Raw genomic sequence first — 115,343 nt, forward strand, 5'->3', positions numbered from 1 at the left:
ATACCGCATCCAGTGTATCCGGACGGGTTTTGCGGCAAACAACTTTGCCGCCGGAAATCGCCGCCGCTACCAAGAAAGTACCGGTTTCGATACGATCCGGTAGTACGCGATATACGCCGCCGCCCAAACGCGCAACGCCTTCGATAGTAATGCGGTCAGTGCCTGCGCCAGTAATTTTGGCGCCCAGCGTGTTCAGGAAGTTCGCGGTATCGACGATTTCTGGTTCGCGGGCTGCGTTTTCGATAATCGTGGTGCCTTCAGCCAGTGTCGCCGCACTCATAATGGTGACGGTAGCGCCAACGCTGACCTTATCCATAACGATATGAGCGCCTTTCAGGCGGCCTTCAACGGAGGCTTTAACGTAGCCTTCTTCCAGTTTGATTTCAGCGCCAAGCTGTTCCAAACCGGAGATATGCAGGTCAACCGGACGAGCACCGATAGCGCAGCCACCCGGCAAAGAAACCTGACCGCGACCAAAACGCGCAACCAAAGGCCCTAACGCCCAAATGGAGGCGCGCATGGTTTTCACCAGATCGTAAGGCGCGCAGAATACATCAACCCCGCTGGCATCAACAAAAATCGAGCCATTGCGCTCAATTTTAGTACCCAGTTGGCTCAGTAATTTAATCGTGGTATCGATGTCCTTCAGATGAGGAACATTCTGTAATTCCACAGGTTCTTCGGCCAACAACGCGGCAAACATAATTGGCAGGGCGGCGTTTTTAGCGCCGGAAATAGTGACTTCACCACTTAGGCGAGTCCGCCCCTGCACACGAAATTTCTCCATTTGACTACTCTCTGTTGTCAGATTCGATGTCGCTGTTCGCCGTAGCCAACAGCATTAAAAGCCGTTAAGTTTGCGATCCCGCTGCCACTCTTGAGGCGTATAAGCTTTGATCGATAAAGCATGAATACGGTTATCAGCGATGTATTCCATCAAAGGCGCATACACAGCCTGCTGTTTCTTCACGCGGCTCATATCGGCAAATAATTCACCGACAGCAATCACCTGAAAATGACTACCGTCGCCGGTCACGTGTGCTTCCTGTAGTGCCAATGCATTCATCAGCACATCTCTAATTTCGTTGGTATCCATAATATTCATTCTATTTTCAGAGGATCATAATCAGTCAAACATAGTAGAGGAATACGGCAAGCTCTTAAACTAAAGAAAAGCCCCTGTGTCGTAAGTTACGTACAGGGGCCAGAATGCCGTTATGCTCAACTAAGGTCGTGCGACATGCTAAGTTGCCGTCGTGACTGGAATTATTTCCTGCAAGTTGTATAACGTAATCAGCGTCGCCAAACGATCGCTGACGCCTGAAATTTTCAGCTCGACGCCCCGCTGATGCAACTCTTCACGTAAATGAACCAGCAATGCCAAACCTGAGGAATCAACGCGCTGTAACTGCGCCACATCCAGGCCGGTTTTATCCGCCAGCAACGTGTCCCGCCGCTGCCACAGTGGCAGCAAGGTTTCACGATCCAGATCCCCAATCAGCAACAGTGTGCTGCCTTGGGATTCCCAGCGAAGTTCATCTGCCATAATTATTTTTGATCCAACGTAATAGGCTGTTTCGCGGCGATTAACAATTGCTTAGTCAAACCGTCTACGCCCTGAGTGCGCAAAATCGATGCCCATTCATTCTGCTTGGTGCTGATCATGCTGACACCTTCCGCAATCATGTCAAAGGCTTGCCAGTGACCAGTTTGACTATTTTTACGCCATTGGAAATCCAAACGCACCGGAGGTCGTCCATTTGGATCCAAAATGGTGACGCGGATAGCGATAATATTAGCATCACCCAGCGGTTGTTCTGGAGCAATTTGGTAAGTTTGACCGTGATATAAAGCCAATGCTTGGCCGTAGGCCTGTTCCAGATATTGACCGAAAGCGTTGAAATAGGCTTCGCGCTGAGCCGGCGTAGCACTTTTGTAATAAGTGCCTAGCACTAAGGCTCCGGCGTATTTAATCTGCACAAACGGCATCAGTTCTTCATGAACGATGGTGCGTAGATAATCTGGATTCTGCTTAATTTTAGGCTGTTCGTTTTTCAGACGAGTGAAAGTTTTTTGCGCTGCCTCGTCCATCAAACGATAAGGGTTGGTTTGATCCACGGCATTTGCCAATGGTGCCACCACCAACAGTGCGACCATTAATAAACGTTTAAACATTCAAATGCCCTCTTAATGAATTTGAGCCGCGGGAGGCGTAGAACCACCTGCCGGTGCAGTTTCAGGGGTTTCCTGATTATTCCCGCTGCTTTTGTACAGGAACTGGCCGATTAAATCTTCCAGAACCAATGCAGATTTGGTGTCCTGAATGGTGCCACCGTCTTTCAAAATACTGGTGCCCATTTCCGGATCTTCAAAACCGACGTTTAACGCCAGATATTGTTCGCCTAATAAACCTGAGGTACGAATTGCTAAAGAGCTAGTATCAGGAATTCGGTTATATTGCTCCTCTATATCAATCGCAACTCGCGGACTGTAATTTTTGGTATCAAGACTAATATCGGCCACCCGTCCTACCACTACACCACCAATTTTAACCGGTGAACTGGCTTTCAGGCCGCCAATATTGTCAAAAGTGGCATATATCCGGTAAGTAGGCTGATTGCCAACCGATTTAATATCCGCCACTTTCAGACATAAGAAGATGATTGCCGCTAAGGCAATCACGATAAATAGGCCCACCCAGACTTCAGTTTTCTTCGTTTGCATCGACTCAATTCCCAAACATCAGTGCTGTCAGCACAAAATCTAATCCCAGTACCGCTAGTGATGAATGCACCACGGTACGGGTCGTTGCCCGGCTAATCCCTTCTGATGTTGGGATTGCATCATACCCATTGAACAGCGCAATCCAAGTCACGGTAATGGCGAATACCAGACTCTTGATCAGGCAATTCAGTAAATCTGTACGCCAATCAACCGCGCCCTGCATGGCTGACCAGAAGAAGCCGCTATCGATACCTTTCCAGTCAACGCCAACCACGGAGCCGCCCCAGATACCGACTGCGACAAAAATTGCCGTCAGCAAAGGCATACTGATTAAACCGGCCCAAAAGCGCGGCGCAACAACCCGGCGTAACGGATCGATAGCCATCATTTCCAGACTGGAAATTTGCTCGGTGGCTTTCATCAGACCGATTTCTGCGGTCAGCGCAGAACCGGCTCGCCCGGCGAACAATAACGCCGTCACCACCGGGCCAAGTTCACGTAGCAAGGACAGTGAGACCATCATACCCAGACTGGCTTCTGCGCTATAGGTGGTCAGAATCAGATACCCTTGCAAGCCCAACACCATGCCGATAAAGAGGCCAGAAACGACAATAATCAGCAGGGATTGTACCCCCACGCTATAAAGCTGCTTTACCAATAGCGGTAACTGCTTGCGTGGCTGGGGGCGACCAATGATGGCGTTGAACAACATCAACCCCGCTCGCCCGAACGTAGCGCAAACACTAATACCTTTGCGACCTACGGACGCTAACGTCTGTACTAACATGAACACTCCATCAGCCTAATAGCTCGGTTTTATAATCGCCCGCCGGGAAACGGAATGGTACCGGCCCGTCAGCGATGCCATCCAGGAATTGACGCACCCGAGGATCGCTATTGGTCTGTAACTGCTTCGGCGTTCCTTCGGCAATAACATGCTGATCGGCAACGATATAGGCATAATCCGCAATGCTAAGCACTTCCGGCACATCGTGAGAAACCACGACGCAGGTTACGCCCAACGCATGATTCAACTCATCAATCAGCTTGACCAATACACCCATAGTGATTGGGTCCTGCCCGACAAAAGGCTCATCAAACATGATGAGTTCAGGATCCAATGCAATAGCCCGTGCCAGCGCCGCACGACGAGCCATACCACCCGAAAGCTCGGCCGGCATAAGATTTGCAGCACCGCGCAGTCCAACGGCTTCCAGCTTCATCATCACCGTGCTGTGCAGCAGTTCTTCCGGCAGATGGCCATGTTCGCGCAGCGGAAAAGCTACGTTTTCAAACACCGTCAAATCGGTAAACAAAGCCCCAGACTGGAACAACATGCTCATTTTTTTACGCACGTCATACAGGCGATGTCTGGAAAGTGATGGAATATTATCGCCATCAAACCAGATTTCACCGGCGTCTGGAGTTAGCTGCCCGCCAATCAAACGCAGCAGCGTGGTTTTTCCTATGCCCGACGGCCCCATGATCGCGGTGATTTTGCCCTTGGGTACGGTCATGTTGATATCTGTAAAAATAGGGCGCTCACCGCGGGTGAAACTCATCCCACGGATCTCAATCAGATTAGACACCGGCTGATTCATGCTTATTTATCCCTTCAGGCCGTTTATTACCGATTTAACCGCCAATGCTACAGTAAATGGCGTCAATAGGTGTAACGAGTAGCATTCTTACAACTTATTTGCGCTTTTTCGTAGCCAAAGTGGCCATAAGTTTTACTTTTCCGGCGCCCACAGTCAAAATTAGTGCATTAAGAGAATGAGAGCGAAAGCTCAAACAAATGCCCTTTCGCCAACGGACCGGGGATTATACCCAATAAGGACTCTGCATGTTTCTTGCGATAGTATTATTAATCGTTGGCTTGGTTTTATTGGTGTATGGCGCGGATCGCCTGGTGTACGGCGCGGCCGTTTTATCACGATCGTTAGGTGTTCCACCGTTAATTATCGGTATGACTATTGTCGGTATCGGCACCTCTCTACCTGAATTGATTGTTTCTGTTACCGCCGCACTCAATAACCAAACCGATATGGCCGTGGGTAACGTTATCGGCTCAAACATTACCAATTTGTTGCTGATTATTGGCGGAGCCGCGTTTATTCGCCCGCTGACGGTACGATCAGAAATTCTGCAACGTGAACTCCCGTTGATGCTAGTGGTTACTGTTCTGTGCGGCTTTGTGCTATCTGATAATTATCTTAGTCAATGGGATGGGGTGATTTTACTGACTGCCGCCGCCGCTTTTATTACCCTGATGTTGAAGATTGCCCGTCTGGCGCACAATGAAGGTAACGATATTCTGACCCGTGAGCAATTATCAGAATTGCCCCAGGACAGCAGTAATACCGTGGCCTGTCTGTGGCTGGTACTGGCGTTTATTATATTACCGCTTTCCGCCAAAATTGTGGTTGATAATGCCACGGTGATTGCCCGTTTCTTTGGGCTGAGTGAGCTAGTAATTGGTTTAACCGTGATTGCCATCGGCACCAGCCTGCCGGAACTGGCGACTTCTATAGCCGGCGCACTAAAAGGCGAGGATGATATGGCTATCGGTAATATCATCGGCTCCAATATTTTTAATATCGTGATCGTATTGGGCGTACCGGCGCTATTGTCTCCGGGTGCAATTAATCCGGAAGCTTTCCAGCGAGATTACTGGGTAATGCTGGTTGTGAGCGTCATATTTACCCTACTTTGCCTTGGGCGAAAACAACGAATCGGTCATCTGGCCGGCGCTCTGTTATTATGTGGCTTTATCGCGTACCTTGCGGTGCTATTTTTCGCCCCTTTCAGCGCAGTATTATAAAACGAGCGGGAACTGAGTATGTCGAACGTTGCTTTGCATCCGGATGTAGATTTTCAACAGGCCGGTAAACAAGTATTACAGATCGAACGTGATGGCCTAGCCGAACTTGATCAATATATAAACGAAGATTTCGCTCGCGCCTGCGAGAAAATGTTCCACTGTCAGGGCAAGATCGTCGTGATGGGCATGGGGAAATCTGGCCACATCGGTTGTAAAATTGCGGCGACCTTCGCCAGTACCGGTTCACCGGCCTTCTTTGTACATCCCGGGGAAGCCAGCCACGGCGATTTGGGAATGGTCACACCGCAAGATATCGTGCTGGCCATTTCTAATTCCGGTGAATCCAACGAGATTCTAGCATTGATTCCGGTGTTGAAACGTCAACGCATCCCATTGATCTGTATGACGAACAATCCAAACAGCACCATGGGTAAGGCCGCAGATATTCATTTATGCATCAAAGTGCCGCAGGAAGCCTGCCCGCTGGGTCTGGCGCCAACCACCAGCACTACTGCAACCTTGGTGATGGGCGATGCATTAGCCGTCGCGCTGCTAAAAGCCCGTGGTTTTACTCAGGAAGACTTCGCGCTGTCCCATCCTGGCGGCGCATTGGGGCGTAAACTGCTCTTGCGTATCAGCGATATTATGCACACTGGCGATGATATTCCCCACGTCAGTCCCGATGCTTCGCTGCGTGATGCATTATTAGAGATCACTCGGAAGAATCTTGGTTTAACCGTTATCTGTAACGATTTGATGAAGATCGAGGGTATCTTTACCGACGGCGACTTACGCCGGGTATTTGATATGGGTATCGACCTGAACAGCGCCAAAATTGCCGATGTAATGACCCGCGGCGGTGTTCGGGTACGCCCGAACATTCTGGCCGTTGATGCGCTAAACCTGATGGAGTCTCGTCATATCACCGCGCTATTAGTGGCTGACGGTGACCAATTATTAGGCGTGGTTCATATGCATGACATGCTGAGAGCCGGCGTCGTATAAAGGATATGGAATGAGTAACACTGAGTATGTGGACACTTGCTACGGGCCGGTAACCGCAGATGTGATGCAGAAAGCGGCCAAAATCCGGCTGCTGATTTGCGATGTGGACGGCGTGATGTCCGACGGCCTGATTTTTATGGGTAACGATGGCGAAGAGCTGAAAAGCTTTAATGTCCGCGATGGTTATGGCATCCGCTGCCTGCTCACCTCTGGGGTTGAAGTAGCCATTATTACCGGCCGTTCAGCAAAGTTACTGGAAGACCGGGCCAAAACCTTGGGGATTACTCATCTTTACCAAGGGCAATCCAATAAGCTTTTGGCCTATGGTGAACTGTTAGATACACTCTCCTGTCAGCCTGAGGAAGTCGCATACATCGGTGACGACCTGATTGATTGGCCGGTGATGGCCCAGATTGGTTTATCCGTAGCGGTGGCAGATGCTCACCCTTTGCTGTTACCCAAAGCACATTATGTTACGCGGATAAACGGCGGGCGTGGTGCAGTGCGTGAATTATGCGATTTGATACTGCTCGCGCAGGATAAGCTGGAAGGTGCCGAAGGGTTGTCGATATGAGTAAAACAAAATTTTGGATCACGCTGATACTGGCGCTGATTACGCTGTCGCTGATTGGCTGGAATTTTTCCGGCTTTAATCAGAAAGATCAGAATATTCCAGTCGACGATAATGAACCGACCTACCAAAGTCAGCATACGGTGACGGTGGTTTATAATCCGGTAGGTAAACTAAATTACAAACTGGTGGCGGAAGATGTTAAAAATTACACCACCAAAGAGGTGACATGGTTTACCAAACCGGTCATGACCATGTTTGATGAAAATGCCGTAGCTACTTGGTCAGTCCGCGCCGATCGCGCCAAACTGACCGATGATAGAATGCTGTATTTATACGGTAATGTGGTCGTGGACAGTTTAACCACCACTTCACAACTGCAGAAAATCAAAACCGATAATGCGCAGGTTAATTTGATCACTCAGGATGTATCCTCAGACGATGAAGTTACCCTTTATGGCATTGGGTTTACGTCTAACGGCATGAAAATGCGTGGGAATTTGCGGAACAAAACCGCTGAGCTGATTGAAAAGGTTAAAACCTATTATGAAATCCAAAAATAAAATGCGTCACCTCCTGATTGCCAGCTCGCTTTTGGTCGCAAGCGTTCCGGCTCTGGCATTAACCGGCGATACCGATCAGCCAATTAATATTACGTCGGATAAACAAGCTCTGGACATGACTGGTAATACCGCCACTTTCACAGACAATGTGATTGTGAAGCAAGGTAGTATCGAAATTAAAGCCGATAAAATGGTGATTACTCGTCCCGGCGGCGATCAAAGTAAAACGGTGATCGAAGGTTTTGGTAATCCGGTGACATTCTATCAAATGCAGGACAACGGGAAACCGGTAAAAGGCCACGGCCAGAAACTGCGTTATGAAGTGGCCAAAGAATTCGTCATTTTGACCGGTAATGCCTATCTGGAACAGCTGGATAGCAATATCAAAGGTGACAAAATCACCTACCTGGTGAAAGAGCAGCAAATGGAAGCCTTCAGTGATAAAGGCAAGCGAGTCACCACCGTGCTATTACCATCCCAGTTACAAGACAAAGGCCCAAACGCTACCGGCCAAAAGAAGAGTAAGTAAAAACTTATGGCAACATTAATCGCAGAAAAGCTGGCTAAGGCTTACAAAGGCCGTAAAGTGGTCGAAGACGTTAGCCTGAAAGTGAATTCCGGTGAGATCGTTGGCCTGCTGGGCCCAAACGGTGCCGGTAAAACCACCACTTTCTATATGGTTGTCGGTATCGTTCAACGGGACGCCGGGCGTATCGTGATTGATGAAGAAGATATCAGTCTGCTGCCGTTGCATGAACGTGCTCGTCGCGGGATTGGCTATCTGCCGCAGGAAGCCTCTATCTTCCGCCGCCTGAGCGTATATAACAACCTGATGGCCGTGCTGGAAATTCGCAACGACTTGTCCAGCGAACAACGTAAAGAGCGCGCTGAAGAGCTGATGGAAGAATTTCATATCACCCATCTGCGCGACAGCCTGGGGCAATCTCTTTCCGGTGGTGAGCGTCGCCGAGTGGAAATCGCCCGCGCGCTGGCAGCCAATCCAAAATTCATCCTGCTGGATGAGCCTTTTGCCGGCGTCGATCCTATTTCCGTGATTGATATCAAAAAGATTATCGAGCATCTGCGTGACAGTGGTCTTGGCGTGCTGATTACCGACCACAACGTGCGGGAAACGCTGGACGTTTGTGAACGAGCTTATATCGTCAGCCAAGGGCACTTAATTGCCCACGGTACGCCGCAAGAGATTCTGGCGGATGAACAGGTTAAGCGCGTCTATTTAGGCGAAGAATTCCGCCTCTGACGCTTGTCTTTTTGGTTCGTGATTCACTAAGGGAAGTCGTCGTAATCCTATGAAGCAAGGTTTGCAACTCAGGTTCAGCCAACAGCTGGCCATGACCCCCCAACTCCAACAGGCTATCCGTTTGTTGCAGCTCTCTACGCTTGAGCTTCAGCAGGAGATTCAGTTGGCGCTGGAAAGCAACCCGCTGCTTGAGCAAACGGATGTCCACGAAGAAGTAGACGCCAAAGAGGTTGAGGAGCGGGACGATCTGGATACCCGTGAAGCCCTTGAACAAAAGGATATGCCGGAAGAACTGCCGTTAGACGCGACCTGGGATGAAATTTATACTGCTGGAACGCCTTCAGGTATGGGTAATGATTATAGCGACGATGAACTGCCGGTTTATCAGGGTGAAACGACCCAGTCTCTGCAAGATTACCTGATGTGGCAGGTGGAACTGACGCCGTTTTCCGATACCGATAGCGCCATCGCAACGTCCATCGTCGATGCGGTGGATAACACCGGCTATCTCACCGTGCCGCTGGAAGATATTCTGGAAAGCATGGGTGATGAAAGCCTGACGCTAGAAGAAGTGGAAGCGGTGCTAAAACGCATCCAGCATTTTGATCCTATTGGCGTAGCGGCACGCAATCTGCGGGAGTGTCTGTTGGTTCAGCTCTCCCAGTATGCAAAAGAGACGCCTTATCTGAACGAAGCAAGGCTGATCGTCAGCGATTATCTGGATTTGTTAGGTAACCATGATTTCCGCACGATGATCCGCTTAAGTCGCTTAAAAGAAGATACACTTAAAGAAGCGATCGCGTTGATTCAGTCTTTGGATCCGCGTCCCGGTCAGTCGATCAATACCGGTGAGTCCGAGTATGTGATTCCTGATGTTCTGGTACGTAAAGAACGCAGCGGTTGGACGGTAGAACTGAACGCGGACAGCATTCCGCGCCTGAAAATTAATCAGCAGTATGCCGCCATGGGTGGCAGCGCGCGTAATGACAGCGACGGCCAGTTTATTCGCAGTAATCTGCAAGAGGCAAAATGGCTGATTAAAAGCCTGGAAAGCCGCAACGAAACGCTGCTTAAGGTAGCGCGTTGTATCGTCGAGCAGCAGATTGAGTTCTTTGAAAACGGTGAAGAATATATGAAACCCATGGTGCTGGCGGATATCGCACAGGCCGTGGATATGCATGAATCGACGATTTCCCGCGTGACTACGCAGAAGTTCCTGCACAGCCCACGGGGTATTTTCGAGCTAAAGTATTTTTTCTCCAGCCATGTGAATACCGAAAGCGGAGGCGAAGCCTCTTCTACGGCGATCCGGGCATTGGTGAAAAAGTTGGTGGCGGCAGAAAACCCTGCCAAACCACTGAGCGACAGCAAACTGACCACCCTGCTTTGCGAGCAAGGCATTATGGTGGCACGGCGAACCGTTGCGAAATACCGAGAGTCGTTATCCATCCCGCCGTCCAATCAACGTAAACAGTTGGTTTGACCCGAACAGAGAAGGAAGACACTATGCAACTCAACATTACCGGACATCACGTCGAGATAACCGAACCTTTACGCGAATTTGTTACCACGAAATTTGCCAAACTTGAGCAATACTTCGATCGTATTAATCAGGTCTATGTGGTTTTAAGCTTGGAGAAAGTGCAACAAATAGCGGAAGCGACTGTCCATGTGAATGGAGGAGAGTTGCATGCAACCTCGGAACACCAGGATATGTATGCGGCCATTGACGGTCTGATCGATAAATTAGCCCGTCAATTAAACAAACATAAAGATAAATTAAAGCAACATTAAGAACATAATTACCGCCAGACTTATATGCCATACAGATTTCAGGATGCAGGAAGGCCGCAAACCAAAGAAACTCATAAGCTTACATTGCTAAGTGATTGGGTGAATGAGAGCAGCCAACAGCCCAGTAGTTTGAAAGATAACGGATATAGTCTAAAGGGAAAGGTTCTTCACTCACTGTAGCCAGTCGCGCTACATTACCTGAGTCGGCGACATGGCTTGACCAGCCGCCGACATCAGGAGTGAAACAGCGCTTAAGTGAAAGATGAGATGACCAACGATTTAGCAATGCAATTAGACTCGGTATTGAATATCGAGTGCACCAAAAGCTCCGTTCACTGCTCGAGTAAAAAACGGGCACTGGAAATCATCAGCGAGCTTGCTGCCAAGCAGCTTAACTTGCCGTCACAGGTCGTTTTCGACGCTGTGCTAACCCGCGAACGTATGGGCAGTACCGGTATTGGTAATGGCATTGCCATTCCTCACGGCAAGTTAGAGGAAGACACGCTGCGCGCCGTCGGCGTTTTCATTCGTCTGGATCAACCTATCGCTTTTGATGCTATTGATAATCAGCCGGTTGACCTGTTATTTGCCTTGCTGGTTCCAGCCGATCAATGTAAAACCCACCTACATACTTTATCTTTAGTCGCCAAACGATTAGCAGATAAAACAGTGTGTCGACGTTTACGAGCGGCGCAAAGTGATGATGAGCTGTATCAAATCATTACAGAAGTTCCGGCTGAAACTCAATGATAAAGCTAGCTTTTCTGCCGTAACGCTCTTATTTTACCAGTGATGGATTCCGGCCTGTAAGCCGGAATAAAAGTTTCTAATTGTGGCGCATAACGCCATTGAGATACCTAGGGGAGTTGCCACATGGTGCTGATGATTGTCAGCGGCCGTTCCGGTTCAGGGAAGTCTGTTGCCTTACGTGCCCTTGAAGATATGGGCTTTTATTGCGTCGACAACTTGCCCGTTGTGCTATTGCCACAGCTGGCGCAAACGCTCGCTGACCTGAACATCTCCGCAGCGGTAAGTATTGATGTCCGCAATATGCCGGAATCTCCGGAGGTATTCGAACATGCCATGGCTCAGTTGCCGGAAACTTTCTCACCGCAGCTGCTGTTTTTGGATGCCGATCGCAATACCTTGATTCGCCGCTACAGCGACACTCGCCGCCTGCATCCTCTCTCCAATAAGAATCTGTCGTTGGAAAGCGCTATCGATGAAGAAAGCGCCCTGCTGGAGCCACTGCGCTCGCGTGCCGATCTGATTATCGATACCTCGGAAATGTCGGTGCATGAACTGGCCGAAATGCTACGTACTCGCCTGCTCGGGAAACGTGAGCGTGAACTGACGATCGTATTTGAGTCATTCGGTTTCAAACACGGCTTACCTATTGATGCAGACTATGTTTTCGACGTTCGTTTCCTGCCTAACCCGCACTGGGATCCGAAACTGCGCCCGATGACCGGTTTGGATCGCCCCGTTGCCGCCTTCCTCGATCGCCATACGGAAGTGCACAATTTTATCTATCAAACCCGCAGCTATCTCGAGCAATGGCTGCCGATGCTGGAAACCAATAACCGCAGCTATCTGACGGTCGCTATAGGTTGCACCGGGGGTAAACACCGTTCAGTTTATGTAGCTGAACAGCTTGCCGACTATTTCCGCTCCCGCGGCAAAAACGTTCAGTCTCGTCATCGTACGCTGGAAAAACGTAAATAATGACCGTCAAACAGACCGTTGAGATCAAAAACAAGCTGGGCATGCATGCCAGGCCGGCGATGAAATTGTTCGAACTGGTGCAGAGTTTTGATGCAGAGGTCATGCTACGCAATGACAGCGGGACAGAAGCCGAAGCCAGCAGCGTGATTGCGCTGCTGATGCTAGATTCTGCCAAAGGCCGCCAGATTGAGGTGGAAGCCACTGGGCCAGACGAAGCGTCTGCGCTGGCCGCAGTGATCGAGCTGTTTAATTCTGGCTTCGATGAAGATTGATATCGGCTATTTCTTAGCAATATCAGCCTTGGGTTAAAAGAGTATCCGGCTCTTTGCTGGCGTCATCAGCGAGAGCCTTCGATTTCACCGCCTGATTTTACTCACTTCTGAACGTTTTGTACTCGTCGAGATATATTCGCCCTTTTTAATTTATCCTCGGCCTAGTTCACTCTATTCCCGCGCTTAACCGCCGTCACAAAACCGCTGGGTAATAAAACACGCTGGGTAATCGTTTGCTCATTGCAAAAAATGCGCGTTTTACCCCTTGCAGAGAACGCAAGCGCGAGTATAATTCGGCACAATTTGCCGGGAGAACCCATGAAAAACAGCGAGCGTTTTGTTGAATATCATCAGATTGAAAATCGACAAAATCGTCTGCCAATTGGCAGTCAGCTGCCGTGGTTTCTGCCGTTGCTAAACCGATCTTATCAGGCCCCTCGTTGAGGGGCTTTTTTTTGCCCGCCAAACAGACGGCGATGTCGAATACCAGGCAAATAGATTCACGATTTTATATTTACTCTGATTTTACATTCACGCTAAAGACATACCAGGGGCAGCCCAATGCCACGGGCTAGCACAGAGGAGAGCGAAACATGGCCAATCCGTTGTATCAAAAACACATTATTTCAATTAACGATCTCAGCCGCGAAGAACTAGAACTGGTACTTCGCACCGCCGCCAGCCTAAAAAGCCATCCGCAGCCTGAATTGTTAAAGCATAAAGTGATCGCCAGCTGTTTCTTTGAAGCCTCCACGCGTACTCGTCTGTCCTTTGAAACCGCCATCCACCGCCTAGGTGCCTCCGTGGTGGGTTTTTCCGATAGCAGCAATACATCGTTAGGCAAGAAAGGGGAAACGCTGGCAGATACCCTCTCCGTAATCAGCACCTACGTTGATGCCATTGTGATGCGCCATCCTCAGGAAGGTGCCGCACGTTTGGGCGCAGAATTCTCCGGCAATGTGCCGGTACTGAACGCCGGCGATGGTGCTAACCAGCATCCAACCCAAACCCTACTGGATCTGTTTACCATTCAGGAAACTCAGGGGCGTCTGGATAATATTAATATCGCGATGGTCGGCGATCTGAAATATGGCCGCACCGTGCATTCGCTGACGCAGGCGCTGGCGAAATTTAACGGTAACCGCTTCTTCTTTATCGCCCCAGATGCGTTGGCGATGCCCGCTTACATTCTGAAAATGCTGGAAGAAAAAGGCATTCAATACAGCCTGCATGCCAGCATCGAAGAGGTGGTTCCTGAACTGGATATTCTGTATATGACCCGGGTGCAAAAAGAACGTCTGGATCCATCCGAATATGCCAACGTGAAAGCACAGTTTGTCCTGCGGGCGGCCGACCTAGCCGACGCGCGCGATCATCTGAAAGTTCTCCACCCGCTGCCACGTATTGATGAAATCACTACCGATGTAGATAAAACGCCGTATGCCTACTACTTCCAGCAGGCCGGTAACGGAATTTTTGCGCGTCAGGCACTGTTAGCTCTGGTTTTAAACGCTGAATTGGCTCTTTAAGGGGAAAGGTATGACTCAGGATTACAAACTACAGGTAGAAGCGATCAAATGTGGCACTGTCATTGACCATATTCCAGCACAAATCGGTTTTAAGCTACTGTCTCTGTTCAAACTGACCGCGACCGACCAGCGTATTACCATTGGCCTTAACCTGCCGTCCAATCAGCTTGGCCGCAAAGATCTGATCAAGATCGAGAACACTTTCCTGACCGAGCAACAGGCAAACCAACTGGCAATGTATGCGCCTCACGCCACGGTTAACCGCATCGATAATTACAATGTGGTGAAGAAGCTGACCCTTAGCCTGCCAGATCGTATTGACGGCGTGCTGACCTGCCCGAACGGTAACTGCATTAGCCGTAACGAACCGGTCGATTCCAGTTTCCAAGTAAAAGCCCTGCGGGATGAAGTGTTACTGAAGTGCAAATACTGTGAGAAAGAGTTCGACCATCAGGTAGTGATGCAGGCCGATTAACCTAGGAAGACACACAGTGTCCGCCGCGGCAGACACTGTGAACTACCGCAATCATTTTATTGCCTTAGGTTGCCGTAATTCCCCTCCGCCCTATAATAGCGGTGATTACAGGATATCCCTTTCCGCTTTACGTAAACCAGGAGTCAACATGTCACGTATTATCAGCACCGAGCTTGCCCCCGCAGCGATTGGTCCTTATGTTCAGGGTGTCGATCTGGGCAACATGATCATCACCTCCGGCCAAATTCCGGTTGACCCAAAAACCGGCGCGGTTGCCGAAGACGTTTCAGCTCAGGCGCGTCAATCCCTTGAAAACGTGAAAGCCATTGTCGAAGCAGCAGGTCTGAAAGTTGCAGATATCGTCAAAACTACGGTATTCGTGAAAGACTTAAACGATTTCAGTACGGTCAACGCGACTTATGAAGCCTTCTTTGCTGAACATAACGCCCCCTTCCCAGCCCGTTCTTGCGTTGAAGTCGCTCGCTTGCCAAAAGACGTAAAAATCGAGATTGAAGCTATCGCCGTTCGTCGCTAATCCCGACGGCGTGCCGATCACGGCTGACTCACGTCAGCCGTCATAACATCCCTGTCTGTTCATCCTCCCTGATTTTCTCATTCCCTGATAAAGAGAGCATCCTGCCCTCAGTTGCACCACAGTCATTATTACCATATAAATCAATAGTTTAACCTGACAAGGCGATTGATAAATAAAATAGCGCTCAGGTCCAAGCTGGGGCGTTATTTTTTAATCCAGTAAATACCCTCATAAGGCCGCAGTTCCATCGCCTCTGGATGAGCTGGGGCATCGTCGTAACTGCTCATCAGCAATGACCAACCGCCTAGCTCCAGATTTTCTGGCTGCCATCGCATTGGCTTATTGCTCAAATTCGCGACTACCAGCAAACGTTTATCCTGCCAGCTGCGTAAATAACACCACAGGCTCGGATGTTCAGGGCAAAGATCCTGATAATCACCGTAGGTGAAAATATCTTGCTGTTTGCGTAAGGCAATCAGGCGCTGATAGGCGTAAAACACTGAATTTTCGTCCGCCAGCGCTGCGCTAACGTTAACTTCTGGAGAGTTGTTGCATGGCAAGATCCACGGCGTAACCTGACTAAAACCGGCGTTAGCACTATTATCCCACTGCATTGGCGTACGGCCATTATCTCGTGACTTAGTGGCTAAAATCGCCAATAACTCATCAGCCTGACGCCCGGCTTCACTCAGTTCGGCAAACATATTCAGGCTTTCAACATCGCGATACTGCTCAATCGAAGTGAAGCCAGGGTTAGTCATACCTATCTCTTCCCCTTGATAAATATAGGGAGTTCCCTGCATACCGTGTAATACCATTCCCAGCATCTTGGCGGCAGGTACACGCAGCGGTCCTTCATCACCAAACCGGGAAACAATGCGCGGCTGATCGTGATTACACCAGAACAGCGCGTTCCACGCTTGGTTGTGCATACCCTGCTGCCAGGCGGAGAAAATGCTTTTTAGTTCAACCAGATCCGGCTCGGCCAGCGACCATTTCTCACCGTTAAGATAATCCACTTTCAGATGATGGAAATTGAAAGTCATCGACAGCTCGCCACCGTCCAACGCCGCATAACGCTGGCAATGTTCTAAACGAGTGGACGACATTTCACCCACGGTCATTAAACCACGAGGCTGGAAGACATCCCGACTCATCTCTTGCAGGAACTCGTGGATGCGCGGGCCGTCGGTATAGAAGCGGCGGCCGTCCCCATCAAAATCGTTGGGGAAATCCTGCTGTTTGGATACCAAATTGATCACATCTAAACGCAAACCATCAACGCCTAAATCGGCCCAGAACTCGCAGACTTTTTTCAGCTCATCCCGTACCGGCTGGTGTTCCCAGTTTAAATCCGCCTGCTCGGTGGCAAACAGATGCAAATAATACTGGCCGCTTTCCGCATGCCACTGCCAGGCATTACCGCCGAACTTGGAGCGCCAATTATTAGGTAGCCGATCCCCTTCACCATCGCGCCAGATATAAAATTGCCGGTACGGGCTCACCGGATCTTTTGCCGCCTGGAACCAAGCATGTTCAGTCGAAGTATGGTTGAACACCATATCCATTACGATACGAATACCACGCTGATGAGCGGCTTCAACCAAGGTTTTAAAGTCTTCCAGCGTGCCGTAAGCCGGATCGATGGCACAATAGTCAGCCACGTCGTAACCGTTATCAACCTGCGGCGAGAGATAGACGGGCGTCAACCAAATGGCATCGACGCCCAATTTGTGCAGATAGTCCAGACGGCTAGTTACACCGGCTAAGTCGCCGTAACCGTTACCAGTAGTATCCTGAAAGCTTTTTGGGTAGATCTGATAGATGACACCGTTTTGCCACCAGGGAATGGGATTATTCATAACTGGAACTCTTATTCATTTAAATAAATTGCCCCGTAATCAATACGGGGCTCGACGCAAGTCAGACCGGTAATTCCCCACGGCTGTCTTTGCGTTTATAAACCAGAATAGTCAGGAGCAATGGCACAATAATCGCCACCAGCATCGCCAACGAATAAATCGCCCAGAACTTCGGCTGTATGGATAAAATGCCCGGCAAACCGCCGACGCCAATACCGTTCGCCATAACGCCACTCAAACCGCAAATCAGGCCGGCGATACCGGAACCCACCATGGCACACAGCATTGGGAAGCGATATTTCAGGTTAATCCCATACATAGCTGGCTCGGTAACGCCCAGATAGGCCGAAATCGCTGCTGGAACCGAAATTTCGCGCTCGTTAACTTTGCGGCTAATAATGATAATGCCCAGTACTGCGGAAGCCTGCGCGATATTGGATAAGGCGATTAATGGCCACACCGGCGTGCCGCCCATGCTTTGAACCATTTGCATATCAATCGCTAAGGTCGTTTGATGCACCCCAGTAATCACCAACGGCGCGTACAGGAAACCAAACAGAGCCGCTCCAATCGGCGCAAAACTGCCGGTCATTACCGCTTTCACTCCCCAAGCCACACCATCGCCAATCATGCGACCAAACGGCCCAATCAACGTATGCGCCAGGAATACGGCCAATAACAGAGAAACAACTGGAACAATAACTAGATACAGGTAAGCAGGAATGATTTTCTTCAGATTAACCTCAATCCAACCCAAGGCCAACCCTGCCAAAATGGACGGAATAACCTGTGCCTGATAGCCCACTTTCTCAATAGTGAACCAACCAAAGTTCCATACTTCAGGCAGTTGCTGACCCAGCATGTAGGAGTTCATCAACTGCGGCGAAACCAGCGTAATCCCCAGTACGATCCCCAATACTGGCGTACCGCCCATTTTTTTCACCGTAGACCAGCAAATCGCCACCGGCAGATAGAAGAAAATCGCCTCGCCCAACAGCCACAGGAAATCGTAGATGGTTTTCCATGCAGGATGGGCCTGCGCCAACGTCATTCCGTCGGACATAGGAATATCGCCGATCACATTACGGAAACCGAGGATCAAACCGCCTGAAATCAGCGCCGGTAACAGCGGGAAGAAGATCTCGGCGAAATGAGAAATACCACGTTCAAACCAAGTCATGTTCTGCCTCGCCGCCAACTTGGTTTGCTCTTTATCGGCTTCGGCATGACCAATGGTGGCAATCAGAGCCTTGTAGTAATCATCAACATCTGGCCCGATAACCACTTGAAATTGACCGGCGTTGGTAAAGCAGCCTTTGACCATCCGTAGGTTTTCAATAGCTTTTGGATCGGCTTTTGCCGGATCGCTTAAGACAAAACGCAGCCGGGTAATACAGTGGCTGACAGTGGCAATATTCTCCCTGCCTCCCACCAATACGATCAGTTGATCGATGTCTTGTTGCTTTACTTTGCTCATTTCAACGTACCTTTCATAAGGTGGGATCCCGCGCATTGACTGAAATAAACACGCGAACAATTAAATTAGTTGCTCATTAAAGATTAGCTACTGATTTGTTTTTATGAAATGGGAACGTTCCCAAGCTGTGCCGAAGATCACAATTTAACGGCTTTTTTTGCTTACTTAACCAGCAAAAAAAGCATCTATTGGATCGATCAGATCAGTTTGCCGGGAATGATGATCTGCTGAATAGTGAGACTATTATCTAACTGTCCTAGCAGTTGCTGAGCCGCTTGAACGCCCGCACTACCATAGCCTAATTCAACAGAAAATGAGTTAGGAAACATGAAGTTAAGTAGAGGAGCATTACCGATCCCGCACACCTGAATATGCTGCTTCCCCTGCTGTTGCAGGTACTTACTGACGCCTAAAGCGATGGTATCCGAAGCACAAACCAGCGCAGACGTGTCGGGTTTGATCACTTGAGCAGCCTGCTGAAAACCACTTTGATAACTGAGCTCACCTAACGTCACCGTTGGGGTCAATCCGTAGCGCCGGCAGTAGTTCAAATAGGATTGATGGCGACGCATACCGGTGGTGGAATCGGAGGGTTGTACGCCAATATAGCTAATGTGCTGGTGACCGGCTTTACGCAGTTTGTCCATCAATAACGTCACCGCGCCATCATCGTCATAACAAACCGAAGAAAAACCAGGGTATTCCCGTGCTAGCACCACCATTTTATCCTGCCATGGCGCGAGCATTTCAGCAGTCAAACCGGTAAAACCAAATACAATCACACCGTCAACGTTACGCTGACGCAAAATATTCAGGTGCTCCGTAACCAGTTCTGGATCAAATTGACTTTCCATCAAGATAGGGTCATAGCCCTGCTGGTAAAATAGCGGCAACATGGTTCGCACCGCCTGATTCTCAGAAGCAGAATCCAGACGCGAGACAATAATCCCCACCACTTTATCGCTCTGACCGCGCATTGCCCGCGCTGATTTAGATGGCGTAAACCCTTGTTGACGGATAACCGCCTCCACCCGCTCACGGGTTTGCGGGCTAACGCTGCCTTCATTATTCAATACACGCGATACCGTGGATTTCCCCACGCCGCTCATACGGGCAATATCTTTGATCGTCAGACGGTTTTGCATGGTTTACCTAAGGTTTAGGTTAAAAAGTATAAACTAGGCTAATTATTTCTCTTTACCCTGATAATAGAAAGGTTATCCCGCCTATAATCAAAAGTATTACTCATGATATACCCAATAAATTTTGAGCCACACTCAGGCCCCAATAGTGGGAACCCTTGAAAGCTTAGCCCATTAAATCGATGGGTTGAGTATAAATAGCTAACAGCGCTATGGATCAAAAAGTGAAAGGTATCATGCCGTTAGATACACAGATTTCCTACCTTTACACTGCGTGATTTTGTAAAGGTTTTTGTTACCGGGTGGATGTCGCGTAGCGCCTACCCTGTCTTTTGTCTTGCCGGAGGTTAATTACCCAGTGGACCCCGTTCCCCAATCGGCCCCCCTACGGGTGGCTCTGGTAAGGTAATGCTCCGTTTTCGCTGCTGCCTTACCAGAAAACAATCTGGTAGGCAGTAACGTGTCATAGATTTGCTCGTTCCTGCTTAGCAATACTTTTGCCATTACCACGGCAGTTTTGTCGTGGATGTAATCAGGTTCAGCATGATGAAAGTGAAAAACCTCGCCCGGCAAATGCTTAACGCATTGAGCCGCAGTCTGCCACGCCGTCTTATCCGCCGCGAAGCGATGCTGGATGGTTTACCGCAAAAAGGTGTGGCCAAAGAACTCCCCGCAGAACTGGCGCAACAACGCCTGCACTGTGCCAATGAAACACCGCAACAGCTCTATGACCGTTTTAGCAGTCATCCGGAAGGACTGACAGAGCCGGAAGCCAACGCCATTCGCCAACGCCTTGGTGATAATACTATTGAAAATCAACAAGCTGTGCCTTGGTGGTTACACCTGTGGCACTGTTATCGCAATCCTTTTAATCTGCTGTTAACGCTGCTAGCGCTGATTTCCTACGCTACCGAAGATCTGACTGCTGCACTGGTCATTGGCGCTATGGTGCTGATCTCCACTCTGATGCATTTTATTCAGGAAGCCCGCTCTAATCAGGCCGCCGACGCCTTGAAAGCCATGGTTAGCAATACCGCTACGGTGATTCGCAGTGATGCCCATACTGGGAAAAGCGAGCATCGGGAAATCCCTATTTCTCAATTAGTTACTGGTGATATGATCAAACTCTCCGCGGGAGATATGATCCCGGCGGATCTGCGCATTTTGCTCGCCAAAGATCTTTTTATCAGCCAGGCTGCGCTGACAGGCGAATCCTTGCCGGTAGAAAAAACCGCTACCAGCCGTTATCCCGATGAATCTAACCCATTAGAACGAGATACCCTGTGCTTTATGGGGACCAATGTGGTCAGCGGATCGGCACTGGCTATCGTTATCGGCACCGGTAATCAGACCTATTTCGGTCAGTTGGCCGAACGTGTCACTCATCAGGATGAGCAGCCAAATGCCTTTCAAAGCGGTATCAGTAAAGTCAGTTGGCTGCTCATTCGTTTTATGCTGGTGATGACGCCAATTGTTTTACTGATCAATGGGTTCACCAAAGGCGACTGGTGGGAAGCGGCACTCTTTGCCCTTTCAGTAGCCGTGGGTTTAACGCCAGAAATGCTGCCAATGATCGTGACCTCTACTCTGGCTAGAGGTGCGGTGAAATTGTCGCAGCAAAAGGTCATAGTGAAACGTTTGGATGCGATTCAAAACTTTGGCGCGATGGATATTCTGTGTACCGATAAAACTGGCACGCTAACGCAGGATAAAATCGTGCTGGAAAGCCATACTGACGTCTTTGGTGCCAACAGCGAACGCGTACTGCATTATGCCTGGTTGAATAGCTATCACCAGACCGGTCTGAAAAACCTACTGGACGTCGCAGTTCTTAGTGCAATGGCGGAATCGAGCACCACCAAAGCGCTGCTCGATTACCGTAAAGTAGACGAAATTCCCTTTGATTTTGAACGCCGCCGCATGTCGGTGGTAGTGACCATTCAAGCCGATTATCACGAACTGATTTGCAAAGGTGCGCTGGAAGAAATGCTCAGCATTTGTAGCCATGTTCGTCAGGGTAATGAAGTTATTCCTTTGACTGAAATGCTGCTGACTCGTATTCGCCGCATTACCGATAAGTTAAATCAGCAAGGGCTGCGAGTTGTCGCCGTTGCCAATAAAATCTTACCGGCAAATCATCAGGACTATGGCGTAGCCGATGAGTCCGATCTGATTCTGGAGGGTTACATTGCCTTCCTCGATCCACCGAAAGAAAGCACGGAACCCGCTCTACGGGCGCTGAAACAAAACGGCGTGACCGTCAAAATCCTTACCGGTGATAACGAGCTGGTAGCGCGAAAAGTCTGTAAAGAAGTCGGGCTTTCCGTCAATCAAGTACTGCGCGGCAGCGACATTGAGCAAATGAGCGACGAGGAACTGACCGCCGCCGCCCACGCGACTACGGTCTTTGCCAAGCTGACACCGCTACACAAAGAACGTATTGTGCAAACTCTCCGTAATGCAGGCCATGTCGTTGGCTTTATGGGCGATGGTATCAATGATGCGCCAGCTTTACGGGCCGCTGACATCGGAATTTCCGTGGATTCTGCGGTAGATATCGCCAAAGAAGCGGCGGATATTATCTTGTTGGAAAAAAGCCTAATGGTATTGGAGCAAGGGGTTATTGAAGGCCGCCGCACCTTTGCCAATATGCTGAAATACATCAAAATGACTGCAAGTTCCAACTTCGGTAACGTGTTCAGCGTGCTGATTGCCAGCGCCTTTTTACCTTTCCTACCGATGTTGCCGCTGCATCTGCTGGTGCAAAACCTGATGTATGATATTTCGCAAATTGCGATTCCATTTGATAACGTCGATGAAGATCAGTTGACCAAACCACAACGCTGGAACGCCGGCGATTTAGGGCGTTTCATGGTGTTCTTTGGCCCGATAAGTTCGATCTTCGATGTGCTGACTTTTTCTCTGATGTGGTGGGTATTTAAGGCCAACACGCCAGAAATGCAGACGCTATTCCAGTCCGGTTGGTTTGTAGAAGGCCTGTTGTCCCAAACGCTGATTGTGCACATGATTCGCACCAAAAAAATCCCGTTTATTCAAAGTCGCGCTTCATGGCCTCTGTGCTTAATGACGCTGGCCGTTGTCGTGGTGGGTATCGGTTTAACCTTCTCGCCGCTGGCTGGTTTCCTACAGTTGCAGGCACTGCCGCTCAGCTATTTCCCATGGCTGATTGTGATTTTGACCGGTTATATGGTAACAACGCAGTTAGTCAAAGGCTGGTTTGTCCGCCGCTACGGCTGGCAATAACGGACAGATAGCCAATATCCCAAACAGATAGCAGGAGGTTTAATATCCTCCTGCATCTATCATGGCAACATGATATTAAGAAATGGCTACGCTCTCTTATTTTCGGAATTAGATGCGCCCTAAACAATCGATCGCAATGCCTTTAAAACTTTCAAAGTTCTGGCTACTGAGCAGACGGCTCATTGAGCGTTCACGAACAAAGGTAACAAACAGATCGTAGATAGCCATCGCTTCTTCATAATCACTTTTACTGATAGCCAGCAGGAAAATAACGTAGGCCGTTTCCCCTTCTCCCCATGCAACTCCTTGCGGAGCCAGAAGCGTGACCACCACGGTCTTTTTAGCCAACAGGCCGAGGGAATGAGGTAAAGCGATTCCTTCCCCCAGCATGGTGGAAACGATAGCTTCCCGCTCGACTACCGAAGGGTAAAAATCCGCATCGACGAAACCTTCAAGCTCCAGCTGCTGGCAAACTTTGCTGAACAATTGCGCCTGAGTCAGCGGTTCATTAACCAACACAAAATGGTTTTCATCAAAGAACTTTTCCAACATATAAGGCCGGGTACGATCGACTAAAACCAGTTTTCCCAGTTGCTCTAGCTGGTATTCCGTTGGAAAAGGCGACATCACCACTACCGGCTTATTTTTTTCCGTTAAACGCGCATTGGAGATAATAAAATCTTCGGCGATAGTCGCTATATTTTCGTATTCCCGTAGAGAAATCGTCCTGGTTACCACGATTTGAGGATACTTTCGGGAAATTTGCGCCTGAATCATACGAATCGTCGAATTTCCGGTATCACACACCAGCATGACCTGCGGATGGCGTTCATAACCAATATTATAATGCCGCTCTAACCCCACCCCAATATGCAGCACTAAATAGCCAATTTCATTTTCACTCAGGCTGTAAGGGGAATATTTCCCCCAACTGGAAACCGCCGCCAGCGTCACATCATAGGCCATTGGGTAATGCTGTTTGATATTAGATAACAGCGGATTAGGGATAGTGATTTGATATTTAACCCGCGTAATCATCGTCTTAATATGGGTCAGTAAATCGATGCGTAATTGCTTATCATCCTGCAAATTATAGTTATAGTGAGAGTTAATATACGAAAGGATGTAATCCACCAGAGTTTCTTCATCGTCCGCGTTTATTTCGCTGGGCTGGCTGGTACTAGGCTCGCTGATTTCCATCCGCCGGGCGGCAATATTCACCCGAAGATAAGCCTCTTCTGCCGCTGAGATCTCTTTGCCAGCCAATAGCTGTAACTCATTGGCCAAACGTCCAGAAGCCAGTTTTACCGCTTCATCTACATCTTCAGCATCAAAATCAGATAGCGGATAGCCTTCAGCGATACGTTTCACCGCTACCGCACAGTAAAAAATCAGGTACTGCTCACCTTCATCAGACAATCGCACGGCGTATTGAGACAATAATTGGTGCAATAAGTCGGTCAGCGCCGGCATCGCCGCATCGCTAAGAAAAACGTTTTTTAACAGTGAGTTGTCGCTGTCCTGTACATGTAGCTGAAACAGTAAATCGGTCAGGCAGGAACGAATGGCTAGCTCGGTGCCAAACAGCTTCATACCATAGCGAGGCTTGGCCTCTATGGTCAGATGGTAACTTCCCAGACGCTCTCTCACCTCAGCCATATCACTTTGCAACGTACCACGGCTTACAAACCATTCATCAGCCAAATCTTCCAGCTTGAGTGAAAAGGCTGAGGTCAGAAAACGAATAAGCAAATACTGAACCCGCTCGGCGGCGGTACGCGGCGTCAGGTTCGTCTTAGGCGTTTGCTGCTGTAATACCTGAAAGCGTTCGGCATCATCGATCATTAATCGATAACCAAATCCCCGATTATGAATAAAGCGCGCACCATAGTGCTCAAGAATATCGTTCAGCGCAGTAATATCAGCTCGTACCGTTCGGGTCGAAACGGCAAAGCGCTTGGCCAGCTCATCCTGTGGCAGAGTTTCAGATTGCAGCGCATCGAACATATAAGCCAAACGTTGATAAGGAAATCTCACTGCGCCTCTCCGCTGATTTATGGCATTTCTGCCGGATACAGGCTGCTCCTGCCGGGAGGAACAGCCTGCCAGTGCTACTCTTTTTCCAATGGCGTAAATATCATTTGCGATGGACTACCCACTGGAATGTAACCCGGAATAAAGCTCAATTCTCCACTGCTTTGATCCACCTTGAACCGGGTTATGTTATCGCTACGTTGATTCATTGCGTACAGGTAGTGACCACTTGGATCTAAAACCAACGTACGCGGGTAATCACCACGCGTCCATACCTCCTCAATGGCTTTGAGATCCCCCTCGCCATTTACTGCAAACAGACCAATGCTGTTATGCAAACGGTTTGCCACATAGAGAAAACGCCCATCTTTTGACAGTGTTAAACCCGCGGCAAAATTGGTTCCACGAAACTCTTTTGGTAGCGAAGACACACTAACTACTTGTTCCAACGTCCCTTTCTGAGTATCCAAGCGGTAACTGGTCAGCGTAGAGGCTTCCTCATTAATCAGAAATAATACTTTTCCATTCGGGTGGAAAACAAAATGACGTGGGCCAGCCCCCGCAGAAGATGCACTGATATAGGGCGGTTCATTCGGTGTTAATGCACCCGTGGTCGGATCAAAATGCCATTGATAGATCCGATCCAGACCCAGATCGGTAGAAAAAACAAACTTTCCGCTGGGATCGCTGGCGATCATATGAGCATGAGGGCCGTTATGATCGCTGGCGGCAAAACTACCTTCAACCGCAGCCACCGGTTTAGCCGCTCCCGCAGGGCCTTCATCCTGATGCACAGAGCTGACTGCCTCTATTTTTCCATCCGCAGCCAACGGAAAAACCGCCACAGAACCGCTAACATAGTTCGCCACAAATAAATGACTGCCCGAAGGGGTCAAAGACAAATACACCGGCCCCGCACCCTGTGCATCAACCTGATTTAACAAAGTTAAGCCGCCATCTTGCGGATCGATACGATAGGCTACGATTGAACCGTGTTGACCACCGTTGTAATCAGATACCTCACTGGCGACATACAACGTCTTCCCCTGACGGTCCGCCACTAACTGAGCCGGATTCGCCAGTTCACTAACCAGAGTTTTATTCTTTAATTCACCGGATGCAGGATCGAGTTGTAGTCGATAAACGCCTTCGCCGTTCGGGTTATAAGTGCCGACATACGCAAATTGCTTCAAATTTTCCGCTCCGCCAGATTTTTCTGCCCCATAAGAAGATGGATGAAATCCTGCCAATAGAACCAAAGAAAGGCCAACCGCGAGCAAACGCGGCGGTATGACATGAGATGCAGAGTATTTTTCAGAGAGGAATGGCCTGTTACGCATATTTTTTCCTTATCACTATGACGCGACCAAGGTATGGGTCTATCTGACCTAACATCCAGATTTACAGGTAAAAACAGCCTACACCACACCCGATAAAGAATGAGGCATCTCAACGATGCCCCTTCTGGCAGCTTATGCCACGATTCTTTTTACTATGTTCAGCAAGGTGATCACGTCCTGCGGGCGTGTATCACCCGTTTCGCTATCGATAATTGAGCTATAGATATGAGGAATAATCTTGCTGACTCCGGCATCGAGGGCAATCTGTAAAATTGTCTCGAAATTCTCCAGATCGATGCCGCCCGTCGGCTCCAGCCAAAAATCATGTTTGGCACAAGCCTCAGCCACACAACGGTATTCCTCAATGTGTTTTAACCCATCCATCGGGAAAAACTTAATCGAGCTGCCGCCCATATCTTTCAACATGGCGATGGCGGTTTCTACCGGAACAATCCCATCCGGCGCAGCGGCGCTCAGTGGGCCAGTAGATATCTTCACGTAACCCACTTTTCCAGTCGGTGAAATCAATCCATTCACTATGGTTTCCGACTGACCAAGCAGCGCCCGGCTTGGGCCTACGCCGGTAAATACCTGATTAACATGCTGGGGCTGCACCTGTTGAGCAATTAAACTCACCATAGCGGATTGATTTGGGTCCCCTGCTCCAAGCCCCACTGACAGCGCATTGTCTATCCGTTCAGCGTATTCGCGCATATCGCTGACCGCACTTTCAACGTCCGGATAGTTTTTGGATAAAACACCAACCAAAACATGACCTTCAGCCGCCTGCCAGATAGCTTGCGCGTTGGATTTTGAACCCGCTAGCACATTGAGGCAAACTCGATTTCGGTAATAATTTGGGGTCAATTTCATCGGTTAAGCTCCCTGAATTAAGCGTTGAATACAGGTAGAAATGACTTCAAGCTGCGCTGGCGTGACACTGCGCACATCCACCTCAATTTTGCCTTCATTTGCTTTGTACGCGCGGAAATAAATTGCCGGAAAGCCCCCCATCAAAGCGGCGACCAGTTCTGGCGTTGAACGCCCAATTTTTACTTCGTCGAAGCTGATTTCGGTTCGGGCAATATCCCGACCGGCACTATCCCATACTACTTTTGCGGAGATACCGGGCAAAGCATTCAACTGACTGATAAATGGCGTCATTTTTTCAACCATTTGCTGGCCGGTGGTCTGCTCTAGTTGAATATAGCTCTCGATAGCCTGAGTCAGGCCAATAATGCTTTCCTTACCCACTTTCATCGCCCGACCAATACCATTCGACTGTAGCTTAACCCAATCTACGTAGGTCTTTTTGCCCAAGACTAACCCGCTGGTTGGCCCCTCAATCGCCTTCGCACCACTATAAATCACTAAATCAGCGCCCATCTGATAGTAGCAGGCCAGATCTTCTTCGGCGGCCGCGTCCACAATCAGTGGCAATTGGTGCTTACGCGCGACCACAACCGCCTGCTCAACTGACAAAATGCTTTTTTGTACGCAATGGTGGGATTTTATATACAAAATCGCCGCAGTATTCGGCGTGATCGCCGCTTCAAGCTGATCGGCAGAGCATTCATTGGCATAGCCCGCTTCCACCACTTTACCGCCACCGAGGGCCACCATCGTATCCACCGGCGCGCCGAAATTAACGTTGTGCCCTTTCGGCAACACGATCTCATGGGGAATTTGCAGCGCCGCAGCGTGCAGATTAACCAATAAATTGGCGTTATCTTTCACGATAACGGCAGCTATTGACTGCGCAATACCCGCAGAAGCGCAGGAAACGACCACCGCACTTTCCACATTCAGCAGTTCGGCAATATAAGCACCCGTTTTATTCACCAGATCTTTAACTTCGAAGAAGTGGTTTAGTCCGAATTCAACGGCTTCAACCACGTCCTGCCGCGGCGTGGAAACGCCCAAGATCGTCATCCGACCGGATGCATTAATCACGCTTTTTAGTTGGTACTTTTCATAGATCGAAGACATCGTGAGATTTCCCTTCGTCAGTTAACACCAAGTCACCGGCGACAACAGCAGCCAATGGCAGCAAATATTTCTCTCCGGTTACGGATTTACCTTCTGAATCGACAAATACCTGAGGCTGTTGTTTCACTTCGAATATAGTCAAATCGGCATCAAAGCCTGCGGCTAATACCCCTTTACCGGTTAAACGTAATGCCTGCGCGGCATTTTCTGTTACGCAGCGAATAACTTGTTCGAGGTTAAGACCAATGGTAAAGAATTTAGACATCACCGTTGCCAGGCTGTGTACCGGCCCGGTAATACGGTTGCGGCAGTAAATATCAGAACTGATGGTGTGAGGGTAAATTCCCTGTTTAATCGCCTGCTCAGCAACGTCGAAACTAAAACTGGCGCTGCCGTGACCGACATCCAATAACACACCACGTTTTAATGCTCGTTGAATAGACTCCCGCAGCGTACCGGACGGAGTCAAAATACGGTTGGGTTTACCGTTATAGCAGTGGGTAATAATGTCCCCTTGGGTCAGCAAATCGGCAATTTCATCTAGATCCGGCGGGTTATTGCCAATATGTACCATCAAAGGTAATTGGTTATTTTCCTGCTGGATTTCTTTAGCTCGAACCAAAGGCTTAATGCCGTTTTTCCCTACGACGCTACTGCTCATCCGAGCCTTAATCCCAATAATAAAGTCGGGGTTTCGAGCGATAGCATCACTGACGCTGGATTTATCGATTTGCTCCATATCGGCTAATTCGTTTTGCGTCACGATGCCGGTTTTAGCAATATTTAAAAACGCGTAAACCTGTGTTTTCGCCGCTCGCGTCAAGGTATAAAAATCATCCACGTCATTGGCCCCGGTACTCCCCGCGTCAATAACCGTAGTCACGCCGCTGGCCACACCAATTAGATCCGCATCATCATGATAAATTGGCGAAGCTGGGTAGCAGTGAACGTGTGAATCAATCCAGCCTGCGCTGACAAAATACTGCCCCGCTAAATCTATGGCTGCCTTGGCAGAAAGAGAGTCGATAGGATTTTCATTACATAGTGAAACCGAAGTAATCTTGCCGTCATCAATGACGATATCGACCTGATGCCCTTCAACCAACCTTGCCCGTTTGATAATAAAGTCATGCATTATCTTTATTCTCCGTTAAATATCCGGGTAACAAGATGTGAGTGGCTAAATGATGATGGGGAAAAATTGAACATCTAATTTCGCCCCGTAATATCAAGAAATAGCGACCGGGAATAGAGAACCTAAAATCATCGCGCCTAAAATTGCACCGCCAGTGATAGGCTTGTTCCATAAATAGAACAATAACGCGCCAGCCAAAGAACCTATACCGATAGGAATAGAAGCTGCCATCGCAGACAGAATAATCAAGGGTCCAAGAAAACGGCCGGATGAATTACCTGCGCCCATCATGACATCCGCACCGTAAGTAGAATCACTCTGATTAATAGTGAATTTTCTAGCCAGAATAATTAGATAACCGATAGCGATACCAATAACTAATCCAGTAACCAGTGAAGCTGCAAAATTGGCTACAGGGAAAACAAACCCAGCGCCGAGCAATAATGCTGGAACCCCCAAACCGACGCCGGTTTGAATCGCCCCACCAATATCCAGAATACCAACCAATGAGCCTTCAATAATGCGTGCAAATAAAAAGCTAGCACCGAACGCCGCTACTGCACCATAAACGCCGGTATCCATACCTGCTCGCAACATGGAAACAAAAGCCACTTCGTTAAATGCGCCAATCCCATAGAGATAATACATATGGGTACCAGCAAAAACTCCGGAAGATAATACGCCAACAAATATCGGGAATGACCAATCGGCATACCAAAAACCGTCTTTGGTTTGTTCATCCATCATCAAGCTCCTGTAGAAATGTTATTTACCGCTTAATGCGTTATGAATGCTGTCGAGCCAGACTGGAACGCCCAGACTGAATGACTCCAGGAATTTCATATCAAAGCCACGGAAGAAACCACTCAAAACAAACAGTAAGACAATAACTGCCATCATGATCTTTGTGACTTTATTCCAACCGCTTTCTTCTACGCCTTTACCGATTAAAATACCCAGAACCAGACCTGGAACTGCGTTCCCCATAATTAACTGAGCCAGACCGCCAAAAATAGTGGCCCAGAAACCGGAACGACGACCGGCATCAATTGCCGCTAGCCAGAAAATAACCGGCATCACGGTATTCACCAGAATATTAGCCGCAGGTACCAGCACTTTAATTGCGGTAACCTGTAATGCTTCCGGTACTGCCGAAGCGGTGGTGTTTAAGAAGCTAACGACGATAACGCCAATAATTCCGCAGGCAATCGCCATTTTTTTCGGGTTGTGCATGGTCTCGGCCACATTGCGATTTTTAATCATCAATGCTGCTGCACCCCAGTTAGGAATAATACGATGGTCAACATCTTGCGTGAACGCACCCGCCGCAACGGAAGACGCCCATGCGTTAAAGAAGAAGCCCAGACCAAAGGAGAAATGCGAGGCCGGATCGCCTTCACAAGAGTTCAGTTCACCCAATGTACGAAATGCGCCCATGCCTTGAACCGTAGGCGCATGAAACATTCGCGCTGCACCGGCACCGACGCCGACACCAACCAGTCCGCCGATGATAATCGACTTAAAAAGAATGATTAAAAACATCAGTATATCCTTTCATTTATAGCCAACGTTTTTATTTAGAGACGAAAACAACCTTATCTGTATTAATGATTGTCACGCTCACGGTAATATCTAAAGCTACGGTATAAGTCCTCTTTTCGCGGGGAAGAAAGAAGAACAAAAATTTCTCTTTTTTTACCGACTCTTCCGCGCTTAATACCTTCACGTCCTGGGGTTCAATGCGTAATAAGATATTTTGTGTCGACTTCAATACCGTATTCTGGACATTACCTAATGCGCTGGCGAAAGCCTTAGCTTTAGTATCCCCTTTCCCTTTGACCTGAACCTGAGTGGTATATTGTTCTTTCATTACGGATTGCCATGTTTCTTAATATAAGCTTCAACCAGTTTCTGACCGAGCTCTTCTTTATCCATAAAACCAAATCCCAATACTTTACAACCTTCATTTATTGCCGTTACGCCCTCTTCAATAGAACGCATTCCGTATTTTGCTTTATAGCCATATTTAGTTTGTGCCGTAATAGCACCTGCGCCACCGCTGCCACAAAATGAAATACCGAAGTCAGCTTGCTCTTTATTCATCACGTCGCCCAATTTCATATCTGCGGCAACCCCTGGGATTACGATAGATATTGCCCCGGCCAGCTCAATACCCTGACCGACTTTCTGACCTTTACCTAAACGGTCGCCAATTACAACGGTAATTTGACTCATAATGTTTTCTCCAAGGCTGAATTTATGAATTATTATCTTTAGCTACTTCAAAATGCACTGACAATAAATAGGCCTCCTCAATGGGTAAATTCCCCAATGAATCGACTACCTGCTGGGCCATTCTCATTGAATCTGCTGATATTTCGTCAAATAATGACTTATCCACTTCCGGCAGTGGTTCACCAGTAATAGAGCGTAGCACCATAGCCCGAATATGTGAGGTCAACATCTGCTGCTGAACATCATTGGTATAAATATTCTCGGCATTCAGCATGGTCATTATATCCGCCAATAACCATTGAGTTTTTTCAATGCCATCATCAACATCGAGTTTATTCTCAGTATTTACAGATACGGCTCCATCATTCACGCTAGCGTTCCTCTGTACTGTGCTGATTTATTTTCTGACTGCAAAGAAAAGTTCGGGGCGTTAAATCTTATTCCTTTCCTTTACGCTATAGCCTTACCCTACCCCTAAGCGTAAAGAGTATGTAGCCTGTTTTTTTCCAGTTCGAAGTGGAAATAAAGTGAGCAATAAGGATCCAATTCGCAAAATCTGCGGCACTAAGCCTTCCCAGTGAATTCTCAATTTTTTAAAGCTAGCGGTATCCATAAATTTTTATAAACGATAAAGCAGAAAAAAGCGCCGGATAAATAACAGTCAAATATCATGAAGAATCGTAATGCTTGCGATGATTCCGCTATTTTATAAGAAGATGAAATGTGGAAAACACGGTAAGAGAATAAATAACCTTATTTTATTTCAGCATAAAAAATGGCAGTTCTGAAAAATAACGAGATCAAGATCACTTTTTATCAAAAGATAAAGCAAGAAAAGCTTCGTGATCCGGATCTCTTTCTTTTCTCGCCAGAAGCGCCTAGTATCAGACTAATAATCTGATATTTTCTAACACCCCCTCTCCTATGGCGTGGGGGTGTTGTTTTTATGTTTTCTGTACTTGAATTGGAGAGTGGTATGACCAAGCCAACCATCACGATTAACGAGCTGGACGCCGAACGTTTGGATGCGTTGTTGGCACAACCTGCTTTTGCTGACACAGCGATTGCCGATGCACTGAATGAAGAGCTGGATCGCGCAGACATTCTGCCTCCGTCAGAAATACCTGCTGACGTAGTCACCATGAATAGCCGGGTACGTTTTCGTGATTTGAATAATCAGGAAGAGCATATCCGCACGCTGGTCTACCCCGCATCGCTGAAAGATAGCAGCGAACAAATCTCGGTTATGGCTCCGCTGGGCGCCGCATTACTGGGATTACATGTTGATAATGAGATTAACTGGAAACTTCCGGGTGGGGATGAAGCCCGCATTAAGGTATTGGAACTGCTGTATCAGCCAGAAGCTGCCGGTGAATATCACCGTTAATACCTTCGCATTTTAGCGATGAAGGGTGGTAGATCGCCGATCTCTCACCCTTTTATGCATCCAGTGTTAAATTCACTTACTTCTCAATACGCTTTATTCCTTAAGCGCACTGATTATTTAGCCTGACTTATTCTTTCAAGCTATAGCATCTTAACGGTATTTTTTATGGTAGGTGTCGCGAGTGCCCTTGAATTCCTGTGCCACCTTTCGCGCCTCTTCCAGCTTGCCCTGATCGGCTAAAGCCAGAGATTGATCGATTTGACCGATCAATATGGTTAATCCATGGCGATAATCTTGCACTTCTGCGCTATCTGGCGCTTTGCCCTTTAATTTAGTAGGAATACCCTTCTGCGCATCCAATGCCGCGCTGCGCATTCCCTGTAGGCCTTGTTTAAAGCTTTCCAGCGAATCGGTTTTCAGAACCGCACTATAATTGCTCGCAATGGTATCCATATCTTCGGGAATATCATTTGCCATTGCCAAAGTGCTAGCGCTTAGCAGTATGGCAGCAACTAATACCTTTATTTTCTGACTCATGCTCACGTTCCTTATAATTATTGTTAATAGTTTGTATCACTCATAACATAGGTGGCTAGCAGGAAAACAGGCAATAGAATTTTTGTAAAAGGCTGAAAATTTGATGGAGGTAGCAATGAGGCATAAAAATGGCCGAGGACATTAGCCATCGACCATTTCACTACAGATTTTTATGCCAAAATATTTGAATCGATTCGCGCTCATCAAACGTGATTAACGAAAAAATCCAAAGGATCATTCACCAGCAATTTTCATTTCTGGAAGTAATATTGAGCCGCACTGAATATTACTACGCGTTTCAATATCACTGCCTGCGCTAACCATATTGCGCAGCATGTCTTTAAGATTACCGGCAATAGTAATTTCACTGACCGGATACTGAATTTCACCGTTCTCCACCCAGAAACCGGCGGCACCGCGAGAATAATCACCGGTTACGGTGCTTACGCCCTGACCCATCAGTTCCGTTACTACCAGGCCTCTACCCATCTTCTTAAGCATTCCGGCGAAATCCAACCCTTGCCCTGCAATACGCCAGTTATGGATTCCACCGGCATGACCGGTGCTTTGCAGACCCAGTTTACGCGCCGAATAGCTGGTAAGCAGGTAGGTTTGTAGAATACCGTCTTTCACAATTTCGCGACGCTGGGTACGAACCCCTTCGCTGTCGAAAGGCGTAGAAGCCAGACCGCCCAGTAGGTGCGGATGCTCTTCGATGGTCAGCCATTCAGGTAAAATCTGTTTGCCGAGATGATCGAGCAAAAAGGTAGATTTGCGATATATATTCCCGCCGCTAATGGCAGAAACCAAATGCCCAAACAGGCCGGTAGCGACTTCTGCCGCAAATAATACCGGAGCCTTCATAGTAGGCAGTTTACGCGGTGACAGGCGAGACAGAGTACGACGAGCGCACTCTGCGCCGACCCATTCTGGGCTGGCGAGATCTTCTAACCGGCGGCTGATGCTGTAAGCGTAATCACGCTCCATATCACCGTCATGCTCTGCAATCACGCTACTGGATATCGAATGGCGACTTGAGCAATAACTTTTCAGCATACCGTGGCTGTTTCCGAAAACCTTGATGCCATAATGACTGTTAAAACTACCGCCTTCGGTATTGGTAATGCGCTTATCGGCCTGTAATGCCGCCTGCTCGGCTCTAGCGGCCAGCTGAATGCCGCGATCGGCGTCCAACTCCGCGGGATGGAACAGATCCAGCTCCGGCGCATCAAACGCCAGCAAGGATTTATCTGCCGGGCCTGCATAAGGATCCGGCGAAGTATAGCGAGCAATATCCAACGCAGCCTGTACGGTACGGGCCACTGCGTCTGGATTCAAATCAGTGGTAGACGCGCTGCCTTTACGCTGCTGGTGATAAACGGTAATCCCCAGCGCACCATCGCTGTTGAACTCCACGTTTTCCACCTCGCCAAAGCGCGTGCTGACGCTGATACCCGTAGTTTTAGTAACGGCGACTTCGGCCGCATCCGAACTGGCGCGAGCCAATTCCAAAGCTTGTGCAACCGCTTGTTCCAGCGTTTTACGCTGTTCTGCAACTTGAGTGACTACTTTCATCGATCTGCCATAATTAATGAGATAATCGTTCAGGAAAGTGCCGTGACGGCGTAGTAATACGACGATTTACACGGATAAAATGTAGAGCGCCATGGCTTTGAGTCTAACAGGATCTGCGTACAATTTCGCAGAAAGCCAATAACATGATAGGTTGTTTAGCAGGTTATCAACTTGAAATAAAAGAATTTATTTCTTTCAATGTCCACACATTGACCACATCTAGTTAGAATCATACTTTAATTACGACAAAACGCCCGTATTTGCGGACGTTTTTACTTATCACAATTTCAGATGAAAAAATCCAGCTAAACATCAACGCTGCCTATCAGACTGCGGGGGGAGTTGTACCGGGTTTATTTTCCCCGGCGTAAATATGACCGCACAAAGGCTTTCATCGTGACGAACGTTTCACCGCAATTGATATTGGCCCATTGGTAATAGCGTTCTTTGGTTTTAACTGAATGATAAAGACTACTGCGGGTGTGGGCGCCATGGCCGCATTGTCGGCAATGAAACATGATCCGGACTCAAGCATCATCCTGACTAAAGTCAGTAATGCCGTTAATTATCGGTGATTGTTGACGATAGGAACGTCTCAGTGAACTCAATGAGTGGGTTGGGGAAGAGGTGATAAGGTTTAGGCCTTATGAGTTGTTGAATAAGGAATAATAGAGAAAAAACCAACTCATCTAAAACCTTGAAGAGTTGGTTTTACTTAGCACTGGGAATTGGAAGATTAATGAACGAACCAGCATTTATAGTACACTCTGATGATATATATAAATGCTATATAAAAATCAGATGCTCAAACATCATTGTAATATGCCCCCCATCATCAACCTTCAAACACATCGATTCTTAGCGTGGTTATTCCTGTATAACATGTATCCACTTGCATTTTGGCTACAGTAAGTGAGTTATAAGAGTCATAATCGTAGGGATTAACACCTATATTCAACGTATCATTTAATGAATTAAGATCTCCCAGCACAACCTCGCAGAAATCTTGAAGCCCAGTAATTGTGTCAAATAACTCACCAACATCCTCCCTGAATTTTGATATTGTTGTTTCAGGAATATCCCCTTGCTCAGGTTGATAATCCTGAACAGGGGTAAGTAATATATCTTGCACATCTTCAGATATATCTTCTATGTCCCCTAATTGTAATTCAATGCCGCTAATTGAATTTGACACACCAACCTGCATACCAGACAGTTGATAACGACATCCCTGTATATTATTGTTAATAATATCTTGTGATGCCATATTTAGTGCATCTTCCCACTGTTCTGCAGGACCGAGAATCGAGGATATAATACCTGTGCACGCATTCAATGCATCGTTAGCACTTGCAATTGAGCGATTAACGTACACAATGGCCGGTTCCGGTAATCCACTATAATTTTCAGATAGAGAACCTGATATATCACTAATTGTTTCTTTATACTGGTAAATGTTAATAACACCCCCTTATATTAAATTAGTTAGCCTAATGACTTGGTTCTACTATTTAAGAATAACTTGGAAGAATATCAAAAACAGTCTGGCCAGAGCTTGCGGTAACTGTACTGATACCATCCATTTGTTTTTTTATAGTATCAACATCCTGTGTAACAGTTACTATCGCCGAATCTGCCACATTCAAGAACAACGTTCTAACAACATCAGCGCTCATTATGCCGCGATCTAAATCGCTAACTAAAGTTGATAAATCCGAAGATAGAGAAGACCAGGCGTTGGACATACTTTCTGCTGCGGTGACTGCAAAGCTAACCCGATTAGCGAGTGATAGGTATCCTGATGAAATCCCATGCGCCAGTTTAACTTCAGCTTCAAGGTTCGCATCCTCTGACAATAAGGTTGCTTTTAGTTTCATATCTCCAACTAATTCAGCAAGTGAAGCCCCCTCACCAGCAGCCGATGTGCATACTGTTATAGCCCCCCCAACCACCATACCTGTCGCAGCGCCACCTGTAACAACATCTGCTAATGCGCCAATGAAAATAGATATTATCCCACCAATTAAGCCGACAAAACTCAGTACTATCCCTGCCTCTTCTCCCGCTATTTTGGTATCGAGTGAGGCTATTTGCTTACGATTACTATCGAGTACACCATTATTTCCATTCAGTGCCGCATTCAATTCAGTTACAATCTGATCGAAATTCCCAGTATCACGGCTCAATTCTTCAGATAAGGTGCTAAGTAGAGAAGATGTATTATTACACTCTGACTCATATTTTTGCGACGTGGTCAATAATGCCTGAATGACTGTGATCCAATCTTGAGAAGTTGCGTTTTCAGGGACACTTTCCGGAACAGCTTGATGGAGTGCATAATAATTTCCAATATTAGATAAATTACTTATTATCTGCTTCTGTATCGTATTCAGATAATAACTAGCGTGAGTTTGTGCAGTGCCGAGTGAGGTATTTATTTTTTGTTGATAATCATTGAGCGACGTGTCATAGGAAAAATCAACTTCAGGTTGTTCCAGCACGCTATTACAGTAGCCTTGAATAATGATTGCCTGAGAAGACTGAGACTTATTGGAGCTATTAATATTCAGTGCGGTTTGGTTAAGATCCATGAGCATGTCCTTTTTTTAGATGAATGCGACTATATGTTAGATTAAAACTCTAACGCTAAAACCTTAGGACAAGGTCATTTGTTTTTCCAGAGCCACTCCATAAAAATAAGTTATTCATTACTAATTAAATAACTTATTAAGAAAACATTTTTTGATGAAAAAACCAAAAATATATAAATAATGAAGCGTGCGGAATATCAGAATGCTTAAATTATATTAAATAAATCCACTAGACTACTTACGCCGAGAAATATAAGCCTACAATTACCCCCTATTCCCTGCATCAGAACGATGCGATCCTGCGGGCAATAAAAAAGCGCCTGACCGCGTTGGCTGTAGGCACTTTTGTGTAGGGTTATTTTGAAAGTAAATTGAATAAGTTTTTTATTTTATTCGAATCCGACAGTCGTCTTTGTGCCAGCATCTGACATTGCTGAAGAAATACTGTGTGAAATTAATGGGTGGAAAATTTTATATTTTCTCCTGGTTGACGCGAGATGAAAGTGCTTGGTGACTTTCCTTTCGTTCGCTGTAGCGATCAGCAAGATAGCCGGTATGCCTTTTAAGCAGCAGCGTAATCTTAAACAGCTCTTCAGCTACATCGACTATACGGTCATACCAAGAAGAGGGTTTCATTCGTCCGTTCTCATCAAATTCCTGCCAGGCTTTGGCCACTGAGGACTGATTTGGGATAGTGAACATTCGCATCCAGCGACCCAGTATACGCATCTGGTTCACGGCATTGAAGGACTGAGAACCGCCGCAGACCTGCATCACTGCAAGGGTTTTCCCCTGCGAAGGACGAATCGCACCTTCACTTAACGGTATCCAGTCAATTTGGGCTTTCATAACCGCGCTCATTGCTCCATGCCGCTCCGGGGAGCTCCACACCATCCCGTCACACCATCTGACTAATCCGCGCAGCTCGGTGACTTTCGGATGCGTATCTGGGGCATCATCTGGCAGCGGCAAACCTGAGGGATTAAACAGTCTGACCGTCGCCCCCATCATCGTCAGCAGGCGACCCGCTTCTTCTGCCGCAAAACGGCTGTAGGAACGCTCTCTTACCGAGCCATACAGAATCAGGATCCGTGGCGGCTCCTGTAACTGTAGGCGCTCAGCGATTTGCTGATCAAAGCAATCTGCGTTCAGGGCAGGCAATTGTTCCATTCTTTTCTCCTCCAGAATGTCCTGGTGATGTCAAATCTTATAAATATGATTTACCATATATGTATTCTAATGGGAATGGAGTCAAGAATGCTACAGCCGGTTCAACTTTTTAAGATCCTGTCGGATGAAACCCGCCTTGCCATTGTCATGCTTCTCCGGGAGTCGGGCGAGCTGTGCGTCTGCGATATCTGCGCGGCCACTACCGAATCACAGCCTAAAATTTCGCGCCACATGGCTATACTGCGTGAAGCTGAGCTTGTTATTGACCGTCGGGAAGGCAAATGGATCCACTACCGCCTGTCCCCCCACATACCGGCCTGGGCCGCTGAAACGATCACAACGTCTTGGCAATGTCTGCGGGAGGAAGTGCGGAAATGGCTGGCAAAATCAGCCTGCACCTCTTGCTGAGATAACCAATCACATACACAAAAACATATATAAAGGAGTCTAAAATGCTTCTGGCAGGGAGTATCTTTTTACTGACGCTGATCCTGGTCATCTGGCAACCAAGAGGCCTCAGCATCGGCTGGAGTGCAAGTATCGGAGCCGTGCTGGCGCTGGGAATGGGGGTCATTCAAATCGATGATATCCCTGTTGTCTGGAATATCGTCTGGAATGCGACAGCGGCATTTATTGCGGTGATCATCATCAGCCTACTGCTCGATGAGTCCGGTTTCTTCGAATGGGCTGCGTTGTATGTCGCCCGATGGGGTAAGGGACGTGGCCGCCTGTTGTTTACCTGGATAGTACTGCTCGGTGCCACTGTTGCTGCGCTGTTTGCCAACGACGGTGCTGCGCTGATCCTGACACCAATTGTGATTGCAATGCTACTCGCACTGGGGTTCAGCCAAGGCACGACGCTGGCCTTTGTCATGGCGGCGGGATTTATCGCGGATACCGCCAGTCTCCCTCTGATTGTCTCTAACCTAGTGAATATTGTCTCGGCGGATTTCTTCGGTCTGAGTTTTACGCAGTACGCCTCCGTGATGGTTCCCGTGAATCTGGCAGCCATTGCAGCCACACTGGTCATGCTTCATTTATTCTTCCGCAGAGACATCCCGGCGACATATGACGTTTCACTGCTGAAGATACCTGCCAGTGCTATTAAGGATCCGGCAACGTTCAGGGCAGGCTGGGTTGTTCTGCTGTTTCTTCTGGTTGGGTTCTTTGCACTGGAGCCATTGGGGATCCCCGTCAGCGCGATAGCAGCTGTGGGCGCAGCAGTGCTGTTTATTGTAGCGAAAAGAGGCCATGCCATTAACACCGGGAAAGTGCTGCGCGGTGCGCCCTGGCAGATCGTTATTTTCTCGCTGGGCATGTACCTCGTGGTCTATGGCCTGCGCAATGCTGGCCTCACAGATTATCTGTCTGGCGTACTGAATTTTCTGGCAGATAAGGGGCTATGGGCTGCAACGTTCGGTACCGGCTTCTTGACGGCGTTTCTGTCGTCTGTGATGAACAATATGCCGACGGTACTGATCGGCGCGCTGTCAATTGACGGGAGTACAGCGAGCGGCGTCATCAAAGAGGCGATGATTTATGCCAACGTGATTGGCTGCGATTTAGGTCCAAAGATTACCCCGATAGGCAGTCTGGCTACCCTACTATGGCTGCATGTGCTGACACAGAAAAATATGACCATCACTTGGGGATATTATTTCCGCACCGGCGTTATCATGACCCTGCCCGTGCTGTTTGTCACTCTGGCCGCGCTGGTGTGGCGGCTCTCTGTAACTTTGTAATGAGATACTGATATGAGCAACATTACCATCTATCATAACCCTGCCTGCGGCACCTCACGTAACACGCTGGAGCTGATCCGTAACAGCGGTAACGAACCGACTATTATTTTTTATCTTGATACGCCACCGACCCGCGATGTGCTGATTAAGCTTATTTCAGATATGGGAATTACGGTGCGCGCATTGCTGCGCAAGAACGTTGAACCTTATGAGCAACTGGGTCTTGCTGAGGACACGTTTACCGATGAGCAGCTGATAGATTTTATGCTTCAGCATCCGATCCTGATTAATCGACCAGTGGTGGTGACGCCGATTGGTACGCGCCTTTGTCGTCCCTCAGAAACTGTTTTGGATATTCTACCAGACGGCCAGAAAGGCTCTTTTGCAAAAGAGGATGGCGAAAAAGTGGTAGATAAAGCGGGTAAACGGGTTAAGTAATTAGCCCACTGGATATCTTTATCAACACATTCGGGCGTCTGTTAGCCAATGCGGACGCCCACTTTTCGCTCTAAGCCGACTATCAGATTTAGTCGAGTCCTACTGCAAGATACCGCTAGCTAAAGCTAACGGAGAATACATTTAACGACATGATACATATTGATTTATTTTATATCGTTATCCGTCAGTTCCATTGAGCGTATCCAACATCAGTTTCTTATGCCCCATCGTCTGATGGCACTCCGAAATCCTCTTGTAGACAACACCCGTTTTTTCGCTCGGCAAGGTATCACCGCAGCGTTTATAGCTACTTTTCTTCAGTTCGGTCTGTTACTTGTGCAATCGCTTATTGTCCTAGCGGATCAGGTCGGTCAGATATTCGGTAATGTCGTAAGGTTGGCGAGCAATGCGTCGCTGTTCGCATCCTTCAAGCAGCATAGCCAGTTCCTGCGTCTAACCGCATGGAAACCCTAGTGATACCAGCCTATTTATCTCGCAGACGCAGGGCGCGTTTGCGGGCGCTTACTGTCGTTATCGTATCCTCGCGATGGAAAGCGCATCCGCGTAGATTTGACCGGAAAAGTGATGCTGTGATGTTTGAACGTTACATGATCGCTAATTTCCACAATCAAGAATGATTGAGTAAACCGACAGATAAGCGCCGTCTGAATGAGTTGACTTCGATGTGGTGGGATTACCACGGGCGCAACCCTAACATGGCAACAAAAGGCTAAATGCATTTGAGTGCAGTTGTAAAAATAGGGATGATCCGATGATTTATCAGATTAATAACCGTCTGTTGATGGATTATCGGGTTAAACAGCTAGGAAATGGCATAAAAGCTTCAACAATTAATCACGATCTTGCTGTACTTAGCGGGGTATTCAGTGTGATGATCGAGGTTGAGGAATTTTTCGGTGAACATCCGATAAGCGCCTTAGCTCATCTTAAAACGCAACAGACTGAAATGTCTTACTTATCTGAAGACGAGATCGCCAGATTGTTGGATATGGCCCAGGTGATGCAATGCGTATTGCCCGACTCCACCTGGCTACAAGCGCGGGATGAGGTGAGGCCAAAAACCTCAAAGCTGAAAATATCATTCATAATCGAGTTAGGTTTGTTGAAACAAAGAATGGTAAAAAGCGCTCGGTGCCAATTTCCTAGGAGTCCGCCAACGAGGTGAAAACCAAAGAAAGCGGGCCGCTGTTTAAAACCCATTATCTGACGTTCTATAAATTGATTCGAGAAGCCACACCCGACCTTCCCAAAGGGTAAGCAATCCATGCTTTACGGCATACATTTGCCACCCATTTTATGATGAAGGGAGGAAATATCATTGCTCTCCAGCGAATACTTGGACATGCAAACATTCAACAAACTATGACTTACGCCCACTTTGCACCTGATTATTTGCAGGATGCAATTGCGCTAAATCCGTTAAGTGGAATGTCCACAAACTGTCCACACTTGTGATGTTTTGGGACGTTTTAGGATGTTTTTAGACGCCTAGTGATACGTTAAGTGATTGAAATCCTGTAGTTCTGCCTATAGCTACTGGATATAGAATCCTACAACCTGATAGGATTAGCCTCTTTTTAAGGAATGACACCATGAACAAACAGCCCGAAGACTGGCTAGACGAAGTCCCAGAAGATAAAAATGAAGATGATGATGAGATTATCTGGGTCAGTAAAAGTGAAATTAAACGCGATGCCGAAGCGCTGAAAGATCTGGGCACCGAGCTGGTAGAGCTGGGCAAAAACGCGCTGGAAAAAATCCCTCTGGACGAAGATCTGCTGGCCGCCATTGAACTGGCGCAAAAGATCAAAAAAGAAGGCCGCCGCCGCCAGATCCAATTGATCGGTAAAATGCTGCGCGCTCGCGATGTTGAACCCATTCAGATCGCATTGGATAAGCTGAAAAACCGCCATAACCAGCAGGTTTCACTGTTCCATAAACTGGAAGTGCTGCGCGACCGTTTGGTAGCGGAAGGCGATGACGCCGTACCTACCGTGTTAGATCTGTATCCGGATGCCGATCGCCAACAACTGCGTAGTTTGATCCGTAATGCCCAGAAAGAAAAGGCAGCCAACAAGCCGCCAAAAGCATTCCGTCAAATCTTCCAGTATTTGCGTGAACTTTCCGAGAAGCAGCTATGATCAGACGGAGCCGGGAGTCTGCCACAGACCCCGGTTCCGACTAACGAATATTAAAGCGTAAACTGCCAGACAATTCTTCTTCCGCCTCTTCGAACAGTAGAATAATCGCGCCAAAACGCCGTTTCCGGCGGTGATTGAGATGAATAAACTCAATTTCCACCGGTAAACTGATGGCTCCGGTTACCGTATCCCACAATGCATCCAGATTGGCGCCGAAATCTTCGCCCAAACAAAACTTCTGCGAAAAGTCATGATAAAATGCGGGAAGATCCGCGATATGGTCAAAATCAAACGTCACTTTCACCATTTTTTCACTCCATCCGAACAAAATTCTTATAATGATCCTGAGTCAGATAAATCAGGCCATCATTGGAATAGAGCAGCCGATCCGTTCCCCGATGACCACACTGATAGTTGACGTCCGCTTCACGCCATATCCGATTATTAGCCTTGGGTAACGAACCTTCACGGTTTGAAAAACGATCGCCGCCGATAGCTTTCCCCGGCAGCACCTGACATAAATTACCGTCTTTCGGGTTCCAGCCTTGCTCACGCGCCTGCTTTTTCGTGATATAAAAACCCGGCAATCTATTGTTTTGTTTTAGGTATTTCACCACTTTCTCATGCTGGGTCAGTTGGTCGATAGATTCAGTTTGGCTGACTTTATTACTCTGCTGATGACGAGGAATCTGCCCCTGGCTATTGGCCTGCGCAACCACCGGCCTTGACGTCGGCACAGCGGCCGGCGCTGTTCCCCGATCGTTTCCCTGGATGATCGCGACAATTAATACCCCCGCCGCCGCCAGAATTCCCACCAGACGTTTGTTCATGATTTTCCTAATCAATTTGCTCGGCTAAAAAAGATGGCTGACGTCGATGAACGCCAGCGCTTCTCCGTTGATTTATTGACTATAAATTACCTAAGTGTAGGGTTTTCACTTCCATAAATTCATCCAAACCCAGCACCGAACCTTCACGACCCAAACCAGATTCCTTCACGCCGCCAAAAGGCGCTAATTCAGTAGAAACCGAACTATCGTTAATGCCGATCATGCCGCTTTCCAGCGACTCAGACACGCGGAATACCCTTTTCAGATTTTGAGTATAGAAGTAAGCCGCCAGACCGAAAGGTGTGTTATTGGCACGCTCAATCACTTCTGCTTCGGTTTTGAAGCGGAAGCAGGCTGCCAGCGGGCCAAAAGTTTCCTCACTGGCGACTTTCATCTCTTCGGTAGCATCGGCAATGACCGTGGGCTGGAAGAAGTTGCCACCCAATGCATGACGTTCGCCGCCCGTCAGCAGGCGCCCGCCTTTCGCCAATGCGTCCTTAACGTGATCTTCAACTTTTTTCACGCCAGCAGAGTTGATTAGCGGCCCTAGGTTGACCCCTTCATCCATCCCGTTGCCGACTTTTAGTTTTTTCACTTCGGCAGCCAAACGGGTGACAAACTGTTCGTAAATACCATCCTGGATATAGAATCGATTGACGCAGACGCAAACCTGACCAGCATTGCGGAATTTGCAAGCCATAGCTCCGGCAACTGCCGCATCCAGATCGGCATCGTCAAAGACGATATAAGGCGCATTTCCCCCTAATTCCATCGAGATTTTCTTCATGGTTTCTGCGGCGTTGCGCATGAGGGTTTTGCCAACCTCGGTGGAACCGGTAAAGGAAATTTTACGGACTTCCGGGCTAGCCATAATGACATCGCTGATGGCGTGGGTGTCGCCAGCAACGCCATTTAACACGCCGGCCGGTACACCGGCTTTCTCTGCCAGAGCCAGCAGTGCGAAAGCAGAAAGCGGTGTGTTATTGGCTGGTTTAATCAAACCGGTACAGCCCGCGGCTAACGCAGGCCCTAGCTTACGCGTGAGCATCGCCAACGGAAAATTCCACGGCGTAATCGCTGCGACTACGCCCACCGGTTCACGAGTGGCAAAGATACGCGCGCCGGTTTTTGCCGGAGGAATAATTTCACCGTTGGCACGCTTAGCCTGCTCGCTAAACCACTGAATGAAGCTGGCGGCATAATCCACCTCACCCAAAGCTTCTTTCAAGGGTTTACCTTGCTCTGCGACCATTAATTCGGCCAGATACTGACGGTTTTCGACAATAAGCTGATACCAACGCTGTAGAATCTCGGCTCGCTGTTTGGCCGGCGTTTTACGCCAAGCAGGGAAAGCGTCATGGGCCGCTTTGATCGCCGCCTCGGTTTCACTTTTACCGGCTTTAGCCACCTGTGCCACCAATTCACCAGTGGCTGGGTTCAATACATCAAAGGTTTCTGCGGCCTGATGCCATTTTCCACCGACAAAGTAGCCAGTTTTAAACAATTCATGTTTTTGTAACGGATTATCCAGATGTGTTGGAGCGGACATCTTTAGGCCTCCTGATCGGCAAAGGGCTGCCCACAATAGGCAACGAGAAAGGGGGAGCATGAGTTGAGTATAGCCCTTGATGGCAGCAGGAAAACAGGCGCCCTGCCGCCAATCGCTTATTGAATGAGCGCGTGCTGGTATCTCTGCAGCATATCGGCAAGACGTTTGACCGTTTGAGTCACGGAGATAGGAGCATGATATTCTGCCAGTTTTTGCTGGTAATCACTTAATTCCTGTAGCAGACGGAAAAAGTAATGGCGTCGCTTTTGCTCGTTTTTCGAAGTCATCACCCGATCGGCGGTATGGCGAATCTGTTTGTGGAAAGCGCTTAACTCGGCGTTGACTGGAATCTCGGTATTATTCAGCCTTTGATGAGCCACAATCAGCAACAGAGCCAAACGGTACTTGGCGATATCACCGGGGAACATCATCAGCAATTGGTTGAGCTGCTGATATAATGCTGGTAAATGGTTATCGCTGCGGCGGGCTTGGTTAGTGGTCAGAGCCGCCACCGCGCTGTACACAAAACGGTTTAGTAAAGTTCTACCGGTACGCACTTTAGCGTTATCCCGAATCAGCAACAGCACGATCAGAGAGACAAAACAGCCGACAATCTGGCCGAGGGCGCTATCCAGAAATAGGCTAACGTTGAATTCCATTGGGTTGCTGAGCACCAAAATGTTAATAGTACCCGCCAGCGTCCCCAAGGAGCCCAGCCGCCGTTTCTGCACTTCCACGCCGATAATAAATGCCAGTAACCCCAAACTAATGCATAACAGCAGCAGACTTTGCTGAGTCGAAGGCAGAATAAACATGAAGTACAGCGCGCCCATCGGCAGCGCCATTAACATACCGATGAGAAAGTCCATCGCCACCATGCGCGGATTGGGCGTGCGCATCGCCAGAGAGGTCACAACCGCTATCATGACCATACAGCCCGCCCCCGATGTCCAGCCGGTCCACAGCCAGAACAGGCCGCCTATCGCGGTGGCAATACCGGTGCGCAGGCCATTGATCATCGCGTGATGACCTTCCGCCGAGGTGTGTTTTATTTCAGGCTCGGTAGTTAACAGCTCTTCTTCAACGCTGCTAATACTGCTGTTAGTATGAATGCCCTTCGCCAGCAATAAATAACGAGTGGCGGCGCCAACCCAGCTACTGATGGTCAAAGGCACCGCGCTACTGTGACTACCCGCGAAATACTGACGCAACACTTTCATTTGCTTATGAATATCGCCGCAGTTATCTGCGGGTGTACTGAGCAGCGTTTTCAATTCATCGGTTAAATAATCCGGATGGTTAATCAAAATCAAATAGGTTTCACAGGCCTGAGTAATCATAGCGAGGGATTGCCCGTGTAACGCCTGTAAGCGGCGATCGCAGCGCTGCCAGCGGGAAGATTCCATCATCAGATAGCTACGCATCCCTTTCAATGCGCTGGTATTTTTCACCAAATCATTCCATGCACGGTCGATATCTTCTTTCTCCGCAGAGTGGATGCACAGATGCAACAGGTGATATTGATCCACCAGCAGCTTATCGATCAGACGATCGATATCCTGTTTGATCGATCGCGGAGAAAACAGGAGATCCGCGATCACCGCACAGACGATCCCCAGCACGATCTCGCTACAGCGTTCCACCGCAAACTGTGGCGTTAGCAACGGCGTTTCTCCGGTCGTCACAATGATGATCAATGCGGTGTAGCCTGCCAGACCGAAAGCGTAGGAATTCTCGACTTTCACCAGCGAGGAAATCCAAGTACAGACGCCGGCCCAAACACAACACAGTATGAGCGTCAGTACCGGTGCTCTTATAGTCAGAACGATAATTACCAATCCACCAATACAGCCAATGAATGTTCCAATAATCCGCAACCAGCCGCGGTGACGAATAGCGCCGGAAAAAGGTTCGCCACCGGCAGCAAAGGCTGGGCCAGCAGCGACAATCGCCGCCGTCATCACCGACCAGCGAGGAGTTTCCAACTGAAAATGGAAGCCCAGAAACAGCGCCGCAATAATGGCAAAACTCAGTTTGAACGCAAAGCGATAGCGGATAAACCTTTGGCTAGTGAACATACTTCCCCTTAGCCAAACTCACGCAGGCGATGCATTAGCTGAATCAAACCCGAAGCATGGCTTGGCTCGCGACCATTCGGTCCGGTAATCACTACGGTGGCAGTGGTGCCCGCCGGATACGGATGCTGTTGATCTTTCTCATCTAAACGAACTTTTACCGGCACACGCTGAGCTAAACGAACCCATTCCAGATTATTATCGATCGTCGCCAAACCCTTACTGTCGGCCTTGCTGCTACTGTTAGTCACCCCTGCGGATACGCTATCGACGGTGCCGTGCATAATACGATTACTACCCAGCGGCGTAATTTCGACACGATCCCCTTTGCGAACGCCTTCCAGCTTGGTTTCTTCCAGATAGGCCAGCACGTAGAACGTGTCTTTTTTCACCAGCGCTACCGCAGTCGCGCCTCGGGTAATAAATTCACCGGCGTGAACACTCAAGTTAGTGATCCAACCCCGAGCTGGCGCACGCACCGTGGTTCTTTCCAGATCGAGTTTTGCTAGATCGCGCACCGCAATGGCTTTTGCCAGTTGGTGTCTAACGGTTTGCAACACGTTGGTGGACTGATCGATTTCTTCCTGCGACAAAGCCTGCACGCCTAAGCGCAGACGACGGCTGGACTCACGCTGTTTCTCCGCCGCTAAAGTTTGATAGTAGGCTACATCGGCTTCAGCACTGGCCAACGCCTGCTCGTAGCGGGGACGATCGATAACAAACAATACCTGACCTTTTTCTACCAATTGGTTATCCACCACCGGCACATCGGTAATTAAACCGCTGACGTCGGGTGCGATAGCGACCACGTCGGCGGTAAATTTGGCATCACGAGTCCAGGGAGATTCGGTATAAAACGCCCAGATTTTAAAAATAGCCATCACGGCCAGCAGTACCACAACCAAGGTGATACCGATTCGGGTTATTTTTATCAGAAATGTACTCACGGCAACCTCAGGAAAAGAAAAGAGACGTTAAATAAAAAAGGCAACAGAACAGCGCCGTATTAAACAAAGCCGGGTGCCAGACAAATTCATAAATACCCGTCGGCTGTAAAACCCGACGCAGCAGAAAAAACAGCGCCAGAGAAATCAGCAACTCGAGAAATATCGGTGGAAAAGACAGACCGAAAATAACCATCACCGGAAGCAAACTCATTCTTTTATCCTTATTTTTTGGGTACCGGTTGGTTTACCCTACCGCTGGATTCATACCGTCGAGTGAAAGGTTACCGTTCGCTCGACCGATCGCGGCACTAACCTGAAATAACGATCAGGAGCCTGAAGTGTTAAACTTGCTGGTATCTGTCAGTGGAAGGTGCGAGGACAACTGAGGCGGTGCGTATTAACACCGAAGGTTATTTTTCCCGCCCCCTTATATTAGCCTGCTTATTATCAACTGATCTACAATCTGTGATCTAAATCACTTTTAAGCCAGAGTTAACAATTCATTCAGGGAGAACAATGGAACGATTAAAACGGATGTCGGTTTTTGCCAAAGTCGTCGAGTGTGGTTCCTTTACCGCCGCCGCCCGACAGTTAGGCATTAGCGTTTCTTCCATCAGCCAGACCGTCTCCAAGCTGGAAAATGAGTTACAGGTCAAACTGCTTAACCGCAGCACGCGTAGCATTGGGCTGACCGAAGCGGGTCGTATCTATTATCAGGGCTGTCGCCGCATGCTACAGGAAGTGCAGGAAGTGCATGAGCAGCTCTATGCTTTTAATAATACGCCAACCGGCACATTACGCATTGGCTGCTCCTCAACCATGGCACAGAACGTGCTGGCAACCATGACCGCGGATATGCTGAAAGCTTATCCTGGCCTATCGGTCAATTTGGTGACTGGGATTCCGGCTCCGGATCTGATCTCCGACGGGCTGGATGTGGTGATCCGCGTTGGGGCTTTGCAGGACTCAGGCCTATTCTCTCGTCGACTGGGATCGATGCCGATGGTGGTTTGCGCTGCAAAGAGCTATCTGGCTCAACACGGAACGCCGGAGAAACCCGCGGATATGGCGAATTTTTCTTGGCTGGAGTACAGCGTTCGCCCTGATAGCAATTTCGAGCTGACCGCGCCGGAGGGAATTTCCACCCAGATATCACCACAGGGACGTTTTGTAACCAATGATTCGCAAACCATGATTCGCTGGCTCAAAGCCGGAGCCGGTATCGCTTATGCGCCGCTGATGTGGGTGATTGATGAAATTAAACGGGGAGATGTGGAAGTGCTGTTCAACCGCTACCATTCAGAACCACGACCGGTTTACGCTTTGTATACCGAAAAAGACAAAATGCCGCTGAAAGTGCAGGTGTGTATTGATTATTTGACGGAATATTTCAAGCGCGTGGCTGAAATTTACCAAGGATACCGCTGAGTCAATCTGGCCTCCCCAAGCGAGGAGGCCAGCGAAAATCAGGCCGTGCCGCCGACGGTCAGATTATCCAGTTTCAGCGTCGGCTGGCCGACACCCACTGGCAGACTTTGCCCTTCTTTACCACACACGCCCACGCCTTTATCCAGCGCCAGATCGTTGCCAACCATCGAAATTTGCTGCATCGCCTCAATGCCCGAACCAATCAGCGTGGCACCTTTCACCGCGTTGGTGATTCGGCCATTTTCGATCATGTAGGCTTCCGAGGTAGAAAACACAAACTTACCGGAAGTAATATCAACCTGCCCACCGCCAAAGTTCGGCGCATACAGACCGTATTCTACGCTAGCGATGATGTCTTCCGGCGTGGATTTACCAGCCAACATGTAAGTATTGGTCATACGTGGCATGGGTAAATGAGCGTAAGACTCACGACGCCCATTGCCGGTCGGTGCGACGCCCATCAAACGCGCGTTCAGCTTATCCTGCATGTAGCCTTTTAGAATGCCGTTTTCAATCAACACGTTGTATTGACCCGGAACGCCTTCGTCATCAATAGCCAGTGAGCCACGGCGGCCTTGTAGAGTGCCGTCATCGACCACAGTGCATAGCTCTGAGGCCACGAGTTGCCCCATTTGACCGCTGAATACCGAGCTGCCTCGACGGTTGAAATCACCTTCCAAACCGTGACCAACCGCTTCGTGCAACAGCACGCCCGGCCAGCCTGCGCCCAATACAACCGGCATAGCGCCAGCCGGCGCCGCCACTGCGAATAAATTCACCAAAGCCATACGAACGGCTTCTTTGGCATAGGCATCGGCACGAACATCGCCATCAACCTGTTCTAAGAAATAGTCATAGCCGAAACGACCGCCGCCACCGCTGGCACCGCGTTCACGTTTGCCGTTGTCTTCCACCAGCACACTGACAGACAAACGCACCAGAGGCCGCACATCGGCGGCCAGAGTACCATCGGTAGCCGCAACCAGAATCAATTCATACACACCGGTCAGACTGGCGCTCACTTCCTGCACCCGCGCATCTGCGGCGCGCGCCACTTTATCGACCCGATGCAACAGCGCGATTTTTTCTTCACGCGGCAAGCTTTGCAGCGGATCGCGTAGAGGATACAGCGAAGCGTGGGCAATCTCGCCCAAGGTGTGAACTTTACCGTTCCCGTTATCACGCACAATACTGCGGGCAGCCTGCGCACTTTGGTGTAAAGCATTCAGGGTAATTTGGTCTGCGTAGGCGAAACCGGTTTTTTCACCGCTTACCGCACGCACGCCAACCCCTTGATCGATATTGTAAGAGCCATCTTTGATGATGCTGTCTTCCAACACCCATGCCTCGTGATAGCTGGACTGGAAATATAAATCCGCATAATCCAGACGGCGCTCAGCCAACTGACCCAGAACTGAGGAAAGATCCTGATGGGTCAGTTTGTTAGCAGCGAGTAACTGCTCACTGACAAACGAGAGGCTCATATTATTTTCACTCTTTATTGGATGAAACTTCATTGAATGGCGGCACCAGACTTGGCTGGAAGCGATTATGCTGCATCACCGGCATCTGCTTACGTATTTTTTGCAGGCCATTAGCATCGACCCTCACTTTTAGGGCAGAAACGTTATCTGGATTCTCGCTTAATACCTTTCCCCAAGCGTCAACGGCCATCGAATGACCCCAAGTACGGCGGGTTAACCCATGGCTGCCAACCTGCGCCGGAGCCAATATCATACATTGGTTCTCAATGGCCCGTGCCCGCAGTAACACTTCCCAGTGAGCTTCACCGGTAACTCGGGTAAATGCCGCCGGAACGGAAATGATTTCCGCCCCTTGAGCGCGCAACGCTTGGAATAACCCAGGGAAACGCAAATCGTAACAGATGGTCATGCCCAAACGCCCAACCGGCGTATCCACTACGGTTAGATGCTCTCCCGGTTGATAGGTATCAGACTCACGATAGTGTCCGTGTGTATCATTGATATCCACATCGAACATATGAATTTTGTCATAGCGCGCCTGCAATTCACCTTGATCGTCAAACAACAGGCTGCTAGTGGTAATGCGATCCGGAGACTCACGGCTAATCATCGGCATCGAGCCAACCAGCAGCCAGACACCGTAACGGCGCGCCATTTCACGGACGGCCTGCTGCAACGGACCATCATTGTGACGCTCGGCCTGTTTACGATAAGCCGCAGAATCGGCAAATAACAGTGCATTTTCTGGCGTCATGACCAATTTAATGCCCGAATTCAACTGCTTAATCTGTTGCTCTATCTGAGCCAGATTAGAACGGGTTTGCTCACCGCTACAAAGCTGTAAAAGTGCAACATTGGCATTTTTCATGGTGCCTTATTCTCCTTTAGCTGGCGTAACACCTCATGGATATCCGGCTGATCCAGACTACCGGTTATCTGATATCGAATCAGAGATATTTTACTCCACAACGGCCCGAGCACTTTGGTAGCAGCAAAAACCGCCGCCCCAATCACCGGGTTAATCACAAATGCCGTCGCCACACCGACGGTCGCGGATATTTCCGGCGTAATAACCGCTTCCATATCGATTTGGCGTTTCACCAAATCTACACTGCCGTTCATGGCAATATCTGCCGCCAGACCGTCGATCAAAAGATCGTTAGTATGCACCACTCCAGATTTCACGCTAGCGGTACCGCGGATTGAATCAAAGGCAAAGTCACGGCTGAAGGTATCGCTGAAATCCAGCTGTAGTTTACGTAACAATGCGTCGAAGCTGACCAGCCGCAACAGCTGCCCGGCGCGGCCTCCGCCCAGATTCACCATGGCGCCTTTGCTTAGTTTGGCGCTCAAATTGCCATTAAGGGTTTCAATTCGCGGCTGCCAAGGCACACCCTGCCACGCCAGCGTTGCGGTGCCGTCAAAAGGCGCATCTTTAAGCGGCGTGCTAATACCGAAGAATGACAACGTGTCATCGATTTTACTGCCAGAAACCTTCATCCTAACCGAAGTGTTATTGCCTTCCGCACTTTGCCGCCATTCGCCGTTAACCGCCATGCGAGCCTTAGCGACCTCAATCAGGCCATTCTTAAGACTTAACACTTTGTTGTCATGAGAAATATCGGCGCTCACTTTGCCAATATTCTGCCCCATTACCCAGCATTCCTGACACCGAAGCTGCAACGCTGGCCAATCGCGGAACGAAACATCATGACTGAGCGGAGAATCTTCCAACGCCGCTTTTGACAAAGGTTGATCAACATCTTGCGCCGTCCACTGCGGGTTGTAATAGAGATAGCGAATATCTGCCCGCCACGGCCCGATGCTGGCCATGCGCACGCTACCATCCACTTCACGCCCTTTGGCGCTAATATCTGTCCCATTCAACTGCGGCTCAACCCGCAGGGTCAGATGGTGCCAAGCCTGACCGCCCAGCAGCAGTTCTGGCGTTTGTAGCTCAACGCGAGAAGGTAATGTGAACGGGCTTTGGCTGACCGATTTTTTACCGATCATGGATGACGCCTGTGGAGAAGCCGATGCCAGCGCAGGGCCAATTAGTGCCAGCCACCGCTCCCCATCCAGAGGTGGCAAATTCACCACCAACCCTTTTTCCACAGGTAACGGCGGAACTTTTTTGCTGTCGGTCTGCCAGACCGCTTTACTCAACTCGACTTTCTGATCTTTTAACAACCATTGACTGTTGAAATGATTCGTTCCTGCCGCTGAACCAGAAAGCGTGAATCCATTGAGACCACCTTTTGCCTGAACGCTCACCGGCAAAGATTCACCGCCTTGAGTATCTAGTGGTGGGGGTAAGTGACTGCTCACTCTCTTTAGGTCGGCGTTGACGTCTACCAAATAACTTGGCTCCCCGTGCTTCGGCAATTGCACCGCGACTTTACCCTGCCAACCGAAGCTGCCCTCTAGCTTTTTGGCTATATCAGTGGGAATTTCAGTGATTTTGGCCGGAATCCAGTCACCGCGCAGGTTAACCCCAACCTGAAAGTTGTCTTTTTGCTCTTCCGTGGTGAAATTTATCGTCAGCGGCTGACCAAACCAGTTCGCCGATATTTCATCGCTCGACAGATTGCCATCGCTAAAGCGGAATTTACCGCTGACATTTTCCAACTGACTTTGCAGCGGCTTAATCAATAAACTGTTGTTACGCAGCGTCACTTCGCCGGTAGCGTGCGTGATATTGCCTTCTACCAAGGGAATTTCAAGATGTAAGCGCCCACTCACATTTCCACCGACTTGGAGTTCATCCAACGCACTTCCCACGGAATCATGTAGCGGCGTATCGTTAAAGTAATCATGGACATCCGAGCCTAATCCCGCTACCTGTGCATCAACAAACAGGCGTTCTTTCAGATAATCAGGAATATTGGCGCTGATATTGGTACCGGTGACGTTCCCCAGCATTGCCCGCGGTGCATTCATCCAAAGGCCGTCATTGAGGAAATTCAGGTCGATAGCCAGATTTTCCAGCGCTGGCCATTCCGGCTGGAACTGGAAGGTCGCATTACGCAACGGAACATAAACCTGGAATTGGCCTTCATTATGGGTGTAAGGGAAATAATGAGGATTGCCGTTATAGACCAAAGTGGCGTTATCCACTTGCCCGCCCTGAATCGCGCCGGTCAGATAATCCACCAGCGCTTTCCCCATCAAGGGTTGAGGGAAGTAACGCCAGGCATCTGCACCGTCATACAGGCGAATACCGGCCAGAATATTCAGCCACGGCTGGCCTTTTTCCGGCTGTTGATAACGGAAACTACCGTTTGCCCACAAAGACTTAGCTTTTACATCCAGCTTGTCACTCCACAGTTCCCAGCCTTTATCATCCACGCGCCAGTCAATGTCGCCCTGCGCGCTGCTGACTTCCAGCGGGGCGCCAAACATGTCACCGTAAGGCAAGATGCTGTCGTTCAGGTTTACCGCCAGACGCCCATGGCTAACGGAACCGCTCATTGTGCCAGAGAAATGATTCACACCCGGCAAGAGTTCCCAGTGCTGCCAGCTGACATCTTGCCATTTCGCCTGAAAACGGGTCAGTTCAGGCTGTTTTAGAGGAATATCTAGCGCCAGCGCAGTCAAATGTCCCTGCGGTTTTAAATCTCCCCAGCGAGCAAGTAAATCCGGGGTAAACAGAGAAATGGTCGGTAACAGCGGTCCAATTCGCTCTAGCTGAAGGTCTTTGGCGCGAAGGCGTAATTCTTCCGGCTGATCCGGACCCAGCAGCTTATTATTTTCTGGCAACCACAGCGCCGACAGGCGCCCTTGCGGCCACGCCTGGCCGTCGGTGGTTAAATTCAGCTGTGGAGCATCAATCTGCCAGCCATTTCCCTGACGGCGCGCGTCCACCACCAGTTGATCGACGGCGAGCTGATGAGGCTCTCCTTGGGTAGTCCAGGCGGCTTGCCCTTGTTTCAGCAGCACATTCCCACTGTAAATATCGCCGCCTTTGAGCGTCAACCAGGCTGCCAGACTAAATTCGGCGCTGTCTAATCCAGTATTATTATGCAACCAGCGGCTGATCCAAGGCTTCACGTCAATATTATCAGCCTGCATATACACAGTGCCGTTATTCAGAATGCCCTGGTCGTCGTGTAAATCCATCCGCACCTGAACCACGCCATGCTGGCCATTAATCGTCGATAGGCTGATTTGCCCTTCGGCGCGATGGCGATTACGCGAGTTAAGCCAGGTTAACTGAGGAATTTCCAGCTCGGCGCTGGAGCCAGATGGGGTAAGAAATGAAATACGACTGTTACGCAGATCGAAATGATCCAACTGACGCAGAAAAATATCGGTGAAGTGGCTGGACTCAAAAGAGCGGTTCTGATCACCCGGATTAATCAGCGGACGATCCAAATCCAGCTGTAGCTGATAGAACGTCATATCCCGTAGCTGCCAGCGCCAGTGCAGTAAAGATTGCCAGACATCCAGCGCTAGCGTGATGCGCTGAACCTGCAATTTGGTCTCGGGTAATTGGGCGCGTAGATCCCGAACTTCCAACGTCGGGCCAAAAGTTTCCCAACTGCCTTGAATAAAACCAATTTCCAGCGGAATTCCGCTGACGGCCTGAATCTTAGCCTGTAGCTGCGCACGATAGTCGTTGAGCTGCGGCAACATCAAACGAAGCCCACTCACCAACAATGCCACCACAACAATCATTGTGGCGCCTGTCGCTAACAAAATCCTGGGCAGTCGCCTCACGCATCTCTCCTTGCTTCCCGCTGCAAGGGGCGCAGCGGAAATTTATTACATCATCACCACGTCAAACTGCTCTTGGCTGTAGAGCGGTTCAATTTGAACTTTTACCTGCTTACCAACAAAGATTTCCACTTCGGCCAGCGCATGGGATTCTTCGCTCTTCAGCGCTTCCCCTACCGCAGGTGAGGCATAGACCAGGAATCTGTCGGTGTCATAGGCATGGTGAACCCGCACGATTTCTCGCAGGATTTCATAGCATACCGTTTCGACGGATTTAACCGTGCCGCGACCGTGACAAGTAGGACAATCATTACACAACACGTGCTCAATGCTTTCGCGGGTGCGCTTGCGGGTCATCTCCACTAATCCTAGCTGAGAGAAACCGTTAATACTGGTTTTCACCCGATCTTTGCTCAGCGCCTGCTCTAATGAGTGTAATACACGGCGACGGTGCTCTTCATTACTCATATCAATAAAATCAATGATGATTATCCCACCGAGGTTACGCATTCGCAGCTGGCGAGCGATGGCCTGAGTGGCTTCGATATTAGTATTGAAAATGGTTTCATCAAGGTTACGGTGGCCGACAAATGCCCCAGTGTTGATATCGATGGTGGTCATGGCTTCAGTTTGGTCGATAATCAGATAACCACCAGATTTCAATTCAACTTTACGCTCCAGAGAACGTTGAATCTCGTTTTCTACATCATACAGATCGAAAATAGGCTGTTTGCCGGAATAGTGCTCCAGCTTATGGGTCATCTCTGGAATATATTCGCGGGTAAATTCGATCAGTTGCTCATAGGTCTGGCGGGAATCGACCCGAATGCGATCCAACGCTGCGCCAGCAAAATCCCGCAGAATTCGCTGAGCCAGAGCCATTTCGCCGTACAGTTTGCATTTGGTTTTATCACGTTTTTTACGCAGCTGTACTTTGGCCCACAGGCGTTTTAGAAACGCCGCATCCGCGGATAATTCTTCTTCACCAATACCTTCGGCAGCGGTACGGATAATAAATCCGCCCTGCTCATCGCAATAGCTGGCCACGGTATTTTTCAGACGATCGCGCTCAGCTTCGCTCTCAATACGCTGAGACACACCAACGTGCGCCGCTCCGGGCATCAGCACCAGATAGCGAGAAGGCAGCGTGATATCCGTAGTCAGACGCGCGCCTTTGGTGCCCAGCGGATCTTTGACCACCTGCACCATAAGATCCTGCCCCTGACGTACCAGTTCAGCGATATCACGTACATTGAAGTTCTTTTGCTCATCCCCAGCCACGCACTCGGTGTGGGGCATAATGTCTGAAGCATGAAGGAAAGCCGCCTTATCCAGGCCTATATCGACAAAAGCCGCCTGCATTCCGGGCAAAACCCGACTAACGCGACCTTTGTAAATGTTGCCGACGATACCTCTTTTCGCTTCACGCTCAATGTGAATTTCCTGCAGGATGCCGCCGTCGATGTAGGCAACCCGCGTTTCAGACGGTGTAATATTGACCAGTAATTCAGCTGTCATGTATTCCTCTCACATCACGTAGCGCGAAAAAATGACTCAGTAGTTCATGGGTTTCTACCAACGGCAGGCCGACAACGGCGTGATAACTGCCTTTAATCGCCCTGACGAAACAACCACCCTTGCCCTGAATACCGTAAGCGCCCGCTTTGTCCATCGGTTCACCGGTAGCAATATAGTCACTGATTTCTTGTTGAGATAACACGCGGAATGTCACATCTGTCACGACCATTGTGCCGAGTGAATGCTGTTTGTCAGCTAATGCAACGGCGGTCATCACCTGATGTTGCTGCCCAGACAACGCACCCAGCATTTGTGCGGCGTGAGCAGCATCCCGCGGTTTTTCCAAAACTTGTCCATTAAGTACCACAATCGTATCGGCACCGAGCACCGGTAAATCCCGCTCGGCAACCGCCACTCCAGCGCGCGCTTTATCTTCAGCCAAACGTCGGACATAGTCCTCGGCGGCTTCCCCCGGATTGCGCTGCTCCTCTACTTCCGTTTTCAGTATTTCAAACGGTAAATCGAGAAGCGCGAGCAATTCACGCCGACGGGGAGAACCTGAGGCCAGATAAAGGGCTGTCATTGGAAAAATCCTTATTGCACCGCAAACTTACGGCGAATCTTACGCATTAATAAGAATAGCCACGGCCATAAGATACCGTTAATTAAACTACTCCAGAAAACTTCAGGTCGGAACGAAACGTTAATCACTAAAAATTCTGACCAGAACACCACAACATCCATAGTTAGCGACAGAAGCATCACGATTAATGCCTGTTGCCACAGCGCCATATTGCGGAATAACTGAAACTTGAAAGCCACCAGATAGGCAATGATGCTCAATGCCAACGCGCGCACGCCAAGGGTTGAACCTAAAATCAGATCCAGAATCAGGCCGAGAATAAAGCCGCTGCCAACGTTAACCCGATGAGGCAATGCCATAACCCAGTAAATCAGGATCAACGTCAGCCATGACGGGCGGAACATATAAATTTCTTTTGGCCACGGCATCACCTGTAGCACCATTGCAATCAGGAATGACAGCCAGATAACCCAGCGCCCATTACTGGTGTAACGGTTCATGGCGTCGCCCTTACCGCTGGCGCATTCGCCGGAGGCGGATTCAAACTGGCTGGCGCCGGTGGGCCGACCATTTCGCTGGCGCTTGGCAATACCTGAGGCATCATCTGCATCAGGCGCTCATTAGCCACCCGATGGACTTCATTCGGCGGCAACGGTAAATCGCCATTACGATCCGCGCCCCACAGCAACAGCAGATAACGCAGACGCTGTAAATCGGCCATTGGACGAGCCTGAATCACGGTATAAGCGCGCTGATTATCGACTTTAACCGAAGAAACCACTGCCACCGGATAACCTTCTGGGAAGCGTCCGCCGAGGCCAGATGTCACTAAAACATCACCGACACGAATATCAGTATTGCTTGGCAAATGTTCGAGCAATAAGTCGTCGCTACAGCCGCCACCGGCAGCAATAACGCGAATATCATTACGCAAGACTTGAATCGGTAGCGCGTGGGATGCATCGCATATCAACAGCACACGGCTGGTGAATTTGCTGACAGCCACCACCTGCCCGACCACGCCTTTATCACTGATCACCGGCTGGCCTTCATACACGCCATTATCGGTGCCTTTATCGATCACAACCTGATCGCTATAAGGATCGGTGCCGCTGGAAATAACCTGCGTCACCATTTTTTGTTCGTCCTGACGCAGCGGCGATCCGAGTAACTCGCGCAGACGTGAGTTTTCCTGCTTAAACTGGCCAAGCAATTGTAGATCGGTATTTTTAAGCAACAGTTCCTGACGTAACGCACGATTTTCCAGCTCAAGCTGTTGGCGCGTTGCGATGGTTTCTGAAACGCTGTCTAAAACTTTACGTGGCCCATTGGCCAGAAAATAGAAGGGGCTAACTGCAGTGTCCATATAGGTACGAATTTTAACGAACGTACCAAGCCGGCTATCGACAATAACCAGCGCAATGGCTGCAAGAACGGCGAAGAAAAGTCGCAGTTGCAGGGATGGACCCCGGCTAAAAATCGGCTTCATAAATTATGCGTATTCCTCGACAACAAAAAGGAGGCACTAAACCTGATGATGCAATACCTTCATCCGATCCAGCCCTCCTTTTTTGGCTGACTATTCTTCGCTGAACAAATCGCCGCCATGCATGTCGATCATTTCCAACGCTTTACCACCGCCGCGAGCTACGCAGGTCAGAGGGTCTTCTGCAACCACAACCGGAATGCCTGTTTCTTCCATTAACAAACGATCCAGATTACGCAGCAATGCGCCGCCGCCGGTTAACACCATGCCGCGTTCGGAGATATCGGAGGCCAATTCTGGTGGACACTGTTCCAAAGCAACCATAACCGCACTAACGATGCCGGTCAGTGGTTCTTGCAGAGCTTCCAGAATCTCGTTGGAATTCAGAGTAAAGCCGCGTGGAACACCTTCTGCCAGGTTACGGCCACGGACTTCGATTTCCAACACTTCATCACCCGGATACGCCGAGCCGATGCTGTGCTTGATACGTTCAGCCGTTGCTTCACCGATCAGAGAACCATAGTTACGGCGCACATAATTAATGATCGCTTCATCAAAGCGGTCACCACCGATGCGTACAGAAGAGGAGTAAACCACACCGTTCAGTGAGATCACCGCCACTTCCGTAGTACCGCCACCGATATCCACAACCATTGAACCGGTTGCTTCGGAAACCGGCAGGCCAGCACCGATTGCAGCAGCCATTGGCTCTTCAATCAGGAACACTTCGCGAGCACCGGCACCTTGGGCTGATTCACGAATAGCACGACGTTCTACCTGGGTAGCACCGACTGGCACACACACCAATACGCGCGGACTTGGGCGCATAAAGCTGTTGCTATGAACCTGCTTGATAAAATGCTGAAGCATTTTTTCGGTCACGAAGAAATCGGCGATAACGCCGTCTTTCATCGGGCGAATCGCGGCGATATTACCCGGAGTACGCCCCAGCATCTGCTTGGCATCATGGCCCACAGCTGCAACGCTTTTGGGGGAACCGGCACGATCCTGGCGAATAGCGACCACCGAGGGCTCATTCAGTACGATGCCTTGTCCTTTTACATAAATCAGGGTATTGGCGGTACCCAAGTCGATGGACAAGTCGTTGGAAAACATGCCACGAAATTTCTTAAACATAACGAAAGGATAATCCTGCAAGCTGGGGGCGAAAAATAAAATCCGCCTACTTTACCAACCACACGGAGCAGCGACAAGGCGCAAAAACGTCCTACTCCGGTGAAAAAGTGGCTACGTTATTCCAATCAAGTTCCGCTGAATAAGGTATATGCACTAAAACCCTTGAATAAAGGCTCATTATACCCCCCAGTCGACGCGTCGAACGGTGTAACACAGCACATAAAATCTAACATTTAACCTGATTACCGCCGGAAGTAAGTGCCTACCAACGGTCTACGGAAATGGCTGGGACATTCTACGTTAATTTTTGCTCAACGATCAGGCTAAACATGGCCCTGCTACGAATATTTTTTCTGCTCAGGGTTCAAAAGCATCGGCGCAGCAAAAAAGTTACCCTGTCCGCCATAAACCCCTTTCTGTAGCAGCGTTTCCCATTCTTCCCTGGTCACCACTTCTGCAGCAAAAACTTTAACATTCGTACCGGCACAGGCACCAGTAAGACTTTGCACAAATAGCTGATTTTCAAGGCGGACATCAATACTTCTTACTAATCCCGGATGTAACTTAATCATTTCCACCCGTAAAGACTTAATATAAGAGGTACTGACCACCGTCAATCCGGCCTGCGAAACCATCAATCTACAGCCTAACCCCAATAACAATCGAATCACCGGGCGTAAGGCCTCAATGTGTTGGCAGACATCAGCCTCAGCCAATTCAAAGATAATCCGCTGACGGTAACTTTTCCGGCACTGTAATAAGGTATCCCGTAGCCAACGCTTAAAGGAACGTTGCAATAATGAATCAACGCTTATGGAAAATGCCAGCGTTTCATCCGGCCACAGCGCCAATAAAGGAATTATCCGACCTATTTTCTGTCGATCATAACGTTCGGCCAACCCGAGCAAACGCACCAACGGAGTAAACTCCGCCGCTATCAGCTCTTGTTCGCCATCAAATATCCGGCTGATGATTTCACGGTGATGAATTGTTCCATCACAGGTAATGACCGGCTTCTGATACAGCCTAGGGCCACCGTTAACCAGCGTTTTTTCCAGCAATGTTCGCCACTTAACGCTACCGCGTCCTTTCTCCGGCACCTGATTATCATAGACATACCAGCTATTGCCCCCATACAACGCCGCATTTTTGGTAGCTTGTCCAGCATTATCCATAATTTGTTCCGCCGCCTGCCCATGGCGATAGGCCACGATACCAATATTAAGCAAAGCGTCGCGATCGATAATCTGCGGCGCTGGCATAGCGCCAGCCACATGAACCAACTGTGCCGCCATCACATCGGCGTCTTTCAGCGTTTTATGCGGTAATAAAATGGCAAAATCGCTGTTGGCGTAGTGGGCTAGCAGAGCGGAAGGATAACGGTCGACAAAAGTGGAAAGTAGATTCACCATCGAATGCATCAATTCCTGCACCCGCGATTTGTCGTAAATCTCGCTTAACGCATCAAAATCGGGTAAGTGCACCATCATCACTACGCCGTGGGCACCAGGCTCTTCGAGCTGGGTAGTGAGCTGATTATCAAAAAACAGCGCGTTATTCAGGCCGGTTTTAGCGTCCTGCGCGGCATAGGAGCGAATCAAAGTATCCAATTGGCTGCGTTCTTCACGCATTTCCGCCAAATCCAGTAGCAAACGGTCGAGAGCATGGCTGGCATAAGGCGGCCACTCATGAGTTTCACCGCGCAGTACATTCTCACGCTCGCCGTTGAGAATACGTCGCGCCCGGTTTTCCAGTTGCTCCTCACCTGCCGTTTGTTCCCGCAGCCAGCGAAAACTTAAAAACAGAATGACCGCCATCATGACCACCGCCAACGACAAAATCACCGCCGCATACATCGAACGGGTGTAACTGGTGAGTGGATCGATATAAGTCAGCCGCATCGAACTGCCAGGCTGCTGTAATAATGGAAGAGACAGTTCGCGATAACCGCTATTGGTATCCCAGGCGGTATAAGTAGGAGGAACGTTCAAATAAAACAATTGATGCTGCGAATTTTCAACGCTGATTTCAACCACACCAATAGCGCCCATCATCAAAGGCAACCAGCTACGCGGAACTTCGGGTGGGTCGGTCAGTAAGGATTGGTCGTACGCGGTTACGATAGTATTAAGGCGATGTTCCATTTTTTTCTGGCATAAGTAGAAAAAACTGAACGTACTCCCTAACAACATTAAACACATGGCCATTACGACCAGTAATGCCATAAACGCAGAAAGTTTGGTTGTAAATCGCATCCCTCAGCCTTGCCTACCGCAGTTAAATGGAAAGTATTCCTCACTCCTTTTGGGCGGGTACTATATGACAAAACCGGCCACAGACGCTGGTTTTTTAATGTCTTATACGACAAAAACACAATTTTTTACGAAATTCGCCGCCGTTGCCTCATCCTTACCCTGCATAAAGCATAGTCACTGATATAAGCATCGAGGCCAAATTTGTCCTTGGTCAGTCTTCGGGCTTGATGTTACCGGTATATTCACCCAACCTGATTAATACGAATTTTTCGATCGCCATGAGTCGATCATTGTTAACGGCACTTTTTAGGGAGCCTCTAATGCGCGCACTGTTACTCGAACAGCACGATGGCAAAACCTTGGCCAGCGTCCGTGATATTTCACCGGAACAACTGCCAGCGGGTGAAGTCACGGTTGATATCAGTTGGTCTAGCCTGAACTACAAAGATGCGCTGGCGATCACCGGCAAAGGCAAAATCATTCGTCAGTTCCCTATGGTGCCGGGCATTGATTTCGCCGGAACCATTCACAGCAGCGAAGATCCGCGTTTTCACATTGGCCAGTCGGTATTGCTGACCGGTTGGGGCGTAGGCGAAAACCATTGGGGCGGGCTGGCAGAACAGGCGCGGGTTCACGGTGAATGGCTGGTTCCGCTCCCCGCAGGTCTAGATGCGCGTAAAGCGATGATTATTGGCACCGCCGGTTTCACTGCGATGCTGTGCGTGATGGCGCTGGAAGAAGGCGGAGTCACCCCAGAAAGCGGCGAAATTGTGGTTACCGGTGCCAGCGGTGGCGTGGGCAGTACTGCGATTGCTCTGCTTTCAGCTCTGGGTTATCAGGTAGCCGCTATCAGTGGCCGTGAAGCTAATAACGACTATTTACTGTCACTCGGAGCCAAACGGGTTCTCCCGCGTAGCGATTTCAGCGATGCATCTCGTCCGTTGGAAAAACAGCTGTGGGCTGGCGCTATTGATACCGTCGGCGACACTTTGCTAGCCAAAGTGCTGGCACAGATGAACTATAACTCTACCGTCGCCGCCTGCGGTCTGGCCGGGGGTTATAAACTGCCCACCACGGTAATGCCTTTTATTCTGCGTAACGTGCGTTTACAAGGTGTGGATTCTGTTATGACACCGCAACTGCGCCGTCGGGCTGCCTGGGACCGTCTATTGAAAACGCTGCCAGAAAGCTACTATCAACAGGCCGGACGTGAAATTACGCTAGAGCAGGCTCCTGCGGTCGCAGCCGAACTGATGGAAAATCAGGTTACTGGCCGAACCTTGGTTAAGGTCCGCTAATTAGCCCGTTAAAATAGTGCCATTTCACCGGGCGGACGATTCGTTCGCCCAATCTCAGAAATTTCATATTTTCCGCTAACCTCTCGCTTTTACAACCTTTTCACACCATGCTTTATTCCATTACGGTCAGTATGACTTTCTCTGCCCGATGGAGTAATCACATGAGCAAACAACGCAAATTAACCGAATCTGACGTCACGCCGGAAGGCGTGTTTTATCAACGGCGTAAAGTGCTACAAGCGCTGGGTATTACCGCTGCCAGTCTGGCACTACCGGTTTCGGCTCAGGCCGATCTGTTGGCCTGGTTTAAAGGTAAAGAGCTGCCCAAAGCACCGGCAGGCAAGCCACTCACCTTCAGTAAGCCGCCAGCCTATCATCCTGACTGGGAACTGACGCCGGAAGACAAAGTGACTGGCTATAACAACTTCTACGAATTCGGCCTGGATAAAGCTGATCCGGCCGCGAACGCCGGTGGATTAAAAACCACCGATTGGCAGATTCGTATCGATGGGGACGTCGCCAAGCCAATGACGCTGAGCATCGACGATTTGCTCAAGCGCTTCCCGCTGGAAGAACGCATTTATCGGATGCGCTGCGTGGAGGCTTGGTCGATGGTGGTGCCTTGGATCGGCTTTGAACTAGGGAAACTGCTAAAGCTAGTCGAACCCACCAGCAACGCGCGCTATGTGGCGTTCCAAACCTTGTACGATCCGGATCAGATGCCGGGACAGAAAGATCGCTTTGTTGGCGGCGGGTTGAAATATCCCTATGTAGAAGGTTTGCGATTAGATGAAGCGATGCATCCGCTGGCCTTTATGACGCTCGGTGTGTACGGTAAAACGTTACCGCCACAGAACGGCGCGCCGCTGCGTTTGATTACGCCGTGGAAATACGGTTTTAAAGGCATTAAATCTATCGTTCATATTCGACTCACTCGCGAACAGCCACCAACGACCTGGAATCTCAGCGCGCCGAACGAGTACGGTTTCTACGCTAACGTGAATCCAAATGTGGATCATCCACGCTGGTCGCAGGCTACCGAACGCTTTATCGGTTCCGGCGGGATTTTAGACGTTAAGCGCCAGCCAACCCGGCTATTTAACGGCTATGCCGATCAGGTGGCTTCGCTGTATCGCGGCATGGATTTGCGGGAGAACTTTTAATGCGGCTGAGCCTGAAACAGGTTAAATGGTTGAAAGTGGCAATCTGGCTGGCAGCCTCATTGCCCTTCTTCTGGCTAATTTTATCCATCGATCAGGGCTGGTTCAGCGCCGACCCGTCCAAAGACATTCAGCATTTTACCGGACGCATGACCCTCAAGCTGCTGCTGGCCACGCTGTTGGTGACGCCGCTGGCTCGCTATGGCAAGCAACCGCTGCTAATGCGCTGTCGCCGTCTGTTGGGAGTATGGTGTTTTGCCTGGGGAACCCTGCATTTAGCCAGTTATTCGATATTAGAATTGGGGCTATCCAATATCGGTTTGCTGGGGAAAGAATTAGTTACCCGGCCCTATTTAACTTTAGGGATTATTAGCTGGCTATTACTGCTCGCACTAGCAGTTACATCGACACAGTGGGCACAGCGAAAAATGGGACCTAACTGGCAAAAATTGCATAATTTCGTTTATCTCATCGCCATCTTGGCACCGATTCACTATCTTTGGTCGGTCAAAACTTTATCACCCTTGCCGATAATTTACGCAATCGCAGCAATTATTTTGTTAGCACTGCGTTATAAAAAATTTCGCCAATGGTGCCGCTAAATGCTGGGACTTCACCCTGTTCTACCCCAGATAATCCGTTAGGCTTTGTATACTTCATCATATTTCTTATTGAATATCTTCGCTGATAAGACCAGTATTTAGCTGCTAATTGCTACGATATCATTATAATGCTCCACCTTAGTTCCGATCGTTGTGGTAATTTCACCGTTAACAGGTGACAAATCGGTGGCATCAGGCTATTTTTGACGATGATGAACTAATTGCCGGAGATACCAGCATAATGGCGGACAAGTTTCACATTTTGCTTCTGAACGGCCCGAACTTAAATCTGCTTGGCTCTCGCGAGCCAGAAAAGTATGGTTACACCACGCTGGCAGAGATTGTTAACGGGTTGGAGACACAGGCTCAGAATTTGGGTGTTGCGTTATCCCATCTGCAATCCAATGCAGAACATGCGCTGATAGACAGAATTCATCAGGCTCGGGGCAACACTGATTTCATCCTGATTAACCCGGCGGCGTTTACGCATACCAGTGTCGCTTTACGCGATGCCCTGTTAGGCGTTCAGATCCCGTTTATCGAGATCCATCTGTCTAACGTGCATGCTCGGGAGCCTTTCCGTCACCATTCATATCTCTCCGATATTGCGGTTGGCGTGATCTGCGGACTCGGCGCAGACGGCTACAACTTTGCTTTACAGGCAGCGGTCAATCGCTTGTCAAAATCCAATTAATTGCAACGCAAAAGAGTACGGAATCACACTCATGGATATTCGTAAAATCAAGAAACTGATCGAACTGGTAGAAGAATCTGGCATTTCCGAGCTGGAGATTTCAGAAGGTGAAGAATCAGTACGTATCAGTCGTGCTACAGCCGCACCAAGCTACCCAATGATGCAACAGCCTTATGCTTTTGCCGCGCCACAGCAGCCAGCATTGGCTAACGCTGTAGCACCGGCACCGGCTGCTGAAGCCGCTGCACCTGCAGCCATCAGTGGTCACATCGTGCGCTCCCCAATGGTGGGTACTTTCTACCGCACCCCGAGCCCAGATGCTAAATCCTTCATCGAAGTAGGTCAGAAAGTTTCTGCTGGTGATACCCTTTGCATCGTTGAAGCGATGAAAATGATGAACCAAATCGAGGCAGACAAATCCGGTACTATCAAGGCCATTCTGGTCGAGAACGGTCAACCGGTTGAATTCGACGAGCCTCTTGTCGTCATCGAATAACGAGGCGTTCCATGCTTGATAAAATCGTTATCGCTAACCGCGGTGAGATCGCGCTACGTATTCTGCGAGCTTGTAAAGAGCTGGGCATCAAAACCGTAGCCGTTCACTCCTCTGCGGACCGCGATCTAAAACACGTTCTGTTGGCTGACGAAACCGTGTGTATCGGTCCGGCAGCTTCAGTCAAAAGCTATCTGAACATTCCTGCGATCATTTCAGCAGCAGAAATCACCGGTGCGGTGGCTATTCACCCTGGTTATGGTTTCCTGTCCGAAAACGCAGACTTTGCCGAGCAGGTAGAGCGTTCAGGTTTCATCTTTATCGGTCCTCGTGCCGAAACCATTCGTCTGATGGGCGACAAGGTTTCCGCAATCAGCGCCATGAAGAAAGCCGGTGTACCTTGCGTACCGGGTTCTGACGGCCCGCTGAGCGACGACACCACGCAAAACAAAGCTTTCGCCAAACGCATCGGTTATCCGGTGATCATCAAGGCGTCCGGCGGCGGCGGCGGTCGTGGTATGCGCGTAGTGCGTAACGACAAAGATCTGGAAGAATCCATTAACATGACTCGTGCGGAAGCCAAAGCGGCTTTCAACAACGACATGGTTTACATGGAAAAATACCTTGAGAATCCGCGCCATATCGAAATTCAGATTTTGGCAGACGGTCAAGGTAACGCGATTTATCTGGCTGAACGCGACTGCTCTATGCAGCGTCGTCACCAGAAAGTGGTTGAAGAAGCGCCAGCACCGGGCATCACCAGCGAAATGCGTCGTTATATCGGCGAACGCTGTGCAAAAGCCTGTGTGGAAATCGGCTACCGCGGCGCAGGTACTTTCGAGTTCCTGTATGAAAACGGAGAGTTCTATTTCATCGAAATGAACACCCGTATTCAGGTTGAGCATCCGGTTACCGAAATGATTACCGGCGTCGATTTGATCAAAGAACAGCTACGCATCGCGGCAGGCCAACCTCTCTCCATCAAACAGGATGAAGTGAAGGTTCAGGGCCATGCGGTCGAATGTCGTATCAACGCCGAAGATCCAAATACCTTCCTGCCAAGTCCGGGTAAAATTACCCGTTTCCATGCGCCGGGCGGCTTTGGTGTTCGTTGGGAATCTCATATCTACGCTGGCTATACCGTGCCTCCGTACTACGATTCCATGATCGGCAAGCTGATCACTTACGGTGAAAACCGTGACGTGGCAATTTCCCGCATGAAAAATGCTCTGGCGGAGCTGATCATCGATGGCATCAAAACCAACGTTGAACTGCAACAGCGCATTATGAATGACGAAAACTTCCAGCACGGTGGCACCAATATCCACTATCTGGAGAAAAAACTTGGGTTGCAAGAAACCTGATTTTATTTCGCCTGAAAATCAAGGCCGGTTAATACCGGCCTTTTTTATTTTCTGATCAAACAGGGCTAGGCAAACGCCGCGCTTGCCGTAAAATCCCCTACCCTTGTTAAACTCAGAACCGTCAATACCCACGGGAGAATGAATGGACACGAGATTTGTTCAAGCCCACAAAGAAGCGCGCTGGGCCTTTGGTCTGACTCTGGCCTATCTGGTCGGCTGGTTATTGTGCGCCTATTTTCCTGGCGATGTGCCGGGGATGACCGGGTTACCCGCCTGGTTTGAAATGGCCTGTCTGGCCCTGCCACTGCTATTTATTGTGCTGTGCTGGCTGATGGTTCGCTTTATATTCCGCGATATTCCGCTGGAGGATAGTGATGCAAACTGATGTCGTCCTGCCATTAGTTGCCTATCTGGCATTGGTTTTTGGCCTTTCTATTTATGCATACACCCGGCGACAGACCGGTAATTTCCTCAACGAATACTTCATCGGCAACCGTTCGATGGGGGGATTCGTGTTGGCGATGACTCTGACCGCCACCTATATCAGCGCCAGTTCATTTATCGGCGGGCCGGGGGCAGCCTATAAATACGGCCTCGGCTGGGTATTACTGGCGATGATTCAGTTGCCAGCGGTATGGCTATCGCTAGGCGTACTGGGTAAGAAGTTTGCGATTCTGGCTCGTCGTTATAACGCCGTAACTCTGAATGACATGCTGTACGCACGCTATCAAAGTCGTTTACTGGTGTGGCTAGCCAGCCTGAGCCTGTTGGTCGCCTTTGTCGGTGCCATGACGGTGCAGTTTATCGGCGGAGCGCGTTTGCTGGAAACCGCAGCGGGTATTCCCTACGACACTGGGCTGCTGATCTTTGGCGTTAGTATCGCACTCTATACCTCCTTCGGCGGTTTTCGCGCCAGCGTATTGAATGATGCGCTGCAAGGGCTGGTGATGCTGGTAGGAACCATTTTACTGCTGATTGCGGTGGTTCACGCCGCCGGCGGCCTGCATAAAGCGGTCGATACGCTACAAAACATCGATCCGGCGCTGGTTTCACCGCAAGGTGGCGACGGAATCCTCGATTTGCCGTTTATGGCGTCGTTCTGGATTCTGGTGTGCTTCGGCGTCATTGGCCTGCCCCATACAGCAGTACGTTGCATTTCCTATCGAGATAGCAAAGCAGTGCACCGTGGCATTATTCTGGGCACCATTGTGGTGGCGATTCTGATGTTTGGTATGCATTTGGCTGGCGCATTGGGCCGGGCAATTCTGCCGGATCTGAAAATTCCGGATCAAGTTATCCCTACGCTGATGATTACGGTGCTACCCCCGTTTGCAGCTGGGATCTTCCTCGCCGCGCCTATGGCGGCCATTATGTCGACCATCAATGCTCAGCTATTGCAGTCTTCCGCTACCATCGTCAAAGATTTGTACCTGAATTTCCGTCCGGAACAGATCAAAAACGAGCGTAAGCTGGCTCGTATTTCCAGTATGGCCACGCTGGTTCTCGGCCTGCTGTTATTGCTGGCAGCCTGGCGTCCGCCGGAAATGATTATCTGGCTGAATCTATTGGCCTTTGGCGGTCTGGAAGCCGTATTCCTCTGGCCGCTGGTTCTGGGGCTATATTGGGAACGCGCTAACGCTCACGGTGCTCTTAGCTCAATGATCGTCGGTGCGGTATGCTATACGCTACTTGCCAGTTTCGACATTAAGATCGCCGGATTACACCCGATCGTGCCGTCACTTGTGCTGAATTTGCTGGCGTTTTATATCGGTAACCGGTTTGGCGACAGAGCGCGGGCACGACAGCCTGTGGTCGCCAACGCTGAATAAATCGCTATTTAACGGTATTATTTACCGAAACCTTATTGATAAAAACCGATCCCAAAACGCTAGTTGCAGATCGGTTTTAGAAGAGAAAAGCTATGCCTTGGATCCAATTAAAGTTAAACACTTCCGGTAATCAGGCCGAATCCCTCGGGGACGCGCTGGTTGAGAGTGGCGCAGTGTCTGTCACCTTCCAGGATACCCATGATAATCCGGTATTTGAGCCGCTGCCGGGGGAAACCCGTCTGTGGGGCGATACCGATGTGATTGGCCTGTACGATGCCGAAACCGACATGGCTGAAGTGATCGCTATGCTGGAATACAACCCGCAGTTAGGCAAAGGTTTCGTCCACAAGATTGAACAACTGGAAGACAAAGATTGGGAACGTGAGTGGATGGATAATTTCCACCCAATGCGCTTTGGCGAGCGCCTGTGGATTTGCCCAAGCTGGCGCGATGTGCCAGACCCAACCGCGGTTAACGTGATGCTCGATCCCGGTTTGGCCTTCGGTACCGGTACTCATCCCACCACCTCTCTTTGTCTACAATGGCTAGACGGACTGGATTTGGAAGGTAAAACCATCATCGATTTCGGCTGTGGCTCCGGCATTCTGGCCATTGCGGCTCTGAAGCTGGGTGCCAGCCGCGCTATCGGCATCGATATCGATCCGCAGGCCATTCAGGCCAGCCGTGATAATGCGCAGCGCAATGGCGTTTCAGAGCGTCTGGAACTGTATCTGCCGAAAGACCAACCGGCGGATCTGTCAGCCGACGTCGTTGTCGCCAATATTCTGGCTGGCCCACTGCGCGAACTGGCTCCGTTGATTAGCGTGCTGCCGAAAGTCGGCGGCCATTTGGGTCTGTCTGGCGTACTGGCGACCCAAGCTGCCAGCGTTGCTCAGGCTTATGAAGATAAATTCGCGCTGGACCCTGTGGCAGAGAAAGAAGAATGGTGCCGCATTACCGGCGTCAGAAAATAATCCCCACGCTATTTATCCCCGCTCACGGCTCCAGTACGCCGCTGGCGGGGTTATTTCCCCTTTCGTCATACCCAAGCCCCCCTTTTACGCTTCATCGCTGTGTGAGCTGTCTGCTGCGTTAACATGTCTTTGTTACAGCTGATAGCGACTCGTCATTTTTTTCCTCAAAGTGAGAGCTTTCTCACAGGATTTATAGGGGTATTACTGTGGTTTAACGCAGTTTTGCTTACTAAATCAGCAGCATCGATCGGTGTTAAAAGAAGTTTCCAGTCAATAATCATGGTGATTAGCAGAAAATATTGTCGCGCAGGAAATAACCAATAATTTATAACACCATGTTTAATATGAATAAATAATTATTATTACAAGATTAGCTCGCTATTTATTGCTATTTTTAAGCCAATTGGTCAAAGTTTGGCCTTTCATCTGAACGTAAAAATGCGTAATATACGCGCCCTTGCGGACACAGTATGGTCATTCTTTGTCTATGCACATTGGACACTTCCAGCTTAAAAATTGCCTGATTGCCGCCCCGATGGCCGGTATAACAGACCGACCCTTCAGAGCCTTATGTCATGCGATGGGGGCTGGGATGGCTGTATCTGAAATGCTCTCCTCCAATCCGGAGGTGTGGCGGACGGATAAGTCGCGTCTACGCATGGTCCATAGCGATGAGCCCGGTATTCGTACCGTGCAGATAGCCGGTTGCGATCCGGATGATATGGCAGCGGCCGCCAGAATTAATGTGGCGGGCGGCGCTCAGATCATTGACATCAATATGGGGTGCCCGGCCAAGAAAGTGAACCGTAAGCTGGCAGGATCTGCATTGTTGCAGTATCCCGATCTGGTTAAACAGATCCTCTCCGCAGTTGTTAATGCGGTAGATGTGCCTGTCACGCTGAAAATTCGGACTGGTTGGGCTCCGGAACACCGTAACTGTATAGAGATTGCCCAATTGGCCGAAAGTTGTGGTATACAAGCCCTGACAATTCATGGCCGAACCCGTGCTTGCCTGTTTAATGGTGAAGCGGAGTACGACAGCATTCGGGCAGTTAAGCAGAATGTTTCCATTCCGATTATCGCGAATGGCGACATAACTGACCCGCATAAAGCCAGAGCGGTACTTGATTACACTGGGGCTGACGCCCTGATGATAGGCCGTGCCGCTCAGGGGAGACCCTGGATCTTCCGGGAAATCCAGCATTATCTGGACACTGGGGAACTGCTGCCACCGATGCCACTTGGCGAAGTGCAGCGTTTGTTAAACGGGCATATACGGGAATTGCACGACTTTTATGGTCCAGGCAAGGGATTCCGTATTGCGCGTAAACACGTATCTTGGTATCTCCAAGAGCACGCCCCAAACGACCAGTTTCGGCGCACATTCAACGCCATTGAGGATGCCAGCGAACAGCTGGAGGCGTTGGAGGCATATTTCGAAAATCTTGCGTAAACAGAAAAAAGAGCTGACAGAACTATGTTCGAACAACGCGTAAATTCTGACGTACTGACCGTTGCAACCGTAAATTCACAAGATCAGGTGACTCAAAAGCCTCTGCGTGACTCGGTTAAACAAGCACTGAAGAACTATTTTGCTCAACTGAATGGTCAAGATGTAAGTGACCTGTATGAGTTGGTACTGGCTGAAGTTGAACAGCCATTGTTGGACATGGTGATGCAATACACCCGTGGCAACCAAACCCGTGCTGCCCTGATGATGGGCATCAACCGCGGTACGCTGCGTAAAAAATTAAAAAAATACGGCATGAACTGATACTAGTCAGTTAGGTTGTTGTTTAAAAAGGCGTACTCCACACGGAGAACGCCTTTTTTATTTCCTGTAGACCGCACGCTGTGCTGAAATTTTGATAATAACCTCACACAAAAACAGATGATTCCGCCATCAATCAAATGACAAGAAAAAATCATGTATTTACATCCATCGCGACAATGTATTGTTAATGAGATTTATCACAACATTTTGATTTTATTTCTTAAATTCCTGAGTTTTATGTATTCTCTTTCGTCCACACCACCTGATAATGCCGTGTAAATCTAATAAATTTACTCAATCACTTATCAGTCGTTCGATCAGTTTTTGGGGATTAACAAACTGTATTCATTACAGCCCAAATCTCTGCCTACAGTGCAAACCATCAAATATAAGCTAGATGCTATGGATAATCATGCCGGTGGTTGGACTATTAATGAATCCCTACAGCCTGCGAATTGACGACAAATATCAGCGCAGGTTTTGCTAGCGTGACTCAAGGCTTGGTTGGAGCTGAATACATTCCGGTAATATATGCTGCCAAGCAGATAGTTAACGGTACCGATCATCTGCTGATTTGTGTGCAAACCCTTTCTGACAAAGGCGCGAGCAACCATCTGGTGACATGTGTCCCTCACGAATCCTTGGATAAACAATCAACAGCAGCGCTATCACACCTATCATTAAATAACTCAGTTTATTGATGTAGTTAAATAATAGAGGTAAATAGTCATTTTTATATTTTCATTTTGATGACTACGGCTAAATATCCTCCCAGCCACCTCGGCAATTAATTTTGTCGGAATAGCTGCTTATTATATTTCTTAATGAAGAATCACTGCGGGGGCAGTATCTTAGCGAATCAGACAGACTCATCCTAAATATCCCGCGATAGGTAGAACAGAACATTATTTTCCCCTAAATTTGATGAATTAATCTCTTTATTTCACTCAGGATATATATGTTATACTTGCCCGAAAAGCCGCTTCTCGCCTGCCAACTGCCTCCGATTGAGACCCGAAACACTGCGCGATCCCCGCTTTTAATGTAAAGATTCTGTCAATTATCGGTTTGATGAAAACGATAATCGACAACTGGTGTCTTAAAAAATGTACCGCTAACGAGTTATTTCCTTATGCGTTACACATTCGCTCCTAACGCATAATGATTGAGTTAACATGATAAAACCCCAGAAGTTCCAGCTTTCGCTGCTTCATCCTCGCTATTGGCTAACCTGGTTTGGTCTCGGCGTCCTATTTTTACTGGTTCAGTTACCTTACCCGCTGCTGCAAAAGCTCGGCGTGTGGCTGGGCCGGACTTCAATGCGTTTTTTGAAACGCCGTGTCTCCATTGCTCGCCGCAATCTGGAACTCTGTTTCCCTGATATGGATAAGCAAGTGCTGGAACGCACTATTGTCGGCAACTTTGAATCCCTGGGAATGGGGCTGATGGAAACAGGAATGGCTTGGTTCTGGCCTGATTCACGGGTTAAACGCTGGTTCACCGTTTCTGGCCTAAATAACCTGAAGAAAGCGCAGGAAGGCAACCGAGGCGTGCTGGTTATCGGCGTACATTTTATGTCGCTGGAACTGGGCGGCCGCGTTATGGGCCAATGCCAACCGATGATGGCGATGTACCGTCCGCACAACAACAAAGCAATGGAATTTGTACAGACCTGGGGTCGTATGCGTTCGAATAAAGCGATGCTAGATCGTAAAGATCTGCGCGGCATGGTACATGCGTTGAAAAAAGGCGAAGCCGTTTGGTTTGCGCCTGATCAAGACTACGGCCCGCGCGGTAGCGTATTTGCCCCATTCTTTGCCGTCAATCAGGCAGCGACTACCAGTGGTACTTTCATGCTGGCTCGTCTGGCCAAACCGGCGCTGTTACCTTTAGTTCTACTACGCAAACCCGATGGTAGCGGTTATGACCTGCTGATTCAGCCAGCGCTAGAAGATTATCCGATCGACGATGAGCAAGCCGCTGCCTGTTATATGAATAAAGTGCTGGAAAAAGAGATCTTGCGTGCGCCAGAGCAATATCTATGGCTGCATCGCCGCTTTAAAACCCGCCCAGCGGGTGCGCCTTCGCTGTATTAGCACCATCTGAATTGCAAAAAAACCGGCAGAGCCGGTTTTTTCTTGTCTGAAGAACGGCAAATGGCGGTTACTTCGCCATTTTATCTTCTACGCGATAGTCCGAAAGCGATGAGAAGGTGCGGGTTGCTTCATCCAGTACATCAATAGAGCCGGTCTCAATGTCATAAACCCAACCGTGTAAGCGCAAACGCCCCTGCGCTGTCGCCAATGCCACCGACGGGTGAGTTTTAATATTCGCCAGCTGCGCAATCACATTCTCACGTACCAGAGAATTCAGCCGATCTTTGGGTGAAGCATGAGGCAACGCGGCGTTGACCAACTTGGCCGAATCCGCATGACGCAGCCAAGCTGCGACTGCAGGCAGATGATCCAAACACTGACACTCTGCAATCGCGCTCATGGCACCACAGTTTGAATGCCCGCAAATTACCACATCAGTAACGCCCAACACTGCCACAGCATATTCTACCGTCGCGGAAACACCACCTGGCTCTGGCCCGTAAGAGGGCACAATATTCCCGGCATTCCGAATGACAAACAGCTCTCCCGGCTCCCGTTGAGTCAGCAGTTCCGGCACCACGCGGCTATCAGAGCAAGTCACAAACAGCGCACCGGGATGCTGTGTATCGGCCAACTGTTTAAAGAGTTCAGAACGCTGTGGAAACACTTCTCGTTGGAACTTCAGAAAACCGTCAATAATATCTTGCATCATATTTCTCCTCGCCTGTTCAACGCCGACTCACGCCAGCACGCTGGCAAGTTTTGTCGCTTACCATAATAAATATCCTATCAGCGGTGCGCCGATTACGGTAATAATTCCGGCCAACATCATTACCAGGCTAGCGACCACCCCTTCCTGTTGACCTATTTCATAAGCTTTGGCCGTTCCTGCACCGTGGGAAGAGGCGCCCAAACCGGCACCTTTTGCTAAACCGCTACGCACCGATAGCCGCAGAAACAACAAATCGCCTACCGCCATACCGAATACGCCAGTAATCACGACAAACAGTGCGACCAAATCTGGCTGTCCACCCAACTGTTTCGCCGCTTCCAACGCAAAAGGCGTCGTGATAGAGCGCACCGCCAGACTGCGCTGTACCTCTTCTGAGAGCGTCAGCAGCTTCGCTAGCCACACCGAGCTGGCTACTGCAACGGTAATCGCAGTTATCACTCCAGCGCTGAGAGAAAGCCAGTGACGACGAATAATTGATAGATTCTCATACACCGGTACCGCAAAGGCGATAGTGGCTGGGCCAAGTAGCCATAATAACCAATGGGTTTCGCCAATATAATCCTGATAAGAAATATGAGTGACCACCAGCAATAACACCAAAATCATTGGTGTCAGGACGAGCGGCATTAGCAGCAAGGAACGGCGGCGGAGATAGAGTTTCTTATTGGCAAAATACAGCCCTAGCGTCGCCAAAAAGCACAGAATACTGATAATAAAGTCATTCATGATGAGCTGATTTACGCCGCTGTAGCCAGATTTCAAACCGATAGACTCGATCGACCACTAATCCGGTAGCGGCCAGTGTCAGCATGGTACTCACGGCGATAACGGCAAAAATCTTCCAGCCATCTACCCTCAATAGCTGGGAATAATTCACCACAGCGACCACCGCCGGAACAAAGAACAACAGCATTTCCGCCAATAACCAGCGAGAACCGGCTTTAACCCAGTTCATCGGCATAATGCGTAATACGATCAGCGTCAGTAACAACAACATACCGACGATATTTGCTGGCAGCGGCAAATGGAAAATCCGCACTAATTGATCGGCAATCACAAAGAGCCCAGCGTATAACGCCACCTGAACCGGCACCTGTATACGTTGGAGGAAAGACGGCGCAAAACTGCGTAACGCCAATGACATGAGTGAACCCCAATGGGAAAAATTTTACAGCATCCAGTATAGGCGCGCGGAAAGCTTGCCAAAAATGAATTAAAATTATCTTAATCATGCCAAATTGGCATACTTAGGGTGATGACTCAGGCTGCCAGCCAATTTTCGGGGAATACAGATGGATATCCGCACCTTACGCTACTTTGTCGAAGTCGTACGCCAGCAGAGCTTCACTCGCGCCGCAGAGAAACTGTTTGTCACTCAACCGACTATCAGCAAAATGCTGCGCAATTTGGAAGAAGAGCTGGAATGCAGCCTGTTGATTCGCGAAGGTCGCCGCCTGCATTTAACCGATAGCGGTCAGGCCGTTTATCAGCGCGGTGTCGCCATTTTGGATCAGTTTCAGCAGTTAGAAACCGAGCTGGAAGATATTGGCTCACTGAAAAAAGGCCGCCTACGCCTGGGCATACCGCCGATGGTCGGTACCCAAATGGCGGTATTAATCAGTGAATTTCGCCAAAGTTACCCCGGAGTAGAACTCCGTATTGCCGAATTCGGCGGCCTGACCGTCCAGCAGGCAGTGCTTTCCGGCGAGCTGGATTTAGCGCTCACCGCCCTACCCGCAGATGCCGATTTGCCTCTGACTTCATTGCCATTATTCAGCCATCCGCTATGCGTTGTGGTACCGCGCACGCCCTTTTGGCTCAACCGAACCACCATTAGTATTCCCGAATTGGCAGAACAGCCGATCCTAATTTATAACGAGGATTTCGCGCTTTATCGCCAGTTGATGGATGCATTCTCCGCTAATGGATTTTCACCGAAAATTGCCGTTCGCAGCGGTCAATGGGATTTTCTGGCTGCCATGGTGCAGGCAAATATCGGCATCGCCATTTTGCCGGAGCCTATCTGTCAACGGCTCGATAAGAGTACGTTACTGTGGCTTCCGCTCGAACCTATACTTCCCTGGCGATTGGGACTGATTTGGCGTCAGGGCAGCTATTTGTCCCACAGCGCGCAGGCGTGGATTGCCCGTTGTCGAGAATTCTGGCCGAACGGCTCGTTACTAGGAAAAAGCTAGAGAGTTAATGCGGGGCTGAGTGATGGGAGAAACGAGCGGAGCCTAACGACTCCGCTCGTTAAGGGAATTAACCTTCTTTTTCTATCAACAAGGCTTCCAGTAAATCCAAATCGTGCAGCAGCTTTTGCAGCGTTTCGTTGCTAATTTTCTGCGTCGCACGCAGATGATAAAGCTCACCGCGCTCTGCCCGTAACGCGGTTAAACGGAAGCGACGCTCCAGATTCTCTATCAGCAAGGTATTGTCGATTTCATCTTTACTGCCCGTGCGCCGCCGCAGAGTCCCTATTACCCGCGAACTGACTTCCTTCAGCAATTGCTCGTCAATATTCTCTTCCGTACTGGCCGCCAGTCGTTCTTCCATCTTATTCAGGCTAACAATAGCCACTTCGGCCATTGCGGCCTTGGCGGCACGAATTTCTTCACGGCTGACGCTTTTATCCCCAACCACAACGCCGCGTAGCAGCAGCGGCAAGGCAATGACCCCCATGATCAGCGAGAAGAGAATGACACCAGTAGCGATAAATACCAGTTGGTAACGCGATGGGAACGCGGTGCCATCACTCAGTAATAAGGGAATCGACAACACACCGGCCAGCGTAATCGCCCCACGCACGCCAGCAAATGAAGCGACCCATAGCTCACGGGTGGTGTACTCGCTGAACAACAGCGGGCGTTTTTTCATGACTCGCTTACTGATGCGTTTCATCAACCACAGCCAGCTAAAACGCAGCATCAGGAGCGCCACATAGATAATGGCGACGTCGGCAAACAAATTCCAAGTTTGAATAGTGGGGTCCAGCTCGGCCTGTAGAATCGAGGTTTCCAGAATCCCCGGCAGTTGCAGGCCCAACATGATAAACACCATGCCGTTGAAGACGAACTCCAGCATCGACCATACGCTATCCGCACGCAGGCGCATTGCCAAAGGTGCATTGCGAATGACGCCAGACTGACTGATAGTCATCCCCGCAGCTACCGCCGCCAGAATCCCCGATACGCCAATATGTTCAGCAATCAAATAAGAGGCAAACGGCAGTAATAGCAGGAAAACGATTTGCGTCGCCGGATCGTCACCGCTCCAGCGGCTCATAATACGCAGCGATTTACTGTACAGCCAGGTTACGGCCACGCCAGCCAACAGCCCGCCAATCGCCACTTTCAGGAACTCCAGCGTAGCGCCAGAAACGCTGAAAATCATGGTGCCCATCGCCACGGCAATAGCAAACTTCAACGCCACCAGACCAGAGGCATCATTCATCAAGGCTTCGCCTTCCAGCACGCCCATAATGGATTTTGGAATACGCCCTTTGCCCACAATACCGGACAGCGCCACGGCATCGGTTGGCGAAAGCACGGCAGCCAGCGCAAAGGCGGCAACCAGTGGAATCCCCGGAACCATCCAATAAATCAAATAGCCTACGCCAACAACCGTAACCAGCACCAACGCCAAGGCCAGACCGAAAATCTCCCGACCGTGATGAATAAACTCGCGAGTAGGCGTTTTCCAACCGTCGGCAAACAACAACGGAGGAATAAACAGTACCAAGAATAGCTCGGGATCGAAATTAACGTGCAACCCGAAGTGAGGCCAGGCGAGCAAAGCACCACAAACGATTTGCATCAGAGGGAGAGGGATTTGAAACGGCAACATCCGGGTGACAACACCTGAGAGTGATACCACCAAAATCAGGATGAGGATTGTAAAAAAGATTTCCATGCTTTCCTTAGACTCAACGCGACTTAAGTTCTGATCTTACCCACCCTCTTCAAGGGGCGGGGGGCCTGATAGGTGATAGTAGATCACTTTTTTCTTCGCGGGGAAAAAACCTGTTACTGACAGCAGCAAAAGCATAAACAGCGGGGAGTTTGACTAAAATAGCGGTAAGGAGAGGCGATTACCGCTCCTTACCAACCAGATGAAACCGTTATATCAGATAGCCCAACCGCCGGCATAGAATGCCACCAGCGCGATGGCAATAATCACGGTGCCGATATTCAGCTTACGCCATTCGCCAGAGAAAATACGGCCAATCACCAGTGAGCTGAAGCCCAGCATAATGCCGGTAACAATGTTGCAGGTCAGTACGATAAACACCGCACACAACAAGCCGGACATCGCATCCACAAAGTCGCTGAAATCCAGTTTGGCTACGTTGCTCAGCATTAATAAACCGACGTACATCAGAGCCGGTGCCGTCGCGTAACCAGGAACCAGATAAGACAGTGGAGACAGGAACAGAATCAGCAGGAATAAAATACCGACTACCGTGGCCGTCAGGCCTGTTTTGCCCCCCGCAGCGGTACCCGCCGCAGATTCGATATACACCGCCGCCGGAGCCGCGCCGACCAAACCGGCAAAGATGCTGCTCACCGAGTCAGACGTCAAAGCTTTACCGCCGTTGATGATCTGCCCATCTTTATCCAGCAGATTAGCCTGCCCCGCTACCGCCCGAATCGTGCCAGTGGCATCAAACACCGCCGTCATCACCAGCGCCAGTACGCTCGGCAATACCACTGGCTGCAAAGCACCCATAATATCTAGGCTGAAAATCAGCGAGTCACCGTTGGCATCAGCCAGACTTGGCATCGCAAACAGACCTTGATAAGTCACGCTTGGATCAAAAATCAAGCCAATGATTGAGATGGCGATAATCACTAGCAGAATACCTCCCGGCACCCGCAGTTTCTCCAGACCAAAGATCACCGCCAGACCCAATAACGTCATGATCACTGGGAAAGAAGTGAAAGCGCCCAGCGCCACTGGCAAACCTTCCAGCGGGTTTTTAATGACCAGACCGACACCGTTGGCAGCAATCAGCAGTAAAAACAGGCCGATACCAATCCCTGTACCGTGAGCGACGCCCATCGGCAAATTACGCAGAATCCAAGAACGAATGCCTGTTACCGAAATAAGGGTAAACAGTACCCCCATCAGGAATACCGCGCCCAAAGCCACGGGAATACTGATGTGCTGACCGAGGACCAGACTGAATGCGGTAAAAGCGGTCAGAGAGATGGCACAGCCAATGGCCATCGGCAGATTCGCCCATAACCCCATTAACAGAGAGCCAAGCCCGGCCACCAGACAGGTTGCGACAAATACTGCCGTCGGTGGAAAACCGGCTTTGCCTAACATGGCTGGCACAACGATGACCGAGTAAACCATGGCCAAAAAGGTTGTTAGACCGGCCAGAACTTCCTGGCGCACATTGGTATTGCGTTCGCTCAGTTTAAAAAATGCATCCAACGCGCCTTTCGGCTTCATATCGTCGTTCGCTTGAGGATTGGTACTAGACATGATTATGTCCCCTGTGTGTCAACAAATAGCCTGCACGCGGTTCCGACAAATCGCTTTCATTATCGAGCATCCATCGATGCTATTTCCCCGAAATAGTTACGCTGGAAAGAAAAGCAAACGATTAGCTGGCTGCGCGCACAACCGATAAAAAAGTAAGGTTTATTCAAGGCAAACGATTATCTAGCCATCCATAGTGACTAATCAACACCAGATGGCGACATTTAATGCATTTTATGACAATAAATAGCCATTCTCAGAAATGTGCGGGGGATCTCATCCCTAGAACACCATTTTTGTGTCGTTAACATTGGGCAAAAAGCATTGGTGAGAACAATAACGGAAATGCCAGACGGCACGAGTGGAGGATAATCTGGCTCACCGGTTTCCACACAGTTCGGTCAAAGCCGCCAAGGGGAAACCGGTTTTTTATCTCTGGTTGAGGAAATGACTCTAGCGAACCAGTTCGAATTTACCGCCGCGCTCCACCGCACGTTGGTATGCCGGTCGGCTGCGAATACGCACCAGAAAATCTTGCAATTTCGGGTAGCGGGATAACCCTTTTCCAGCATCGATCGCCTCAATGGGGAAACTCATCTGCACATCTGCCGCACTAAAATCACTGCCAGCAAACCACTGATTGGTACTCAAGTGCTGTTCCAGATAATCAAGGTGCGTAGCGATCTGTTTATCCAGATAATTTTTCTGCACTCCTTTGCCGATCGCTCTCGCCACCGGACGCAGTAACCACGGCATCGGCGGGTATCCCAGACGACTAAAGATCAGCTTCATCACCAACGGCGGCATCAGCGAACCTTCGGCGTAATGCATCCAGTAACGATATTGTTGGCGATCGTAATGATCCGTCGGCTTAAATTCACCTTGAGCATCATATGTTTCCTGCAAATACTCAATAATGGCTCCCGACTCTGCCAAAGTAATATCTCCATCGGTAATCACCGGCGCTTTTCCCAGCGGGTGAACCTTTTTCAACTCAGGCGGAGCCAGCAGACTGCCCGCATCACGCTGATAGCGTTTTAGGTCATAGGGGACTTGCAGCTCTTCCAGCATCCATAGGATACGCTGAGAGCGAGAATTGTTCAGATGATGAACTATGACCATTAGAAAACTCCAGAGTAGGAAAGCAGAGATCGAAAAAACTGAGTATAGCCGATGATAATCGCCAACTTTTATTACCTTGCTAATTATCTGATAAGAGATTGTTCAGCCAGTCAGCAATAAAGAAACGCCACGGGCTAATATCCCGATTCACTGTTATATCAGGGAGTATCGCTTTGCGGTAAACGGATTCGCCATAAGAATAAATCTGCGTTGACGATATTTTACTTAGAGGAAGGAAGATCGGTAAACTCTTGCTCAATCAGGTATTTTTTGTCACTTAACATGGTTAGCGCGCCCTGAAGCGTTGTTGATATCCCAACCAGATCTCGCCATTCCACCAGACTGTTTTTCCAGATATATCTCCACCCTTTTTTGCCTTTGATATAGGTTAACTGGAGTAACTCAATCTGCACCTTATCTACCAAAGCAGCTGATAAATAAATGCGCCGACCTTTCAGTTCATAAATCAGTTTAGCCCTGATCCCAGCCGACAAATCAGCATTAAAGCGGGCGCAAAACGATGCCAGTATCCCTTCGAGGTCTTCTAATTCATCCATACCGCTAATCATCCGCACTCCCCTTGCTTAACCTGCATGATTGAAAGCCTGCTTACACCCTATCCTTGATGTTATTGAATTCCCTGTCTTCATCGGTTCTATCAAAATAGGGCTCCTGAATACACACAAGGTTATGTCAGCCAGAGCCGCCTGAGGGTGTTATCATGACTCAAAACTTATCATGACATCCAGCCCGATAAATGGAGTCCAGTGACCAATGACTGACGATTTTAACCGCACCGCCAAGGTATTATCCGTCTTTGACTTTGACGGCACGCTGACGCACCACGATAGTTTTATCCCTTTTTTGCAGTTTGCATTCGGCAAAAGATACTTTGTCCGTCGTCTGGTAAAACTGGTATTGCCTACCATTAAGTGTCTTCGACGAGAACTTACGCGGGACGAGCTGAAAGAAGTGCTGATCAAAACCTACCTGACCGGGGTTGAGGATACATGGGTCCGGCAAAAAGCCGAAGAGTTCTGTTCTCTTTACTGGAGCAAATTAATGCGCCCAGCGGGGCTGCTGGCAGTAGCCACGGAAGTGAACTCCGGAGCTGAAGTCACGCTATGTTCCGCTTCACCGGCAATGGTTCTGCAGCCTTTCGCTGACAAACTCGGCGTTAAACTTATCGGTACTCAGCTTGAGGTAAAAGACGGTTTACTTACCGGGCGCATCAGCGGCCATAATTGCCGTTGCGCACAGAAGATCAAACGCCTAGAAAGTGTGTATGGAAATCTGGCTGATTACCACCTGAGAGCCTGGGGAGACACCCGAGGCGATTACGAGCTGCTGGCCGCCGCTCAGGACCCGCACTGGCGGCATTTCCATCCTGGCTGGTCTAAAAAGAAATCCCGACTGGCGAAATTACGCCTGACCAGCTTAAACCCGCCGCGTCAGTAATCCCTTATGCCTATCAGATAATGCGTAATGCGCCCCGACTCCGGGGCGCTCAAAATGATAGAATGCGCTCAGCAATAGCGGCATCGTGCCAGTCCTTAAACTCCTCTAGGAGCAAGTCATAAAGCCGGTCTTCTTTTAACGTGGCAAAGTTATCGATAGCAAAAAAATTGGTGTTATCCACCCGACGCTCAGTAAAGCTATCCAATTTTTCCAGAATTCCGTAATTTGCCCCCCCCAGCCCAACGAACTTCCAAAAAATCGGGTAATTGGCCGAGCGTCGTATGGCATTCTTGATTTCTCGGGTTTTACTGATCCCACCGTCAGTAATAAATACTACATACACCGGCAGCTCACTGCCTTTAAAGAAATCGACAATTTCCTCCATTACCGGTGGCTCGTTGTTGACGCCGCCCAATCCAGGCAAATTCTCCCACGTTGTACGTTTAGATGTATTTTGAATAGAATCAATATAACCATCGAGGTTATCTAGCGTGACATCCGGATATTTACGATGCCGCTCAGCAAACCCCCAAACATCCATCGAGCCATCATCGTCAAACTGTACGGCTAATACCGCAATACGATCTAGCACTGCCTGGACGTTCCCTCTATTAAATTGCCCCTTCATCGAACCGGATGCATCCAGCACAAAAGCCACTTTAGCTTTCACTGATTGTAGTTTGTATTTATGCAGGCTAACGGCGGCATTTTTTGCCAGATTGACCAAACGAGGAGCGGTCTGTTCGAGCTTTTTCTCCAGACTTACTGTTGGAGTCGAGGTTAAACTCGCTGGCGGTGGTGTCGTGGCAATATCAACGCCAAAATTGATCGCCAGCGGTTCCAGCCCACCGTTGAATCCTTGCCCAAGTGCTCGCAGTTTCCAATATCCGCTATATCTGTATATTTCCGCCACGATCAGGGCTTTTTCACTACGCTCGGAGGTTTCCACAGTAAATAAAGCTGCATTCTCAGTCTCAGCGGAAAAATGTAGTTGTTGAAGGCTGGCAATAGAGTCCTGCCCATCAATAACCAATGTAATGGCAACCTTGCTGATATCGGCATCAATCCTAGAAAGATCTAACGTGATAACGCTGCTTTGCGCTGCGTGTTGTAACGTCAGACTTCCATCCGTCGCTACAGGATGATTGAAAAAGAAAAAATCGTCATCCCCTCTCACTTTCCCGCGAGTGGTCAAAAAAAACACGGCGGTATCAACCTCGCTTCGGAAAGAAGAAGTTGTTGGGTAAGAAAGTGTCAGTTTGAGTGAATGCTGAGTTAACGCGATGTTCTGTCCAGCCTGAAGATGCATATCTAAAGTCCTTGATTCCATATCAAACTACAGTGGTAACTTTCCTATTATTTACGGGTTTACTCATAAAAAACCCCGGTATCACCGGGGTTCGCCATCACTGCGGAAATTAGACGTTGACGCCGTGCTGAGAGGCCAGCGCAGATAAACCGCCAGCAAAGCCCTGGCCTACCGCTTTGAATTTCCACTCGGTACCGTGACGGTACAGTTCGCCGAAAATCATCGCCGTTTCGGTGGACGCGTCTTCAGACAAATCGAAACGAGCAATTTCAGCGCCAGAATCGTTGTTGTAAACACGCATGAAGCTATTACTCACCATGCCAAAGTTTTGTTTACGGCCTTCGGCATCGTAAATAGTGACGGCAAAGACCAGTTTCTTCACATCAGCCGGAACTTTGGCCAGATCGATTTTAACCTGCTCATCATCGCCGTCGCCTTCACCGGTGCGGTTGTCGCCCTGATGTTCAACGGAAGCACAAGGGCTGAGTTTGTTATTGAAGAAAATGAAGTGAGCGTCAGACAGCACTTTACCGTCTTCACCGACCATAAATACGGATGCATCCAGATCGAATCCCTGACCGTCGGTCACGCGAGAATCCCAACCCAGACCCACCATAGCGATGTTCATGGTGGGTGCTTCTTTAGTCAGGGATACGTTGCCGCCTTTCACGAGAGAAACTGCCATTTTAAAGCTCCTGCTTATAATTGGATTATTGGGCAACGACTTGCTGCCCAAGTGTTAAACGGTGGCGATTAGAACGCATTAATACCGTACTGTGCGCAGACGGAAGCCAGACCGCCAGCGTAACCCTGACCTACCGCACGGAATTTCCACTCTGCACCGTGGCGGTACAATTCGCCAAACAGCATGGCGGTTTCGGTGGAAGCGTCTTCGGTCAGATCGTAACGAGCGACTTCGGTTTGGTTGTCATCATTGACCAATCGGATAAATGCGCCGGAAACTTGACCAAAGCTCTGACGGCGAGTTTGCGCGTCATGAATGGTGACTACGAAGACAATTTTGTCTACGTCAGCTGGGATATGATCCAACTTGATTTTCAGAGATTCATCGTCGCCATCGCCTTCACCGGTACGGTTATCACCGGTGTGAACCACTGAGCCATCGGCAGATTTCAGGTTGTTATAGAAAATGAAGTCTGCGTCGCCACGTACTTTTCCATTTGCAGCCAGCAGAAATGCTGATGCATCAAGGTCGAAATCCTGACCATCGGTAGAACGTGCATCCCAACCCAGCCCAATCAGGACATTCTTCATGGTTGGAGCCGCTTTGCTCAGGGAGACATTACCGCCTTTAGATAAAGAAACGCTCATGTTAGTAACCTCTTGAGTTGATATTTTTCGAATTCAAATTCAGGAATCAGGGATCAGTTCCCCTTTTCTTCCTCAGGGTCCGGTTTGCCAGGGAACATTACGCTGGCAATGATACCTACCGCTAGCACGCCGAGAACCACAAATAGGCTCGTGGTGGCTGAAATGTTGTAACCGTGGTGCCAAATGTGATCTGTTGCATTCAAGCCCAGTTTCGCGGCAATAAAGAACAGCAACGCAACAACGGCTTTTTCGAGGTGAACCAGATATTGTTTCAATGCTTCCAAAACAAAATACAGCGTACGCAGACCCAGAATAGCGAACATCATGGCGCTGTAAACAATCAGAGGCTCGCGGCTGACGGCAATAATTGCCGGTACGGAATCAAAGGCAAACATCACGTCAGACAGCTCGACTACCGCAACACACAGCATCAGCGGGGTTGCGTACAATGCGGCTTTGGTTCCACGCCCTACGGTAACGTCCTGATTTTCCGGCTTCGCCAGTTCTTCATCGACTTCTTTCTGATTCAGCAAGAAAGCATGCCCTTTCAACTTCGGCCAAATCGGGAAGAAGCGTTTTACCATGCGATAAGCCAGATGCTGCGAATAATCTTCAATTTCATCGCTTTCGCTGCCGCTTCTCAGCATCATCACCGCCGTCCAGGCCACAATCAGCGCAAACACGATTTCAACGTAAGGCCCAAGGCTCAATAGCCCAGTACCGATAGCGACGAAAATACCACGGAAGAAGATTGCCCCGATAATCCCCCAATAGAGGACTCGGTGACGATAACGGTCCGGCACAGAGAACCAGGAGAAAATCGCCATCATGACGAACAGGTTATCGACCGAAAGGACCTTCTCCAGCGCATAACCCGTAACGAACAGGCTGGCCACTTCCGCGCCGTGATGAAGATATAGGAAGCCGGCAAACACCATCGCCACAAAGATCCAGAAAATAGACCATAAAGCGGCGCTTTTCAGCGAAATAGGCTTGTCATGGCGGTGCATGAACAGGTCGATAAAAATGGCTCCCACAGACAAAGCAATAAAGACAATGACTGTTTCAGTTGGGAAGCCGATATGCGTGGATACCATATATAACCCTTACCAAATACTTATATTCAGAGGCCGAATTCAGCAGGCTCAAAGCCCAGTGCGACGGCGATTTCACGAACTGCCTGTTGTTCATCCTGGTCAAAGTCACCGTCACTTTTCGCGACGGCAATCCCGACTCGAATTGCTAGCTGAGCGGCTTCAGGCTGATCTTTCAGAGCAAGAATGTGCTTCATGGTTTCCCCCTTGCCAATTTCGAGATCGAAATCGAAGCTGGAAACCAGTTTGTTAAAGAATTCAATAACCTCAGAGGTATCAAACACACTTAACTCATCGGATGCACGCAGAAAGCCAATCATCTTCTGCTTTTCTTCCGCGCTAACGCCGCCGCTGGCAACCGAAATACGTGCACACACGGCCACGGTGCCTTGCATAAATTTTTTATTTTTGAAGCGACTAACTTGCTTAGTCAGTTCCGCACGACCAGTATTGAATGCGCCTTTAACTTTGTTGAAAAAACTCATTCTGTATTCCTTATTATTGTCTGAAATTACTTTGAACCCGCTTTCCAACGGAATCCCCAACCCAGTGCTTTATCCATATCGCTGTGGTCTTTAAAGAACTGGTTGATACGTTCGACTTTGATCGTGCCCTGCTCGTTGACCAACCGGGCAATCGCACACATGTTGCGGCTGTTTTGTCCCTCGGTCATACGCGTTTCTATCGGCGGTTGATCTGGAATATGGATAGTGACGACACCGTCGGTATTATCCCAGCTCGCGGCACCTTCGTAGATAAAGGCGAAAACCAATACCTGACGAATATTCTTCCATTCCCGACCGTTGATATGCAGCCATTCACCGTCCGATACATCTCCGGTACGATCATCGCCCTGCAATTGCACGAAAGGTTCCTGATGGAACGAACCAAAGCCGTTCCCCAAAGCCTGAACCACCGACTTATGGCCATCATCCAACTCGACGAAAGCACCTAAATCCAGATCGACACCTTTATTCGCGCTAAACATACTGCGCAGGCCGGAGGAAGCGCTGCCACGATGCCAGTTCAGGTTAATGCGGATTTCGCCAAAGTTGTCACGCTTCGCGAGGCTGATCGCCGGTTTATCTTTGGTGAGGGAAACTTTGCTCAGGTTGATCTTAGCCGGAGCGGGCGTTGGTACAGGGGTCGGTGCAGGAGTATCCGCAATATCGACGCCAAAATGTTCAGCCAATGGCTTAAGACCGCCGTTGAAGCCCTGCGCGATGAAGCGGAATTTCCATTCGCCGTTACGGCGATACAGTTCACCCAGAATCAAAGCGGCTTCTTGACGGCCAGCCAGCGCTACGTTGCCGCAGATCAGCACGTCGCTTCCATCCTCAACCTGTATCGACAAACGTTGCAGACCAGAAACGGTCTGATTGCCATCGCAGGTTACCGTAAACGCCACTTTCTCAACGTCTGAACGCAGTCGAGTGAGATCCACGGTAAACAGAGTGTCGTTGCCTTGAGCAACCAAACTCACGGTGTTGTCGTTATTAACAGGTTGGCCGTAAAACACCATATCGGCGTCGCCCTGGACTTTTCCGTTGGCAAACAGCCGAAATGCAGAGGCATCGACGGGTGCGCCGGATAAAACTCGCACCGTCAATGATTGAGAAGGTACGGGAGCATTGCCCCCAGGAGTCATATTCATTAGCGCACCACGGTAGCAACAATATCCGAATGCATGTCGTCAATAGTACGACCGCGACAGGCGTGACCATGAGCGGTAAAGTCCCATTGCCCGTTGTTACGGCGCAGTGACGCAATAACAATACCGGTGTGAGGCCCTTGATCGGTTAGCTGGTAACGAGCCATTTCTTTATTATTTCCCCGATCCACAACGCGGCAGAACGCGTTATCTACGTCATTAAACGTCTGACCACGGAAGCTGTTAACGGTGAACGCGAGGTATTCAACCTGATGTGGTAAGCGGTTCAAATCCACACGAATCACTTCGTCATCACCATCGCCTTCACCGGTCAGATTATCGCCAGTATGGACGACTGAGCCGCAAGACGACTCTAATTTACGGAACCAGATGGTATCGATGGTATTACCGGATTTATCCAATAATACACAGCCCGCATCAAGATCAATGGAATTATTTCCGCCAAAAAGACTGCCTAATAACCCTTTTTTCTTAATTGGATCCCAGCCTAAACCAAATTGAAGTTGGCTAAGAGAAGACGATTGTTTACTTAGTGAAACCGTCTGGTTTTTGCTTAATGAAACCATGTTTTATATTCCTTCAACAGGATATGAAAAATAACCACATTCTTTACATTAAAATCGCGAATTTAAAAATCATATCATGATGAAGTTCTTGAACAAGTTCATTTTTAGCTATTATCGTTAACAAATCATTTATTTATATGATATATAAGATATTTTATTTTTATACTCTTAGCAAAATAAGCTTTTTATCATCTAAAAATCTTTTCATATCTTTACATTATTAGTACAAAAAATATAAGTCATAATATGATTGACATGTAAAAATAACGCTCATAGACTCTCGGCTATTTAATTCGCCTGTCGGCCCTGCGTGGAAATATATATCAATGGCACATAAAATTTGGCTTATGGAAGGTCTGTCTTCCCAACGAGATATTATTCAGGGCATTAATACTTTCGCTAAAAATAAAGATACGGACATTTTCGTTATTGCTTCCCACCGCAATGAACGTAATGAAATTCTGTCGCAGGCGGATCTTGCTGTACTGGAGCCAAAAGAAGAACAGCGCCTTTCCTTTATTCTCTCGCTGGTTAAAAGACTTGATATTCAGGCCATTCATACCGGGCGCAATTCCCTATGGTTTGAATCCCATCGCAAAGAAATTGAATGTTCCGGCGTAAAACTCACTACCGGAGCCCGAAGCGTGGCGCAGCTTGAACTGGCGGATGACAAAGTGAGTTTTGCCCAGTTTATGGAGCAGCAAAACCTGCCGGTCGTGCCTTCTATTCGCGTGGAATCACTGCCCGAACTGTGCCAGTTCATCACCCACTCTCCCTTTGGTTCAAAACCACTGTGCGTAAAGCCGGTAAAAGGGATTTATGGCATGGGATTCTGGCGCTTCGATGACAACGTTTCGGCTATGGCGGCGTTTACTCATCCGGAAAACCGCAGGGTAAATCCGCACTTATATCTCCGCGCCCTCGAAGAATCGGATAGTTTTGAACCGCTGGTGTTGATGCCCTATCTGCCTGGCCCGGAGTACTCCGTTGATATGTTGGTTGAGCGAGGAAAAGTGCTGGCGGCGGTGGCACGTCGTAAAGAAGGTGCTCTTCAGTCTCTGGAAAACGCAGGGGAAGCTTACGAGCTGGGAAGAGCCTGTGCCGAAGCCATGCAGGCTGACGGGCTGGTCAACGTCCAAACCCGCCATAATGACAGCGGCAAACCAGAGTTACTTGAAATCAATATGCGTCCTTCCGGCGGCATCGGCTATACACGGTTCAGCGGCGTCAACCTGCCGGGTTTATTTGCCCTGCGCCAGCTGGGATTAATGAGCCAGCAAGAAGTGATGGACGAAGCCCGTCGCGCATTCTCCCCCGCTATCGTTCGCTCCATTACTGACGTTGTGCGTTATAACCCAACCTTGACCAACCGACTCCCGCAGGAATAGTCACCATGAATAATCACTCTGACCTTCAGATTTACCGCAGAGAGCTTTCCTGCGGCACGCTAAGCGTGACGCCAACCGGAGGCATCACCGCCTTTGACAACCTGTTCGAAATAGCAGAAAGGCGTAATCCTAAACGGGCATTTCTTTTTGTCAGTAAAGTTCTTGGCAGACATATACCGGTTTCTCCGACGGTAATGCGTTCGGTTTATCGTCAGTTAGGGGAACAAATTCCCTCCCTAACGACAGGGCCTGTGTTGTTTATTGGCATGGCTGAAACCGCCGTTGGCCTAGGAGCCGGAGTGTTTGATGAAGTTCGGCACCGCGTGGCCGAACCGGTCTATCTCACCTCAACCCGCCATCCGGTAGAGGGCGAGTTATTGTGCGAATTCAAAGAAAATCATAGCCACGCCACCGACCATTTGATTTACCTGCCTCAAGACACCGAGCAGCGCCGTCGGGTATTACAAGCCAAAACCGTGGTTTTAATCGACGATGAAGCCACCACTGGAAATACCTTTATCAACCTGCTCGCAGCATTAAGAGAGACTGCGGGTCTGCACCAGATTCAGCAGGTGATTGCGGTCACACTGACCGATTGGAGTGGTAGCTCCATCGCAGAACGCTGCCCGCTACCGGTACAAACCGTATCCTTAGCGCAGGGAAACTGGCACTGGGAGAAAAATCCTGACGCGCCCGTGCCAATCATGCCTTCTGTGAATATCACCGCGTCCGGCAACGTCCCGATAACCGGTAAACAAAGCTGGGGACGGCTCGGAATGAATGTACCTGCGAACGATCTGGGGCTATCCCTTCAGGCGACGGCAGGAGAAAAGCTATTGGTATTAGGAAGCAGCGAATTTGTCTGGGAACCCTTCTTACTGGCGGAACGGCTGGAAAAACAGGGAGCAGAGGTCAAATACAGTTCAACGACCCGCTCACCGATTGCCACCAGCTTCGCGATCGAATCAGCCATTGCCTTCACCGATAATTACGGATTAGGTATCCCTAACTTCGTCTATAACGTGGCTCATCAGCGTTTTGACCGAATCTTGCTATGTATCGAAACGCCGACAGAAAGCGTCGATCCCGCACTACTGGAGGCGCTGAAAAAAGTGGCTCCCGCCGTTGAGGTTATTTCCTATGAATAAGCCGGTTATTTTTTCCGACCTGGATGACACCCTGTTTCAAACGCGCCGCAAAATGGTGAATGAACTGAATTTGCAGCCTTACCGCACCGGTGCCTTGGATCGCAGCCTAGAACCGCGCAGTTTTATGACGGAAGAACAGGCCATGCTGGTGGATTGGATGATGGAGCAGGCCGAGCTGATTCCCGTCACCGCGCGGGGAACCGAGGAAATCGCTCGGGTCACTATTCCGTTTCGTTCATGGGCCGTGACCACTCATGGCGCCGTGATTCTCGATCCCCAAGGCCAGCCGGACGAAAGCTGGAAAACACAGATGCTGGCGGCTTTACAGCCTTACGCAGAAAAACTTATCACTATGCAGCATCAAATGACCGAACTCATGGAAGCCAGAAATATCAACGGCTGGGCGCGGCTCAATTACGAATATAACCATACGCCGATTTATCTGGTGATGAAGCATCGGGACAGCACCAAACTGGATGAGCTAAACGCGATTGGCGATGAAATGGAACAGATTTTCTCAACCGACGGTTTCTATATTCACCGCAACAGCAACAATATTGCCTGGCTACCGGAGCCGGTAGAAAAAGGGCTGGCGGTCACTTATCTACTGAATAAACTGCGAGAGGAACGAGGCGTATTTCCGGTTATCGGACTCGGTGACAGCCTGAGTGACCACCGTTTCATGAAACTCTGCACTTGGTATGGATTGCCTCGCCAGAGCCAGTTTGCTGAAAGCATCGCCAGCAAAATCTTTGGAGAAGAATAATATGCATGATTTCACCCCTTTTTCCGGTTCCTATCTACCGGAAGACGTTCATTTCCTGCTGAAACCGGTTGAAATCGAAATGACGCCGGTAGAACAAAAAGAACGGTTGATTCAGTCTGGCGCACGCCACTATTCGGAAATGCTGAGTCAGGAACCGGAGCCAACCTCCTGGCACTTAGATTTATTCACCCGCGCTCTCGATAACGGCGCAGATCGTCTTGCCAAAGAAGTGGTGATGCTGGCTAAGGCCTTGATTCAACGCTTCGGCGATACACCGATTGTATTAACCAGCCTGGTGCGGGCAGGTGTCCCTCTGGGCGTGATGCTCCACCAAACACTGCGGGCAATGGGAAAAGAATCTCATCATTACGGCATTAGTATTATCCGCGACCGCGGTATTGATGCCGTTGCATTAGATTGGATTGAAGCTCGCCACGGTACAGAAGGTATTGTTTTTGTTGATGGTTGGACGGGAAAAGGAGCGATTACCGGCGAGTTAGTGCGTTCGCTGAAAGATCGACAAGGCTATCCAGAACAGCCGCGTTTGGTGGTGCTGGCCGATCCTTGCGGGTGTTCGTGGCTTGCCGCCAGCGACGACGACTGGTTGATTCCTTTCGGCATCATGGGCGCACCGGTTTCCGGTTTAATCTCTCGCTCGATCTGGTCGGCGGAAGGGCTGCACGGCTGCGTTCAATGCAATCACCTCAGCCAATACGAATGTAGCCGTAAGCTAGTGGATACCGTAGCGGCATCTCGCCAGACCTTAGATCTTGCCGCCATCCCCGCCAGCGATTGGGATTCTAAACAAAAAACCTATCTAAAGCAGCGTAGCGCACAGGTTATCAGTGCGCTGGCAGAAAAATATCAGATTTCCAACGTCAACCGTATTAAGCCCGGTATTGCCGAAGCCACGCGCGCTGTATTACGCCGTGTGCCTGATCATGTTCTGGTGCGCTCCGTCAATGATCCTGATGTCGCTTTGCTGGTTTATCTCGCCCACGAGAAAGGAATCGCCATTACCGAAGTCGGTGACGAGATTGGTCAATACCGCGCAGTCACCATCATTAAAAAGGTACTCTGATGAACAAACGGCTCTCCCCTTGGCATTTGGGTGCGACATTGTATATGCCTGCTACCCGTACAGATATTGCCGAGGCCATCTTACATAACAAAATTAGTGGGTTACGCTCACTGGTTATCTGTCTGGAGGATGCGGTAAACGAAGCTGATATACCCACGGCTTTAGTCAATTTACGTGAGCTGCTAGCAGTTCTCACTCAGGCCAAGGCGACCGATGGCAATAGCCATTGGCCGCTGGTTTTCATTCGCCCAAGGCATCTCGAAATGGGGCAATGGCTAACGGAAAGTATGGATCTCAGCCCGATCGATGGGCTGGTATTGCCTAAATTTACTTTGGCGTCATTACCCGAGTGGTGGGCAATCATGCGAGATAGCCATTTATGCATGATGCCCACGCTAGAAACCGAAGAGGTTTTCGACGTCGCTCAAATGCGCCAACTCGCCAGTGAGCTACAAGCTCATCCTTGTCATCAGCGTATTATTGCTTTGCGTATTGGGGGCAACGACCTGATGAATGTGATTTCTCTGCGACGAACACGTGACTTCACGTTGTACGACGGCCCTATGGGTTATGTGATTAAGATGCTGGTGGCTGTCTTTTCCTCGCGGAATTTTGCCCTAACGGCGCCGGTCTGCGAGCACATTGACGACCACCAGGTGATGAATAAAGAGCTGGCTCTTGATATGGCTCACGGTCTGGTTGGAAAAACAGCCATTCATCCTAATCAAATCAGTAAAATAGAACAGGCTTTGATGGTATCACCCACGGATTATGCCGATGCATTACGTATCCTGAATTCAACTCAGGCCGTATTTAAATCTCAGGGATCAATGTGTGAACCCGCAACCCACCGTCGCTGGGCCTCCGGTATCCTCGCTCGCGCTCAGGTTTATGGCATTACTGCCGAACCGGGGCAAGATGGCGTACGTCTCATGACAGTGACTCACAACAGCTAAAGGGAACAGCATACTGATTTATCTTAAATTTAGGATATTCCTGATAACATACACGCCGCAAAGATCGAAAATACCGAGTTGGTTGACCTCCTATGGCACAAAAAAACAGAGGAAACCATCTTAGCTTGAAACAGGATTATCTGTTGAGGCTAGCCGGAATCGCCATTTATGCACTACCCTTTGAAGCGGTGAACATCTCAGGATTAACCAAATGCATCAGCAAGATAACGGGAAACCATCTGGTTATCAGGAAGATGTCCACCTTCTTTATTTTCCCGGCAATAGAACTCTTGGCAATGAATGCAGGCGGTAACTAACTATGCAACTCAGCACAAAACAGGCTCGAATCTTCACGCTGGCAAATATTCTGGGTTCGGGAAAAGCAGTCTCTGCCATTCGAATTATTTCGTCCCTTGATTGTTCCGAGCCTACGCTAACCCGCGCGTTAAAAGAACTGCGTGAATCCTATTCCGCTGAAATAAAGTACAGCAAGGCCACTCATTCTTATCAATTGGTTAACCCCGGGAATCTGGATAAAAAAGCCTTACGTAGTATGGCCAAAGTACTCACCGCACACGCGGAGTCGAAAAATAGCGAAGTGGTTAGTCGGGTGTTTCTTGATAAGGATAAAAAGCGAGCTGTTTCCCTTTCGCTCAAAGGATCTATCATACGTAAAATAGATAAACTGTCCCGATTGATCGAATCCACCCGCAGCGAAGCCGTAGAAATGCTTGCCAGTAACTGCATTGATGATTTGATCCGTAATCTCCAAACCGCCAAAAAAGAGAAATAATTGCCGGTTTCTCAAAAAGAGGACGATTTGGTCTTGCAAGGCACATTTATCTCTTCGACGCGCCTGTAATCAACCTGTAATCCCCAGCGTCAAAACCAAGGCTCTAAAATAAGTGAAAGCCGTATAGTGGCATTTCAGACATAGCACTTATCAGGTTCCAACTCCCAGAAACGAAAAAACCCAGCTATTACGCTGGGCTTTGATGTTTTATCTATCTTTAGATGACGTCGATAAGATCCTAAGGATCAGAACGGGATATCGTCATCAAAATCCATTGGTGGCTCGTTGCCGCCCTGCTGCTGTGGCGCTGGAGCAGACTGCGCCTGGCGTGGAGCCTGACCGCCGCTGAACTGGTTGCCGCCCTGAGGTTGCTGAGGCTGACCCCAACCGCCTTGTGCGCCATCGTTGGAACCACCCTGCGCGCCGCCAGCAGGAGCACCACCGCCTTGACGACCACCCAGCATTTGCATCGTGCCGCCAACGTTAACAACCACTTCCGTGGTGTAACGTTCCTGGCCGCTTTGATCCTGCCATTTGCGAGTTTGCAGTGCGCCTTCGATATAAACCTGTGAACCTTTACGCAGATATTCACCAGCCACTTCTGCCAGCTTGCCGAACAACACTACGCGATGCCACTCGGTTTTCTCTTTCTGCTCGCCGGTTTGCTTGTCACGCCAGCTTTCGGAGGTGGCCAGTGTGATGTTGGCAACTGCCCCACCGTTCGGCATGTAACGGACTTCCGGGTCTTGGCCCAAATTCCCGACCAAAATCACTTTGTTTACGCCTCTGCTGGCCATGTGAACTCTCCTGATGAAGTAAATTTGTACAGTATAAACGAGTAAGTTTAACACGCTAGAGCCTAAACGGCACTGCCGATCGTTACTGCGGGATACATTCAAGTTTAGCAAAACAATCAGCCTGAATTGCAGCCATATACTGGATATTCATTCAGGTTTTTTTGTGTCATAATTATCCGTTTCGTACTGGCCGTGTCCTTTTTCTGGCGTTGCAACGTGCATTTTTTACATTAGGCTGCACAATAAAAGACACGGTGAGAGGCTCAGTTTAATCCGGGAAATGTTTGTATGGATAATATCGAAGTTCGGGGCGCTCGTACCCATAATCTCAAGAATATCAACCTGATTATCCCGCGCGACAAACTGATTGTTGTCACCGGCCTGTCTGGCTCTGGTAAGTCTTCACTGGCGTTTGATACCTTATACGCCGAAGGCCAGCGCCGTTACGTTGAGTCTCTTTCCGCCTATGCGCGCCAGTTTCTGTCATTGATGGAAAAACCGGACGTTGACCATATCGAAGGTCTGTCTCCGGCCATTTCTATCGAACAAAAATCTACGTCTCATAACCCGCGATCCACCGTCGGAACCATTACCGAAATTCACGATTACCTGCGCTTGCTGTTCGCTCGCGTAGGGGAACCGCGCTGTCCGGATCATGATGTTCCGTTGGCGGCACAGACCGTCAGCCAAATGGTTGATAACGTGCTAGCACAGCCGGAAGGTCGTCGTCTAATGTTACTGGCTCCGGTGGTGCAGGATCGTAAAGGCGAGCACACCAAAACGCTGGAAAACCTGGCGACGCAAGGCTATATCCGCGCGCGCATCGACGGCGAGGTTTGCGATCTTTCGGATCCGCCGAAGCTGGAACTACAGAAAAAGCACACTATTGAAGTGGTCGTGGATCGCTTTAAAGTACGGGAAGATCTGGCTCAGCGTCTGGCAGAATCCTTTGAAACGGCGCTGGAGCTCTCCGGCGGCACCGCGATCGTGGCCGATATGGACGATGCAAACGCCGAAGAACTGCTGTTCTCCGCCAATTTTGCCTGCCCAATCTGTGGCTACAGCATGAGCGAGCTGGAACCGCGTCTGTTCTCCTTTAACAACCCGGCCGGTGCTTGCCCGACCTGCGATGGCTTAGGCGTACAACAATTCTTCGATCCGGATCGCGTGCTACAAAACCCTGAGCTCTCGCTGGCTGGCGGTGCCATTCGCGGTTGGGATCGCCGCAATTTCTATTATTTCCAGATGCTGCGTTCACTGGCAGAGCACTATAAATTTGATATTGAAGCCCCGTTCAATACCCTGAGCGCAGAAACGCAAAAAGCAGTGCTGTACGGCTCCGGCAAAGAAAGTATAGAATTCAAATACATGAACGATCGTGGCGATACCACGATACGCCGTCATCCGTTTGAAGGCGTGTTACACAACATGGAACGCCGTTATAAAGAAACGGAATCCAGCGCAGTGCGGGAAGAACTGGCGAAATTTATCAGCAACCGCTCTTGTACTTCTTGCCACGGCACTCGCTTACGTAAAGAAGCGCGCTATGTATTTGTGGAAAACACCACGCTGCCTGAAATTTCCGAATTAAGCATCGGCCACGCTCTAACCTTCTTCCAGAATATGAAACTCAGCGGCCAACGCGCCCAAATTGCGGAAAAAGTCCTGAAAGAGATCGGCGACCGGCTAAAGTTTTTAGTCAACGTCGGTCTAAACTACCTTTCCTTATCACGTTCCGCCGATACGCTGTCCGGCGGCGAAGCTCAGCGAATTCGCTTAGCTAGCCAGATTGGGGCCGGTTTAGTCGGGGTCATGTATGTGCTGGATGAACCGTCCATCGGCTTGCATCAGCGAGACAACGAACGCCTGCTGGAAACATTGATTCACCTACGCAATCTGGGCAATACCGTCATTGTGGTCGAACATGACGAAGATGCGATTCGCGCCGCAGATCATGTGATTGATATCGGCCCAGGCGCTGGCGTTCACGGTGGGCAAGTGGTGGCAGAAGGAACCGTCGATGACATTATGGCGGCGCCAGAATCCTTAACCGGTCAGTTCCTTAGCGGAAAGCGGGAAATTGCGGTTCCAACGCAGCGTGTTCCCGGCGATCCGAGCAAAGTGTTGAAGCTAATCGGCGCTACTGGCAACAACCTGAAAGACGTGACCTTAACTCTGCCGGTTGGCCTGTTTAGCTGTATTACCGGCGTATCCGGTTCGGGCAAATCAACGCTGATTAATGACACTTTGTATTCCATTGCTCAGCGTCAATTAAACGGCGCTACCATTACCGAACCTGCCCCCTACCGTGATATTCAGGGTTTGGAACATTTCGATAAAGTCATAGATATCGATCAAAGTCCTATTGGCCGGACCCCACGTTCCAACCCGGCAACCTATACTGGTATCTTTACACCTGTGCGCGAATTATTCGCCGGGGTTCCTGAATCTCGCACCCGCGGCTATAACCCAGGTCGTTTCAGTTTTAACGTGAAAGGTGGGCGCTGCGAAGCCTGCCAGGGCGATGGCGTCATTAAGGTAGAAATGCACTTCCTGCCAGATATTTACGTCCCTTGCGATCAGTGCAAAGGTAAACGCTATAACCGTGAAACGCTGGAAGTGAAATATAAAGGCAAAAATATTCACGAAGTATTGGAAATGACCATCGAAGAAGCGCGGGAGTTCTTTGATGCAGTGCCTGCGCTGGCGCGTAAGCTGCAAACCCTGATTGACGTTGGGCTATCCTATATTTGTCTGGGGCAATCGGCGACGACGCTGTCCGGCGGCGAAGCGCAGCGAGTGAAACTGTCGCGCGAGCTATCCAAACGTGGTACAGGGCAAACCCTGTATATTCTTGATGAACCGACTACCGGCCTGCATTTTGCCGATATTCAGCAATTATTGGCGGTCTTGCACCAGCTGCGCGATCAGGGCAATACCATCGTGGTGATTGAGCATAATCTGGACGTGATTAAAACCGCAGACTGGATTGTGGATCTTGGCCCGGAAGGTGGCAGCGGCGGCGGTGAGATTTTAGTATCAGGTACACCGGAAACCGTTGCTGAGTGCGAAGCTTCTCATACCGCGCGTTTCCTGAAGCCACTTTTAGTGCGTAAATAAAAGCACAATATTGGTCTATCGGGGGGCGAGTTCATCGCCTCCCGCTCTGCTTACTCTCTAAGATCAGGCGCGCAATTCTTGCCGAATCTGTTCTGATAAACCTTGTAATACCAATTGATAAGAACCATCAATCAACGCATAGAATTGAGAGTTTGGCAGCTTTCCATCCAGAAACACCGTGTTCCAGTGCGCTTTGTTCAAGTGATCACTCGGCACGATCTCCGGATGTTTTCCACGCAGTTGTTCTGCTAATTCCGGACTACTTTTCAATGAAATAGCGGGACGCCCCTGTACCTCGCTGACCATGGCAAACATCACATCGCCAACCTTAATCTGATTCGCCTGCCACTCTTCATGATCGCTTTGTTCCGCTCCCGGTTTAGACATACAGTATTCGAGTAATGCCGAATTATTCATTCGCTTATCTCCTGTTATCTGGCTGCATTCAGCCATAAAAACCGACTATTCTAAAGACGGATTTCCTCAAAATAATAGCCAGAAAGCATTAGGTTTTCGCTGTCCGGTTTTCTGATCATGCAGTAATGCCGTGAGATTTACTGTGAGCGATAGATAGTCCTGACATTAATGATGATACCTATTATCAGTATATTCTTTAATCACCCCATCACAACCTACGCATCAGGAATAGGCCATCACCTTCGGTTCCTCAATAGAAAAGGGCGATATCTCTATCGCCCTTAGGTACCCAACACAATCACATCAACGAAAATTCAGTCGTCATCTGTTGAGCATTTAAACAAAACGGATTTACTGCACGGCGGCAAACGCTGCAGCTACCTGTTGAACATTTTGGTGATTAACCCCAGCCATGCACATACGGCCACTCGCGATCAGGTAAACACCGAATTCTTCTCGCAGACGATCCACCTGCTGTTCAGTAAAACCGGTATAGCTAAACATGCCGCGTTGAGTCAGGAGATAATCGAAGTTACGCTGCGGCAGCGCTACTTTCAGCGCCGCGACTAGAGTGTTACGCATTTCCAGAATACGGGTGCGCATTTGCTCGACTTCATTGCGCCACTGGCTGCTTAACTCTGAATCATTCAATACTTTAGCCACAACCTGCGCACCAAAGTTCGGTGGACTGGAATAGTTGCGGCGTACAGTAGCTTTGAGCTGCCCCAGCACGCGTCCTGCGGCCTCTTCGCTTTCACATACTACGGATAAGCCGCCAACGCGCTCGCCGTACATTGAGAAAATTTTAGAAAAAGAGTTGCTGACTAAGCACGGCAAACCTTCCGCAGCCATCTGACGAATGGCATAAGCATCTTCATTCAGGCCAGCACCAAAACCTTGATAAGCAATATCGAGGAATGGGATCAGTTCCCGCGCTTTGACGATCCTAATGATCTGATCCCACTGATCGTTAGTCAGATCCGAGCCGGTTGGATTATGGCAGCATGGATGTAACAGCACGATACTTCTTGCCGGTAACTGCTGCAAAGTGGCTGACATTGCGTCGAAATTAACGCTTAACTTTTCATTATCAAAGTACGGATAGGTGTTCACCTTAAAGCCCGCACCGCTGAAAATGGCAATATGATTTTCCCAAGTTGGATCGCTGACCCACACTTGAGAATTCGGGAAGTAGTGGTACAGGAAATCAGCCCCTACATTCAACGCGCCAGATCCCCCTACGGTTTGAATAGTGGCAACGCGACTTTGTTCCAGCATCGGGTGATCTTGTCCAAACAGCAAATGCTGAATAGCAGAACGATAAGCCTGTAAACCTTCCATCGGTAAATAGACCGACGCAGCCTGTGGCTGAGCACTCATTTGCGCTTCCGCTGTGGCTACCGCCTGCAATTGTGGGATCACGCCCTGAGCATCGTAATAAAGCCCAATACTCAGGTTAACTTTATGATCTCTGGTATCGGCTTTAAAACTTTCCATCAGCGAAAGGATGGGATCACCTGCATAGGCATCTACATTCTGGAACACGGCATGACTCTCCTTGATTGGGTGCAACCAAAATAGCACTAACTTACCCTACCCGGCTACTCAGGAATAAAAGCATGTACTGAAAGTAACAAATAGCGTTACCTTATGTTTTATAGGGTAATTATCAGGATTTTCTCTCTAAAAATTCAGGAATGAGAAAATAAAAATCAGTGGGGAATATTCGGCTATGACTAAAACGAAGAAGGCGCACATATCGCTATGCCGCGCCTTCAGATGGCTTGCTAAATCATGCTCGGTGAAGCTACTCGCCGATATATTCCATTGATACGCGAGGTGTTAGCTTGGTAATCAATTCATAAGCGCTGATACCGGTAGCGATAGCCACTTTTTCCACTGGCAAATCCGCTCCCCACAGCTCCACTTCATCACCAACTTTATCCATAGAGTCCGGGCCGAGATCGACAGAAATCATATCCATAGAAACTCTTCCAACGAGCGGGACTTCGCGGCCATTCACCCACACAGGCGTGCCAGACGGCGCGCTACGCGGATAGCCATCACCGTAGCCCATCGCCACTACGCCTAAGCGCGTATCCCGCGGACTGATCCAAGTTCCACCGTAGCCAACCGGTTCACCGGTTTTATGCTCGCGTACCGCAATCAGGCTGGATTTCAGCGTCATCACAGGTTGCAGACCAAAATCGGCCCCGGTTTGCTGCTCCATCGGGGAAACTCCATACAATATAATTCCTGGACGAACCCAATCGCGATGGGATTCTGGCCACAGCAAGATTCCGCCGGAAGCAGCAATCGACTGTTTACCCGGTTTCCCGGTGGCAAACTCATCAAGGCACTGAATTTGTAGTGTTGTTGCCGAGTTTTCCGGTTCATCCGCGCGGCTAAAGTGGCTCATAATATTCACCGGCTGAACCACATTCGAGCAAGCGCTCAGACGCTGATAAAACGCTTCGGCCTCATCCGGACGCACACCCAGACGATGCATGCCGGTATCCAGTTTCATCCAGACATTAATCGGATAAGGTAAATCTGCCTGTTCTAATGCTTCCAATTGCTCAACGCTGTGGATGGCCGTTTCGATATGATTGACCACTAATACCGGTAAATCCTCAGCGGAAAAGAAACCTTCCAGCAATAAGATAGGTTTCACAATCCCACCGGAGCGCAGCATAAGTGCCTCTCCGATACGAGCGACGCCATAACAATCAGCATCTTGTAACGTGTGCGCTGTTTCTAACAGCCCGTGGCCATAAGCGTTTGCTTTCACAACGGCAATCAGGCGGCTTTGCGGCGCCAAACGCCGAACCTGTTGCAAGTTATGTCGCAGAGCGCGGCGGTCGATGACTGCGGTTGCCGCTTTCATTTTCTATCCTTAATTATCAATATGTACCCAAGAAAATTGGAGCTTCGGGTCAATTGAAGACGAACCACCCAATAAGCTGATTTAAGCAAGAAATTTAGGTGCGCAAATCTTAACCAACTGCCTTAAAACGCCAGATTCGCTGGGGATTATTCGTCGTCGTATTGCGGACCGGCATAATTATCAAAGCGCGACCACTGACCGTTAAAGGTCAGACGAACCGAACCGATCGGGCCATTACGTTGTTTACCCAAAATGATTTCTGCGATGCCCTTCATATCGCTATTTTCGTGATAAACCTCATCGCGATAAATAAACATGATCAAGTCGGCATCCTGCTCAATCGAGCCAGATTCACGTAAGTCGGAGTTCACCGGCCGCTTATCGGCACGCTGCTCCAAGCTTCGGTTAAGCTGAGAAAGCGCCACCACCGGTACCTGAAGTTCTTTCGCCAACGCCTTGAGGGAACGAGAAATTTCCGCAATTTCCAAAGTACGGTTATCAGAAAGCGCGGGTACCCGCATCAATTGCAGGTAGTCAATCATAATCATGCTCAGGCCACCGTTTTCACGGTAAATTCGCCGCGCTCGCGAGCGCACTTCCGTCGGCGTCAGGCCCGAAGAGTCATCAATATACATATTGCGTTTTTCCAGCAGAATACCCATGGTGCTGGAAATACGAGCCCAATCCTCATCATCCAACTGACCGGTACGAATACGGGTCTGATCGACGCGAGACAGGGACGCGAGCATACGCATCATAATCTGGTTTCCGGGCATCTCCAGACTGAAGATAAGCACCGGTTTGTCCTGCATCATCGCCGCATTTTCGCAAAGGTTCATGGCGAAAGTGGTTTTACCCATCGACGGACGCGCCGCCACGATGATCAAATCTGATTTCTGTAAACCGGCGGTTTTCTTATCCAAATCCTGATAGCCGGTAGAAACGCCGGTCACGCCATCGTGCGGACGCTGATAAAGTTGCTCAATACGCGCAACGGTATCTTCCAGAATCCGGTCGATACTTTTCGGCCCTTCGTCTTTATTGACGCGGTTTTCCGCAATCTGGAATACCTTGGATTCGGCCAGATCCAATAGATCTTCACTGGTACGCCCTTGAGGATCGTAACCGGCATCAGCGATCTCATTCGCGACCGAAATCATTTCGCGTACGACTGCACGTTCACGAACAATATCGGCATAAGCGCCGATGTTTGCCGCACTGGGGGTGTTTTTTGACAACTCGGCCAGATAAGCAAAACCGCCAACGGACTCCAGATCCCCTTTCTGTTCCAATGATTCGGAAAGAGTGATCAAGTCGATCGGCTTGCTCATTTCCAGCAAGCGTTGCATTTCAGTAAAGATCCGGCGATGAGGGCGACTGAAGAAATCGTTACTGGTAACACGTTCGGAAACGTTGTCCCAGCGTTCGTTATCCAGCATCAAACCGCCCAACACGGACTGCTCCGCCTCCAGCGAATGAGGCGGGAGTTTAAGCCCTTCCATCTGGCGGTCTCGTGGCTCTGTCGTATTGTTGGTTGGTTTTTTTCCTGCCATGAAGAGTGTTCTTTACCCGGTTGAGAATAGAAAATATAACGACCCAGTATACGCGATGATAGGCAGCGAGTAATTATATACCCGTTGAATTAGCTATCGCATATCGGTATTAGCCTCAAGGTTATAAAGGTGGAACCGCCCACATCTTAGCTGTAGGGTTAAATGACTTCCATTATGAGGATTTCACATGGCCAAGCGTATTCAGTTTTCCACAACCGGCGATCCCGATGTGTTGCAATACATTGATTTTAATCCAAAAAATCCGGAAGAACATGAAGTTCAGGTGGAAAATAAAGCCATCGGCATTAACTATATTGATACTTACATCCGCAGCGGTTTATACCCGCCAGCCCAGCTTCCAAGCGGCTTGGGAACCGAAGGGGCGGGAGTGATCAAAAAGGTTGGCTCGGCGGTGAGCACGTTAAAAGTCGGTGATCGCGTGGTGTATGCGCAATCAGCCCTCGGTGCTTACAGTGAAATTCATAATGTTCCAGCCGAAAAGATCGCTCTGTTGCCAGATAACATTTCTTTTCAACAAGCAGCGGCCTCATTTCTGAAAGGGTTGACGGTGCAATATTTGCTACGTCAAACCTACGAAATCAAACCAGGAGAAATCTTCCTATTTCACGCTGCCGCCGGTGGCGTTGGGCTGATTGCCTGCCAATGGGCAAAAGCGCTGGGAGCCAGACTGATTGGAACCGTAGGCTCTGACGAAAAAGCCGAGTTGGCGAAAGCGGCAGGAGCCTGGGCCACAATAAACTACGCTAAAGAAAATATTGCACAGCGGGTTATCGAGCTAACCCAGGGGGAAAAAGTAAAGGTTGTTTATGATTCCGTCGGAAAAAACACCTGGCTTGATTCACTCAGCAGCCTGCAAAAGCGCGGCTTACTCGTCAGTTTCGGTAACGCTTCCGGCCCGGTTACCGGCGTTGATTTAGGTATTCTCAACCAGAAAGGCGGACTTTATGTTACTCGGCCATCGCTAAATTGGTATGTGACCAATCGGCAGGAACTTGAGCAGGCCAGCAACGAGCTATTCTCACTGATTGCCTGCGGTGCCATTAACGTCGATGTCGCACCAGAGCAGCAGTTCCCACTGAGCCAAGCCCAACGGGCGCACCAGACGCTGGAAAGCAGGAAAACCATCGGCTCCAGTCTTCTCATTCCTGGAAGCTAACGATTAGCTGACATTTATTTTCGGCAGTTATCCTGATTTCAGCCAGTAAAAAAGGGTTCCCGCAAAGGAACCCTTTTTTATAACGCATTGATACAGTGTAGGGGTACAGCAGTGTATTCCGTCGGAAAAGAGTGCGGCTTATGCCACTATTGTTATTCCCAGCGGAGATGAAAATATTGATACAAGAAACTATCGATTCGCATCCTAGCAGCCTGTTCAGGCAAAAAAAACGCTTTAACCGCAAATTAGCGGATAAATGTTTCAAGCTGTGATCACAACCGCAAAACATCTGTTCAACTTATCTTCAGTTGCATTTATTTCATGTAGTTTACACAAGAAAAACTTATCTTAACGTTTTGTTCTTTCTGCAATTTAGCCGACAGACGCCGATCAATATTCCATCAATTATATTAATAACGACGAATAGTCGGACTCTGCATAGCGCGCCAGATCCATACGATTGCAACGGCTAAAATCAGCCACGGTAATAACTTAATCATCATCACAAATAACCCGCCGACCATCATAAAAGCAGCCGCAACCAGCAAAGCACCTAAAATACCCAGCAGGGAAATACCGGTTACCATCAACATGATGAAAAAACCGATAACAAAGAAAATCTCTAACATGGTTGGCTCCTTAAGAATTGTTATCATCCAAAATATTGGATAATACTGATTGAGTACTACAAGAAGCGTGCCAGCTTATAGATAATGGCTAATTAACTGAATTAAATAGAGATGTGTCATTTTAGCCCGCTAAATCACATAGCGGACTTGGTCATTTTGACTAACTTATAGTGAATTATGTTGAGGCTGTTTCACTAAAGATAAGGCTTTCTCTACCACAGAGACATCGGCGCCGGGCTTATGAGCATTTTCGCTCAAATGGCGGCGCCACTGACGCGCACCGGGAATGCCCTGAAATATGCCCAAAATATGTCGGGTGATATGGCCTAAATAAGCCCCACGCGATAATTCTTGCTCAATGTAGGGGTAGAGAGCCTCTACCGCAGCCACACTATCCGTAATCGCCGCCTGCGGATCGAAGAGTTCGCGGTCTACCTGCGTCAAAATACTCGGATTCTGATATGCCTCGCGGCCAATCATCACGCCATCGAGATATTTGAGGTGTTCTTTCGCTTCATCCAACGTTTTCACGCCGCCGTTGATACCGATAGTCAACTCGGGAAAATCACGCTTTAACTGATAAACTCGTGGATAATCCAGAGGTGGTACTTCACGGTTTTCCTTCGGACTCAAACCGGATAACCAGGCTTTACGCGCATGAATAGTAAACATATCGCAACCGCCCTGCTCTGAGACTTTCTGCACGAAATCACACAAAAACTCGTAGCTGTCTTGATCGTCAATGCCGATTCGGGTTTTAACCGTCACCGGTATGGAAACCACATCGCGCATCGCTTTAACACAATCGGCAACCAGCTCCGCTTCCCCCATCAAACAGGCACCAAAGCGACCATTTTGTACCCGATCGGAAGGGCAACCAACATTCAGGTTAATTTCGTTATAACCACGCTGTTCCGCGAGTTTCGCGCAGTGAGCTAACGCCTGCGGATCGCTGCCGCCCAACTGTAGCGCTACCGGATGATCTTGCTCACTATAAGCCAGATAATCAGCCTTACCGTGGATAATGGCTCCGGTAGTCACCATTTCCGTGTAAAGCAGCGCCTGTTTGGTCAGCAAACGGTGGAAATAGCGGCAGTGACGATCCGTCCAATCGAGCATCGGCGCAACGGAGAAACGTTGTAAGGGGTAGTCTGAATGACCAGTTTGGGCGTGAGTTACAGTCTGATTTTCGTGCATGTGCGGTGAGTTTCATCGGTTGTTATTACGTCAATTCCCCGCTGTTTTGGTTGCATAGCAAATCATCAGTGGGCTGGAAGGCGGGATTATACCATAGAACCTAAGGATGCATTCCAGCGCAATAATCTTGCGGCTTAACCTATTGATCTATGCGGATATGTGATGTGGATAGAGGTAACTCACGGCGACTATCGGCGAACACGCTGAGATATGTTAAAATTGCACAAATAATAATGTTGCGGGACGATTATCATGACTTCAATCAACCAAGAAAAGCTGCTTGCCCAGGCCGAAAGCCTGTGTAAACAACGAAATGTACGGCTGACACCGCAACGTTTGGAAGTTTTGCGTCTGATGGCACAGCAACCGGGCGCAATCAGCGCTTACGATCTGCTGGATTTATTGCGCGTTTCCGAGCCTCAGGCTAAGCCACCGACCGTCTATCGCGCTTTGGATTTTCTTTTAGAACAAGGATTTATTCACAAAGTTGAGTCGGCGAACAGCTATGTGCTGTGCCATCATTTTGAGGAGCCGCTGCACACTTCAGCGCTGTTTATTTGCGATCGCTGCGGTTTGGTAACGGAAAAAACCACCGTTGGTATTGAAGAAGCATTAGCTTTGTTGGCGAAACAATCAGGTTTTGCGTTGCGTCACAGCGTGGTAGAAGCCCACGGCCTTTGCGCCGCGTGCGGCGAAGTCGAAGCCTGTGATAGCCATGAACATTGCGATCACGACCATAGCCTGGTGGCAAAAAGAAAGTAACCTTTGGAAGAAAGTAACCCTGGTGCAAAAAATAATTTCTGTCGTCATACGGCGGCAGAAATAAAATAACAAACGCTTTATCGTCATGAATCACTGTATTAATTAACATTGATTATAACCAACATTGGAAATATTAGCACCTCCTTGTGCTTGCAAGGTATTAATATAGAACATGTAAACTTAATGATATTAAATAATATTTTAATAAATAACTATATTTATAAAATATCGACACATTTAATAACACCGTTGAGGAAGATAAGTTTTATATTCATATATTAATACCGACGCAGGTTACCAGCGATATTTGGTATGGTCTTCCCAAGCTTTCACTTCTTTTTCCGCAGCTTCCTTCTGATAGCCGTATTTTTCCTGAATTTTACCTACCAGCTGTTCGCGTTTCCCTTCGATCACCTTCAGGTCATCATCTGTCAGCTTGCCCCATTTCTCTTTAATTTTCCCTTTAAACTGCTTCCAGTTACCGTCGGCTTGATCTTTATTCATAATATCTCCGTTAACTTTTGTTAGCTCAGTTTATTTGATTCCTATCAATATATAGGCTGATATAATCATCAGTAAATTAATAAGACAGTTTTAAATTAATCATTGTCTTATTCTTACCGTGAAATAACTATAGCAGAGCATTCTGCCGATGGCTAAATTAGCACGATGGAATATTAATAAAATAGAGGGCGCACTGAGAAAGAACAATATTATTTTGTATTTAAATCAGCAAGTAACTCGTTATTATCGGATAGTTCTCAATATTACTAAAAACACGCTCACGTGAGTGATCAACCAATATATATGCCTTCATTTCTGAGGAGATACAGAATTATTTGAGTCGGGGCACACATAATAAAACCCCAATGAAGGGGCTTTATTTAAAGGATAGAATCGATTGCTGTTAACACTAACCTACCGCAGATATAAATACACGATTCGTTAGATCCAGTCGCCATTACGGATAACGCCAACGGCTAAACCTTCGATAGTAAATGTTTGCTCGCGCAGATCGACAACGATGGGCTGAAACTCACTGTTTTCAGGCAGAAGCTGAACAATATTGCCCTGTTTTTTCAGACGTTTAACAGTAACTTCATCATCAATACGCGCCACCACAACCTGCCCATTGCGCACATCTTGAGTTTTATGAACCGCAAGTAAATCACCGTCCAGAATACCGATATCTCTCATAGACATACCGTTAACTCGCAGCAGGAAATCAGCGTTAGGCTTAAACAGCGAAGGATCGACTTTATAGTGACCTTCAATATGCTGCTGCGCTAACAGCGGTTCGCCCGCTGCAACTCGGCCAATCAATGGCAGGCCTTCTTCGTCTTCCATTAATAGGCGAATACCACGAGAAGCGCCGGAGACAATCTCAATCACCCCTTTACGCGCCAACGCCTTTAGATGCTCTTCTGCAGCATTAGGCGAACGGAACCCCAGACGCTGCGCGATCTCGGCACGTGTCGGTGGCATGCCCGTTTGCGAGATGTGATCGCGAACCAAGTCGTAGACCTGTTGCTGTCTGGTAGTAAGTGCTTTCATTCCGCCCCCTGTTTGTTTATACAGTTTAGCTGTGAGTATATACAGCCAAACCCCTATTGGGAACCGAAGAGTGAATAAAAACAGGGATTAATGGCTGTATTGTTCTTCACCACTATTTGCTCTTTCCCTGAACTATGCCAAATTCAAGTATTACCACAGCACAGTAGCCCAAATAAATACCGCCAGCAGAATCGTGATGAGCACTGCGGCGGAGCCCATATCCTTTGCCCGACCTGAAAGTTCATGCAGCTCGCTGCCAATCCGGTCAACGACCGCCTCAATCGCACTGTTGATAATTTCAACTACCACCACTAATACGACAGATCCGATCAATAAAATTCGCTCTATCGCTCCCACATCAAGCCAGAAGGCCAGTATGATAGCGATGACGGCCACCACGGCCTCCTGCCGGAAAGCGGCTTCGTTTTTCCAGGCAGCGGTTAACCCTTTCACAGAATAACCTGCCGCTTTATAGATACGGGTTAGCCCTGTTGATTGATTAGCCATGAGTTATGTACCTTTTTATTAGATTGATAATAGTTTCGCTGCTTTCATCAGTCTGATCACCACAGATCTCAAAACGAGTTTCTGGTATCCTTGCGGCGAATTGCTAACAAGAGGCTTCACGTTGTTATGTCAGGTTGGCGTAAAATATATTATAAGTTACTGAATTTACCACTTAAACTGTTGGTAAAAAGCAAGGTAATCCCCGCAGATCCTGTGACTGAACTGGGGTTAGACCCGTCACGTCCAATTTTGTATGTTTTACCTTATAACTCTAAGGCTGATTTGCTGACATTGCGAGCGCAGTGCTTGGCACAAGATCTTCCCGATCCGCTGATTCCTCTGGAAATCGACGGTGCACAGCTTCCAAGTCACGTTTTTATCGATAATGGCCCACGGGTATTTCGCTATTATGCCCCGAAGCAGGAATCGGTAAAATTATTCCACGATTATCTGGATCTGCATCGCAATAATCCTGAGCTGGATATCCAGATGCTGCCGGTATCCGTAATGTTTGGGCGTTCGCCGGGTCGAGAAGGTCACGGTACGCCACATCTGCGCGTACTGAACGGCGTACAAAAATTCTTTGCAGTACTGTGGTTAGGTCGCGATAGCTTTGTGCGATTCTCGACTACCGTCTCCCTGCGCCGCATGGCCAGTGAGCACGGCACTGACAAAACCATCGCCCATAAGCTGGCCAGAGTCGCGCGTATGCACTTCTCTCGTCAACGTTTAGCTGCCGTTGGCCCGAGTCTGCCAGCGCGTCAGGAGCTATTTAAGAAGCTGCTGGCGTCAAAAGCTATCGAAAAAGCGGTGGCTGATGAAGCGCGTGCCAAGAAAATTTCCCACGAGAAAGCGCAGCAGAACGCCATCAATTTGATGGAAGAGATTGCGGCAAACTTCTCTTATGAAGCCGTGCGTTTATCCGATCGCGTGTTGAGCTGGACCTGGAACCGTCTGTATCAGGGTATCAACGTTCATAACGCCGAGCGCGTACGCCAATTGGCACAAGATGGCCACGAAATCGTGTATGTCCCTTGCCATCGTAGCCACATGGACTACCTGTTGTTGTCCTACGTGCTTTATCATCAAGGCCTGGTACCGCCGCACATTGCTGCCGGCATCAACCTGAACTTCTGGCCGGCTGGCCCGATTTTCCGTCGCTTAGGTGCCTTCTTTATTCGCCGTACCTTTAAAGGCAACAAGCTGTATTCCACCGTGTTCCGCGAATATCTAGGTGAACTGTTCACCCGCGGCTATTCCGTTGAATACTTTGTGGAAGGTGGACGCTCACGCACCGGTCGGCTACTGGAACCCAAAACGGGCACCCTGTCGATGACAATACAGGCCATGCTACGCGGCGGCTCCCGCCCTATTACTCTGGTGCCAATTTACATCGGTTACGAGCACGTAATGGAAGTGGGGACTTACGCCAAAGAACTGCGCGGCGCGACCAAAGAGAAAGAAAGCCTGATGCAAATGCTGCGCGGTCTGCGCAAACTCCGCAATTTGGGTCAGGGCTATGTGAACTTTGGCGAACCTTTGCCATTGACCACTTATCTCAACAACAACGTGCCGGACTGGCGTGATTCTATCGATCCAATCGAAGCTCAGCGCCCAAGTTGGCTGACTCCGGCGGTTAACGATTTAGCTGCTCAAATCATGGTTCGTATCAATAATGCCGCAGCGGCTAACGCTATGAACTTATGTTCTACCGCACTGCTGGCATCGCGTCAGCGTTCATTAACTCGCGAGCAACTGTTGGAGCAACTCGATTGCTACCTGCAACTGCTGCGCAATGTGCCTTACGCCAAAGATGTGACCGTGCCGGATAAAACGCCGGACGAGTTGCTGAACCACGCCTTGAAGATGAATAAGTTCGAGGTAGAGAAAGACAACATCGGTGACATCATAATCCTGCCACGAGAGCAGGCGGTGTTAATGACTTACTACCGTAATAATATTCAGCACTTGCTGATGCTGCCGTCACTGATTGCCAGCATGGTGATGTACCATCGCCGTATTACTCGTTCCGAGTTATTACGCAAGATCGGTATGATTTATCCAATGCTGAAAGCCGAGCTTTTCCTGCATTATACCAAGGAAGAACTTGCGCCAACGCTGGATACGATGGTTAACGAACTGGCGCGCCAACAGCTGATTTGCGATAAAGGCAATGAATTAGTGTTGAATCCAGCGCGAATTCGCCCGTTGCAGTTGCTGGCCGCTGGCGTGCGTGAAACGCTACAACGCTACGCAATTACGCTCTCTTTGCTCAGCGCAAACCCAAGTATCAATCGAGGTGCACTGGAGAAAGAGAGTCGCATCATGGCGCAGCGTCTTTCCGTACTGCATGGCATTAACGCGCCGGAATTCTTTGATAAGGCCGTATTCTCCACGCTAGTTGCGACTCTGCGCGAAGAAGGCTATATCAACGATATTGGCGATGCGGTGCAGGAGCATACGCTGGAAGTTTACACTATGCTAAGCAACTTGATGACACCGGAAGTGAAGCTGACGATTGAAAGCGTCAGTATGCCTGCCGAGACGAATCAGTTACCTGCTCCAGATAAACCAGCAGAATAATTTCCAGAGAGCTGAATAAGCAAAGGGCCAGATAATGTCTGGCCCTTTCTATTTGTATCATTTGGGGTTTAATTCAATGACCAATAACTCAACAGAATGCCAAGGAACAGAACCAAACCAACATAATTATTATTCAGAAAAGCCTGGAAACAAGGTTCGCGCTGACGTTTAGCAATCATTTTCTGCTGATGAATAAATAGAGCGCCGGCTAATAAAACTGACCAATAGAACGCCCCGCCTAAATGCATCAGATAACCGATAGCCACCATCAATAACAATGTAGCCAGTTGCAGTAACCCAACGATGAGACGGTCATACTGACCGAATAGAATAGCCGTGGATTTGACGCCAATTTTCAGGTCATCGTCCCGATCTACCATTGCATACAGCGTGTCATAAGCGACGGTCCAGCAAATATTCGCCAACAGCAATAGCCAGCATACTAACGGTAGGCTTTCGCTTACGGCGGCAAAACCCATTGGAATAGACCAGCCAAACGCCGCGCCGAGTACCACCTGTGGCAAGTTGGTTACCCGCTTCATAAAGGGATAAATCCAGGCCAGCACCAGCCCCACGAGAGATAACCAAATGGTCATACTGTTTAAGGTCAGAACCAGCCCGAACGAAATTAGCACCAGTACGCCAAACAGGATTTTGCTTTCTTTTTCGCTCACGGCTCCGCTGGGCAATGGCCGTGAAGCGGTGCGCTTTACGTGTCCATCGATTTTACGATCGGCGAAATCATTCACCACACAGCCTGCGGCACGCATCATAAACACGCCCAGCACGAACACGACCAGAATTTTGGCATCAGGAATACCGCGTCCTGCCAGCCATAACGCCCATAATGTTGGCCACAGTAATAGCAATGAACCAATAGGCTTATCAATTCGCATCAAACGGCAATAGGCGCGCCATTTGCTTTGAAGAACACTTCCATCCAATTTATTTACCTCCCAAATCTTTGGTCATATTCACACCCTGGAAAGCTGATATAACGGTGACGCTGGCAAGAAAACTTCCGTTAGCAACAGGGGTTTCCCAGACAGGCGTAAAAGTGAGCGACGCGCCCAAAGCTTTTCCTGTAACCCGGTTTGGATATAGTCTCGCGTCAGAGCATCGCCGCTGAACAGATAGCGGCCTAGAGGCACCGTCCCCAGATCCACCAGCGCACGATCGGAGCCAGAAAGGGTTTCTTCTGGTACCACCGTCCGCCCCAATAACCAAGGCTGAGCATCACCGTACAAAATAACTTCTCGCAACCAGTAACGCTGGCTTACCGGCAAATGCTCTGCTTCTTCACCCAGTTCATCGCGAGTAATAAAACATTCCAGCTTTGGTTCGATATGTACCCGTTGGCAATGTTGCTCAAAACGGCGGGTCATCGACCCCAACTCCATCAGCCAATCGGCAATATCGGCACTGAGATTAGGCTGCTCAATAGAACGCCATTGAATAGGTTTTAGAATTGATACCTCGCCGTGTGACATTCGGCTCGCTCCCGCCGGGGATACATCTGGCTCCCCGCAATTGGTCAACATGCGGCTATTGTAGCGCAGAAAGCTCTTGGGGTAACACGTCGAGTAGCATCTGATGATCATA

At 49.1% G+C, this 115,343-nt stretch carries 114 protein-coding genes and 1 pseudogene (1 of these 115 cut by a window edge); 48 read left to right on the plus strand and 67 right to left on the minus strand.

The window, feature by feature from the left end:
- From murA to mlaF, 7 genes are all read right to left on the minus strand, one after another.
- Nucleotides 1–787, minus strand: partial view of a UDP-N-acetylglucosamine 1-carboxyvinyltransferase gene (gene murA / locus AD970_RS08390; protein WP_049597887.1) — the 5' portion only. 473 nt of this gene lie to the left of the window's left edge; only the first 787 of its 1,260 coding nucleotides appear in the window; its start codon is at nucleotides 785–787; the stop codon falls past the left edge of the window.
- 54 nt (nucleotides 788–841) lie between these two features.
- Entirely contained in the window at nucleotides 842–1,096 is a 255-nt protein-coding gene (gene ibaG, locus AD970_RS08395; protein WP_049598111.1) for a BolA family iron metabolism protein IbaG, read from the minus strand.
- A gap of 147 nt (nucleotides 1,097–1,243) precedes the next feature.
- Nucleotides 1,244–1,546: a lipid asymmetry maintenance protein MlaB gene (gene mlaB / locus AD970_RS08400; RefSeq protein WP_049597889.1), complete on the minus strand. Its 303-nt coding sequence runs from the start codon at nucleotides 1,544–1,546 to the stop codon at nucleotides 1,244–1,246.
- A gap of 2 nt (nucleotides 1,547–1,548) precedes the next feature.
- Entirely contained in the window at nucleotides 1,549–2,175 is a 627-nt protein-coding gene (gene mlaC, locus AD970_RS08405) for a phospholipid-binding protein MlaC (RefSeq protein ID WP_049597890.1), read from the minus strand.
- A 12-nt stretch (nucleotides 2,176–2,187) separates the two neighbouring features.
- The gene (mlaD, locus tag AD970_RS08410; RefSeq protein ID WP_049597892.1) at nucleotides 2,188–2,724 is read right to left on the minus strand and encodes an outer membrane lipid asymmetry maintenance protein MlaD; all 537 of its coding nucleotides are present in this window, start codon (nucleotides 2,722–2,724) and stop codon (nucleotides 2,188–2,190) included.
- A 4-nt stretch (nucleotides 2,725–2,728) separates the two neighbouring features.
- On the minus strand, nucleotides 2,729–3,511 hold the full coding sequence (mlaE, locus tag AD970_RS08415; RefSeq protein WP_049597894.1) for a lipid asymmetry maintenance ABC transporter permease subunit MlaE: 783 nt from the start codon (nucleotides 3,509–3,511) through the stop codon (nucleotides 2,729–2,731).
- Between the two features lie 10 nt (nucleotides 3,512–3,521).
- Nucleotides 3,522–4,325: a phospholipid ABC transporter ATP-binding protein MlaF gene (mlaF, locus tag AD970_RS08420; RefSeq protein ID WP_049597895.1), complete on the minus strand. Its 804-nt coding sequence runs from the start codon at nucleotides 4,323–4,325 to the stop codon at nucleotides 3,522–3,524.
- A 245-nt stretch (nucleotides 4,326–4,570) separates the two neighbouring features.
- Between mlaF and AD970_RS08425 the strand changes: the two genes are divergently transcribed.
- From AD970_RS08425 to ridA, 15 genes are all read left to right on the plus strand, one after another.
- On the plus strand, nucleotides 4,571–5,548 hold the full coding sequence (locus tag AD970_RS08425) for a calcium/sodium antiporter (RefSeq protein WP_049597896.1): 978 nt from the start codon (nucleotides 4,571–4,573) through the stop codon (nucleotides 5,546–5,548).
- Between the two features lie 18 nt (nucleotides 5,549–5,566).
- A complete protein-coding gene (gene kdsD, locus AD970_RS08430; protein ID WP_049597897.1) occupies nucleotides 5,567–6,553 on the plus strand; it encodes an arabinose-5-phosphate isomerase KdsD in 987 nt (328 codons plus the stop codon).
- A 10-nt stretch (nucleotides 6,554–6,563) separates the two neighbouring features.
- Nucleotides 6,564–7,127, plus strand: coding sequence for a 3-deoxy-manno-octulosonate-8-phosphatase KdsC (gene kdsC / locus AD970_RS08435; RefSeq protein WP_049597899.1), 564 nt, complete (start codon nucleotides 6,564–6,566; stop codon nucleotides 7,125–7,127).
- Complete coding sequence (gene lptC, locus AD970_RS08440; protein WP_049597901.1) at nucleotides 7,124–7,687, plus strand: LPS export ABC transporter periplasmic protein LptC; 564 nt, start codon at nucleotides 7,124–7,126, stop codon at nucleotides 7,685–7,687. Before kdsC ends, lptC begins: the two co-directional genes overlap by 4 nt.
- Entirely contained in the window at nucleotides 7,671–8,216 is a 546-nt protein-coding gene (gene lptA / locus AD970_RS08445; RefSeq protein ID WP_049597903.1) for a lipopolysaccharide ABC transporter substrate-binding protein LptA, read from the plus strand. The genes lptC and lptA overlap by 17 nt, the downstream gene beginning before the upstream one ends.
- Nucleotides 8,217–8,222: 6 nt before the next feature.
- Nucleotides 8,223–8,948, plus strand: a complete 726-nt coding sequence (lptB, locus tag AD970_RS08450) for an LPS export ABC transporter ATP-binding protein (protein ID WP_049597904.1) — start codon at nucleotides 8,223–8,225, stop codon at nucleotides 8,946–8,948.
- Between the two features lie 49 nt (nucleotides 8,949–8,997).
- Nucleotides 8,998–10,431 carry an RNA polymerase factor sigma-54 gene (gene rpoN / locus AD970_RS08455; RefSeq protein ID WP_049597905.1) on the plus strand — a complete coding sequence of 478 codons (1,434 nt, stop codon included), beginning with the start codon at nucleotides 8,998–9,000 and terminating at the stop codon, nucleotides 10,429–10,431.
- Between the two features lie 23 nt (nucleotides 10,432–10,454).
- Nucleotides 10,455–10,742, plus strand: a complete 288-nt coding sequence (hpf, locus tag AD970_RS08460; protein ID WP_004722398.1) for a ribosome hibernation promoting factor — start codon at nucleotides 10,455–10,457, stop codon at nucleotides 10,740–10,742.
- 267 nt (nucleotides 10,743–11,009) lie between these two features.
- The gene (gene ptsN, locus AD970_RS08465; protein WP_049597907.1) at nucleotides 11,010–11,492 is read left to right on the plus strand and encodes a PTS IIA-like nitrogen regulatory protein PtsN; all 483 of its coding nucleotides are present in this window, start codon (nucleotides 11,010–11,012) and stop codon (nucleotides 11,490–11,492) included.
- Between the two features lie 123 nt (nucleotides 11,493–11,615).
- On the plus strand, nucleotides 11,616–12,467 hold the full coding sequence (rapZ, locus tag AD970_RS08470) for an RNase adapter RapZ (RefSeq protein ID WP_049597908.1): 852 nt from the start codon (nucleotides 11,616–11,618) through the stop codon (nucleotides 12,465–12,467).
- Complete coding sequence (gene npr, locus AD970_RS08475) at nucleotides 12,467–12,739, plus strand: PTS phosphocarrier protein NPr (RefSeq protein ID WP_049597910.1); 273 nt, start codon at nucleotides 12,467–12,469, stop codon at nucleotides 12,737–12,739. The genes rapZ and npr overlap by 1 nt, the downstream gene beginning before the upstream one ends.
- A 318-nt stretch (nucleotides 12,740–13,057) precedes the next feature.
- On the plus strand, nucleotides 13,058–13,183 hold the full coding sequence (locus AD970_RS20340) for a hypothetical protein (RefSeq protein WP_268872389.1): 126 nt from the start codon (nucleotides 13,058–13,060) through the stop codon (nucleotides 13,181–13,183).
- Between the two features lie 149 nt (nucleotides 13,184–13,332).
- The gene (pyrB, locus tag AD970_RS08480; RefSeq protein WP_049597912.1) at nucleotides 13,333–14,268 is read left to right on the plus strand and encodes an aspartate carbamoyltransferase; all 936 of its coding nucleotides are present in this window, start codon (nucleotides 13,333–13,335) and stop codon (nucleotides 14,266–14,268) included.
- Between the two features lie 10 nt (nucleotides 14,269–14,278).
- Nucleotides 14,279–14,743 carry an aspartate carbamoyltransferase regulatory subunit gene (gene pyrI / locus AD970_RS08485; protein WP_049597915.1) on the plus strand — a complete coding sequence of 155 codons (465 nt, stop codon included), beginning with the start codon at nucleotides 14,279–14,281 and terminating at the stop codon, nucleotides 14,741–14,743.
- Nucleotides 14,744–14,891: 148 nt separating this feature from the next.
- Nucleotides 14,892–15,278: a 2-iminobutanoate/2-iminopropanoate deaminase gene (gene ridA / locus AD970_RS08490; protein WP_049597916.1), complete on the plus strand. Its 387-nt coding sequence runs from the start codon at nucleotides 14,892–14,894 to the stop codon at nucleotides 15,276–15,278.
- A gap of 203 nt (nucleotides 15,279–15,481) precedes the next feature.
- Here ridA and treC read toward each other — a convergent pair whose 3' ends face one another.
- The 3 genes from treC to treR form a co-directional block, all read right to left on the minus strand.
- Nucleotides 15,482–17,140 carry an alpha,alpha-phosphotrehalase gene (treC, locus tag AD970_RS08495; protein WP_049597918.1) on the minus strand — a complete coding sequence of 553 codons (1,659 nt, stop codon included), beginning with the start codon at nucleotides 17,138–17,140 and terminating at the stop codon, nucleotides 15,482–15,484.
- 61 nt (nucleotides 17,141–17,201) lie between these two features.
- Nucleotides 17,202–18,617: a PTS trehalose transporter subunit IIBC gene (treB, locus tag AD970_RS08500; RefSeq protein ID WP_049597920.1), complete on the minus strand. Its 1,416-nt coding sequence runs from the start codon at nucleotides 18,615–18,617 to the stop codon at nucleotides 17,202–17,204.
- Between the two features lie 197 nt (nucleotides 18,618–18,814).
- The gene (gene treR / locus AD970_RS08505) at nucleotides 18,815–19,762 is read right to left on the minus strand and encodes a trehalose operon repressor TreR (protein ID WP_049597922.1); all 948 of its coding nucleotides are present in this window, start codon (nucleotides 19,760–19,762) and stop codon (nucleotides 18,815–18,817) included.
- A 543-nt stretch (nucleotides 19,763–20,305) separates the two neighbouring features.
- Between treR and mgtA the strand changes: the two genes are divergently transcribed.
- Nucleotides 20,306–23,023: a magnesium-translocating P-type ATPase gene (gene mgtA, locus AD970_RS08510; protein ID WP_049597923.1), complete on the plus strand. Its 2,718-nt coding sequence runs from the start codon at nucleotides 20,306–20,308 to the stop codon at nucleotides 23,021–23,023.
- 108 nt (nucleotides 23,024–23,131) lie between these two features.
- Here the strand turns inward: mgtA and AD970_RS08515 are convergent, their stop codons facing one another.
- The 10 genes from AD970_RS08515 to AD970_RS08560 all read right to left on the minus strand — a co-directional run bounded on the left by AD970_RS08515 (nucleotide 23,132) and on the right by AD970_RS08560 (nucleotide 32,126).
- Nucleotides 23,132–25,060, minus strand: coding sequence for a BglG family transcription antiterminator (locus AD970_RS08515; protein WP_157045486.1), 1,929 nt, complete (start codon nucleotides 25,058–25,060; stop codon nucleotides 23,132–23,134).
- A gap of 74 nt (nucleotides 25,061–25,134) precedes the next feature.
- Nucleotides 25,135–26,397, minus strand: coding sequence for a lactonase family protein (locus AD970_RS08520; protein WP_049597925.1), 1,263 nt, complete (start codon nucleotides 26,395–26,397; stop codon nucleotides 25,135–25,137).
- Between the two features lie 132 nt (nucleotides 26,398–26,529).
- A complete protein-coding gene (gene dagF, locus AD970_RS08525; protein ID WP_049597927.1) occupies nucleotides 26,530–27,270 on the minus strand; it encodes a 2-dehydro-3-deoxy-phosphogluconate aldolase in 741 nt (246 codons plus the stop codon).
- 3 nt (nucleotides 27,271–27,273) lie between these two features.
- Nucleotides 27,274–28,386, minus strand: a complete 1,113-nt coding sequence (locus AD970_RS08530; protein WP_049597928.1) for a DgaE family pyridoxal phosphate-dependent ammonia lyase — start codon at nucleotides 28,384–28,386, stop codon at nucleotides 27,274–27,276.
- Nucleotides 28,370–29,521, minus strand: a complete 1,152-nt coding sequence (locus tag AD970_RS08535) for an amidohydrolase/deacetylase family metallohydrolase (protein WP_049597931.1) — start codon at nucleotides 29,519–29,521, stop codon at nucleotides 28,370–28,372. Before AD970_RS08535 ends, AD970_RS08530 begins: the two co-directional genes overlap by 17 nt.
- A 93-nt stretch (nucleotides 29,522–29,614) precedes the next feature.
- Complete coding sequence (locus AD970_RS08540) at nucleotides 29,615–30,265, minus strand: DUF4310 family protein (protein ID WP_049597932.1); 651 nt, start codon at nucleotides 30,263–30,265, stop codon at nucleotides 29,615–29,617.
- A gap of 21 nt (nucleotides 30,266–30,286) precedes the next feature.
- Nucleotides 30,287–31,063 (minus strand): DUF4311 domain-containing protein, encoded by a 777-nt coding sequence (locus tag AD970_RS08545; protein WP_049597934.1) that lies wholly within the window; start codon nucleotides 31,061–31,063, stop codon nucleotides 30,287–30,289.
- A 31-nt stretch (nucleotides 31,064–31,094) separates the two neighbouring features.
- Nucleotides 31,095–31,391: a DUF4312 family protein gene (locus tag AD970_RS08550; protein WP_049597935.1), complete on the minus strand. Its 297-nt coding sequence runs from the start codon at nucleotides 31,389–31,391 to the stop codon at nucleotides 31,095–31,097.
- Complete coding sequence (locus AD970_RS08555; protein WP_049597936.1) at nucleotides 31,391–31,756, minus strand: glycine-rich SFCGS family protein; 366 nt, start codon at nucleotides 31,754–31,756, stop codon at nucleotides 31,391–31,393. The genes AD970_RS08550 and AD970_RS08555 overlap by 1 nt, the downstream gene beginning before the upstream one ends.
- 22 nt (nucleotides 31,757–31,778) lie before the next feature.
- Entirely contained in the window at nucleotides 31,779–32,126 is a 348-nt protein-coding gene (locus AD970_RS08560) for a PRD domain-containing protein (RefSeq protein WP_049597938.1), read from the minus strand.
- A gap of 606 nt (nucleotides 32,127–32,732) precedes the next feature.
- Between AD970_RS08560 and rnk the strand changes: the two genes are divergently transcribed.
- A complete protein-coding gene (gene rnk, locus AD970_RS08565) occupies nucleotides 32,733–33,143 on the plus strand; it encodes a nucleoside diphosphate kinase regulator (protein ID WP_049597940.1) in 411 nt (136 codons plus the stop codon).
- 150 nt (nucleotides 33,144–33,293) lie between these two features.
- Here rnk and cybC read toward each other — a convergent pair whose 3' ends face one another.
- From cybC to arsH, 6 genes are all read right to left on the minus strand, one after another.
- Nucleotides 33,294–33,680, minus strand: coding sequence for a cytochrome b562 (gene cybC, locus AD970_RS08570; RefSeq protein WP_049597942.1), 387 nt, complete (start codon nucleotides 33,678–33,680; stop codon nucleotides 33,294–33,296).
- Between the two features lie 234 nt (nucleotides 33,681–33,914).
- Nucleotides 33,915–35,255 (minus strand): metalloprotease PmbA, encoded by a 1,341-nt coding sequence (pmbA, locus tag AD970_RS08575; RefSeq protein ID WP_049597943.1) that lies wholly within the window; start codon nucleotides 35,253–35,255, stop codon nucleotides 33,915–33,917.
- 353 nt (nucleotides 35,256–35,608) lie between these two features.
- Nucleotides 35,609–35,773: an ogr/Delta-like zinc finger family protein gene (locus tag AD970_RS18815; protein ID WP_162199321.1), complete on the minus strand. Its 165-nt coding sequence runs from the start codon at nucleotides 35,771–35,773 to the stop codon at nucleotides 35,609–35,611.
- 317 nt (nucleotides 35,774–36,090) lie between these two features.
- Complete coding sequence (locus AD970_RS08580; RefSeq protein WP_049597944.1) at nucleotides 36,091–36,630, minus strand: hypothetical protein; 540 nt, start codon at nucleotides 36,628–36,630, stop codon at nucleotides 36,091–36,093.
- Nucleotides 36,631–36,766: 136 nt separating this feature from the next.
- Nucleotides 36,767–37,846 carry an HBL/NHE enterotoxin family protein gene (locus tag AD970_RS08585; protein WP_049597945.1) on the minus strand — a complete coding sequence of 360 codons (1,080 nt, stop codon included), beginning with the start codon at nucleotides 37,844–37,846 and terminating at the stop codon, nucleotides 36,767–36,769.
- A 471-nt stretch (nucleotides 37,847–38,317) separates the two neighbouring features.
- On the minus strand, nucleotides 38,318–39,016 hold the full coding sequence (arsH, locus tag AD970_RS08590) for an arsenical resistance protein ArsH (protein WP_049597946.1): 699 nt from the start codon (nucleotides 39,014–39,016) through the stop codon (nucleotides 38,318–38,320).
- Between the two features lie 87 nt (nucleotides 39,017–39,103).
- Here arsH and AD970_RS08595 point away from each other — a divergent pair, with 87 nt between their 5' ends.
- The 5 genes and pseudogenes from AD970_RS08595 (at nucleotide 39,104) to yjgA (ending at nucleotide 43,358) form a co-directional block, all read left to right on the plus strand.
- Nucleotides 39,104–39,424 (plus strand): transcriptional regulator, encoded by a 321-nt coding sequence (locus tag AD970_RS08595; RefSeq protein WP_049597947.1) that lies wholly within the window; start codon nucleotides 39,104–39,106, stop codon nucleotides 39,422–39,424.
- A 44-nt stretch (nucleotides 39,425–39,468) separates the two neighbouring features.
- Nucleotides 39,469–40,758, plus strand: coding sequence for an arsenic transporter (locus AD970_RS08600; protein ID WP_049597948.1), 1,290 nt, complete (start codon nucleotides 39,469–39,471; stop codon nucleotides 40,756–40,758).
- 12 nt (nucleotides 40,759–40,770) lie between these two features.
- A complete protein-coding gene (arsC, locus tag AD970_RS08605; protein ID WP_049597949.1) occupies nucleotides 40,771–41,196 on the plus strand; it encodes a glutaredoxin-dependent arsenate reductase in 426 nt (141 codons plus the stop codon).
- 486 nt (nucleotides 41,197–41,682) lie between these two features.
- Nucleotides 41,683–42,672 (plus strand): annotated as a pseudogene (locus AD970_RS20540) (phage integrase).
- 137 nt (nucleotides 42,673–42,809) lie between these two features.
- On the plus strand, nucleotides 42,810–43,358 hold the full coding sequence (gene yjgA / locus AD970_RS08620) for a ribosome biogenesis factor YjgA (protein ID WP_049597951.1): 549 nt from the start codon (nucleotides 42,810–42,812) through the stop codon (nucleotides 43,356–43,358).
- Nucleotides 43,359–43,398: 40 nt separating this feature from the next.
- Here yjgA and AD970_RS08625 read toward each other — a convergent pair whose 3' ends face one another.
- The 6 genes from AD970_RS08625 to aaeX form a co-directional block, all read right to left on the minus strand.
- A complete protein-coding gene (locus AD970_RS08625; protein WP_049597954.1) occupies nucleotides 43,399–43,665 on the minus strand; it encodes a barstar family protein in 267 nt (88 codons plus the stop codon).
- Between the two features lie 4 nt (nucleotides 43,666–43,669).
- Entirely contained in the window at nucleotides 43,670–44,188 is a 519-nt protein-coding gene (locus AD970_RS08630) for a ribonuclease (protein WP_049597955.1), read from the minus strand.
- Between the two features lie 79 nt (nucleotides 44,189–44,267).
- Nucleotides 44,268–45,737: an NAD-dependent succinate-semialdehyde dehydrogenase gene (locus tag AD970_RS08635; protein WP_049597956.1), complete on the minus strand. Its 1,470-nt coding sequence runs from the start codon at nucleotides 45,735–45,737 to the stop codon at nucleotides 44,268–44,270.
- Nucleotides 45,738–45,853: 116 nt separating this feature from the next.
- Nucleotides 45,854–47,815, minus strand: coding sequence for a p-hydroxybenzoic acid efflux pump subunit AaeB (gene aaeB / locus AD970_RS08640; protein ID WP_049597958.1), 1,962 nt, complete (start codon nucleotides 47,813–47,815; stop codon nucleotides 45,854–45,856).
- 8 nt (nucleotides 47,816–47,823) lie between these two features.
- A complete protein-coding gene (aaeA, locus tag AD970_RS08645; protein WP_049597960.1) occupies nucleotides 47,824–48,759 on the minus strand; it encodes a p-hydroxybenzoic acid efflux pump subunit AaeA in 936 nt (311 codons plus the stop codon).
- 7 nt (nucleotides 48,760–48,766) lie between these two features.
- Entirely contained in the window at nucleotides 48,767–48,970 is a 204-nt protein-coding gene (gene aaeX / locus AD970_RS08650) for a p-hydroxybenzoic acid efflux pump operon protein AaeX (RefSeq protein WP_049597962.1), read from the minus strand.
- 305 nt (nucleotides 48,971–49,275) lie between these two features.
- Here aaeX and aaeR point away from each other — a divergent pair, with 305 nt between their 5' ends.
- Nucleotides 49,276–50,187: an HTH-type transcriptional activator AaeR gene (gene aaeR / locus AD970_RS08655; protein ID WP_049597964.1), complete on the plus strand. Its 912-nt coding sequence runs from the start codon at nucleotides 49,276–49,278 to the stop codon at nucleotides 50,185–50,187.
- Nucleotides 50,188–50,225: 38 nt separating this feature from the next.
- Here the strand turns inward: aaeR and tldD are convergent, their stop codons facing one another.
- From tldD to csrD, 9 genes are all read right to left on the minus strand, one after another.
- Entirely contained in the window at nucleotides 50,226–51,671 is a 1,446-nt protein-coding gene (tldD, locus tag AD970_RS08660) for a metalloprotease TldD (RefSeq protein WP_049597966.1), read from the minus strand.
- Nucleotides 51,672–51,678: 7 nt separating this feature from the next.
- A complete protein-coding gene (gene nit1 / locus AD970_RS08665) occupies nucleotides 51,679–52,539 on the minus strand; it encodes a deaminated glutathione amidase (RefSeq protein WP_049597968.1) in 861 nt (286 codons plus the stop codon).
- Nucleotides 52,536–56,390: an AsmA2 domain-containing protein YhdP gene (gene yhdP, locus AD970_RS08670; protein ID WP_072080624.1), complete on the minus strand. Its 3,855-nt coding sequence runs from the start codon at nucleotides 56,388–56,390 to the stop codon at nucleotides 52,536–52,538. The genes nit1 and yhdP overlap by 4 nt, the downstream gene beginning before the upstream one ends.
- A gap of 45 nt (nucleotides 56,391–56,435) precedes the next feature.
- Complete coding sequence (rng, locus tag AD970_RS08675; protein ID WP_049597972.1) at nucleotides 56,436–57,905, minus strand: ribonuclease G; 1,470 nt, start codon at nucleotides 57,903–57,905, stop codon at nucleotides 56,436–56,438.
- Nucleotides 57,895–58,488 carry a Maf family protein gene (locus AD970_RS08680; RefSeq protein ID WP_049597974.1) on the minus strand — a complete coding sequence of 198 codons (594 nt, stop codon included), beginning with the start codon at nucleotides 58,486–58,488 and terminating at the stop codon, nucleotides 57,895–57,897. Before AD970_RS08680 ends, rng begins: the two co-directional genes overlap by 11 nt.
- Before the next feature lie 11 nt (nucleotides 58,489–58,499).
- A complete protein-coding gene (mreD, locus tag AD970_RS08685; protein ID WP_049597977.1) occupies nucleotides 58,500–58,988 on the minus strand; it encodes a rod shape-determining protein MreD in 489 nt (162 codons plus the stop codon).
- Complete coding sequence (mreC, locus tag AD970_RS08690; protein ID WP_049597978.1) at nucleotides 58,985–59,977, minus strand: rod shape-determining protein MreC; 993 nt, start codon at nucleotides 59,975–59,977, stop codon at nucleotides 58,985–58,987. Before mreC ends, mreD begins: the two co-directional genes overlap by 4 nt.
- Nucleotides 59,978–60,067: 90 nt before the next feature.
- On the minus strand, nucleotides 60,068–61,111 hold the full coding sequence (gene mreB / locus AD970_RS08695) for a rod shape-determining protein MreB (RefSeq protein WP_002228205.1): 1,044 nt from the start codon (nucleotides 61,109–61,111) through the stop codon (nucleotides 60,068–60,070).
- A gap of 338 nt (nucleotides 61,112–61,449) precedes the next feature.
- Nucleotides 61,450–63,366 carry an RNase E specificity factor CsrD gene (csrD, locus tag AD970_RS08700; RefSeq protein WP_049597981.1) on the minus strand — a complete coding sequence of 639 codons (1,917 nt, stop codon included), beginning with the start codon at nucleotides 63,364–63,366 and terminating at the stop codon, nucleotides 61,450–61,452.
- 320 nt (nucleotides 63,367–63,686) lie between these two features.
- Here csrD and acuI point away from each other — a divergent pair, with 320 nt between their 5' ends.
- From acuI to lpxP, 12 genes are all read left to right on the plus strand, one after another.
- The gene (acuI, locus tag AD970_RS08705) at nucleotides 63,687–64,664 is read left to right on the plus strand and encodes an acrylyl-CoA reductase (NADPH) (protein ID WP_049597982.1); all 978 of its coding nucleotides are present in this window, start codon (nucleotides 63,687–63,689) and stop codon (nucleotides 64,662–64,664) included.
- A 161-nt stretch (nucleotides 64,665–64,825) separates the two neighbouring features.
- Nucleotides 64,826–65,827: a protein-methionine-sulfoxide reductase catalytic subunit MsrP gene (gene msrP / locus AD970_RS08710; protein WP_049597984.1), complete on the plus strand. Its 1,002-nt coding sequence runs from the start codon at nucleotides 64,826–64,828 to the stop codon at nucleotides 65,825–65,827.
- Nucleotides 65,827–66,426, plus strand: a complete 600-nt coding sequence (gene msrQ / locus AD970_RS08715) for a protein-methionine-sulfoxide reductase heme-binding subunit MsrQ (protein ID WP_049597985.1) — start codon at nucleotides 65,827–65,829, stop codon at nucleotides 66,424–66,426. Before msrP ends, msrQ begins: the two co-directional genes overlap by 1 nt.
- 241 nt (nucleotides 66,427–66,667) lie before the next feature.
- Entirely contained in the window at nucleotides 66,668–67,120 is a 453-nt protein-coding gene (gene aroQ, locus AD970_RS08720; protein ID WP_049597986.1) for a type II 3-dehydroquinate dehydratase, read from the plus strand.
- Between the two features lie 31 nt (nucleotides 67,121–67,151).
- Entirely contained in the window at nucleotides 67,152–67,616 is a 465-nt protein-coding gene (accB, locus tag AD970_RS08725; RefSeq protein ID WP_049597988.1) for an acetyl-CoA carboxylase biotin carboxyl carrier protein, read from the plus strand.
- A gap of 11 nt (nucleotides 67,617–67,627) precedes the next feature.
- Nucleotides 67,628–68,977, plus strand: a complete 1,350-nt coding sequence (accC, locus tag AD970_RS08730; RefSeq protein WP_049597989.1) for an acetyl-CoA carboxylase biotin carboxylase subunit — start codon at nucleotides 67,628–67,630, stop codon at nucleotides 68,975–68,977.
- A 142-nt stretch (nucleotides 68,978–69,119) separates the two neighbouring features.
- A complete protein-coding gene (locus AD970_RS08735; RefSeq protein ID WP_049597990.1) occupies nucleotides 69,120–69,362 on the plus strand; it encodes a YhdT family protein in 243 nt (80 codons plus the stop codon).
- The gene (gene panF / locus AD970_RS08740) at nucleotides 69,352–70,806 is read left to right on the plus strand and encodes a sodium/pantothenate symporter (RefSeq protein ID WP_049597991.1); all 1,455 of its coding nucleotides are present in this window, start codon (nucleotides 69,352–69,354) and stop codon (nucleotides 70,804–70,806) included. The genes AD970_RS08735 and panF overlap by 11 nt, the downstream gene beginning before the upstream one ends.
- A 92-nt stretch (nucleotides 70,807–70,898) precedes the next feature.
- Nucleotides 70,899–71,780 carry a 50S ribosomal protein L11 methyltransferase gene (prmA, locus tag AD970_RS08745; RefSeq protein WP_049597992.1) on the plus strand — a complete coding sequence of 294 codons (882 nt, stop codon included), beginning with the start codon at nucleotides 70,899–70,901 and terminating at the stop codon, nucleotides 71,778–71,780.
- A 487-nt stretch (nucleotides 71,781–72,267) separates the two neighbouring features.
- Nucleotides 72,268–73,233, plus strand: a complete 966-nt coding sequence (gene dusB / locus AD970_RS08750) for a tRNA dihydrouridine synthase DusB (RefSeq protein ID WP_072080625.1) — start codon at nucleotides 72,268–72,270, stop codon at nucleotides 73,231–73,233.
- Between the two features lie 24 nt (nucleotides 73,234–73,257).
- A complete protein-coding gene (fis, locus tag AD970_RS08755) occupies nucleotides 73,258–73,554 on the plus strand; it encodes a DNA-binding transcriptional regulator Fis (protein ID WP_002210061.1) in 297 nt (98 codons plus the stop codon).
- Between the two features lie 1,175 nt (nucleotides 73,555–74,729).
- Nucleotides 74,730–75,650 carry a kdo(2)-lipid IV(A) palmitoleoyltransferase gene (lpxP, locus tag AD970_RS08760; RefSeq protein WP_049597993.1) on the plus strand — a complete coding sequence of 307 codons (921 nt, stop codon included), beginning with the start codon at nucleotides 74,730–74,732 and terminating at the stop codon, nucleotides 75,648–75,650.
- 67 nt (nucleotides 75,651–75,717) lie between these two features.
- On the opposite strand, the gene AD970_RS08765 is transcribed toward lpxP, so the two are convergent.
- Genes AD970_RS08765 through AD970_RS08775 form a run of 3 tightly spaced genes read right to left on the minus strand, consistent with a single transcriptional unit; the run spans nucleotide 75,718 to nucleotide 77,527 of the window.
- Nucleotides 75,718–76,359 carry a carbonic anhydrase gene (locus tag AD970_RS08765; protein ID WP_049597995.1) on the minus strand — a complete coding sequence of 214 codons (642 nt, stop codon included), beginning with the start codon at nucleotides 76,357–76,359 and terminating at the stop codon, nucleotides 75,718–75,720.
- A gap of 60 nt (nucleotides 76,360–76,419) precedes the next feature.
- Nucleotides 76,420–77,109: an LrgB family protein gene (locus tag AD970_RS08770; protein ID WP_049597998.1), complete on the minus strand. Its 690-nt coding sequence runs from the start codon at nucleotides 77,107–77,109 to the stop codon at nucleotides 76,420–76,422.
- Entirely contained in the window at nucleotides 77,102–77,527 is a 426-nt protein-coding gene (locus AD970_RS08775; RefSeq protein WP_049598000.1) for a CidA/LrgA family protein, read from the minus strand. Before AD970_RS08775 ends, AD970_RS08770 begins: the two co-directional genes overlap by 8 nt.
- A 148-nt stretch (nucleotides 77,528–77,675) precedes the next feature.
- Between AD970_RS08775 and AD970_RS08780 the strand changes: the two genes are divergently transcribed.
- Nucleotides 77,676–78,578, plus strand: a complete 903-nt coding sequence (locus tag AD970_RS08780) for a LysR family transcriptional regulator (protein WP_049598002.1) — start codon at nucleotides 77,676–77,678, stop codon at nucleotides 78,576–78,578.
- 67 nt (nucleotides 78,579–78,645) lie between these two features.
- On the opposite strand, the gene AD970_RS08785 is transcribed toward AD970_RS08780, so the two are convergent.
- The 4 genes from AD970_RS08785 to AD970_RS08800 all read right to left on the minus strand — a co-directional run bounded on the left by AD970_RS08785 (nucleotide 78,646) and on the right by AD970_RS08800 (nucleotide 83,564).
- Entirely contained in the window at nucleotides 78,646–80,295 is a 1,650-nt protein-coding gene (locus AD970_RS08785) for a Na+/H+ antiporter (RefSeq protein ID WP_049598003.1), read from the minus strand.
- Between the two features lie 213 nt (nucleotides 80,296–80,508).
- Complete coding sequence (locus AD970_RS08790) at nucleotides 80,509–81,876, minus strand: NCS2 family permease (RefSeq protein WP_049598004.1); 1,368 nt, start codon at nucleotides 81,874–81,876, stop codon at nucleotides 80,509–80,511.
- Nucleotides 81,877–82,326: 450 nt separating this feature from the next.
- On the minus strand, nucleotides 82,327–82,995 hold the full coding sequence (locus tag AD970_RS08795; RefSeq protein ID WP_049598006.1) for a glutathione S-transferase family protein: 669 nt from the start codon (nucleotides 82,993–82,995) through the stop codon (nucleotides 82,327–82,329).
- A gap of 221 nt (nucleotides 82,996–83,216) precedes the next feature.
- A complete protein-coding gene (locus tag AD970_RS08800) occupies nucleotides 83,217–83,564 on the minus strand; it encodes a hypothetical protein (RefSeq protein ID WP_049598007.1) in 348 nt (115 codons plus the stop codon).
- Between the two features lie 205 nt (nucleotides 83,565–83,769).
- On the opposite strand from AD970_RS08800, the gene AD970_RS08805 reads away from it, so the two are divergent.
- A complete protein-coding gene (locus AD970_RS08805; protein ID WP_049598008.1) occupies nucleotides 83,770–84,453 on the plus strand; it encodes an HAD family hydrolase in 684 nt (227 codons plus the stop codon).
- A 49-nt stretch (nucleotides 84,454–84,502) separates the two neighbouring features.
- Here the strand turns inward: AD970_RS08805 and AD970_RS08810 are convergent, their stop codons facing one another.
- The 7 genes from AD970_RS08810 to AD970_RS08840 all read right to left on the minus strand — a co-directional run bounded on the left by AD970_RS08810 (nucleotide 84,503) and on the right by AD970_RS08840 (nucleotide 90,426).
- Complete coding sequence (locus tag AD970_RS08810; protein WP_049598010.1) at nucleotides 84,503–85,762, minus strand: vWA domain-containing protein; 1,260 nt, start codon at nucleotides 85,760–85,762, stop codon at nucleotides 84,503–84,505.
- A 109-nt stretch (nucleotides 85,763–85,871) separates the two neighbouring features.
- Complete coding sequence (locus tag AD970_RS08815) at nucleotides 85,872–86,447, minus strand: TerD family protein (protein ID WP_049598012.1); 576 nt, start codon at nucleotides 86,445–86,447, stop codon at nucleotides 85,872–85,874.
- Between the two features lie 68 nt (nucleotides 86,448–86,515).
- Complete coding sequence (gene terD / locus AD970_RS08820; RefSeq protein ID WP_049598013.1) at nucleotides 86,516–87,094, minus strand: tellurium resistance membrane protein TerD; 579 nt, start codon at nucleotides 87,092–87,094, stop codon at nucleotides 86,516–86,518.
- A 53-nt stretch (nucleotides 87,095–87,147) separates the two neighbouring features.
- Nucleotides 87,148–88,191 carry a TerC/Alx family metal homeostasis membrane protein gene (locus AD970_RS08825; protein WP_049598015.1) on the minus strand — a complete coding sequence of 348 codons (1,044 nt, stop codon included), beginning with the start codon at nucleotides 88,189–88,191 and terminating at the stop codon, nucleotides 87,148–87,150.
- A gap of 26 nt (nucleotides 88,192–88,217) precedes the next feature.
- A complete protein-coding gene (locus AD970_RS08830; protein ID WP_049598017.1) occupies nucleotides 88,218–88,673 on the minus strand; it encodes a tellurite resistance TerB family protein in 456 nt (151 codons plus the stop codon).
- Between the two features lie 26 nt (nucleotides 88,674–88,699).
- Nucleotides 88,700–89,842 carry a TerD family protein gene (locus AD970_RS08835; protein ID WP_049598019.1) on the minus strand — a complete coding sequence of 381 codons (1,143 nt, stop codon included), beginning with the start codon at nucleotides 89,840–89,842 and terminating at the stop codon, nucleotides 88,700–88,702.
- The gene (locus tag AD970_RS08840; RefSeq protein ID WP_049598020.1) at nucleotides 89,842–90,426 is read right to left on the minus strand and encodes a TerD family protein; all 585 of its coding nucleotides are present in this window, start codon (nucleotides 90,424–90,426) and stop codon (nucleotides 89,842–89,844) included. Before AD970_RS08840 ends, AD970_RS08835 begins: the two co-directional genes overlap by 1 nt.
- Nucleotides 90,427–90,752: 326 nt before the next feature.
- On the opposite strand from AD970_RS08840, the gene AD970_RS08845 reads away from it, so the two are divergent.
- The 7 genes from AD970_RS08845 (at nucleotide 90,753) to AD970_RS08875 (ending at nucleotide 96,558) form a co-directional block, all read left to right on the plus strand.
- A complete protein-coding gene (locus tag AD970_RS08845) occupies nucleotides 90,753–91,814 on the plus strand; it encodes an ATP-grasp domain-containing protein (RefSeq protein ID WP_049598021.1) in 1,062 nt (353 codons plus the stop codon).
- A 5-nt stretch (nucleotides 91,815–91,819) separates the two neighbouring features.
- A complete protein-coding gene (locus tag AD970_RS08850) occupies nucleotides 91,820–92,962 on the plus strand; it encodes a phosphoribosyltransferase domain-containing protein (protein ID WP_049598023.1) in 1,143 nt (380 codons plus the stop codon).
- A complete protein-coding gene (locus AD970_RS08855) occupies nucleotides 92,955–93,728 on the plus strand; it encodes an HAD family hydrolase (protein WP_049598025.1) in 774 nt (257 codons plus the stop codon). The genes AD970_RS08850 and AD970_RS08855 overlap by 8 nt, the downstream gene beginning before the upstream one ends.
- Before the next feature lies 1 nt (nucleotide 93,729).
- Nucleotides 93,730–94,809: a cysteine protease StiP family protein gene (locus AD970_RS08860; RefSeq protein WP_049598026.1), complete on the plus strand. Its 1,080-nt coding sequence runs from the start codon at nucleotides 93,730–93,732 to the stop codon at nucleotides 94,807–94,809.
- Complete coding sequence (locus AD970_RS08865; protein ID WP_049598027.1) at nucleotides 94,809–95,765, plus strand: HpcH/HpaI aldolase/citrate lyase family protein; 957 nt, start codon at nucleotides 94,809–94,811, stop codon at nucleotides 95,763–95,765. The genes AD970_RS08860 and AD970_RS08865 overlap by 1 nt, the downstream gene beginning before the upstream one ends.
- Before the next feature lie 92 nt (nucleotides 95,766–95,857).
- A complete protein-coding gene (locus tag AD970_RS08870; RefSeq protein ID WP_049598029.1) occupies nucleotides 95,858–96,082 on the plus strand; it encodes a hypothetical protein in 225 nt (74 codons plus the stop codon).
- A gap of 2 nt (nucleotides 96,083–96,084) precedes the next feature.
- Nucleotides 96,085–96,558: a hypothetical protein gene (locus AD970_RS08875; protein WP_049598031.1), complete on the plus strand. Its 474-nt coding sequence runs from the start codon at nucleotides 96,085–96,087 to the stop codon at nucleotides 96,556–96,558.
- Nucleotides 96,559–96,803: 245 nt separating this feature from the next.
- Here AD970_RS08875 and ssb1 read toward each other — a convergent pair whose 3' ends face one another.
- Nucleotides 96,804–97,355, minus strand: coding sequence for a single-stranded DNA-binding protein SSB1 (ssb1, locus tag AD970_RS08880; RefSeq protein WP_049598032.1), 552 nt, complete (start codon nucleotides 97,353–97,355; stop codon nucleotides 96,804–96,806).
- Between the two features lie 288 nt (nucleotides 97,356–97,643).
- Between ssb1 and uvrA the strand changes: the two genes are divergently transcribed.
- Nucleotides 97,644–100,475 carry an excinuclease ABC subunit UvrA gene (gene uvrA, locus AD970_RS08885; protein WP_049598033.1) on the plus strand — a complete coding sequence of 944 codons (2,832 nt, stop codon included), beginning with the start codon at nucleotides 97,644–97,646 and terminating at the stop codon, nucleotides 100,473–100,475.
- Nucleotides 100,476–100,538: 63 nt separating this feature from the next.
- On the opposite strand, the gene AD970_RS08890 is transcribed toward uvrA, so the two are convergent.
- From AD970_RS08890 to dnaB, 4 genes are all read right to left on the minus strand, one after another.
- On the minus strand, nucleotides 100,539–100,892 hold the full coding sequence (locus AD970_RS08890) for an MmcQ/YjbR family DNA-binding protein (RefSeq protein ID WP_049598035.1): 354 nt from the start codon (nucleotides 100,890–100,892) through the stop codon (nucleotides 100,539–100,541).
- Between the two features lie 351 nt (nucleotides 100,893–101,243).
- On the minus strand, nucleotides 101,244–102,437 hold the full coding sequence (locus AD970_RS08895) for an amino acid aminotransferase (protein ID WP_049598036.1): 1,194 nt from the start codon (nucleotides 102,435–102,437) through the stop codon (nucleotides 101,244–101,246).
- Nucleotides 102,438–102,699: 262 nt separating this feature from the next.
- Nucleotides 102,700–103,779 carry an alanine racemase gene (gene alr / locus AD970_RS08900; RefSeq protein WP_049598038.1) on the minus strand — a complete coding sequence of 360 codons (1,080 nt, stop codon included), beginning with the start codon at nucleotides 103,777–103,779 and terminating at the stop codon, nucleotides 102,700–102,702.
- A gap of 146 nt (nucleotides 103,780–103,925) precedes the next feature.
- The gene (gene dnaB / locus AD970_RS08905) at nucleotides 103,926–105,332 is read right to left on the minus strand and encodes a replicative DNA helicase (protein WP_049598040.1); all 1,407 of its coding nucleotides are present in this window, start codon (nucleotides 105,330–105,332) and stop codon (nucleotides 103,926–103,928) included.
- 187 nt (nucleotides 105,333–105,519) lie between these two features.
- Here dnaB and AD970_RS08910 point away from each other — a divergent pair, with 187 nt between their 5' ends.
- Nucleotides 105,520–106,509, plus strand: a complete 990-nt coding sequence (locus tag AD970_RS08910; RefSeq protein WP_049598041.1) for a quinone oxidoreductase — start codon at nucleotides 105,520–105,522, stop codon at nucleotides 106,507–106,509.
- A gap of 410 nt (nucleotides 106,510–106,919) precedes the next feature.
- Here AD970_RS08910 and pspG read toward each other — a convergent pair whose 3' ends face one another.
- A complete protein-coding gene (pspG, locus tag AD970_RS08915; protein ID WP_049598043.1) occupies nucleotides 106,920–107,138 on the minus strand; it encodes an envelope stress response protein PspG in 219 nt (72 codons plus the stop codon).
- A gap of 165 nt (nucleotides 107,139–107,303) precedes the next feature.
- The gene (dusA, locus tag AD970_RS08920; protein ID WP_049598045.1) at nucleotides 107,304–108,335 is read right to left on the minus strand and encodes a tRNA dihydrouridine(20/20a) synthase DusA; all 1,032 of its coding nucleotides are present in this window, start codon (nucleotides 108,333–108,335) and stop codon (nucleotides 107,304–107,306) included.
- 252 nt (nucleotides 108,336–108,587) lie between these two features.
- Between dusA and zur the strand changes: the two genes are divergently transcribed.
- On the plus strand, nucleotides 108,588–109,097 hold the full coding sequence (gene zur / locus AD970_RS08925; protein ID WP_049598047.1) for a zinc uptake transcriptional repressor Zur: 510 nt from the start codon (nucleotides 108,588–108,590) through the stop codon (nucleotides 109,095–109,097).
- 294 nt (nucleotides 109,098–109,391) lie between these two features.
- On the opposite strand, the gene AD970_RS08930 is transcribed toward zur, so the two are convergent.
- From AD970_RS08930 to AD970_RS08940, 3 genes are all read right to left on the minus strand, one after another.
- Nucleotides 109,392–109,601 (minus strand): CsbD family protein, encoded by a 210-nt coding sequence (locus tag AD970_RS08930; RefSeq protein ID WP_049598049.1) that lies wholly within the window; start codon nucleotides 109,599–109,601, stop codon nucleotides 109,392–109,394.
- Nucleotides 109,602–110,042: 441 nt separating this feature from the next.
- Nucleotides 110,043–110,651 carry a transcriptional repressor LexA gene (lexA, locus tag AD970_RS08935; RefSeq protein ID WP_049598050.1) on the minus strand — a complete coding sequence of 203 codons (609 nt, stop codon included), beginning with the start codon at nucleotides 110,649–110,651 and terminating at the stop codon, nucleotides 110,043–110,045.
- A gap of 150 nt (nucleotides 110,652–110,801) precedes the next feature.
- Nucleotides 110,802–111,158: a diacylglycerol kinase gene (locus AD970_RS08940; protein WP_049598052.1), complete on the minus strand. Its 357-nt coding sequence runs from the start codon at nucleotides 111,156–111,158 to the stop codon at nucleotides 110,802–110,804.
- 126 nt (nucleotides 111,159–111,284) lie between these two features.
- Here AD970_RS08940 and plsB point away from each other — a divergent pair, with 126 nt between their 5' ends.
- On the plus strand, nucleotides 111,285–113,741 hold the full coding sequence (plsB, locus tag AD970_RS08945; RefSeq protein WP_049598054.1) for a glycerol-3-phosphate 1-O-acyltransferase PlsB: 2,457 nt from the start codon (nucleotides 111,285–111,287) through the stop codon (nucleotides 113,739–113,741).
- A 68-nt stretch (nucleotides 113,742–113,809) separates the two neighbouring features.
- Here the strand turns inward: plsB and ubiA are convergent, their stop codons facing one another.
- Complete coding sequence (gene ubiA, locus AD970_RS08950) at nucleotides 113,810–114,685, minus strand: 4-hydroxybenzoate octaprenyltransferase (RefSeq protein WP_049598055.1); 876 nt, start codon at nucleotides 114,683–114,685, stop codon at nucleotides 113,810–113,812.
- Between the two features lie 30 nt (nucleotides 114,686–114,715).
- Nucleotides 114,716–115,231: a chorismate lyase gene (gene ubiC, locus AD970_RS08955; RefSeq protein WP_049598056.1), complete on the minus strand. Its 516-nt coding sequence runs from the start codon at nucleotides 115,229–115,231 to the stop codon at nucleotides 114,716–114,718.
- Nucleotides 115,232–115,343 lie beyond the last annotated feature (112 nt).

The organism is Yersinia nurmii (genome assembly GCF_001112925.1).
GTDB classification, from domain to species: Bacteria; Pseudomonadota; Gammaproteobacteria; order Enterobacterales; family Enterobacteriaceae; genus Yersinia; species Yersinia nurmii.

Excerpts from the sequence above, each read along its gene's own strand:
- panF (WP_049597991.1), top strand. The coding sequence starts at position 69,352 with ATGCAAACTGATGTCGTCCTGCCATTAGTTGCCTATCTGGCATTGGTT.
- lpxP (WP_049597993.1), top strand. The coding sequence starts at position 74,730 with ATGATAAAACCCCAGAAGTTCCAGCTTTCGCTGCTTCATCCTCGCTAT.
- AD970_RS08815 (WP_049598012.1), bottom strand. The coding sequence starts at position 86,447 with ATGGCAGTTTCTCTCGTGAAAGGCGGCAACGTATCCCTGACTAAAGAA.
- mlaD (WP_049597892.1), bottom strand. The coding sequence starts at position 2,724 with ATGCAAACGAAGAAAACTGAAGTCTGGGTGGGCCTATTTATCGTGATT.
- AD970_RS08865 (WP_049598027.1), top strand. The coding sequence starts at position 94,809 with ATGAACAAACGGCTCTCCCCTTGGCATTTGGGTGCGACATTGTATATG.
- msrP (WP_049597984.1), top strand. The coding sequence starts at position 64,826 with ATGAGCAAACAACGCAAATTAACCGAATCTGACGTCACGCCGGAAGGC.
- AD970_RS08805 (WP_049598008.1), top strand. The coding sequence starts at position 83,770 with ATGACTGACGATTTTAACCGCACCGCCAAGGTATTATCCGTCTTTGAC.
- AD970_RS08520 (WP_049597925.1), bottom strand. The coding sequence starts at position 26,397 with ATGCGTAACAGGCCATTCCTCTCTGAAAAATACTCTGCATCTCATGTC.
- AD970_RS08810 (WP_049598010.1), bottom strand. The coding sequence starts at position 85,762 with ATGCATCTTCAGGCTGGACAGAACATCGCGTTAACTCAGCATTCACTC.
- mreB (WP_002228205.1), bottom strand. The coding sequence starts at position 61,111 with ATGTTTAAGAAATTTCGTGGCATGTTTTCCAACGACTTGTCCATCGAC.
- accB (WP_049597988.1), top strand. The coding sequence starts at position 67,152 with ATGGATATTCGTAAAATCAAGAAACTGATCGAACTGGTAGAAGAATCT.
- AD970_RS08680 (WP_049597974.1), bottom strand. The coding sequence starts at position 58,488 with ATGACAGCCCTTTATCTGGCCTCAGGTTCTCCCCGTCGGCGTGAATTG.
- uvrA (WP_049598033.1), top strand. The coding sequence starts at position 97,644 with ATGGATAATATCGAAGTTCGGGGCGCTCGTACCCATAATCTCAAGAAT.
- AD970_RS08545 (WP_049597934.1), bottom strand. The coding sequence starts at position 31,063 with ATGTTTTTAATCATTCTTTTTAAGTCGATTATCATCGGCGGACTGGTT.
- aroQ (WP_049597986.1), top strand. The coding sequence starts at position 66,668 with ATGGCGGACAAGTTTCACATTTTGCTTCTGAACGGCCCGAACTTAAAT.
- AD970_RS08835 (WP_049598019.1), bottom strand. The coding sequence starts at position 89,842 with ATGAATATGACTCCTGGGGGCAATGCTCCCGTACCTTCTCAATCATTG.
- cybC (WP_049597942.1), bottom strand. The coding sequence starts at position 33,680 with ATGAGTCAGAAAATAAAGGTATTAGTTGCTGCCATACTGCTAAGCGCT.
- treB (WP_049597920.1), bottom strand. The coding sequence starts at position 18,617 with ATGAGCAAAGTAAAGCAACAAGACATCGATCAACTGATCGTATTGGTG.
- rnk (WP_049597940.1), top strand. The coding sequence starts at position 32,733 with ATGACCAAGCCAACCATCACGATTAACGAGCTGGACGCCGAACGTTTG.
- AD970_RS08765 (WP_049597995.1), bottom strand. The coding sequence starts at position 76,359 with ATGCAAGATATTATTGACGGTTTTCTGAAGTTCCAACGAGAAGTGTTT.
- treR (WP_049597922.1), bottom strand. The coding sequence starts at position 19,762 with ATGCAAAACCGTCTGACGATCAAAGATATTGCCCGTATGAGCGGCGTG.
- AD970_RS08425 (WP_049597896.1), top strand. The coding sequence starts at position 4,571 with ATGTTTCTTGCGATAGTATTATTAATCGTTGGCTTGGTTTTATTGGTG.
- AD970_RS08535 (WP_049597931.1), bottom strand. The coding sequence starts at position 29,521 with ATGCATGACTTTATTATCAAACGGGCAAGGTTGGTTGAAGGGCATCAG.
- treC (WP_049597918.1), bottom strand. The coding sequence starts at position 17,140 with ATGAATAATCCCATTCCCTGGTGGCAAAACGGTGTCATCTATCAGATC.
- arsC (WP_049597949.1), top strand. The coding sequence starts at position 40,771 with ATGAGCAACATTACCATCTATCATAACCCTGCCTGCGGCACCTCACGT.
- AD970_RS08595 (WP_049597947.1), top strand. The coding sequence starts at position 39,104 with ATGCTACAGCCGGTTCAACTTTTTAAGATCCTGTCGGATGAAACCCGC.
- AD970_RS08930 (WP_049598049.1), bottom strand. The coding sequence starts at position 109,601 with ATGAATAAAGATCAAGCCGACGGTAACTGGAAGCAGTTTAAAGGGAAA.
- AD970_RS08735 (WP_049597990.1), top strand. The coding sequence starts at position 69,120 with ATGGACACGAGATTTGTTCAAGCCCACAAAGAAGCGCGCTGGGCCTTT.
- aaeR (WP_049597964.1), top strand. The coding sequence starts at position 49,276 with ATGGAACGATTAAAACGGATGTCGGTTTTTGCCAAAGTCGTCGAGTGT.
- AD970_RS08635 (WP_049597956.1), bottom strand. The coding sequence starts at position 45,737 with ATGTCCGCTCCAACACATCTGGATAATCCGTTACAAAAACATGAATTG.
- lexA (WP_049598050.1), bottom strand. The coding sequence starts at position 110,651 with ATGAAAGCACTTACTACCAGACAGCAACAGGTCTACGACTTGGTTCGC.
- AD970_RS08870 (WP_049598029.1), top strand. The coding sequence starts at position 95,858 with ATGGCACAAAAAAACAGAGGAAACCATCTTAGCTTGAAACAGGATTAT.
- kdsC (WP_049597899.1), top strand. The coding sequence starts at position 6,564 with ATGAGTAACACTGAGTATGTGGACACTTGCTACGGGCCGGTAACCGCA.
- AD970_RS08855 (WP_049598025.1), top strand. The coding sequence starts at position 92,955 with ATGAATAAGCCGGTTATTTTTTCCGACCTGGATGACACCCTGTTTCAA.
- rpoN (WP_049597905.1), top strand. The coding sequence starts at position 8,998 with ATGAAGCAAGGTTTGCAACTCAGGTTCAGCCAACAGCTGGCCATGACC.
- acuI (WP_049597982.1), top strand. The coding sequence starts at position 63,687 with ATGCGCGCACTGTTACTCGAACAGCACGATGGCAAAACCTTGGCCAGC.
- AD970_RS08775 (WP_049598000.1), bottom strand. The coding sequence starts at position 77,527 with ATGTCATTGGCGTTACGCAGTTTTGCGCCGTCTTTCCTCCAACGTATA.
- lptC (WP_049597901.1), top strand. The coding sequence starts at position 7,124 with ATGAGTAAAACAAAATTTTGGATCACGCTGATACTGGCGCTGATTACG.
- hpf (WP_004722398.1), top strand. The coding sequence starts at position 10,455 with ATGCAACTCAACATTACCGGACATCACGTCGAGATAACCGAACCTTTA.
- AD970_RS08555 (WP_049597936.1), bottom strand. The coding sequence starts at position 31,756 with ATGAGTCAAATTACCGTTGTAATTGGCGACCGTTTAGGTAAAGGTCAG.
- mreD (WP_049597977.1), bottom strand. The coding sequence starts at position 58,988 with ATGAACCGTTACACCAGTAATGGGCGCTGGGTTATCTGGCTGTCATTC.
- mlaB (WP_049597889.1), bottom strand. The coding sequence starts at position 1,546 with ATGGCAGATGAACTTCGCTGGGAATCCCAAGGCAGCACACTGTTGCTG.
- ridA (WP_049597916.1), top strand. The coding sequence starts at position 14,892 with ATGTCACGTATTATCAGCACCGAGCTTGCCCCCGCAGCGATTGGTCCT.
- pyrB (WP_049597912.1), top strand. The coding sequence starts at position 13,333 with ATGGCCAATCCGTTGTATCAAAAACACATTATTTCAATTAACGATCTC.
- nit1 (WP_049597968.1), bottom strand. The coding sequence starts at position 52,539 with ATGAAAAATGCCAATGTTGCACTTTTACAGCTTTGTAGCGGTGAGCAA.
- AD970_RS08795 (WP_049598006.1), bottom strand. The coding sequence starts at position 82,995 with ATGGTCATAGTTCATCATCTGAACAATTCTCGCTCTCAGCGTATCCTA.
- AD970_RS08845 (WP_049598021.1), top strand. The coding sequence starts at position 90,753 with ATGGCACATAAAATTTGGCTTATGGAAGGTCTGTCTTCCCAACGAGAT.
- mreC (WP_049597978.1), bottom strand. The coding sequence starts at position 59,977 with ATGAAGCCGATTTTTAGCCGGGGTCCATCCCTGCAACTGCGACTTTTC.
- AD970_RS08600 (WP_049597948.1), top strand. The coding sequence starts at position 39,469 with ATGCTTCTGGCAGGGAGTATCTTTTTACTGACGCTGATCCTGGTCATC.
- AD970_RS20340 (WP_268872389.1), top strand. The coding sequence starts at position 13,058 with ATGAAAAACAGCGAGCGTTTTGTTGAATATCATCAGATTGAAAATCGA.
- arsH (WP_049597946.1), bottom strand. The coding sequence starts at position 39,016 with ATGGAACAATTGCCTGCCCTGAACGCAGATTGCTTTGATCAGCAAATC.
- AD970_RS08585 (WP_049597945.1), bottom strand. The coding sequence starts at position 37,846 with ATGGATCTTAACCAAACCGCACTGAATATTAATAGCTCCAATAAGTCT.
- lptA (WP_049597903.1), top strand. The coding sequence starts at position 7,671 with ATGAAATCCAAAAATAAAATGCGTCACCTCCTGATTGCCAGCTCGCTT.
- AD970_RS08830 (WP_049598017.1), bottom strand. The coding sequence starts at position 88,673 with ATGAGTTTTTTCAACAAAGTTAAAGGCGCATTCAATACTGGTCGTGCG.
- aaeX (WP_049597962.1), bottom strand. The coding sequence starts at position 48,970 with ATGAGTTTGCTTCCGGTGATGGTTATTTTCGGTCTGTCTTTTCCACCG.
- AD970_RS08790 (WP_049598004.1), bottom strand. The coding sequence starts at position 81,876 with ATGTCTAGTACCAATCCTCAAGCGAACGACGATATGAAGCCGAAAGGC.
- csrD (WP_049597981.1), bottom strand. The coding sequence starts at position 63,366 with ATGCGATTTACAACCAAACTTTCTGCGTTTATGGCATTACTGGTCGTA.
- terD (WP_049598013.1), bottom strand. The coding sequence starts at position 87,094 with ATGAGCGTTTCTTTATCTAAAGGCGGTAATGTCTCCCTGAGCAAAGCG.
- prmA (WP_049597992.1), top strand. The coding sequence starts at position 70,899 with ATGCCTTGGATCCAATTAAAGTTAAACACTTCCGGTAATCAGGCCGAA.
- pspG (WP_049598043.1), bottom strand. The coding sequence starts at position 107,138 with ATGTTAGAGATTTTCTTTGTTATCGGTTTTTTCATCATGTTGATGGTA.
- msrQ (WP_049597985.1), top strand. The coding sequence starts at position 65,827 with ATGCGGCTGAGCCTGAAACAGGTTAAATGGTTGAAAGTGGCAATCTGG.
- AD970_RS08625 (WP_049597954.1), bottom strand. The coding sequence starts at position 43,665 with ATGGTGAAAGTGACGTTTGATTTTGACCATATCGCGGATCTTCCCGCA.
- mgtA (WP_049597923.1), top strand. The coding sequence starts at position 20,306 with ATGAAAGTGAAAAACCTCGCCCGGCAAATGCTTAACGCATTGAGCCGC.
- fis (WP_002210061.1), top strand. The coding sequence starts at position 73,258 with ATGTTCGAACAACGCGTAAATTCTGACGTACTGACCGTTGCAACCGTA.
- AD970_RS08540 (WP_049597932.1), bottom strand. The coding sequence starts at position 30,265 with ATGGATGAACAAACCAAAGACGGTTTTTGGTATGCCGATTGGTCATTC.
- AD970_RS08785 (WP_049598003.1), bottom strand. The coding sequence starts at position 80,295 with ATGGAAATCTTTTTTACAATCCTCATCCTGATTTTGGTGGTATCACTC.
- yjgA (WP_049597951.1), top strand. The coding sequence starts at position 42,810 with ATGAACAAACAGCCCGAAGACTGGCTAGACGAAGTCCCAGAAGATAAA.
- AD970_RS08825 (WP_049598015.1), bottom strand. The coding sequence starts at position 88,191 with ATGGTATCCACGCATATCGGCTTCCCAACTGAAACAGTCATTGTCTTT.
- AD970_RS08940 (WP_049598052.1), bottom strand. The coding sequence starts at position 111,158 with ATGGCTAATCAATCAACAGGGCTAACCCGTATCTATAAAGCGGCAGGT.
- mlaE (WP_049597894.1), bottom strand. The coding sequence starts at position 3,511 with ATGTTAGTACAGACGTTAGCGTCCGTAGGTCGCAAAGGTATTAGTGTT.
- ssb1 (WP_049598032.1), bottom strand. The coding sequence starts at position 97,355 with ATGGCCAGCAGAGGCGTAAACAAAGTGATTTTGGTCGGGAATTTGGGC.
- AD970_RS08890 (WP_049598035.1), bottom strand. The coding sequence starts at position 100,892 with ATGAATAATTCGGCATTACTCGAATACTGTATGTCTAAACCGGGAGCG.
- ptsN (WP_049597907.1), top strand. The coding sequence starts at position 11,010 with ATGACCAACGATTTAGCAATGCAATTAGACTCGGTATTGAATATCGAG.
- dnaB (WP_049598040.1), bottom strand. The coding sequence starts at position 105,332 with ATGGCAGGAAAAAAACCAACCAACAATACGACAGAGCCACGAGACCGC.
- dusB (WP_072080625.1), top strand. The coding sequence starts at position 72,268 with ATGCACATTGGACACTTCCAGCTTAAAAATTGCCTGATTGCCGCCCCG.
- AD970_RS08840 (WP_049598020.1), bottom strand. The coding sequence starts at position 90,426 with ATGGTTTCATTAAGCAAAAACCAGACGGTTTCACTAAGTAAACAATCG.
- AD970_RS08850 (WP_049598023.1), top strand. The coding sequence starts at position 91,820 with ATGAATAATCACTCTGACCTTCAGATTTACCGCAGAGAGCTTTCCTGC.
- ubiC (WP_049598056.1), bottom strand. The coding sequence starts at position 115,231 with ATGTCACACGGCGAGGTATCAATTCTAAAACCTATTCAATGGCGTTCT.
- AD970_RS08800 (WP_049598007.1), bottom strand. The coding sequence starts at position 83,564 with ATGATTAGCGGTATGGATGAATTAGAAGACCTCGAAGGGATACTGGCA.
- AD970_RS08530 (WP_049597928.1), bottom strand. The coding sequence starts at position 28,386 with ATGTCTTCGATCTATGAAAAGTACCAACTAAAAAGCGTGATTAATGCA.
- AD970_RS08770 (WP_049597998.1), bottom strand. The coding sequence starts at position 77,109 with ATGAATGACTTTATTATCAGTATTCTGTGCTTTTTGGCGACGCTAGGG.
- ibaG (WP_049598111.1), bottom strand. The coding sequence starts at position 1,096 with ATGGATACCAACGAAATTAGAGATGTGCTGATGAATGCATTGGCACTA.
- rapZ (WP_049597908.1), top strand. The coding sequence starts at position 11,616 with ATGGTGCTGATGATTGTCAGCGGCCGTTCCGGTTCAGGGAAGTCTGTT.
- kdsD (WP_049597897.1), top strand. The coding sequence starts at position 5,567 with ATGTCGAACGTTGCTTTGCATCCGGATGTAGATTTTCAACAGGCCGGT.
- mlaF (WP_049597895.1), bottom strand. The coding sequence starts at position 4,325 with ATGAATCAGCCGGTGTCTAATCTGATTGAGATCCGTGGGATGAGTTTC.
- AD970_RS08910 (WP_049598041.1), top strand. The coding sequence starts at position 105,520 with ATGGCCAAGCGTATTCAGTTTTCCACAACCGGCGATCCCGATGTGTTG.
- mlaC (WP_049597890.1), bottom strand. The coding sequence starts at position 2,175 with ATGTTTAAACGTTTATTAATGGTCGCACTGTTGGTGGTGGCACCATTG.
- rng (WP_049597972.1), bottom strand. The coding sequence starts at position 57,905 with ATGACAGCTGAATTACTGGTCAATATTACACCGTCTGAAACGCGGGTT.
- AD970_RS08875 (WP_049598031.1), top strand. The coding sequence starts at position 96,085 with ATGCAACTCAGCACAAAACAGGCTCGAATCTTCACGCTGGCAAATATT.
- plsB (WP_049598054.1), top strand. The coding sequence starts at position 111,285 with ATGTCAGGTTGGCGTAAAATATATTATAAGTTACTGAATTTACCACTT.
- alr (WP_049598038.1), bottom strand. The coding sequence starts at position 103,779 with ATGAAAGCGGCAACCGCAGTCATCGACCGCCGCGCTCTGCGACATAAC.
- dagF (WP_049597927.1), bottom strand. The coding sequence starts at position 27,270 with ATGAAATTGACCCCAAATTATTACCGAAATCGAGTTTGCCTCAATGTG.
- lptB (WP_049597904.1), top strand. The coding sequence starts at position 8,223 with ATGGCAACATTAATCGCAGAAAAGCTGGCTAAGGCTTACAAAGGCCGT.
- AD970_RS08860 (WP_049598026.1), top strand. The coding sequence starts at position 93,730 with ATGCATGATTTCACCCCTTTTTCCGGTTCCTATCTACCGGAAGACGTT.
- dusA (WP_049598045.1), bottom strand. The coding sequence starts at position 108,335 with ATGCACGAAAATCAGACTGTAACTCACGCCCAAACTGGTCATTCAGAC.
- AD970_RS18815 (WP_162199321.1), bottom strand. The coding sequence starts at position 35,773 with ATGTTTCATTGCCGACAATGCGGCCATGGCGCCCACACCCGCAGTAGT.
- AD970_RS08780 (WP_049598002.1), top strand. The coding sequence starts at position 77,676 with ATGGATATCCGCACCTTACGCTACTTTGTCGAAGTCGTACGCCAGCAG.
- pmbA (WP_049597943.1), bottom strand. The coding sequence starts at position 35,255 with ATGAAAGTAGTCACTCAAGTTGCAGAACAGCGTAAAACGCTGGAACAA.
- aaeB (WP_049597958.1), bottom strand. The coding sequence starts at position 47,815 with ATGTTCACTAGCCAAAGGTTTATCCGCTATCGCTTTGCGTTCAAACTG.
- accC (WP_049597989.1), top strand. The coding sequence starts at position 67,628 with ATGCTTGATAAAATCGTTATCGCTAACCGCGGTGAGATCGCGCTACGT.
- AD970_RS08550 (WP_049597935.1), bottom strand. The coding sequence starts at position 31,391 with ATGAAAGAACAATATACCACTCAGGTTCAGGTCAAAGGGAAAGGGGAT.
- zur (WP_049598047.1), top strand. The coding sequence starts at position 108,588 with ATGACTTCAATCAACCAAGAAAAGCTGCTTGCCCAGGCCGAAAGCCTG.
- pyrI (WP_049597915.1), top strand. The coding sequence starts at position 14,279 with ATGACTCAGGATTACAAACTACAGGTAGAAGCGATCAAATGTGGCACT.
- npr (WP_049597910.1), top strand. The coding sequence starts at position 12,467 with ATGACCGTCAAACAGACCGTTGAGATCAAAAACAAGCTGGGCATGCAT.
- AD970_RS08630 (WP_049597955.1), bottom strand. The coding sequence starts at position 44,188 with ATGAACAAACGTCTGGTGGGAATTCTGGCGGCGGCGGGGGTATTAATT.
- tldD (WP_049597966.1), bottom strand. The coding sequence starts at position 51,671 with ATGAGCCTCTCGTTTGTCAGTGAGCAGTTACTCGCTGCTAACAAACTG.